Origin of the sequence: Sphingomonas echinoides ATCC 14820 (assembly GCF_000241465.1) — a bacterium.
Classification (GTDB): Bacteria; Pseudomonadota; Alphaproteobacteria; order Sphingomonadales; family Sphingomonadaceae; genus Sphingomonas; species Sphingomonas echinoides.
Genome location: NZ_JH584235.1, coordinates 3799776 through 3889807, shown reverse-complemented (window position 1 = coordinate 3889807; position 90032 = coordinate 3799776). Strand labels below are relative to the sequence as shown.

The 90032-nt window shown below is 65.1% G+C and carries 85 protein-coding genes and 1 tRNA gene; 55 read left to right on the top strand and 31 right to left on the bottom strand.

The features are described from left to right. Positions 1-76: 76 nt before the first annotated feature. From ON00_RS17980 to ON00_RS17955, 6 genes are all read right to left on the bottom strand, one after another. Entirely contained in the window at positions 77-1678 is a 1602-nt protein-coding gene (locus ON00_RS17980; protein ID WP_010408375.1) for a carboxyl transferase domain-containing protein, read from the bottom strand. Positions 1679-1847: 169 nt separating this feature from the next. Continuing rightward, positions 1848-2999: an isovaleryl-CoA dehydrogenase gene (locus tag ON00_RS17975; protein ID WP_029623097.1), complete on the bottom strand. Its 1152-nt coding sequence runs from the start codon at positions 2997-2999 to the stop codon at positions 1848-1850. 158 nt (positions 3000-3157) lie between these two features. Further along, a tRNA-Gly gene (locus ON00_RS17970) sits at positions 3158-3231 on the bottom strand. Positions 3232-3402: 171 nt separating this feature from the next. Next, positions 3403-5808, bottom strand: coding sequence for a glycoside hydrolase family 3 protein (locus ON00_RS17965; RefSeq protein ID WP_245535604.1), 2406 nt, complete (start codon positions 5806-5808; stop codon positions 3403-3405). Between the two features lie 165 nt (positions 5809-5973). Further along, on the bottom strand, positions 5974-7227 hold the full coding sequence (locus tag ON00_RS17960; protein ID WP_010408369.1) for an MFS transporter: 1254 nt from the start codon (positions 7225-7227) through the stop codon (positions 5974-5976). A gap of 3 nt (positions 7228-7230) precedes the next feature. Beyond that, positions 7231-8241 (bottom strand): LacI family DNA-binding transcriptional regulator, encoded by a 1011-nt coding sequence (locus ON00_RS17955; RefSeq protein WP_010408367.1) that lies wholly within the window; start codon positions 8239-8241, stop codon positions 7231-7233. 383 nt (positions 8242-8624) lie between these two features. On the opposite strand from ON00_RS17955, the gene ON00_RS17950 reads away from it, so the two are divergent. The 5 genes from ON00_RS17950 to ON00_RS17930 all read left to right on the top strand — a co-directional run bounded on the left by ON00_RS17950 (position 8625) and on the right by ON00_RS17930 (position 17675). Beyond that, complete coding sequence (locus tag ON00_RS17950) at positions 8625-11762, top strand: TonB-dependent receptor (RefSeq protein WP_010408365.1); 3138 nt, start codon at positions 8625-8627, stop codon at positions 11760-11762. 117 nt (positions 11763-11879) lie between these two features. Continuing rightward, the gene (locus tag ON00_RS17945) at positions 11880-12656 is read left to right on the top strand and encodes a SapC family protein (protein WP_010408362.1); all 777 of its coding nucleotides are present in this window, start codon (positions 11880-11882) and stop codon (positions 12654-12656) included. Continuing rightward, positions 12653-13657 carry a cupin-like domain-containing protein gene (locus tag ON00_RS17940; protein ID WP_010408360.1) on the top strand — a complete coding sequence of 335 codons (1005 nt, stop codon included), beginning with the start codon at positions 12653-12655 and terminating at the stop codon, positions 13655-13657. The genes ON00_RS17945 and ON00_RS17940 overlap by 4 nt, the downstream gene beginning before the upstream one ends. Beyond that, positions 13654-15156 (top strand): tryptophan halogenase family protein, encoded by a 1503-nt coding sequence (locus ON00_RS17935; RefSeq protein WP_010408357.1) that lies wholly within the window; start codon positions 13654-13656, stop codon positions 15154-15156. The genes ON00_RS17940 and ON00_RS17935 overlap by 4 nt, the downstream gene beginning before the upstream one ends. A 143-nt stretch (positions 15157-15299) precedes the next feature. Continuing rightward, positions 15300-17675 carry a TonB-dependent receptor gene (locus ON00_RS17930; RefSeq protein ID WP_010408355.1) on the top strand — a complete coding sequence of 792 codons (2376 nt, stop codon included), beginning with the start codon at positions 15300-15302 and terminating at the stop codon, positions 17673-17675. Positions 17676-17711: 36 nt separating this feature from the next. Here ON00_RS17930 and ON00_RS17925 read toward each other — a convergent pair whose 3' ends face one another. Together ON00_RS17925 and ON00_RS17920 are read right to left on the bottom strand one after the other, a co-directional pair. Next, positions 17712-18818 carry an S-(hydroxymethyl)glutathione dehydrogenase/class III alcohol dehydrogenase gene (locus ON00_RS17925; protein WP_010408353.1) on the bottom strand — a complete coding sequence of 369 codons (1107 nt, stop codon included), beginning with the start codon at positions 18816-18818 and terminating at the stop codon, positions 17712-17714. Between the two features lie 108 nt (positions 18819-18926). Next, positions 18927-21476, bottom strand: coding sequence for a TonB-dependent receptor (locus tag ON00_RS17920; RefSeq protein WP_010408351.1), 2550 nt, complete (start codon positions 21474-21476; stop codon positions 18927-18929). A 119-nt stretch (positions 21477-21595) separates the two neighbouring features. On the opposite strand from ON00_RS17920, the gene ON00_RS17915 reads away from it, so the two are divergent. The 5 genes from ON00_RS17915 to ON00_RS17895 all read left to right on the top strand — a co-directional run bounded on the left by ON00_RS17915 (position 21596) and on the right by ON00_RS17895 (position 28484). Beyond that, positions 21596-21778, top strand: coding sequence for a hypothetical protein (locus ON00_RS17915; protein WP_010408348.1), 183 nt, complete (start codon positions 21596-21598; stop codon positions 21776-21778). A 142-nt stretch (positions 21779-21920) separates the two neighbouring features. Next, complete coding sequence (locus tag ON00_RS17910; protein WP_010408346.1) at positions 21921-23102, top strand: efflux RND transporter periplasmic adaptor subunit; 1182 nt, start codon at positions 21921-21923, stop codon at positions 23100-23102. 6 nt (positions 23103-23108) lie between these two features. Next, positions 23109-26303 carry an efflux RND transporter permease subunit gene (locus ON00_RS17905; RefSeq protein WP_010408343.1) on the top strand — a complete coding sequence of 1065 codons (3195 nt, stop codon included), beginning with the start codon at positions 23109-23111 and terminating at the stop codon, positions 26301-26303. After that, entirely contained in the window at positions 26300-27781 is a 1482-nt protein-coding gene (locus tag ON00_RS17900) for an efflux transporter outer membrane subunit (protein ID WP_010408342.1), read from the top strand. The genes ON00_RS17905 and ON00_RS17900 overlap by 4 nt, the downstream gene beginning before the upstream one ends. 157 nt (positions 27782-27938) lie before the next feature. Continuing rightward, positions 27939-28484, top strand: a complete 546-nt coding sequence (locus ON00_RS17895; RefSeq protein ID WP_010408340.1) for a GNAT family N-acetyltransferase — start codon at positions 27939-27941, stop codon at positions 28482-28484. Positions 28485-28541: 57 nt separating this feature from the next. Here the strand turns inward: ON00_RS17895 and ON00_RS17890 are convergent, their stop codons facing one another. Further along, positions 28542-28970: a phasin family protein gene (locus tag ON00_RS17890; protein ID WP_010408338.1), complete on the bottom strand. Its 429-nt coding sequence runs from the start codon at positions 28968-28970 to the stop codon at positions 28542-28544. 204 nt (positions 28971-29174) lie between these two features. Between ON00_RS17890 and ON00_RS17885 the strand changes: the two genes are divergently transcribed. Together ON00_RS17885 and ON00_RS17880 are read left to right on the top strand one after the other, a co-directional pair. Beyond that, a complete protein-coding gene (locus tag ON00_RS17885) occupies positions 29175-30194 on the top strand; it encodes a hypothetical protein (protein ID WP_154651370.1) in 1020 nt (339 codons plus the stop codon). Between the two features lie 65 nt (positions 30195-30259). Next, positions 30260-30760, top strand: coding sequence for a bactofilin family protein (locus ON00_RS17880; RefSeq protein WP_010408334.1), 501 nt, complete (start codon positions 30260-30262; stop codon positions 30758-30760). Between the two features lie 79 nt (positions 30761-30839). Here ON00_RS17880 and ON00_RS17875 read toward each other — a convergent pair whose 3' ends face one another. The 5 genes from ON00_RS17875 to ON00_RS17855 are packed head-to-tail and all read right to left on the bottom strand — an operon-like array spanning position 30840 to position 35565. Continuing rightward, positions 30840-32255 (bottom strand): hypothetical protein, encoded by a 1416-nt coding sequence (locus ON00_RS17875; protein WP_010408332.1) that lies wholly within the window; start codon positions 32253-32255, stop codon positions 30840-30842. Positions 32256-32295: 40 nt separating this feature from the next. After that, the gene (gene lpdA, locus ON00_RS17870) at positions 32296-33690 is read right to left on the bottom strand and encodes a dihydrolipoyl dehydrogenase (RefSeq protein ID WP_010408328.1); all 1395 of its coding nucleotides are present in this window, start codon (positions 33688-33690) and stop codon (positions 32296-32298) included. Further along, positions 33683-34078 (bottom strand): acyl-CoA thioesterase, encoded by a 396-nt coding sequence (locus tag ON00_RS17865; protein ID WP_010408326.1) that lies wholly within the window; start codon positions 34076-34078, stop codon positions 33683-33685. The genes lpdA and ON00_RS17865 overlap by 8 nt, the downstream gene beginning before the upstream one ends. Further along, entirely contained in the window at positions 34071-34283 is a 213-nt protein-coding gene (locus tag ON00_RS17860; protein WP_010408325.1) for a hypothetical protein, read from the bottom strand. The genes ON00_RS17865 and ON00_RS17860 overlap by 8 nt, the downstream gene beginning before the upstream one ends. Before the next feature lie 7 nt (positions 34284-34290). Then, positions 34291-35565, bottom strand: a complete 1275-nt coding sequence (locus tag ON00_RS17855; protein ID WP_010408322.1) for a pyruvate dehydrogenase complex dihydrolipoamide acetyltransferase — start codon at positions 35563-35565, stop codon at positions 34291-34293. A gap of 135 nt (positions 35566-35700) precedes the next feature. Between ON00_RS17855 and ON00_RS17850 the strand changes: the two genes are divergently transcribed. The 3 genes from ON00_RS17850 to ON00_RS17840 all read left to right on the top strand — a co-directional run bounded on the left by ON00_RS17850 (position 35701) and on the right by ON00_RS17840 (position 38220). Further along, positions 35701-36156: a universal stress protein gene (locus tag ON00_RS17850; RefSeq protein WP_010408319.1), complete on the top strand. Its 456-nt coding sequence runs from the start codon at positions 35701-35703 to the stop codon at positions 36154-36156. Between the two features lie 77 nt (positions 36157-36233). Next, on the top strand, positions 36234-36836 hold the full coding sequence (locus ON00_RS17845; protein ID WP_211207143.1) for a DUF1772 domain-containing protein: 603 nt from the start codon (positions 36234-36236) through the stop codon (positions 36834-36836). A gap of 73 nt (positions 36837-36909) precedes the next feature. Then, positions 36910-38220: a M20/M25/M40 family metallo-hydrolase gene (locus ON00_RS17840; protein WP_029623092.1), complete on the top strand. Its 1311-nt coding sequence runs from the start codon at positions 36910-36912 to the stop codon at positions 38218-38220. Positions 38221-38229: 9 nt separating this feature from the next. Here the strand turns inward: ON00_RS17840 and ON00_RS17835 are convergent, their stop codons facing one another. Together ON00_RS17835 and ON00_RS17830 are read right to left on the bottom strand one after the other, a co-directional pair. After that, positions 38230-39141, bottom strand: a complete 912-nt coding sequence (locus tag ON00_RS17835) for an RcnB family protein (RefSeq protein ID WP_040601725.1) — start codon at positions 39139-39141, stop codon at positions 38230-38232. Positions 39142-39254: 113 nt separating this feature from the next. Beyond that, positions 39255-39740, bottom strand: coding sequence for a GAF domain-containing protein (locus ON00_RS17830; protein WP_010408307.1), 486 nt, complete (start codon positions 39738-39740; stop codon positions 39255-39257). Between the two features lie 96 nt (positions 39741-39836). On the opposite strand from ON00_RS17830, the gene arfB reads away from it, so the two are divergent. The 19 genes from arfB (at position 39837) to ON00_RS17735 (ending at position 58900) form a co-directional block, all read left to right on the top strand. Continuing rightward, positions 39837-40259 carry an alternative ribosome rescue aminoacyl-tRNA hydrolase ArfB gene (gene arfB, locus ON00_RS17825; RefSeq protein ID WP_010408303.1) on the top strand — a complete coding sequence of 141 codons (423 nt, stop codon included), beginning with the start codon at positions 39837-39839 and terminating at the stop codon, positions 40257-40259. 56 nt (positions 40260-40315) lie between these two features. Then, positions 40316-40930 carry a TetR/AcrR family transcriptional regulator gene (locus ON00_RS17820; protein ID WP_010408299.1) on the top strand — a complete coding sequence of 205 codons (615 nt, stop codon included), beginning with the start codon at positions 40316-40318 and terminating at the stop codon, positions 40928-40930. A 328-nt stretch (positions 40931-41258) separates the two neighbouring features. Beyond that, entirely contained in the window at positions 41259-41651 is a 393-nt protein-coding gene (locus ON00_RS17815) for a hypothetical protein (RefSeq protein WP_010408295.1), read from the top strand. Beyond that, positions 41648-42922, top strand: a complete 1275-nt coding sequence (locus ON00_RS17810) for an efflux RND transporter periplasmic adaptor subunit (RefSeq protein ID WP_010408292.1) — start codon at positions 41648-41650, stop codon at positions 42920-42922. Before ON00_RS17815 ends, ON00_RS17810 begins: the two co-directional genes overlap by 4 nt. A gap of 258 nt (positions 42923-43180) precedes the next feature. Beyond that, on the top strand, positions 43181-46378 hold the full coding sequence (locus ON00_RS17805; protein WP_010408291.1) for an efflux RND transporter permease subunit: 3198 nt from the start codon (positions 43181-43183) through the stop codon (positions 46376-46378). An 8-nt stretch (positions 46379-46386) separates the two neighbouring features. Continuing rightward, the gene (locus tag ON00_RS17800; RefSeq protein ID WP_010408286.1) at positions 46387-47790 is read left to right on the top strand and encodes an efflux transporter outer membrane subunit; all 1404 of its coding nucleotides are present in this window, start codon (positions 46387-46389) and stop codon (positions 47788-47790) included. A 133-nt stretch (positions 47791-47923) separates the two neighbouring features. Further along, a complete protein-coding gene (locus ON00_RS17795) occupies positions 47924-48616 on the top strand; it encodes an endonuclease/exonuclease/phosphatase family protein (protein WP_010408282.1) in 693 nt (230 codons plus the stop codon). Continuing rightward, positions 48616-50910: a patatin-like protein gene (locus ON00_RS17790; RefSeq protein ID WP_010408279.1), complete on the top strand. Its 2295-nt coding sequence runs from the start codon at positions 48616-48618 to the stop codon at positions 50908-50910. Before ON00_RS17795 ends, ON00_RS17790 begins: the two co-directional genes overlap by 1 nt. Positions 50911-51141: 231 nt before the next feature. After that, entirely contained in the window at positions 51142-51465 is a 324-nt protein-coding gene (locus ON00_RS17785; RefSeq protein ID WP_010408277.1) for a hypothetical protein, read from the top strand. Beyond that, on the top strand, positions 51462-52136 hold the full coding sequence (gene pyrF, locus ON00_RS17780; RefSeq protein WP_010408275.1) for an orotidine-5'-phosphate decarboxylase: 675 nt from the start codon (positions 51462-51464) through the stop codon (positions 52134-52136). Before ON00_RS17785 ends, pyrF begins: the two co-directional genes overlap by 4 nt. A gap of 43 nt (positions 52137-52179) precedes the next feature. Next, positions 52180-52815, top strand: a complete 636-nt coding sequence (locus ON00_RS17775) for a phosphoribosylanthranilate isomerase (RefSeq protein WP_010408272.1) — start codon at positions 52180-52182, stop codon at positions 52813-52815. A gap of 127 nt (positions 52816-52942) precedes the next feature. After that, the gene (gene trpB / locus ON00_RS17770) at positions 52943-54172 is read left to right on the top strand and encodes a tryptophan synthase subunit beta (protein WP_010408270.1); all 1230 of its coding nucleotides are present in this window, start codon (positions 52943-52945) and stop codon (positions 54170-54172) included. Then, complete coding sequence (locus ON00_RS17765) at positions 54169-54555, top strand: hypothetical protein (protein ID WP_010408267.1); 387 nt, start codon at positions 54169-54171, stop codon at positions 54553-54555. The genes trpB and ON00_RS17765 overlap by 4 nt, the downstream gene beginning before the upstream one ends. A gap of 52 nt (positions 54556-54607) precedes the next feature. After that, positions 54608-54919: a cupin domain-containing protein gene (locus tag ON00_RS17760; protein WP_010408264.1), complete on the top strand. Its 312-nt coding sequence runs from the start codon at positions 54608-54610 to the stop codon at positions 54917-54919. Next, positions 54916-55716 (top strand): tryptophan synthase subunit alpha, encoded by an 801-nt coding sequence (gene trpA / locus ON00_RS17755; protein ID WP_010408261.1) that lies wholly within the window; start codon positions 54916-54918, stop codon positions 55714-55716. The genes ON00_RS17760 and trpA overlap by 4 nt, the downstream gene beginning before the upstream one ends. Next, positions 55713-56573, top strand: coding sequence for an acetyl-CoA carboxylase, carboxyltransferase subunit beta (gene accD, locus ON00_RS17750; RefSeq protein WP_010408259.1), 861 nt, complete (start codon positions 55713-55715; stop codon positions 56571-56573). The genes trpA and accD overlap by 4 nt, the downstream gene beginning before the upstream one ends. Before the next feature lie 78 nt (positions 56574-56651). Continuing rightward, complete coding sequence (locus ON00_RS17745) at positions 56652-57038, top strand: endonuclease domain-containing protein (RefSeq protein ID WP_010408255.1); 387 nt, start codon at positions 56652-56654, stop codon at positions 57036-57038. After that, complete coding sequence (locus ON00_RS17740; protein ID WP_010408254.1) at positions 57038-58372, top strand: bifunctional folylpolyglutamate synthase/dihydrofolate synthase; 1335 nt, start codon at positions 57038-57040, stop codon at positions 58370-58372. Before ON00_RS17745 ends, ON00_RS17740 begins: the two co-directional genes overlap by 1 nt. A gap of 69 nt (positions 58373-58441) precedes the next feature. Next, a complete protein-coding gene (locus ON00_RS17735) occupies positions 58442-58900 on the top strand; it encodes a DUF6628 family protein (RefSeq protein ID WP_010408250.1) in 459 nt (152 codons plus the stop codon). On the opposite strand, the gene ON00_RS17730 is transcribed toward ON00_RS17735, so the two are convergent. The 3 genes from ON00_RS17730 to ON00_RS17720 all read right to left on the bottom strand — a co-directional run bounded on the left by ON00_RS17730 (position 58890) and on the right by ON00_RS17720 (position 61990). Continuing rightward, complete coding sequence (locus ON00_RS17730; RefSeq protein WP_010408249.1) at positions 58890-59639, bottom strand: tetratricopeptide repeat protein; 750 nt, start codon at positions 59637-59639, stop codon at positions 58890-58892. The genes ON00_RS17735 and ON00_RS17730 overlap by 11 nt on opposite strands. Before the next feature lie 58 nt (positions 59640-59697). Continuing rightward, positions 59698-61398 carry an AmpG family muropeptide MFS transporter gene (locus tag ON00_RS17725; RefSeq protein ID WP_029623085.1) on the bottom strand — a complete coding sequence of 567 codons (1701 nt, stop codon included), beginning with the start codon at positions 61396-61398 and terminating at the stop codon, positions 59698-59700. A gap of 154 nt (positions 61399-61552) precedes the next feature. Beyond that, positions 61553-61990 carry a response regulator gene (locus ON00_RS17720; protein ID WP_029623083.1) on the bottom strand — a complete coding sequence of 146 codons (438 nt, stop codon included), beginning with the start codon at positions 61988-61990 and terminating at the stop codon, positions 61553-61555. A gap of 145 nt (positions 61991-62135) precedes the next feature. On the opposite strand from ON00_RS17720, the gene ON00_RS17715 reads away from it, so the two are divergent. Together ON00_RS17715 and rsmD are read left to right on the top strand one after the other, a co-directional pair. Then, on the top strand, positions 62136-63389 hold the full coding sequence (locus ON00_RS17715; protein ID WP_245535603.1) for a pseudouridine synthase: 1254 nt from the start codon (positions 62136-62138) through the stop codon (positions 63387-63389). Next, positions 63389-63937, top strand: a complete 549-nt coding sequence (gene rsmD, locus ON00_RS17710) for a 16S rRNA (guanine(966)-N(2))-methyltransferase RsmD (protein ID WP_010408240.1) — start codon at positions 63389-63391, stop codon at positions 63935-63937. Before ON00_RS17715 ends, rsmD begins: the two co-directional genes overlap by 1 nt. 150 nt (positions 63938-64087) lie before the next feature. Here the strand turns inward: rsmD and ON00_RS17705 are convergent, their stop codons facing one another. Beyond that, positions 64088-65734, bottom strand: a complete 1647-nt coding sequence (locus ON00_RS17705; RefSeq protein ID WP_010408239.1) for an inorganic phosphate transporter — start codon at positions 65732-65734, stop codon at positions 64088-64090. A gap of 256 nt (positions 65735-65990) precedes the next feature. On the opposite strand from ON00_RS17705, the gene ON00_RS17700 reads away from it, so the two are divergent. The 5 genes from ON00_RS17700 to ON00_RS17685 all read left to right on the top strand — a co-directional run bounded on the left by ON00_RS17700 (position 65991) and on the right by ON00_RS17685 (position 70956). Further along, positions 65991-67250: a glycosyltransferase gene (locus tag ON00_RS17700; protein ID WP_154651367.1), complete on the top strand. Its 1260-nt coding sequence runs from the start codon at positions 65991-65993 to the stop codon at positions 67248-67250. 53 nt (positions 67251-67303) lie between these two features. After that, the gene (locus ON00_RS17695; protein WP_010408234.1) at positions 67304-69613 is read left to right on the top strand and encodes an ATP-dependent helicase; all 2310 of its coding nucleotides are present in this window, start codon (positions 67304-67306) and stop codon (positions 69611-69613) included. Positions 69614-69921: 308 nt separating this feature from the next. Then, positions 69922-70059, top strand: a complete 138-nt coding sequence (locus tag ON00_RS21260; protein WP_245535602.1) for a hypothetical protein — start codon at positions 69922-69924, stop codon at positions 70057-70059. Beyond that, entirely contained in the window at positions 70056-70445 is a 390-nt protein-coding gene (locus ON00_RS17690) for a type II toxin-antitoxin system VapC family toxin (RefSeq protein ID WP_010408232.1), read from the top strand. The genes ON00_RS21260 and ON00_RS17690 overlap by 4 nt, the downstream gene beginning before the upstream one ends. A gap of 295 nt (positions 70446-70740) precedes the next feature. Then, positions 70741-70956 (top strand): DUF2283 domain-containing protein, encoded by a 216-nt coding sequence (locus ON00_RS17685; RefSeq protein WP_010408230.1) that lies wholly within the window; start codon positions 70741-70743, stop codon positions 70954-70956. Between the two features lie 560 nt (positions 70957-71516). Here the strand turns inward: ON00_RS17685 and ON00_RS17680 are convergent. Continuing rightward, positions 71517-71813, bottom strand: coding sequence for a HigA family addiction module antitoxin (locus ON00_RS17680; protein ID WP_010408228.1), 297 nt, complete (start codon positions 71811-71813; stop codon positions 71517-71519). Between the two features lie 114 nt (positions 71814-71927). Between ON00_RS17680 and ON00_RS17675 the strand changes: the two genes are divergently transcribed. From ON00_RS17675 to ON00_RS17665, 3 genes are all read left to right on the top strand, one after another. Further along, positions 71928-72278 carry a DUF3147 family protein gene (locus ON00_RS17675; RefSeq protein ID WP_010408226.1) on the top strand — a complete coding sequence of 117 codons (351 nt, stop codon included), beginning with the start codon at positions 71928-71930 and terminating at the stop codon, positions 72276-72278. Between the two features lie 103 nt (positions 72279-72381). After that, positions 72382-72618 (top strand): hypothetical protein, encoded by a 237-nt coding sequence (locus ON00_RS17670; protein ID WP_010408224.1) that lies wholly within the window; start codon positions 72382-72384, stop codon positions 72616-72618. 151 nt (positions 72619-72769) lie between these two features. Further along, on the top strand, positions 72770-73741 hold the full coding sequence (locus tag ON00_RS17665) for a phosphatase PAP2 family protein (protein ID WP_010408221.1): 972 nt from the start codon (positions 72770-72772) through the stop codon (positions 73739-73741). Here the strand turns inward: ON00_RS17665 and ON00_RS17660 are convergent. Further along, positions 73738-73992 (bottom strand): hypothetical protein, encoded by a 255-nt coding sequence (locus tag ON00_RS17660; RefSeq protein WP_010408216.1) that lies wholly within the window; start codon positions 73990-73992, stop codon positions 73738-73740. The two genes, ON00_RS17665 and ON00_RS17660, sit on opposite strands and share 4 nt — an antisense overlap. A 233-nt stretch (positions 73993-74225) precedes the next feature. On the opposite strand from ON00_RS17660, the gene ON00_RS17655 reads away from it, so the two are divergent. From ON00_RS17655 to ON00_RS17645, 3 genes are read left to right on the top strand one after another with little or no spacing between them, the layout of a single operon-like run. Then, entirely contained in the window at positions 74226-74612 is a 387-nt protein-coding gene (locus tag ON00_RS17655; RefSeq protein WP_010408212.1) for a cupin domain-containing protein, read from the top strand. 50 nt (positions 74613-74662) lie between these two features. Continuing rightward, entirely contained in the window at positions 74663-75169 is a 507-nt protein-coding gene (locus ON00_RS17650; protein ID WP_010408211.1) for a pyridoxamine 5'-phosphate oxidase family protein, read from the top strand. A 54-nt stretch (positions 75170-75223) separates the two neighbouring features. Then, on the top strand, positions 75224-76618 hold the full coding sequence (locus ON00_RS17645; protein ID WP_010408209.1) for an MFS transporter: 1395 nt from the start codon (positions 75224-75226) through the stop codon (positions 76616-76618). Between the two features lie 15 nt (positions 76619-76633). On the opposite strand, the gene ON00_RS17640 is transcribed toward ON00_RS17645, so the two are convergent. The 4 genes from ON00_RS17640 to eno all read right to left on the bottom strand — a co-directional run bounded on the left by ON00_RS17640 (position 76634) and on the right by eno (position 80499). Then, positions 76634-78370, bottom strand: coding sequence for a DUF885 domain-containing protein (locus ON00_RS17640; protein WP_010408207.1), 1737 nt, complete (start codon positions 78368-78370; stop codon positions 76634-76636). Positions 78371-78546: 176 nt separating this feature from the next. Further along, the gene (locus tag ON00_RS21350; RefSeq protein ID WP_281047999.1) at positions 78547-78675 is read right to left on the bottom strand and encodes a hypothetical protein; all 129 of its coding nucleotides are present in this window, start codon (positions 78673-78675) and stop codon (positions 78547-78549) included. A 173-nt stretch (positions 78676-78848) separates the two neighbouring features. After that, positions 78849-79136, bottom strand: a complete 288-nt coding sequence (locus ON00_RS17635) for an FtsB family cell division protein (protein WP_010408205.1) — start codon at positions 79134-79136, stop codon at positions 78849-78851. A gap of 85 nt (positions 79137-79221) precedes the next feature. Then, entirely contained in the window at positions 79222-80499 is a 1278-nt protein-coding gene (gene eno, locus ON00_RS17630) for a phosphopyruvate hydratase (RefSeq protein WP_010408204.1), read from the bottom strand. Between the two features lie 169 nt (positions 80500-80668). Between eno and ON00_RS17625 the strand changes: the two genes are divergently transcribed. The 5 genes from ON00_RS17625 to ON00_RS17605 all read left to right on the top strand — a co-directional run bounded on the left by ON00_RS17625 (position 80669) and on the right by ON00_RS17605 (position 82640). After that, positions 80669-81142: a hypothetical protein gene (locus tag ON00_RS17625; protein WP_010408201.1), complete on the top strand. Its 474-nt coding sequence runs from the start codon at positions 80669-80671 to the stop codon at positions 81140-81142. 20 nt (positions 81143-81162) lie between these two features. Beyond that, entirely contained in the window at positions 81163-81522 is a 360-nt protein-coding gene (locus tag ON00_RS17620; RefSeq protein WP_040601724.1) for a phage holin family protein, read from the top strand. Further along, the gene (locus tag ON00_RS21345; protein ID WP_342626516.1) at positions 81465-81842 is read left to right on the top strand and encodes a DUF3618 domain-containing protein; all 378 of its coding nucleotides are present in this window, start codon (positions 81465-81467) and stop codon (positions 81840-81842) included. Before ON00_RS17620 ends, ON00_RS21345 begins: the two co-directional genes overlap by 58 nt. Beyond that, positions 81730-82332 carry a hypothetical protein gene (locus ON00_RS17610; protein WP_425358375.1) on the top strand — a complete coding sequence of 201 codons (603 nt, stop codon included), beginning with the start codon at positions 81730-81732 and terminating at the stop codon, positions 82330-82332. The genes ON00_RS21345 and ON00_RS17610 overlap by 113 nt, the downstream gene beginning before the upstream one ends. A gap of 80 nt (positions 82333-82412) precedes the next feature. Further along, complete coding sequence (locus ON00_RS17605) at positions 82413-82640, top strand: DUF4170 domain-containing protein (protein ID WP_010408192.1); 228 nt, start codon at positions 82413-82415, stop codon at positions 82638-82640. Between the two features lie 48 nt (positions 82641-82688). Here ON00_RS17605 and greA read toward each other — a convergent pair whose 3' ends face one another. Together greA and carB are read right to left on the bottom strand one after the other, a co-directional pair. Next, the gene (greA, locus tag ON00_RS17600; RefSeq protein ID WP_010408190.1) at positions 82689-83165 is read right to left on the bottom strand and encodes a transcription elongation factor GreA; all 477 of its coding nucleotides are present in this window, start codon (positions 83163-83165) and stop codon (positions 82689-82691) included. Between the two features lie 81 nt (positions 83166-83246). After that, positions 83247-86582, bottom strand: a complete 3336-nt coding sequence (gene carB, locus ON00_RS17595; RefSeq protein ID WP_010408187.1) for a carbamoyl-phosphate synthase large subunit — start codon at positions 86580-86582, stop codon at positions 83247-83249. Between the two features lie 49 nt (positions 86583-86631). Between carB and ON00_RS17590 the strand changes: the two genes are divergently transcribed. Together ON00_RS17590 and ON00_RS17585 are read left to right on the top strand one after the other, a co-directional pair. Then, positions 86632-87027, top strand: a complete 396-nt coding sequence (locus ON00_RS17590) for a FitA-like ribbon-helix-helix domain-containing protein (RefSeq protein WP_154651366.1) — start codon at positions 86632-86634, stop codon at positions 87025-87027. Further along, positions 87024-87437 (top strand): type II toxin-antitoxin system VapC family toxin, encoded by a 414-nt coding sequence (locus ON00_RS17585; RefSeq protein WP_010408181.1) that lies wholly within the window; start codon positions 87024-87026, stop codon positions 87435-87437. Before ON00_RS17590 ends, ON00_RS17585 begins: the two co-directional genes overlap by 4 nt. Before the next feature lie 6 nt (positions 87438-87443). Here ON00_RS17585 and ON00_RS17580 read toward each other — a convergent pair whose 3' ends face one another. The 3 genes from ON00_RS17580 to carA are packed head-to-tail and all read right to left on the bottom strand — an operon-like array spanning position 87444 to position 89459. Then, positions 87444-87803 carry a ribonuclease E inhibitor RraB gene (locus ON00_RS17580; protein ID WP_010408179.1) on the bottom strand — a complete coding sequence of 120 codons (360 nt, stop codon included), beginning with the start codon at positions 87801-87803 and terminating at the stop codon, positions 87444-87446. A 19-nt stretch (positions 87804-87822) separates the two neighbouring features. Next, complete coding sequence (locus ON00_RS17575; RefSeq protein ID WP_010408177.1) at positions 87823-88170, bottom strand: hypothetical protein; 348 nt, start codon at positions 88168-88170, stop codon at positions 87823-87825. 5 nt (positions 88171-88175) lie between these two features. Then, the gene (carA, locus tag ON00_RS17570; RefSeq protein WP_010408175.1) at positions 88176-89459 is read right to left on the bottom strand and encodes a glutamine-hydrolyzing carbamoyl-phosphate synthase small subunit; all 1284 of its coding nucleotides are present in this window, start codon (positions 89457-89459) and stop codon (positions 88176-88178) included. Positions 89460-89581: 122 nt separating this feature from the next. Here carA and ON00_RS17565 point away from each other — a divergent pair. After that, a partial coding sequence (locus ON00_RS17565; protein ID WP_010408173.1) for a GatB/YqeY domain-containing protein occupies positions 89582-90032 on the top strand: 451 nt, incomplete at its 3' end.

The window sequence follows — 90032 nt, the reverse complement described above, 5'->3', positions numbered from 1 at the left end:
CCTCCACCATTTGCCAGAAGAGGCAAATGGTCCCCCTCCCCGTGTCGGGGAGGATCGAGACGGCACCTCATCCCCATCACATGCGGAACACGCCGAACGCCGGGCGCTCGGGGATCGGGGCATTGAGCGTGGCGGCAAAGGCGAGGCCGAGCACGTCGCGGGTCTGCGCCGGGTCGATGATGCCATCGTCCCACAGCCGTGCGGTGGCGTACCAGGGGTTGCCCTCATCCTCATATTTCTGGCGGATCGGTGCCTTGAAAAACTCGGCCTCCGCCTCGCTCCAGCCGTCTGCGTGGCGGTGGACCGTCGCCAGCACCGACGCGGCCTGTTCGCCGCCCATCACGCTGATCCGGCTGTTGGGCCAACTGAACAGGAAACGTGGGCTATAGGCCCGTCCGCACATGCCGTAATTGCCAGCGCCAAAGCTGCCGCCGATCAGCACGGTGATCTTGGGCACGGTCGCGGTGGCGACAGCGGTGACGAGCTTTGCGCCATGTTTGGCAATGCCCTCCGCCTCATATTTGCCGCCGACCATGAAGCCCGAAATGTTCTGCAGGAACAGCAAGGGAATACGCCGCTGGCAGGCGAGTTCGATGAAATGCGCGCCCTTCTGCGCGCTCTCGCTGAACAGCACGCCGTTATTAGCAAGGATCGCGATGGGGATGCCCCAGATATGCGCGAAACCGCAGACGAGCGACGTGCCGTAGAGCGCCTTGAATTCGTGAAATTCGCTGCCATCGACCAGCCGCGCGATGATCTCATGCACATCATAGGGCGCACGCACGTCGCTCGGCACGATGCCGTACAGGTCCTCGGCATCGAAGCGCGGCGGGCGCGGATCCTTGAGGTTCACGCCCGCCTGGACCGGCGGTGCCAGGGTCGAGACGATATCGCGCACGATCGTCAGCGCATGCTCGTCATTTTCGGCAACATGATCGACCACGCCCGAGCGTCGCCCATGCGTGTCGGCCCCGCCCAGTTCCTCGGCCGAGATCACCTCGCCGGTCGCGGCTTTGACCAGCGGCGGCCCGGCGAGGAAGATCGTCCCCTGCCCGCGCACGATGATCGTCTCGTCGGACATGGCGGGAACATAGGCGCCACCCGCCGTGCAGGACCCCATCACGCAGGCGATCTGCGGGATGCCCTTGGCGCTCATATTGGCCTGGTTGAAGAAGATCCGCCCGAAATGATCGCGGTCGGGGAAGACCTCGGCCTGGTGCGGCAAATTCGCGCCGCCGCTGTCGACCAGGTAGATGCACGGGAGGTGGTTGGCCTCGGCAATCTCCTGTGCGCGCAGATGCTTTTTGACCGTCAGCGGGTAATAAGTGCCGCCCTTCACCGTCGCGTCGTTGCAGACGATCATGCACTGGCGGCCCGACACGCGCCCGATCCCGGCGATGACGCCTGCACCGGGGACCTCATCGTCATAGAGCCCATTGGCAGCGAGCTGGCCGATTTCGAGGAAGGGCGAACCCGGGTCGAGCAGCCGCTCGACGCGATCGCGGGGCAAGAGCTTGCCGCGCGCGGTGTGGCGCTCGCGCGACTTCTCGTTCCCGCCAAGCGCGGCCCGCGCGACATCGCCGCGCAGCCGCTCGACCAGCGCGCGGTTATGCGCGGCATTGGCGCGGAAGGCTTCGCTGTCGGGGGATAGCGCGGAGGTGAGAACAGGCGCGGTCACAGCCCCTCTCCCATCGGGAGAGGGAGGGAGCCGCGAAGCGGCGGAAGGGTGAGGGTGACCGACGCCATGTTCGGATCGCCCTCACCCTTCCCCCTCGGCGGTGCCGAGCGGGCCCCTTCCCTCTCCCAAAGGGAGAGGGAGTGTACGTCCGTGCGCACCACACACCCCATCACGCCGCCCCGATCAGTTCGCGGCCGATGAGCATCCGGCGGATTTCGTTGGTCCCCGCACCGATGTCGAGCAGCTTGGCATCACGGTAATAGCGTTCCACCGGCCAGTCCTTGGTATAGCCCGCGCCGCCCAAAGCCTGCACCGCTTCATTGGCAACGCGCACGGCATTTTCGCTCGCCAGCAGGATCGCGCCTGCGGCATCGAAGCGCGTGGTCTTGCCCGCATCGCAGGCGCGCGCCACGGCATAGACATAGGCCCGCGCCGAATTGAGCGCGACGTACATGTCGGCAATCTTGCCCTGCATGAGCTGGAACGCGCCGATCGGCTTGCCGAATTGCTGGCGTTCGCGGACATAGGGCACGACCACATCGAGGCACGCCTGCATCAGGCCGAGCTGGATGCCGGCGAGCACGGTGCGCTCATAATCGAGCCCGCTCATCAACACGCCGACCCCGCCATTGACCGGGCCCATGATGTTTTCTTCCGGAACCTCGCAATCGGTGAAGACGAGTTCGGCGGTGGGGCTGCCGCGCATCCCCATTTTGTCGATCTTCTGGCCGATCGCGAAGCCCGGCATGTCCTTCTCGATCAGGAAGGTGGTGATGCCGCGGCTGCCCTCGCCGGTCTTGGCGTAGACCACCAGCGTATCGGCATAAGTCGCATTGGTGATCCAGAATTTGGTGCCGTTAAGGACATAGCCCCCCTGCACCTTGTCCGCCTTCAGCTTCATGCCGACCACGTCCGACCCGGCACCGCTTTCGGACATGGCAAGGCTGCCGACATGCTCGCCCGAAATCAGCTTGGGCAGATATTTCGCCTTCTGCTCCGGATTGGCCCAGCGTGCGATCTGGTTGACGCACAGATTGGAATGCGCGCCATAGCTGAGGCCGACCGAGGCCGAAGCCCGGCTGATCTCCTCACACGCCACGACATGGTCGAGATAGCCCAGACCAAGCCCGCCATCGGCCTCCGCCACGGTGATGCCGTGCAGGCCGAGCGCGCCCATTTCGGGCCACAGGCTGTGCGGGAACCAATCCTCGGCATCGACCCTGGCCGCGATCGGCGCGATCCGGTCGGTTGCGAAGCGCTGAGTCGTATCGCGGATCATGTCCGCGGTTTCGCCCAGCGCGAAATCCATCTGGCCTATCATGTGCCTCTCCTCATCCTCGCTTTGCGCACCCGATAGCGCGTGTCGATTCAAATCGTAAGGCCTTGCGCCTGCAGCGATTGAACGCGAGGCGCGATGGAGAAGACAACGCCTGTCCAACAGCGTCCGGCGACGCGCACGAGCCTATTTCAGAGAGGAGTTGGAGCGGGTGAAGGGAATCGAACCCTCGTCGTAAGCTTGGGAAGCTTCTGCTCTACCATTGAGCTACACCCGCAAACCGACCGCCTGGCGAGCGATCCGAAGGGGGAATGCCCCCCTTACCGCGCGCCGCGTCGTCGATCCTGTGCCACTGGCACATTCGTAGCCGACAGGTCAACGCATTCTCAGCGATCGTTGGACGGTGCCGACGCAGAATTTGCCCGCGGATGTTGCGGACAGTCTCGGATCAAGAGCCGCCACACCGCAATACCGTATCGGCGACCATCCCGGTCGAGACGCGCGCCACGCTGATTTCCAGGGGCGACGCGGTGCGCAAAACGAAGGGCGCGGCGATCCGGGTCATCTCAGAGGCTTTGCCAAAGCATTTGAACGGAACCGCGATCGAGCGCCAGCTCCCGACGGGCAGCGCCGCCGCCGGAATGGCAACGGTCGCACCGCACCCTCCCCCGCCGCACGCGACCCCCAAGGTCACGTCCGCGCCAACCGGTCGATCGACCCGCAGCGTCGTGACCAGCATCACATCGCCATTGGTTTCGCGCCCGAGATCAAGCGGATCGGTCGCCTGCAAGGCGATCGTCTGCGGGCCGCCGCCTGCCAGCGAGAAGTGCCGAGCCCCTTCCTGCACGCCATAATCGACCGCCGTCACCGTCACCCGTCCGCCCAGCGCCTGCGCGGGCACGGTGGCGATGCGAGTCCCGGAACCGGTGCCGTCGCCGATCTGCAGCGAGAAGCCGGGGGTGGGCCGCCCCGCCGCGAAATAGACGCCGTCGGTGCCGGCGTCGGTGACGCCGGGATCCTCCGACAAAGGCTTCCACGCGGAGGTGGCTTCGCGTCCGCTCAGCCCATAGCCGAACGGAAACAGTGGCGCGTCGCCGGGCTTGGCGGTCATCGGCCAGGCGGCGGGCAATTTGCCGGTGAACGGTGCGGCGGCGGTCTTGGCGGCGAACAAGCGGTCGGCCACCCCCGCCCCTTCGGTGCCCGGCAACCACGCGACGACAAACGCGTCAGCGACATTCAGCTCGGGGTTCACGAACAGCGGGCGCCCGGTCAGCATCACCGCCACGACCGGAATCCCTTGCGCCTTCAACCGCCGCATCGTCTCCAGCGGCCCGCGCAAATCCGGGCGCAATTGCAGCGATTTGATGTCGCCCTGAAACTCGGCATAGGGCGTTTCGCCGAACACCACGATCGCGGCATCGGGTCGCGTCTTGAAGGTGCCGTCGGGCGCGAGTTCGGCATGACCACCGCCCGCCTTGACCGCGCTTTCAATGCCCGCCCACAGGCTGGTCGCGCCGGGGAATTTGCTATTGTCGAGCCCGGTGCCTTGCCAGGTGATCGTCCAGCCACCCGATTGCCGCGCAATATCGTCAGCCCCGTCGCCCGCAACCAGAATATTGGACTGCGGCTTCAGCGGCAGGACACCGCTGTTCTTTAGCAGTACCAGCGACTTGCCGACCGCCTCGCGCGCCACCGCGCGGTGCGCCGCCGCGCCAAGCACGTTCCAGTCGCCCGCAAGCGGACGCGTCGAGGGTTTGCCCGCCTCGAACAGCCCGAGCCGGAACTTCACGCGCAAAATGCGCGCAACGGCATCGTCGAGCCGCGACATCGGCACCGTGCCGTCTTTCACTTGCGCGAGCAAAGAGGCGTAAAGCGGACGCCAGCTATCGGGGGCCATATACATGTCGACCCCGGCGTTGATCGCCTGCGGGCAGCTTTCGTTGCTGCACCCGGCAATCTGGCCATGCGCGTTCCAGTCGGTGACGACGAAGCCGCCGAAATGCATCCGGCCCTTCAGCACATCGGTGACCAGCCCTTTATTGCCCGCGATCTTTTGCCCCTGCCAACTCGAGAAGCTGGTCATCACGGTTGCGACACCCGCACCGATCGCGGGGAGATAGGGCTTGCCGTGGATGTCGCGCAGGTCGGTCTCGCTGATCTTGGCATCGCCCTGATCATGCCCCTCAAAGGTGCCGCCATCGGCGAGGAAATGCTTGGTGCTCGCCAGCACGTGCGGACCCGCCAGGATGCGGCTGCCATCGGGCTTGCCCTGCAGGCCGACGATCATCCGCCCGACATAACTCGCGACCAGATCGGGATTCGAAGAATAGCCCTCATAGGCCCGCCCCCAGCGATAGTCCTGCGGCACGGTGATGGTCGGGGCGAAGGTCCATTCTTGGCCGGTGGTGCGAATTTCAGCGGCGGTTGCGGCACCGATCCGTTCGATCAAGGCGGGGTCGCGCATCGCCCCCAGCCCGATATTCTGCGGAAACAGCGTCGCGCCGATGATGTTGCTATGGCCGTGGACGGCATCGATCCCCCACAGGATCGGGATGCCCGATCCGCCCGCCGACCGATCGACCGACGCTTCATAAAAGGCATCGGCCAAGGCCAGCCATTTCGGCGCAAGCGCAAAGTCATCGCCGCCCGGCCCGGAATTGCCGCCATTGAGGATCGATCCGAGATGATAGCGACGGACATCGTCGGGCGTTACGCTGCCAATGTCGGCCTGGATCACCTGGCCGACCTTTTCCTCAACCGTCATGTGCTGGAGCAAGGCAGCGATCCGCGCCTCGTCGTCGCGCTTGGTCGCAACCGGCCAGACGGCCTCGGGCCAAAGTGCTGGGTGAACCACGGGGTTTGCCACCGGTGCCGCGGCCGGCAAAGCCGTTGCGCCAGCCACAACGGAAAATGCAGCGCAAACTGCAAGCCTCGGGATCATGCCCCCTCCTCCAGAAATCCGGTCATCCCCTGAACGGTGGATCCGTGGGGCGTTGTTGACAACGTTGACAAGGCGCTGTCAAGGCCTGTGGAGGATCGATCGCTCCTCCACGGGCGGGAAAAGAACCACCACCGCAACGGTGAGAAAGGCGACCGCTGCCAGGATCATGAGGATGGAACCTCGCGGCGCGAACAGCGCAAGCGCGATCAATTGCGGAGCAAGCGCCTGGGCCAGTTTGCGCGTGATCGTCGCCACCGCATAAACGCGCACTGCATAGCCGGCGGCATGCGCCTCCTGCTCGCACGCCGCGACAGCACCGGGGACGAGCGACCAGAACATCACCGACATGCCCTGAACCGCGATGATCGACAGCGTAATCCACACCAGCATTGGGGCCAGCCCCCGGCTGACCGAGGCCAACACGACCGCGAGAAACAACAGGACCGCGCCAAGGCGCAAGGTCCGCGCCTGCCCGATGCGCTCGGCCAGTCGACTCCACAGCGGCGCGGTCAGCAACAAGGACAAAGACGGCGTTAGCGCGACATAATAGCCGATATCGGCGGCCCCCACCTGATCGAACAGAAATAACAGCGATTTATTGAGCAGGGTGACCGCCAGCCCGACCATCAAAATCGTGGCCATCAACCGCCGCAGCGCGGACGATCGCGCGACCAGCGTAAACATCTCGGCGATGGTACGGCCCAGATGCAGGCGGGCGGTGGCCGGAGGTGCCACCCGCTCACGCGTGCCCCAGCTGGTCGCCAGAAAGGCAGGCATCGCCAAGGCGGCGAGAATCAGCGCGCCCAACCGAAAATCCGCCCCCCCGACTCGCCCGGTTGGCAGCAACGCGTATGTCAGCGCCGCGATCAGGCCACCAAGCGCCGCCCCCTGCATCCGTGCGCTGGTCAACACCAAATGATCGTTCGCATCGGGCGAAATGCGCGCCGTCAGCGCACCATAGGGAATATTGCCGATGCCATAGGCAAAGCGCAGCCCCAAATAGGTCACCAGCGCATATCCCGGGATCCAGGCCGCAGGGACCGGCGGCGGCGCGAACGCCAAGCATAAGAGCAACACCGAAAGCGGGCCGCCGACCGACACCCATGCGCGCAGCGGAACCCGCGGCGCGAGCCGATCGGCCACTGCGCCGACCAGCGGATCGGTCACCCAATCGACCGCAGCACCCGCGAGGAAGATGCCTGCGGCAATGCCCGGTGCCATGCCCAGATCGCGAATATAATAAAACAGCAGGTAGAGCTCGATCGACTGCCACACGAAATTGAAGCCAAGATCACCGGCCGCGTAATACCAGGATTCCCAACGCCTTAGCATTGCCTATGCGTGGGGCGGCGCGGCGGATTCGCGGATCAGGAGCGTGTGGTGATGCAGCACGCGGGCAAGCGGCTCGCGATCTTCAAGCTGGGCGATCACCATTTCCGTTGCCGCCACCGCCATTTCGAACACCGGCTGCCGCACCGTCGTCAGCCGCGGCCAGGTGATTCGCGACACCTCCGAATCGTCGAACCCAACGATCGACAGGCGTTCGGGGATCGACAGGCCAATCTCGCGCGCCGCCATCATCGCCCCCACCGCCATATCGTCATTCTGCGCCAGAATCGCGGTCGGCCGATCGGCGCGTGCGAGAATGTTGCGCCCGGCGGCAAGCCCGCTGTCGAAGGTAAACATGCCGGGTTCGATCCGGTCGAAGCGCAAGTCGAGCCCGGCCTGATGGAACGCCTGCATATAGCCAAGCATCCGCGCTTCGGTCGATGGATGCGTCGGGTCGCCGCGGATGATCGCGATTTCGCGGTGGCCGAGGCCAATCACATAGGCCGCAATCTCGCGGGCCGCAGCAACGTCATCGACCAGATTGCTGGGCGCCGCCTCGATCATGCGCGTCGGCGCGATCCGCGCGCAGCGAATGCGCGCTTCCTTCAACTGATTGAGAATCAACGGATGATCCGATGCGGGCGGGGCGAGCACCACCCCATCCAGGGCGGCCGAGCGCAACAGGCCTACCACCTCGGCCGCGTTCTCCTGCACCGATCGAATCGGGATCACCACCAGGCGATAGCGTTCGTTGATCAGCCGTTCCAGCACGCCCTTCTGCAATTCAACGACATAGCTCGGGCTTGGGTTTTCATAGACCAGGCCGATCATGTGCGATTTGCGTCGAACCAGCGCCTGCGCAAACACATTGGGGTGATAATCCAGCGCATCGGCTGCGGCCCGGACCCGCTGCTTCACCGCGGCGCTGACATGCGGCTCGTCATTGAGAACACGCGACACCGTCTTGGCCGAGACCCCCGCCAGCCGCCCCACGTCAACAATCGTCGTTCGTTTCATGCCACTCAAACCCAGATCCGCGCGCAATAGACCAGAACAAAACCCGGTGCGCTAGATGCCTCTGATAACGTTGACACCCGCTTGCCCCCTCGGCCGAGCGTGCAGGGCCGTTCCGGTTCGACGAGGACCGGGCATCGCGCAATGCGTAGAGCTTGCTTGCCCCGTGAGAAGCTATCGAATTTTCGGTATTTTTGTGCGCCGCACCATCAAATCCGTGTCCACCCGGCGGAGCCGCGCGCGGCTGGCACGGCGATGTCCGTCAACGAAGGCGTATTGACAACGTAAGACAATCTGATAGCGCTATTCGTGCCGCATCCATTGGGGGATCGGCATGGGGTTTCAAGCGGCCAGATAAGGCCGCGTCATTTTGGGAGGGGGGCTCAATGAAGAGCTTTGGTCACGCGTCGGCTTATGTCTGGTCGGCTTCGGTAGTAGCGCTCGCCGCGGGGCTCGCGCTCCCGCAATCCGCCCATGCGCAGAGCGCGCCGGCTCCACAGGACGCCAGCAAGCCTGCCGACTCGACGACGGGCGACGATATCGTCGTCACCGGCGTCCGCGCCAGCCTTGAGCGGTCGATCGCGATCAAGCGCAATTCGACCGGTATCGTCGACGCCATTTCGGCGGAAGATATCGGCAAGTTCCCCGACACCAACCTCGCGGAATCGCTGCAGCGCATCACCGGCGTGTCGATCGACCGCGTCAACGGTCAGGGCGCGCAGGTCACCGTGCGCGGCTTCGGGCCGAGCTTCAATCTCGTCACGCTTAACGGTCGCACCCTGGCGTCGTCTTATGTCCAGACGGTCGGCGGCGACGAAAGCGCCGACGGCACCGTTGGCGTGACGCGCTCGTTCGACTTCTCCAACCTGGCGTCGGAAGGCGTGAAGACGCTGGAAGTCTACAAGACCGGCCGCGCCGCCGTCCCCTCGGGCGGTATCGGTGCGACGATCAACGTCGTGACGCGGCGTCCCCTCGATTCGCGCCAGTCGGGCTTTAACGGCACGCTCGGCGGCAAGCTCAACTACGACACCAGCGCCAATGACTGTGTCGATTGCGGCTCGAAAGTCACGCCGGAAATCACCGGGCTGGCGAGCTGGTCGAACCCCGACCAGACCTTCGGCGTGTCGCTGTTCGGCAGCTATCAGGAACGGCATTTTTCGACCGTGTCGGCGACCTCCAACGCGTGGAATATCCGCACGCTCGCTGATTTCCTCAACCCCAGCAACGGCTTCGTCAACGCAGCGACCAAGATCAACAACGCGCCGACCGACCCGAACCAGCTGGTCTCGGTCCCCAATGACAGCCGCTACCACTTTTCGGACGACAAATATCAGCGTCTGAACGGCCAGGCGATCGTCCAGTTCAAGCCGACCGACGCACTGACCATCACCGCCGACGCGCTGTTTGCGCGTACGCTGCAGGACGAGCAGCGCTCGGATGAATCGAACTGGTTTAACCGCCCGTTCGATGTCGTCACCTTCGACAGCAACAAGGCGGTCGCCACCACGACCTATCTGCACGAGACCATTGCCGGCGTGAAGGACACCGGCTTCGAGCAGCAGGCGCGCGCGCAGAAGAACCAGCTTGAGGATTACGGCCTCAACGCCAAGTGGGACATCGCGCACAATTTCACGCTGACGATCGACGGCCATTACGGCAAATCGTCGGTGCTGCCGAACAACAGCAACGGCACCAGCTCGACGCTGGTTGGCCTGGGTGCGAACGTCATCACCGCGCACTCGGTCGATTATAGCGGTCAGATCCCGGTGCAGGACATCTCGATCAGCGACGCCTCGCTTGTCGGCGGCAATCACAATGGCGTGCTCGACGTGAACGACGTTGGCTCCTCGATCGGGCGCACCTACACCACCAGCCAGCGCCAGAAGGTCAAGGAAATCCGCGCAGATTTCGGCTGGGATCTGGGTGGCGGCAGCCGCTTTGATTTCGGCGGCCTCTATCGCGATACCGACACCAACCAGCAATTGACCTCGACCCAGCAGACGCTGGGCAATTGGAGCGTCGATTTCCCCGGCGACGTCCAGAAGCTCGCGCCTGGTGTGCTCAAGGACTTCTGCCTGCTGTGCAAATTCAACAGCTATGATCCAAAGGGCACCGGCCCCAATCTGGTCGCCTTCCGCGGTGACGCGCTGACGCTCTACAATGCGCTGTCGTCGGCTTATGCCGCGAAGGGCAACAGTGTGGCGATCACCGCCAGCCAGAACAACACCGTCAAGGAAACGATCTACGCGGGCTATGGCCAGGTCACCTGGAAGGGTGAGATTGCGGGCCACAATGCGACGCTCGTCGCCGGTGCCCGCTATGAACATACCAAGGACGAAGCGATTTCGCTGCAGGCGGTGCCGAACCAGATCGCCTGGGTTGCCGATAACGACTTCACGATCAGCGTCGGGGCGACCCCGCAAACGCTGCGCGGCTATGGGTCGTACGATAACATCCTGCCGTCGTTCGATTTCCAGGTCGAGCTCAAGCGCAATTTGATCGGCCGCTTCTCGGCGAGCCGCACGATCGCCCGCCCGAACTATGACAATCTGTTCGCCTCGACGAGCGTCTTCGCGCCTTCGCGGCCAACCGCGATCGGCGGCGTCGCCACCGCCAACACCGGCAACACCAACCTCGCGCCACTGATCTCGGACAATTTCGATCTGTCGTTCGAATATTATTTCAAGCCCGACAGCTATGTCTCGGCAGGCTTCTTCGACAAGCGCGTGCACAATTTCATCGGCACGGGGCTTTCCAACGGGTCGCTGTTCGGCCTGCGGGATCCGAGCTCGGGGACGCCAGGGACGCTTTCGGGCACCGCCAAGGCGGCGCTCAGTGCGCTGGGGGCCGATATCAGCGACGTCAACCTGTTCACCTACTCCGCCTTGCTCCAGCGGGATGGCGCAGCGGCGGCGGCAACGCAGTTCAACGCGCATTACAGCTCGGTCACCAAGACGGTCGACCAGGCGTTCGTCAACCAGATCCTGTCGGCGGTCGATATCAACGGCTCGTCGTCCGATCCCTTGTATAACTTCACCATTTCGCGCCCGATCAACAACAAGGACGCGGAGATTTACGGCTTCGAAATCGCAGGCCAATATTTCTTCGGCCAGACCGGCATCGGCGTTTCGGGCAGCTTCACCTATGTGAAGGGTGATGTCGGCTTCAACAATGGTGGCGATCCCAATGTCGACCAGTTCGCGCTGACCGGCCTCAGCAACACCGCCAACGCCACGCTGATCTACGACAAGCACGGCATTTCGGCACGGCTCAGCTACAATTGGCGCGACAAGTTCCTGTCGCAGCTCAACCGCGACAGCTACAAAAACCCGGTCTACACCAAGGCGTTCGGTCAGCTCGACATGAACATCAGCTATGATCTCAACAAGAAGATCGCGCTGTCGATCGAAGGGATCAACCTGACCAATGCGAGCCTGCGGACTTATGGCCGCTCGGAAAGCAACGTCTGGTTCGCCCAGGAATTGCAGCGCCGCTTCCTGTTCGGCGCACGCTACCGCTTCTGATTTCCTCCACCTTGCCGGGTGCTTCCGCAACGGAGCACCCGGTTATTTTTTGGGGGCTTTCGGTCGCGCGGATCTCGTGCCGCTTGGCGCAATCCCGATCGGCGATTACCACAGCGTATGACCAAGACGGTTCTTCTCGATACCATCGCCCATGCTGACCTGCGCGTCGCCATCGGCTACTCTGCCCATTTCGGCGATGCGGTGAACGAATGCGTCGTTTTTCCGAGTGAAATCGACGAGGTGCAGCGCGATTATCCCGTGCTGTTGCGCCGTGACGAGGCCGGGGCCTTCTATGCCGTGGCGCTGCTCGGCCTCGACCCCGACGAAAACCTGTTTCTCGATGCCGCCGGATGGCAGGCGCGGCACATCCCCGCAATCCACCAGCGCGGCCCGTTCCTGATCGGCCTGGTCGATCGCACGATCGACGGGCAGACGCGGCGCGAGCCGATGCTGCATGTCGATCTCGACCATCCCCGCATCGCCGCGGCACCGCAAAGCCAGCATGCGCAGGCCGTGTTCCTGCCGCATGGCGGATCGTCGCCGTATCTCGACCATATCGTGCGGGTATTGCAGGTCATCCATGATGGGCATCAGCAGCGCGACGCCATGTTCGCCGCCTTCGAACAGGCTGACCTGATCGAGCCTGTCACACTGGAAATCGCACTCGACGCGCATACCCGCTATGATGTGCCGGGTTGTTTCACGATCGGCACCGATCGTCTGGCCCGGCTCGACGCCACGGCGCTGCACGCGCTCAACCAGAGCGGCTATTTGCGGCACGCATTCCTGATCGCGTCGTCGCTCGGCAATGTCGCGCGGCTGATCGAGCTCAAGAACCGCAAGCGCCGCGCCGAACTGGGCGAACCCCAAGCGGGCGCACCGGTCCCGGTATGAGCACCCCCGCGCCGGAGCCGCTGCTCGACCCGGCGGGCTTGATCGCGCAGCAGCAGCCTGTCGTGCTGCGCGGCTTGGTGCGGGATTGGCCGCTGGTCGCGAAGGGCCTTGAGGGCCCCGAGGCGGCGGTGGCCTATCTCAAGTCCTTCTACAGCGGCACCGCAGTGGTCGGCTATAGCGGCCCGCCCGAGATTGGCGGTCGGTTCTTCTACAATGCCGACCTCACCGCGATGAACTTCACCGCGACGCGCGTGAAGCTCGATGCCTTTCTCGACCGGATGCTCGCCACGCTGGACGATGCGCAAGCAGACGCGCTCTATGTCGGCTCGACCGATCTCGACACCTATCTTCCCAGTTTTCGCGCCGAAAACGACCTCGCCCTTCCGCCTGAGGCGTTTGGCGGTGCCACCCCGCTGGCGAGCATCTGGATCGGCAACCGCACGACCGCAGCCACGCATTACGACATGTCGAACAACATCGCCTGTTGCCTGGTCGGGCGGCGGCGCTTCACGCTGTTTCCGCCCGATCAGGTCGCCAACCTTTATCCGGGGCCACTCGAGCCGACGCCGGGCGGACAAGTGGTCAGCATGGTCGATCTGCGCGCGCCCGATCTCGATCGTTACCCGCGCTTCGCTAGGGCGCTCGTAGCCGCGCAGGTGTTCGATCTCGAACCCGGCGACGTGCTCGTCTACCCGGCTTTGTGGTGGCACAATGTCGAGGCGCTCGAGCCCTTCAACGTGCTGGTCAATTATTGGTGGAACGCAGCACCGCGCTTCCTCGACACGCCGATGACCACGCTGCTGCACGGCCTGCTCAGCTTGCGCGACCGCCCTTTGACCGAGAAGCAGGCGTGGCGCGCGCTGTTCGACCATTATGTGTTCGGCCCGGCCGATGCTGCGGCCGACCATCTTCCCGAAGCGGCGCGCGGGCCGCTCGCGCCGCTCGATGATCTCACCGCCCGCCGCTTGCGCGCGCATTTGCTGCAAAGGTTGAACCGATGACCGCCGCCCCTCCCCGCGCCGATACGCAGACGATCAAGCGCGTGGTGATCGCAGGCGGCGGCACGGCGGGCTGGGTCGCCGCGGCGGCACTGTCGAAGCATCTCGGGCCCTTGCTCGACATCGTGCTGATCGAATCCGACGAGATCGGCACGGTCGGCGTCGGCGAGGCGACGATCCCGACGATCCGCACCTTCCACCGCTTCCTCGAAATCGACGAGCGCGATTTTATGCGCGCAACGCAGGCGACCTTCAAACTCGGCATTGCCTTTGAAAACTGGGCGCGGCGCGGGGATCGCTACATCCATTCCTTCGGGCGCGTCGGCCAGTCGATCTGGATGGGCGATTTCCAGCATATGTGGCTGCGCGCCCGCGCCGAGGGCGCGGGCGGCGCGCTGGGCGACTATTGTTTCGAGCTGACCGCAGCCGAGGCTGGCCGCTTCGCCACCGGGCCAGACGCCAAGATCAACTATGCCTATCATCTCGATGCCTCGCGCTACGCGCTCTTCCTGCGCCAGTTCAGCGAAGCGCGCGGCGTTACCCGCGTCGAGGGCAGGATCGGGCAGGTTCACCAGCATCCCGAAACGGGTTATATCGAAGCGCTCGATCTGGCCGATGGTCGCCGGATCGAAGGCGATCTGTTCATCGATTGCACCGGCTTTCGCGGGCTGCTGATCGAACAGACGCTGAAGGCGGGCTATGAGGATTGGAGCCACTGGCTGCCCACCAACCGCGCGCTGGCGGTGCAGACCAAGGCCGTCCAGCCCGCTTTACCCTATACCCGCGCGATCGCGCACGAGGCCGGCTGGCAATGGCAGATCCCGCTGCAACACCGCGTCGGCAATGGCCTGGTCTATTGCAGCGACTATTTGTCGGACGACGCCGCGCACGACAAGCTGCTCGCGCACATCGACGGCGAGACAATCACCGATCCGCGTCTGATCCGCTATGTCACCGGTCGCCGCAAACGCGTGTGGGACAAGAATTGCGTGGCGCTGGGCCTCGCCAGCGGTTTCGTCGAGCCGCTGGAATCGACCAGCATCCACCTGATCATGATCGGCATCACCCGCCTGATCCAATCCTTCCCGTTCAACGGCATCAAGCCCGCGCTGGTGCAGCACTACAACGCGCTGGCTGAAACCGAGCTGGAGCGCGTGCGCGACTTCATCATCCTGCATTATCATTTGACCGAGCGCAGCGACGATCCGTTCTGGGACCGCTGCCGCACGATGGACATCCCGGCGACGCTCGCGCAGCGCATCGCCCTGTTCCGCGAGGCCGCGCTGACCCCGCAGACCGCCGACGATCTGTTCCAGGCCGATTCCTGGCTGCAAGTCATGCTTGGGCAACGGCTGGAGCCCGCCAGCTATCACCATATGGGGCATATGCTGAGCATCGAGCATATGCAGCGCGCGCTCGACGACCTGAAAGGCAATATCGCGAGCGCGGTCGCGCGAATGCCGACGCACCAGGCGTTTCTCGACCACTATTGCGCCGCCTGACGCCTTCCTGATCCTGCCCTGAAACGAGCACACCGCGCGACGCGCGCACCAAAACGATCGAACGTGCGCTGTTAATCGCTATATCCCACGATATATAGCAAGTCGCCGATACGGAGCACCGTCGGCCAAAGCTGGGGATTTGCATGCGATCGTCGATCTTTACCGCCACCGTGTCGGCGGTTGCTGTGCTGGCGCTGATGCCCTGCGTCGCCGATGCCCAGCCCACCCCCGATCAGCCAAAAGCCGACGCCGCGATCGATCCCAATAGCGACATCGTCGTCACCGCACGCCAGCGCGCGGAAAATCTGGAGAAGGTGCCGCTTGCCGTGTCGGTGGTTGGCGGCGCGCTGATCGACCGGTCCTACACCGTCAACACCAGCCAGTTGAGCTTGCTGGTGCCCGCGCTCAACTACAGTTCGGCCAACCCGCGCAACACCGCCTTTACCATTCGCGGCCTTGGCAGCAGCGTCGTCGCGGTCAGCCAGGCCAATGACGGGCTGGAACCCGGCGTCGGTTTCTATGTCGACCAAGTCTATCACGCCCGCCCCGCCACCGCCGCGTTCGATTTCTCGGATATCCAGCAGATCGAGGTACTACGCGGGCCGCAAGGGACGCTGTTCGGCAAGAACACCACCGCCGGTGCCATCACCATCACCACCCGCGCGCCGACCTTCACCCCAGAAGCAAGCGAGGAACTGTCGGTTGGCAGCTACAACTTCGTCCAGGCCAAGGCCTCGGCCTCGGGGCCGCTGATCGGCGATACCGTCGCCTTCCGCCTGTCGGGCCTGGTCACGCGGCGCGACGGCGTGATCGACAATGTCCGCACCGGTGCCAAGGAAAACGGCATCGGCAATCAAGCGGTGCGCGCGCAGATCCTGTTCAAGCCGACCACCGATTTCCAGCTTCGCGTGACCGGCGATTTCACCAATTTCGAAAGCGAATGCTGCACGCAGGTCTATCTGCGTGTCGGCCAGAGCTTGCGTTCGCCTGCACGGCAATATCCGGCGCTGGCGGCGCTGTTCAACTATAGCCCGCCCAGCACCAATCCGTATGACCGCGTCACCGATATCGACGCAGCGTTGGGCGTGAACACCAATGAAGGCGGCGTCTCGGCGATTGCCGACTGGAATGTCGGTTTCGCAACGCTCACCTCGGTCAGCGCATGGCGCTTCTGGAACTGGGATGCCGCCAATGACCGCGATTACACCGGCATCCCGGTCCAGCTCAGCCAGCACATCCCCTCGCGCCAGGATCAGTACAGCCAGGAATTGCGCCTCGCCTCGAATGGCGACCACCGGCTTGGCTATGTCGCTGGCCTGTATTTCTTCGACCAGAAAATCACCGGCGAACCAATCAGCATCTATGGCCCGGCGGCGGCCTATTATCTGATCGGCCAGACCACCGGCACGCCCGCCGTCGCGGTGCCCGCCAATTTGCTCGACGGCTATGGCACGGACGGCCACACCCGGCTGAAGGAAGATAGCTACGCCGCCTTTGCCGAGCTCAACTACAAGATCCTGCCGCGCCTAACGCTGACTGGGGGCCTGCGCTACACCTATGAAGTGAAGGACGGCACTTACGACACCACCGTGTTCGGCGGCCCCGCCACGACCAATACGACCCTCATAAACGCCCGGCTCGGCGTGCTGCGCCCGCAAAGCTATGTCGCGCATGACCGCGAAAGCAACGTGTCGGGCCGCGCCAATCTCGCCTGGCAAGCGACCGACACCGTGATGCTCTATGGCGGCTATGCACGCGGCTTCAAATCGGGTGGAATCAACCTGTCGGGTCTGCCGCTCAACACCGCCAACCAGCCGGTGCTCACCACCGCCGTGATCCGCCCCGAACTCAACACTACCTATGAAGGTGGGATCAAGGCCGCGCTGTTCGACCGCCGGTTGGTGGCGAATATCGCGGGCTATTACACCGATGTCCGCGATTTCCAGGCGACGATCGTCGACAGTTCGCAAACCGTGGCGCTGCGCGGTTATCTGTCCAACATTCCCAAGGTGACGGTGAAGGGCTTTGAGGCCGATATCACCGCCAACGTCACCCGCGCCTTTCAACTGCGCGGCAATGTCGCCTACGCGCATGGGACCTATGCGACCTATCCCGCCGGCCCCTGCCCGCTTGAGGTGCAGACCGCCGCCACCGCCGCGTGCAACTTGACCGGACGCCCGCTTGCCGGGCTACCCAAATGGTCAACCACGATTGGCGGGGACTACACGCTGCCGCTCGGCAGCGCGGCGCTGATCCTGCACGCCGATTCAAGCTGGCGCACCAGCTATTATGGCGACCCCAGCCTGTCGAAATACACGCTGATCGACGGCTACAACGTCACCAACGCCAGCCTTGGCCTGCGCAGCAAAAGCGGGCTCGAAGTCGCGGTGTTCGTGCGCAACCTGTTCAACGCCAAGTACATCCAGAATCTGACGATCCAGGCGGGCAATTCGGGCCTGATCCTCGGCACGCCAAGCGACCCGCGCGTGATCGGCGTCACTTTGCGGGCGCGGCAGTAAGGGCCCTCCTCCCCGCCCGCGGGGAGGAGGAAAGGGTCAGTACACCACCACGCTGCGGATGCTCTCGCCCGCGTGCATCAAATCAAAGCCCTTGTTGATCTCGTCGAGCGAGAGGACATGCGTGATCATCGGGTCGATCTCGATCTTGCCGTTCATATACCAGTCGACGATCTTGGGCACATCGGTGCGCCCCTTGGCCCCGCCAAACGCCGTCCCGCGCCAATTGCGGCCGGTAACGAGCTGGAACGGGCGCGTGCTGATTTCCTTGCCCGCTTCGGCCACGCCAATGATGATCGACGTGCCCCAGCCACGGTGGCACGCTTCCAGCGCCTGGCGCATCACGGTGGTGTTGCCGGTGCAATCGAAAGTGTAGTCCGCCCCGCCATCGGTCAGCGCGACCAGATGCGCGACCAGGTCGGTCACGTCCTTCGGGTTGACGAAATGCGTCATGCCGAACTTGCGACCCCATTCCTCGCGGTCGGGGTTAATGTCGACGCCGACGATCATGTTCGCGCCCGCCATCCGCGCGCCCTGCAGCACGTTGAGCCCGATCCCACCCAGGCCGAACACGATGACAGTGTCGCCGACTTGCACCTTGGCGGTGTTGACCACCGCGCCGACCCCAGTCGTCACGCCGCAGCCGACATAGCAACTGGTCTTGAACGGCGCGTCCTCGCGGATCTTGGCGACGGCGATCTCGGGCAGGACGGTGAAGTTCGAGAAGGTCGAGCAGCCCATATAATGGAAGATCGGCTGGCCTTTGTAGCTGAAACGCGTCGTGCCGTCGGGCATCAGCCCCTTGCCCTGGGTCGCGCGGATCGCGGTGCAGAGGTTGGTCTTACCGCTGAGGCACGATTTACACTGGCGGCATTCCGGCGTGTAGAGCGGGATGACATGGTCGCCCGGCTTGACCGAAGTGACGCCCGCGCCGACCTCGCGCACGATGCCGGCCCCCTCATGCCCCAGCACGCTCGGGAACAGGCCCTCGCTGTCGAGCCCGTCGAGCGTATAGGCGTCCGTATGGCAAATGCCCGTCGCCATGATCTCGACCAGCACTTCGCCCGCCTTCGGCCCGTCCAGATCCAGTTCGACGATTTCGAGCGGCTTCTTGGCTTCAAAGGCGACGGCGGCGCGGGTCTTCATGGCGGACACTCCTGGAAACGTGCATCCTCCCTTACGACCGCCGCCCCCCGCGTCAACCGCCCGCGCCGTTCAGCCGCCATGCCGCAAAAGCATGGTCGGTATCGCCCTTTAGAAGAACAGCTTGCGGATCGACACCCGCACCGTCCGCCCCAGCGGGTTGAGATAATCGGGCTGATACGCGACGGGCGTCGTGCCGTTCGAATCCGTCACGCGCTGGCGCGAATCGAAGATGTTGTCGAAGGCGACCGCGACGCGCATCCCGCGCATCCACGGATGCTTCTTCACCAACTCAAGCCGCTGCCCGAGATCGCCGAACAAGCGCAGGCTGACCGTCGCCAGATCCGAGAAATGCAGATCCTGCGGATTGGCGGCGGTGCCGCCATTGACGCTGGTCGCGCTTTGCCAATTGGCCGACAGCCGCACGCCGATGCCGTTATTGCTATACCCGGCCTGCCCTTCCAGCTCGTGGCGCGGTTGGCCGCCGCTGCCGCCGATCGCATCGCCGCGCAACAAATCGAGCGAAGGCCCACCCTGCTGCACCAGCACGCGATCGGTGAAATGCCACGTATGGTAGAGCGCGAATTGCAGACGGCCGCCCGGCGCACCACGGCCACCCCCGCCCCCGCCAAAGCCGCCGCGTCCACCACCACCGCCACCGGGGCCACCGGGGCCGCCGGGGCCACCCGCACCTGGACCGCCTGCGTCACCGCCGCGCTCCGCCCGTGCCTGGGCGATCTGCCGCGCGACGCTATCGGGAATCTTGATCCCGGCAAACGGATTGGGCCCCTTGCCCGCGCGCCACGCCTCGATCTGCTTTTGCAGTTTCGACTTTAGCGGCGTCGAGAAATTGATGCCCCAGCGCAGTTCCGACCGGCTGCTCTCGGCAAAATTGATCGGCCGCGTGTCGATCCGCTGCAGATTGCCATCGACATCGCGGGTGAAGCGCGACGGGAACGCCGCCTCGATCGCCGAACTCGCGCTCGGGAAGCTGGCGACCGGGTTTTCGGTGCGCACATCGACATAATTGGCCGACAGCGACAGATCCTTGGTACTCCACGGCTTCAGCGTGACGCCGAGCTTGCGCGTATGGCTGTTGCTCGCAATCAGATTGGGATTGCCGCCGGAAACCGTCGTCACCACCGCATTCACGCCGCGCACATAATCGAACACGGGAACGTTGGGCGTCACCACTTGCGGGTTGCCGAGTTGCTGCGCGGTCGGCGCAGTGTCGCGATCGGTGACTGAGGCAATGATCCGCAGTGGCACCACTGGCGACCAATTGAGGCCATAACCAAGCGTCGTCAGCGTGCCGAAATCCGACAGATGATCGACCGCGACATTGCCGTTCACCGACAGGCTGCCAATCACCGGCAGCACGTTTTTCGCGCGGCTGGTCAGCGGCACGTCGATATTGAGCTGGCCGTTGACGGTGTTGCGCGAGACACCGCCCAGCGAGGTCAGCCCGGCGCGATATGACTGGCTGTTGAAGTCGCTGATATCGCCACCGAGGTGCACGCTGGTCGAGACTTCGCCGGCCGGCAGCTTGAACACCGCGCCGTTGAGCAGCAGGTCAATCTGCCCCTCGTCCGAGGTCGAATAGCCGCGATTGACCGGCGACAAAGCCGCCGCAGACCCGAGGCCCGTATCGGTAAAGGTCTTCGATTCATTGTGATCATAGGCACCGGTGACCGACCATTGCCAGCCGCCGCCCACCACGCCGTTAAACGCCGTGCCAAGATGCGCGCCAACGGTCGAGTTGCGCTGCTTGAGCGGCGTGACATTGCCGCTTGGCACGCCATTGACGACCACCGCATCGGCCGGCAGCCCGAGCAGACCCGTGGTGTCGGTTGCCGACAGCGTGGCGTTTACGGTGCCCGAAATGTCCCCGAACATGCGCGCATAGGTAGTGTTGGCGTTGAAGGTGCGGCCCGAGGGCAGCAGGGTTCGAAACGGGCGTTGGTCGGTCGTGCTGGCAGGGCTGCCGCCAGTGGCGGACGATTTTGTGGTGGGCTGGATGTCGCGCTCATTCTCGGTCAGCGCGTCTGATGCCTGATATTCGAGGTGCAGGTTGACCCGCCCCTTATTGGCGATGGCGAGCAAATCGAGTTCGGCCTGCGGGGTGTTGCGCCCGCCCTCTGTTGCGGCTTTGTCCGACAGCTCGACCGTCGCCGCGCGGAAGCGCCGCCGCAGCACGAAATTGACCACCTTCTGGTCGGCGCGATAGCCATATTTCAGCGCGACTTCTTCGGGCAGAATGTCGACCCGGGCGATCGCCTCGGTCGGCAAGTCGCGTATCTCGGCAAAGCCGGAAATGCGCCTGCCGTCGATCAGCACCACCGGCGCGCCGCCGCTGCCACGGTCGCTGCGGATTTGCGGGGCGAGTTCGGTCAGCAATTCGGAGACCGAACTGACCCCATAAGAGCGGATGTCGGCCGGCCCGAGCTGTTGTTCGGGCGGAATATCGCCAATCACCGCGCCCGGCTGCTTGGCCCCTTGCACGACAATGTCCGGCCCCTCCTCACTATCATCCGACACGGGCGGCTTGGTGGATTTGGCAGGGGCCTGCGGCACGCCAGTGGACTGCGACGCCGCTTGCGCGCTCGCCAGCGCGGGGGCTGCCGCGAGTGCAAGCGTCAACAACGTGGTGGTGGCAGCCATAACATATCCGTAGATCGAGGTTAGAAACGACTTTGGCCGCCTAGCCGCCAAGTGTCGCAAGAGTGTGTCAGACAGGCGATACGCTGGCGCAGACCCCGCGAGTGCGGTAGCGCAGCGCTATGAGCGAAGATCGATTCGAACGCCACCGGCAACCCTGGACCAGCGACGAAATCCATAAGCTGCATACCCTCGCAAAAAAGGGCATGGCGCTCAAGGCCATCGCCAAGGCGCTCAAGCGCAGCGAGGAATCCACCAAGGACCGCGCAAAGGTCGATGGGTTGACCATCGCCAAGCTGCGGTGACATGTTGCGTCGCAATAGAGTCGGTTAGGGCCGAACCGAGACAGTTGATCCGGCCCCGGAACAATCCCTAACAGACGACGTTTGGCGACGATTGCGCAGGGTATCCACCATGCGCCGACTTGGCCCGGAGCGGTGGACAGCGATGACGGTTCGGTTTTTCTCCCTGCATACAGTTGCGTTGCTTGGCGGTTCGGCGCTGCTCCTCAGCGGGTGTGGTGCCTCCTCGCAGAATAAGAAGAACGCCGCCAAGGGTCCACCCCAGGTCGGCTTTGTCGTCGTCCAGCCGACCAGCGTGCCGATCGTCACCGAACTCGCCGGGCGGACCGCCGCCTATCAAAGCTCGGAGGTACGGCCGCAGGTCAGCGGGTTGATCCTGCACCGCTTTTTCACTGAAGGGGCCTTGGTACGCCAGGGCCAGCCGCTCTACCAGATCGACCCGAGCCTGTACCGCGCCTCAGCAAATCAGGCGCAGGCCAACCTCGCCAGCGCGGCCGCCAATGCCGAGGCGACCAAGGCAAAGGCCGAGCGGTATAAGCCGCTGGCCGACATGGAAGCGGTCGCCAAGCAGGATTATACCGACGCCACCGCCACGGCGCGCCAAGCGGCCGCAGCCGTGCAACAAAATCGCGCCGCGCTCGAGACGGCGAAGATCAACCTGCGCTTCACCACCGTTCCTGCGCCGATCACTGGGCGCATTGGCCGCTCGCTCTTCACCGAAGGGGCGTTGGTCACGGCGAGCCAGACGAGCCCGCTCACCACGATCCAGCGGCTCGATCCGATCTATGTCGACATCCAGCAAGCGAGCGCGGATCTGCTGCGCCTGCGCCGCGCCCTCACCAGCGGCGGTGCCGTTCCAACGCGCGCCGATGTGCGGTTGAAGCTGGAGGATGGCAGCGATTACGGCCTGACCGGCGACGTTGAATTTTCGGAAGTCGTCGTCGATCCGACGACCGGCACCGTCACGCTGCGCGCCCGCTTCCCCAACCCTAAGGGCCTCTTGCTGCCCGGCATGTTCGTCCGCGCGAGCTTTGCGCAGTCGATCGATACCAAGGCCTTCCTCGTGCCGCAGCAAGCGGTGTCGCGCGACCCCAAGGGCAATGCGACGGTGTTCGTAGTCGGGCCGGGCAATAAAGCGATCCAGAAGACCATCGTCGCGCCGCGTACCCAAGGCGCATTCTGGGTCGTGACCGATGGCCTGAGCGCCGGCGACAAGGTGATCACGCAGGGTGTCGGCAAGGTGAAGCCCAACCAGCCGATCAAACCCGTCAGCGCCGATACGCCGCAGACGATCAAGGCCCCGACCTCTGACAAGTCGAAGGGCTGACCGCCCGTGATTTCGCGCATTTTCATCGACCGGCCGATCTTCGCCTGGGTCATCGCCATCATCATCATGCTGGGCGGGATCGGGGCGATTTATACGCTCCCCGTCGAGCAATTCCCCGATATCGCGCCGCCCAACGTCAATATCCGCGCGACCTATCCGGGTGCCTCGGCCGAGACGCTGGAAACATCGGTCGCGCAGGTGATCGAGCAACAGCTTACCGGCATCGATGGCTTGCTGTATTTCAGCACCAGTTCGTCGTCGCGCGGGCAGGTCAATATTTCCGCGACCTTCGCCAAGGGCACCGATCCCGACATCGCTCAGGTGCAGGTTCAGAATAAGGTCCAGCAAGCGCTGCCGCGCCTGCCGCAGCAAGTGCAGCAACAGGGCATTACCGTCACCAAGTCCAACCCCGACTTCCTGCTGATCGCCGCGATTTACGACACCAGTGACCGCACCACCAACCAGGACGTGTCCGACTATCTGGTTTCCAACCTGCAGGATTCGATCGGCCGGTTGAAGGGCGTCGGCGACATCAACGTGTTCGGCGCGCAATATGCGATGCGCGTGTGGCTCGATCCCAACAAGCTCGCCAGCTACAGCCTCATCCCCGGCGACGTCGTCACCGCGATCACCGCGCAGAATACCGAAGTCGCCGCCGGCGAAATCGGCGGCACGCCCAACGCCCCCGAACAGGTGCTCAACGCCACCGTCACCGCCCAGTCACGCCTGTCGACCCCCGAGCAGTTCCGCGCGATCGTGCTCAAGACACAGGCGGACGGATCGACGGTGCGCCTGTCCGATGTCGGCCGGATCGAGCTCGGCTCAGAGAATTACGGCATCACCAGCCGCGTCAACGGCCACCCAGGTGCCGGTCTGGCCGTCAGCCTTGCTCCCGGTGCGGACGCGCTCAGCACCGCCGAACTGGTGAAGAGCGAGATCGAGCGCGCCTCGAAAAACTTCCCCAATGGCTATGCCTACAGCTTCCCGCAGGATTCGACCGCGTTCATCAAATTGTCGGTCGAGGAAGTCGAAAAGTCGCTGATGGAAGCGATCGCGCTGGTCGTCGTGGTCATGTTCGTGTTCCTGCAAAGCTGGCGCGCCACGTTGATCCCAACGATCGCGGTGCCAGTGGTTTTGCTCGGCACCTTCGGCATTTTCTCGCTGGCGGGTTTTTCAATCAACACGCTCACTTTGTTCGGGCTGGTGCTGGCGATCGGTTTGCTGGTCGATGACGCGATCGTCGTGGTCGAAAACGTCGAACGCCTGATGGAAGAACATCCCGAAATGTCGCCGCGCGACGCGACGATCAAGTCGATGGACGAAATCACCGTCGCGCTGATCGCGATCGCGCTGGTGCTGTCGGCGGTGTTCCTGCCGATGGCGTTCTTCGGCGGCTCGACGGGGGTGATCTACCGGCAGTTCTCGATCACGATCGTATCGGCAATGGGATTGTCGGTGCTGGTCGCGCTGGTGCTGACCCCGGCGCTGACCGCCACCTTGCTGAAGCGCAAGGACAAGACCAAGCAAGCGAGCTGGCTCGACCGCAAGACCAGCGCGGCCTCGGAGTGGTTCAACACCGGGTTTGACCGCATGGTGACGCGCTATGGCAATGCCGTGTCGCGCGTGGTCGATCGCAAATGGCTGTTCCTGCTGATCTACGCCGGGGTCGTCGCGATCCTCGCGATCATGTTCGTGCGCTTGCCGACCGGCTTCCTGCCGACCGAAGACCAGGGCATCGCCCAGATCCAGTTCAACCTCGCCCCCGGCGCGACGATCAACCAGACGCGCGCGGCGCAGATGCAGATCGAGAAATATTTCGCCGGCCCCGAGGGCAAGAATGTGGACGGCTATTTGACCGTGGCCGGCTCGGGCGGCGGCGGTGTCGCGGGCGGGCAGAATGCCGGTCGCGGCTTCATCGCGCTCAAGGACTGGGCCGATCGCAAGGGCGCAGTCAACGGTGCCGACGCGATCACGCAACGCGCGACCAAGGCGCTGAGCGGGCTGCGCGACGTCGAGTTTTATGCGACCGTGCCGCCAATCGTCCGCGGGCTTGGCCAGTCCAATGGCTTCACGATGGAATTGCAGAACACCGGCGGGCTCAGCCGCACCGACTTCAAGGCGGCACGCGACAGCCTGCTCGCCGCCGCGCGCGCCGACCCGACGCTCGCCGCCGTGCGCCCGACCGATCTCGACGATCAGCCGACGCTCAAGGTCGATCTCGACGCGCAAAAGCTGAGCACGCTCGGGCTGACGCAAAGCGACGTCAACACTACCCTCGCTACCGCCTGGGGCGGCCGCTACGTTAACGATTTCAACGATCGCGGCCGCGTGAAGCGCGTCTATGTCCAGGGCGACGCGCAATATCGCGCCGCACCTGAAAATCTGGCGCAATGGTATGTTCGCGGATCGAGCGGGCAAATGGCCCCCTTCTCCGCTTTCTCCACCATTTCGTGGAGCAAGACCCCACCGACGCTCGCGCGCTTCTCGGGCATCTCGTCCTATGAACTCTCGGGCCAGGCTGCCCCGGGCAACAGCTCGGGCACGGCAATGAACCGGATGACCGAACTGGCCGCGCACTATCCCGGCATCAGTGTGGCATGGAGCGGCCTGTCCTATCAGGAACGGCTGTCCTCGGGACAGGCCCCGTTCCTCTACGGCATTTCGCTGCTTGTCGTGTTTCTGTGCCTTGCCGCTTTGTATGAAAGCTGGTCGATCCCGATCGCGGTGCTGCTGGTCATCCCGCTCGGGCTGGTCGGCGCGATTTTCGCGGTGACGCTGCGCGGGCTGCAGAACGACGTCTATTTGCAGATCGGGCTGCTGACGACGATGGGCCTTGCCGCCAAGAACGCGATTTTGATGATCGAATTTGCGGAACAGGCCGAAAAGTCGGGCAAGCGCGTGATCGAGGCGGCGCTGGAAGCCGCGCGCATCCGCTTGCGGCCGATTTTGATGACCAGCTTTGCCTTCATCTTCGGCGTGCTACCGCTCGCCATTTCGACCGGCGCGGGTGCCAACAGCCGCATCGCGATCGGCACCGCCGTGATCGGCGGGATGCTGACCGCGACGATCCTGGCGATCTTCTACATCCCGCTGTTCTTCGTGCTGGTCCGCCGCGGCACGCGCGACATGTTGAAGCATCTGCACCACGAGCATCCCACCCCACCCGCCGCGGCCCCGGGCCAGCCGGAGCCAACGGCATGATCCGCAAAACCGTCTCGCTAGCAGCCCTGGCGTCGCTCGCCGCGTGCTCGATGGCCCCGAAATATGTGCGGCCAGAGTTGCCCGTGCCGCCGAGCTGGCCCGTCGGCGATGCCTATCTCAAGCAGAGCGAAATCACGCTGCCCAGCGTCAGCTATCGCGACATTTTCCGCGATCCGCGCCTGCAGAGACTTGTCGAGCAAGCGCTGGTCAACAATCGCGATTTGCGGATTGCCGCCGCCAACATCGCCACCGCGCGGGCGCAATATGGCATTCAGCGCGCAGCGTTGTTGCCCGAAGTCGATGGGGGGCTGAGCTTCAGCCACCGCGACAACGGCACCAGTGGCGTCTCGTCGGGCAGTACTGGCGGATCGACCAGTGGCGGCACAACGACGAGCGGGTCGGGGGTTCGTGACACCTATTCGGCCAGCCTTGGCCTTACGGCGTTCGAAATCGATCTGTTCGGCCGTGTCCGCTCGCTGACCACCGCCGCGCAGAACAGCTATTTCGCGACCGAGGCCGCCGCGCGCGCCACCCGGCTGACCCTCGTGGGTGACATCGCCTCCGCCTGGCTGAACTACGCCTCGGACCAGAGCCTGCTCAAGATCGCGCGCGATACTGCGGCCAGCGCGCAGCGCAGCGTCACGCTCACCAAAGCGCGGCTCGATGGCGGGATCGCGCCGCGCACGGATCTCGACCAGGCGCAGATCGTGCAGCAGACCGCCTTGTCCGATCTCGCGACGCAGACGACCGCCGTTGCGCAGGACATCAACGCCTTGCAATTGCTGGTTGGTGCCCCGGTCGACCCGACCTTGCTGGCAAGCTCAATCGAGGAAGCCGCACCGACGATCGCCGAACTGCCCGCAGGGCTCGATTCCGGCATCCTGCTGCGTCGCCCCGACGTGGTGCAGGCGGAATATACGCTGCGCGCCGCCAATGCGCAGATCGGTGCGGCCCGCGCCGCACTGTTCCCGCGCATTTCGCTCACCGCGCTGGCTGGGCTTGCCAGTACCTCGCTCAGCAACCTGTTTACCGGCGGGGCCTTCAATTACTCGGTTGCGCCGAGCGTAAGCTATCCGATCTTCCGCGCCGGTGCCGGTCGCGCGGGTGTCGCGCAATCGCAGGCGCAACGCGATTCCGCGCTCGCCAGCTATGAAAAATCGATCCAGACGGCGTTTTCGGAAGTCGCCAATGCGCTGGCCCGACACGGCACGATCGGCAACCAATTGGCGGCGCAAGAGGCGCTGACCAAATCCGCAGGGGACAATTACCGTCTGTCCGACGCGCGCTATCGCGGCGGCATCAACACCTTCCTGCAAAGCCTCGATGCGCAACGGTCGTTTTATTCGGCGCAGCGCTCGCTGGTGACGACGCGGCTGACCGGTGCCACCAACCGGGTGACGCTGTACCGGGCGCTGGGCGGGGATGCTGCCTTGGATGTGACGCCCGCAGGACCGCAACCGCTCGCGCCGCAACGCTAAGCGCGCCCCCCTCGAAGCATCACAGTGCGGTGCCGGCCCGTATTTTGCGGCACCAAGAGGTGACAATCGCAGGCAGGCATGCCAGCCTCCGTGCCGGGGCGGTCGATCGGGTGGCATAAGCCAAGCTCGAGCGTGGTGTTTTGGGGAAACGATCAGCATGGGCCATCACATTCGCCGGTTCGCGGCAAAAGACGAAACGGCGATGCGGGCGTTTGCCGAACGCTTGCCCGAGCATGATCTGTTGTTCCTCGGGCGCGATTTGCGGCATCCGCGCGTGATCGCCGCCTGGGTCGAGGCGATTGGCGAGGGCGCGATCGACAGCCTGATCGCCGAGGATGATCATGGGAAACTCGTTGGTGCGGCCGCCTTGGTGCGCGATCCGTTGGGCTGGAGCGGCCATGTCGGCGAAGTGCGCTTGCTCGTCTCCCCCGAAAAGCGCGGGGCCGGGCTGGGCCGAGATTTGCTGGAGGGCATTTACGCAATCGCGATGGAGCGGGGCCTTACCAAATTGACCGCGCAGATGACCCCCGACCAAATCGGATCGGTTATGCTGTTCGAAAGCCTTGGCTTCCGCGCCGAGGCGTTGCTCAAGGGCCAGGTGCGCGATCGCGCGGGAGTGGCCTATGACCTGACCATCCTCAGCCACGACATGCCCGCCACGGCGAAACCGCGCTCGGCCGAATCGAGCGAGACGGCTGCCTGACCGCGCGCCACGACGGCAGGGGAGCAAGGGCGCTCGACCCGAGCGCCCTTGGCCCGATCACGCGTCGCCGCGCACCGCGCCGACCGCGTCGCGGCCGAATTGCAGGATCACTTCCCCAATCTCGCGCGCCTGGGTCATGCTGCGGCTGCCCTGTTCGCGCAGGAACTCGCCCTGGATTTTCATCACTTCCGACAAATCCTTTGCCGAGGCGGCGGCGCGCATGGCCGCGAAGGCCTCACGCGTGTTGGTCTCGGCCTGGTCGAGCAGTTTAAGACCGACACTGGCGCTGTTCTCCGCGATCTTGGTGCTGGCTTCGCGGATCGACTCCGCGGCTTTTTGAGCCGGATCGGTGATGGTTTCCTTGAAAGCGTCGCTCGCTGTATCCGTCATGCGCTCGTTTCCTTCTGCTGCCACGCCGTTTTCGTAACGGCCGATCGCGTCAACGCATGAGGCGGCGAAGAGTGGCGCTGCGCGCCGCTTGACCACAGCATCTGTCCTCTCCTGCCGACGTCGTCCTGCGTCGCGACGCGGATGGTGAACCTCGCCGCGCGCTTGGGCAAGGGGCGTTGGCGCTGCGCACGCAACGGGCGCGCCCTTAACGCGGCCTTAGCTCGGCCTTGGCATGACGAACGGGTGAATGCCGCCTTCGTCACGATGCCTGCGCGCCCGCACCGGCGGGGCCTGCCGCCAATGGCCCTGTCGCTGCTGATTGCGGCGGTGCTGGCGTTTGGGCCTATGCTCTTGACGCTCGATCCTGTCGCCGCGCTTGCACGCTTCTCGCGCGTGTCGGCGAACTTGGCCCTTGGCGCATTCTGCGCGCTGCTCGGCATCGCGGTCGTGTCGCTTGCCGCATTGGCGATCTTGCGGCGGCTGGGCGTGGCGGCACCCGAACGGAGCGCCGCGCTTTTCGCGATCGCGCCCTCCCTCCTGCTCCAGCCGGGCCTGAACGGGCTGAGCGACGCCTTCTGGATCGCGGCGTGCCTGATGGCGCTCGCAGCCGCGCTCGATCGCCGCCATATGCACATGCTCCTGTGGTGGGGAGCGGCGCTGGCTTTCGATCCGCACGCGATGTTAGTCGCGCCGCTCCTCCTGGCGTTGCTGATCAACCGCCACGTCCCGGTGCACCGTTGGGCCGTCGCGCCACTGATCAGCCTCGCAACGCTGGCAGTACTGTTCGCGATCGGATGGCCGATGCCCGGCTGGGAAAGCGTGTTTGCGGGTCGGGCCGACGGCCTTCCGCCGCTTTCCGCCAACGCCCCCAATATCTGGGCGATCGTGCAAGCGCTCCCGCTGGGCGCGCTGTCGCTGTCGGGCCTCGCCGTTACGGCGACCATCGGTGTCAGCGCTGCCTATATCGCTCGCTTCTCCGCGCAGCACCTGAACGGTCGGTCGCTGATCGCGGCGGCCTTGCTCGCCGCGCTGATCATGGGCGGGCTCCTGCCGTATCAGCAGGCCGATTGCTTCCTGCTGGCCGACCTGCTGGCGCTAATCCTCGCCCTCGCCCGTCATGACCGCGCAAGCTGGCGAGTCGCCATCCTGCTGCAAGCCGGGTCGGCTTTAGGCCTGATTGGCGATCGGCTGGACCTTCCCGGCTTTGCCATGTTTGGCGCGGTCGCGCTGCTATCGGCAACGCTATCGCTCGCCCGCGCGGTGCTGCAGCCCGCAGCCAACGACAATCCCCTTATGGCACGCCCGCCAGCGAGAACTTAGTTCTGTAATTTCTGCACGCTATGCTACCAAAACCCCAGATTCGGGGTGTTGTGAGGGTGGGGTAGATGGCGATTTTCACGAGCAGTTCGCGCGGTGACCGGGATGCAGGACCGGGGCTTCCCCCGGCACCGCCGATGCCGCAAAGCGCCAATGGCAAGCGTGGCATGTTTTCGGTCATTGGCCCCGACATGGTGATTACCGGCAATATCGCGGCGACTGCCGACTTGCATATCGACGGTCGCGTCGATGGCGATGTCCACTGCGCCAACCTCGTCCAGGGCAATGACAGCCGCATCAACGGCGCAGTGACCGCCGAAATCGCGCGGCTTGCCGGTGCGATCGAAGGGTCGGTGTCGGTCCGTCAATTGACCATCGAACGCGCCGCCCGCATTATCGGCGATGTCGAATATGAATCGATCGCGATCGAAACCGGTGCCTCGATTGATGGGCGTCTGAAGCATATCGCCGCCGACTCCGGCACGCGCGCCTTCGACCGCACCCCACCCGTCACCGCGAAACGCGACGACGATGTGGTGCAATTTACGACGGCACCGACCGCCGCCTGATCGGCTCCCGCCGGCCCAAGCATTGCGACCCATCGGGTTTGCGTGCTTGGGTCGGCACAGTCCTCAATCGCCGCATTTCCTACCGCAGCAAATCACGATAGCTGGTCGGCGGAGTCGGCAACGTCAGCCGCGCCACGGTTCCAGCGAGCAGCACCACGGCAAGGGCCAGCCCGCCGATCCGCACCGCGCGCTTGCTCTGCCGCCAGTCCCCCCACAACAGCACCGTCGCCAGCGTCGTCGCGACCATCGGCCACAAATGATAGCGCAAGTCCGAGGCAATGCTCAGCACGCCGAAGCTCAGCTCCAGCGTGATCGCCGAAACCAGCAGCGCCAGCGCCAGGTCACGCGGCGGAGCGCTTGCGCGCGGCACCGCCGCCGCCAAACCCACGATCGCGACCGTCAGCCACGCAAACGGCCATCCGAGCGGCGTTTCCGCCATCCACTTGGCAGCCACCTGCCACCCGCGCGCCGCTGCGCCGGGGTTGCCCAGGCCAAGGCTGTTGGGCTCGCTCCGCGCCGGTGGAGCAGCACCCGGCCAGCCGGCCGGCACCAGCCAGCGTTCGGTCGAATTGAAATGCGCCAGCCGATGCGCCGCATAGGCCAACGGGTTTCGCACGATCGCTGCGACCAGCATCCGGTAGAGATCACCCGCAGGCAGCCGTTGCAGGCGCGCCACGATCGGCGCGCAGCGGGTTTCCTCGCCCAGCGGATCCCAGAAATACGGTTTGACGCAATGCCCCGCCACCAACGCCCGCGCCTCAAGCGGGGTAAAGCCAACCGCCGCATCGGGCGCACGGGCCGCTATCCCGGCAAGATCGTAGAGCGCCTCGGTCCGCTCGACACCGCTCGACACCGCGCCCAAGGGCCCGTGATTGAGCAGCGGTGCCACCATCAACACCGCCGCCACCCCCGCCAGGCCGAGCGCAAGCTGCGTCCACCAGCGCCCTGTCCCGAACAGCATCACCGCCAGCGGGACGGTCGCGAACACCGCGTTCGCGCGCACCAGCGTGGCATAAGCCAGCAACGCCGCCACAATGATGAGCGCCCAGACGGGCACGCGCGCGCCTTTGAGCCGCCACCACGCAATCCCACCGGACGCCGCGAGCACCGCGCCCAGCATTTGTGTATCCTTGAGCACCGCCGCCTGCCAGCCAAGGAACAAAGGCAGCGCGCCGATTGTCAGCAACGCCGCCGCCGCACGCCGCCGCCCCAGCCGCGCGAGCGCTGCCGCGATCAGGCCGAACCCGGCCCAATATAGCGCCATCTGCAAGGCGAACATCGGCTCGCTGGTGCCGCCAATGGCCGCGTGCAGCGCGTTCCACATCCGCGCCATTGCGGGTGGATGCCAGTCTTCATACGCACCGGTCAGCGCCTGGGCGAACTGGCCGACGCTATCGTACATCGCGATGCCCGGCCAGAACAGCGCCAGCGACCCCACCAGCAACAGCAGCGTCACCCCGGCAACCGTCCAGATGCGGGGCGGCTGGGTCGTCATATCGGTCGCGGACGTCCCGCTACGAGCGTGCGAGCCCCCATCAGATGTGGATCGCGCGGCCGTACGCGCCGAGCACGCTTTCGTGCATCATCTCGCTGAGCGTCGGGTGGGCGAACACCGTCTCCATCAGCTCGGCCTCGGTCGTTTCCAACTGGCGCGCGATGACATAGCCCTGGATCAGTTCGGTCACTTCCGCGCCGACCATGTGCGCGCCCAGCAATTCACCGGTCTTGGCGTCGAACACCGTCTTGACGAAACCCTCGGCCTCGCCGAGCGCAATCGCCTTTCCATTGCCGATGAAGGGGAATTTTCCGACCTTCAGCTCGTGCCCGGCTTCCTTGGCCTTGGCCTCGGTCAGCCCCACGCTCGCGACTTGCGGGCGCGAATAGGTGCAGCCGGGGATGTTCCACTTCTCGAACGGATGCGGCTTCAGCCCCGCCAGCGCCTCCACACAGACGATGCCCTCATGGCTGGCCTTGTGCGCAAGCCACGGCGCACCGGTCACGTCGCCGATCGCATAGATCCCCTCGACATTGGTGCGCGCATAGCCATCGACCTTGATGTGCCCGCGATCGGTCTCGATCCCCAGCGCTTCCAGCCCGATATTCTCGGTATTGGGCACGATGCCGATCGCGACGATGACATGGCTGAACTCTTCCGAGGTCACCGTGCCGTCCTTGCCCTTGATCTTGGCGGTAACGCCCTTGGCCGAGGTGGTCAGCCCCTCCAGACCTGTACCGGTCAGCAGCTTGATTCCCTGCTTGGTCAGCGCCTTGTCCATGAAAGCGGAGACTTCTTCGTCTTCCACCGGCAGGATGCGCGGGAGCATCTCGACGATCGTAACATCCGCGCCCATGTCATTGTAGAAGCTGGCGAACTCCACCCCAATCGCGCCCGAGCCGATGACCAGCAGCTTGGTCGGCATTTCGGTCGGCACCATCGCGTGGCGATAGGTCCAGATGCGTTCCCCATCCGCCTTGGCGAAGGGCAGATCGCGCGCGCGTGCGCCGGTGGCGATGATGATGTGCTTGGCTTCGAGCTCGGAGGTCTTGTCGCCCTGCTTGACGCTGAGCTTACCCTTGCCGGTCAGCGCGCCGACGCCTTCGTACACCGTGACCTTGTTCTTCTTCATCAGGCCCTTGACGCCGGCATTGAGCTGGCCGGCCACCTTGCGGCTGCGCTCGACGATCTTGGGCAGATCGAAACCGACATTCTCGGCCTTCAGGCCATAGGATTCGGCGTGCTGCATGTAATGATAGATTTCCGAGGTGCGCAGCAACGCCTTGGTCGGGATGCAGCCCCAGTTGAGGCAAATGCCGCCCAGCCGCTCGCGCTCGACAATGGCGGTCTTCAGCCCAAGCTGCGCCGCGCGGATCGCGGCGACATAACCGCCGGGGCCGGAGCCGAGGATGACGAGATCGAACGTATCAGCCAAGGGAGGATCCTTTTTGTAGCGGGAGCGGACGATCGTCCTCTCCCATCGAAACCAATGTAAAGCGCCCGGCGGCGGCTTGCGAGGTGCCCTCGCCGTGCCGGTCGCGCCGCCAGACCTGTACGGCGACATTCATCGAAGTGCGGCCCGTGCCGACGATCTCGGCATGGAAGCTCACTTCATCGCCAATTTCCACGGGCGCGGTGAAGCTGAACCCGTCCGCCGCCACCACCGGCGCGCGCCCGCCGCAATACCGCGAGGCCACCGATCCGGCGGCCAGCGCCATTTGCCCCATCAGCCAGCCGACGAAGATCTTGCCATAAGGGTTGGCGTCGCACGCCATCGCGGTCGCGCGAATGGCGGGCGCGCTATCAGGCGGCAGGTCACTCATCGAGGGACCGACCACCATGATCGCTGCGCCAGGCATCCCGGAGCGGCCGAATGCCCATGGCGACCACCACGACCATCACGCCATAAGCGACCGCCCAGATCGTGTCGGCCGCATGCGGGAGCGCCCAAACGGCCCCCGCCGCCAGAAATGCGGTGGCGAACACGCCAACCGCGATGTGAAACACCTCGATCAGAGTGCGCCGCATGACAGGCTTATGCCAGCATCGACAGCGGCGCTTCGACCAGCGTCTTGAACGCCTGCATCAGTTGCGCGCCGTCCGCGCCATCGATCGCGCGGTGATCGAAGCTGCCGGTCGCCGACATCACCGTCGCCACGCCGAGCGCGTCGTCGATGATATAAGGACGCTTTTCGCCCGCGCCGATCGCCATGATCATGCCCTGCGGCGGGTTGATCACCGCCTCGAACTGCTTGATCCCGTACATGCCCATGTTGCTGAGCGAAGCGGTGCCGCCCTGATATTCCTCGGGCTTCAGCTTGTTGTCGCGCGCGCGGGCGGCGAGATCTTTCATCTCGGTCGAGATCGCGGCCACACCCTTGGTGTCGGCCCCGGCGATGATCGGCGTGATCAGCCCGGTCGGCGTCGACACCGCGACCGAAATATCGGCGCGGCTGAAACTGATCAGCTGGTCGGGCGTGAACATCACGTTGCACTTGGGCACCTGGATCAGGCTGGCGGCGAGCGCCTTGATCAGCAGATCGTTGACCGACAGCTTTACGCCGCGGCCTTCAAGGCCCTTGTTCAGCTCACCGCGCAGCTTGAGCAGCGCGTCGAGCCGGATATCGACCGTCAGGTAAATGTGCGGAACCGTCTGCTTCGATTCGGTCAGGCGGCGCGCGATCGTCTTGCGCACGTTGCTGAGCTTTTCGGCAGTGTGCGGAATCTCGGGGATCGCGGCGGGCTTGGCCGGAGCGACCGCGACGGGAGCGGCAGAGGGTGCTGCGGCTTCAACGGGCTTGGGGGCCGGTGCGACACCGGCCTTCGCGCCATCGACGTCCGCCTTCACGATGCGGCCATTGGGGCCCGAACCCGTCAGGGTGGCCAGATCGATGCTCTTTTCCGTCGCGATCCGGCGCGCAAGCGGGCTCGCCTTCACGCGATCGCCGCTCTCGGCCTTTGGCGCAGGGGCGGCAGGGGTTGGTGCGGGGGTCGCTTTGGCCGCCACCGGCGCAGGTGCCGCGACGGGAGCCGCAGCAACCGGCGCGGGGGCCGCATCGGCGCTCTCGCCCTCGGCGATCAACGTCGCGATGACGGTGCCGACCTTCACATTGTCGGTCCCTTCCGCGACCAGGATTTTGCCGATCACCCCTTCATCGACCGCCTCGAATTCCATCGTGGCCTTGTCGGTTTCAATTTCGGCCATCAGGTCGCCGGATTTGACCGTATCGCCCTCTTTCACCAGCCATTTCGCCAGCGTGCCTTCCTCCATCGTGGGGGAGAGAGCTGGCATTTTGATTTCGACCGGCATCAACGCGTCCTCATCTAACCGAATCCGTAGCGCCCGTCTCTCGCGCCCGTTGCGCGAACGGTCAAGACCGCTGCTTGTCAGACGCGTCGGTTCACCCCACTTAAGCGCCACAATCGCTTCAGGGGGCGGGCGACAATGCGTATTTATCTGGTGGTGATCGACGAGACGCCCGAAAGCAGCATCGCGTTGCGCTTTGCCGCACGGCGTGCGGTGAAGACCGGCGGCGGGGTCGAAATCCTGGCGCTGGTGCCGCCCACCGAATTCACCGCCTTTGCCGGCGTGCAGGCGACAATCGAGGAAGAAGCTCGCCATCATGCCGAGGGGCTGGTCGCCGCCGCTGCCGGTGCGCTGATCGAGGAATCGGGGCTGAAGCCGCAAATCACCGTGCGTCAGGGCGAGGGCCCCAAGGTCATTCGCGAGATGATCGCCGCCAATCCCGACATCGCCGCATTGGTGTTGGCAGCCGCCGCGAGCGGCGCGCCCGGCCCGCTGGTGGCGCATTTCGCGGGCACCGACACCGGCGCACTGACCATCCCGCTGATGATCATCCCCGGCTCGCTCGACCGCGAGGCGATCGACCGGTTGAGCTGATCCGGCGCACCCGAAATCGCCAAACGGACGCGAACGACACGGTACAGGGATTTCGGAACGGTATAGGGATGTCGGAGATGACCCGTCGCGAGAATATCACCAAAGCGTTCCTGTGGCTGGCGGTGCTGGTCGGCGGCCCCTTGCTCGGCGCGAAGCTCTTCGATCTGATCGTGCTTGCCGGGGCGTGGAGTGCCCATCCGCCGCATTCACTGGCGATGATGCCCTATGGCAAAGCATGGCCAGTTGATACCGGGGTGTTCTTCATCCCCTTTTCGGCAGCGATGCTGATTGCCGCGTTCGGCGCGCTGGCGGCGGGCTGGACGACGCCGTGGCGCTATCGCTGGCTGCTATGCGTCCCGTCGCTCGGCATTCTGGCGCTGCTCGCGCTGACCGTCATCGCCTTTTGGCCGATGAATGCCGCGCTGTGGTATCACGGCATCGCCTCCCCGCGGGACACGATATCAGACGCAGAATCGGTCGCCATGGCCCGGCAATGGGTGGAACTGGACTGGGTGCGCGTCGCAGGGGCGGCGGCCGAGTTCGTTGCGGCGCTGCGCGCACTCACATTGCCGTGGCCAACCGAGGTGGCTCCACGCGATTCGCTGGTCGTCCGGTTGCTGCTTTTGGCTTTCCTGGCTGGCGTGGCCGCGTTCGTCATCTGGTTCGTCTCGAACATCTAGCCCGCCAATCCCGCCGTCTGGGGACGGTGGACAGCAACTTGCGTCGCTTCCGATATCCCGCCACCATATGCCCATGCGCTCCCTCCCCACCGCAGCCGCGCTCGCCATCGCGACGCTCGCCACCCCTGCCCTCGCCCAGGACAGCGCGCCCGACCCGGCCCGGTTGAAGGCCACGGTCGAAAAACTCGTCAGCTTCGGCACGCGCCACACGCTGTCTTCCGCCGACGATCCGGTGCGCGGCATTGGCGCGGCGCGCAGTTGGGTCGGCGGCGAGATGACGCGAATCGCCGATGCGTGTGACGGCTGCATCACCGTCGCTAATCTCGCGCGCACCTTTACCAACGCGCGCGCACCCAATGGGGTCAATGTGGTCGATGTGCTCGGCTTCCAGCAAGGTCTCGACCCGAAGCGCTTGATCATCGTCGGCGCGCATATCGACAGCCGCGTCAGCGACGTGATGGACGCCACGCATGACGCCCCCGGCGCGAACGACGATGGCTCGGGCGTCGCCTTGGTGCTGGAAGCGGCGCGCATCCTGTCCAAGGAAAAATTCCGCGCGACGATCGTCTATGCGGTGTTTTCGGGTGAGGAACAGGGCCTGTTCGGCAGCACCTTGCTCGCCGAGACCGCCAAGCAACGCAACTGGACCATTTCGGCGATGCTCAACAACGACATCGTCGGCAATACGATGGGCCAGAACGGCGTGCGCGTCGCCGATCGCGTGCGGGTGTTCTCAGAAGGGATCCGCGCCGCCGAAGACGGGCCCGCACAAATGGCGCGGCGCGGCAATGGCGGCGAGGATGACGGCCCGTCGCGCGCGCTCGCCAAGGCGATCAATGGCGTAGCGCATAGCTTGCGCGGCGGGCTCGATGTGTTCGTCGATCGCCGCCCCGATCGCTTCGGGCGTGGCGGCGACCATGAGCCGTTCCTGAAGCTCGGCTATCCGGCGGTGCGCTTTTCCGTCGGTGCAGAAAACTGGACGCAGCAGCATCAGGATGTGCGCGTCGAAAACGGCATTCCCTACGGCGACACCGTCAACAAGATGGACTTCCCCTATCTCGCCAAGGTCACCGCGATTAACGTCGCCACCATCCGCCGCCTCGCCGCCGCGCCCGCCGCGCCCGATGGCGTGACGGTCGCGGGCGCGCTGAGCTTTGACACCACGGTCAAATGGCAGCCCGTCGCGGGGGCCACCGCGTACCGAATCCATTGGCGCCGCAACGACGCGCAGGACTGGCAGAAATCAACCGACGTCCCCGCCTCCGCCTCCAGCACGGTGCTGAAGGACATCAGCGTCGACGACCATTTCGTCGGCGTCAGCGCGGTCGCCGCCAATGGCGCGGAAAGTCTGGTCAGCTTCGCCGGGCCGGAACCGCGCGGCTAAGCAGCCGTCTTAGCTCCCCTGAACCGGCTGTTCGACCCGACGGCAGCCGCAGCTCGGCCGCCGGACGGGGCGATAATGCCGCTTCGGCGCGGCCCGATAGACGCGGCGAGCCGCGACATAGCGCGTCCGCGATTCCTCGACATATTCGGTCGTGGTCGTCGTCGTGGTCACGATCGGCGGCCCCTGGATCACCACGGTCGTCGTCGGACCAGCATAAGCATAGCCGCTCGCCGCATAGCCGCCCTGCATATACCCACCGGTCGAATAGGTGGTAACGGTGCCGTTTTGCACGACTGGCGGCAGCGAAATGTACGGCTGGGAACCATAAGACTGGCCATAGGATTGGCTGTAGCCGCTGCCATACCCCTCATAGCCACCCTGACCATAGCCAGCGCCGTCCCAATCGAGCCCGTTCACCGAATCCCACACGCGCCCGCGCCCGTCGACCAGCACGGCGTCGTCATAATAACGATGCCAGCTATAGCCCGCAGGCGGCGGGGCGAGCCCATAGCTACCAAAATCGGCGATATAGAAGCTGGGCGAGAACCAATATTGCGGCAGAGCATAACCGCGATGCGGGCGACGATAGGCCTTCCAGCCGCCCGGTGCATTGCTCCCGCCCGACCAGCGCCCGCCATTATAGCCACCCCAGCGCCGTTGCGTGGTCTGCTGCGGCGGGCGGCCCGGATAGGATTGGGCCGGATAGGCTTGCGCAGGATAAGGCTGCGGCGGAACGGCCTGGCCGGGATAGGCGACCGGCGGCATCGGCTGCGGCGGCGCGGGCATCGACGGTGCGGGATAGGAGGGCACCGGATAGGGCGCGCCGACCGTGCCGCCATTCTGCCCGATTCGCTGCGCTTCCGCACCGCCCGCGCCGAATGCGGTAACCATTGTGAGGGCGGCAAGAGCTAGGGTTCGCATGGTAAACTCTCCGGTTGTGGTGCCGCCCCCCAAAGGCACGTCACCAAATCATTAACGTCCGGATTACCATTTTCGGCAGTTTTCCGCCACATTCGGGTGTGTCCCGAAACGGATCACCCCGCGATACGCGCCGCCAGCACCGCCATCAGCGCTTCGCACCCCGCTGCATCCGCGGCATCGAAGCGTGCGGGCGTGGGGCTGTCGAGATCGAGCACGCCGATCAAACGCCCGTCATGGACGATCGGTACGACCAGTTCCGACCGGCTCGCCGCGTCGCAGGCGATGTGGCCGGGAAAGGCGTGGACATCCTCGACCAACTGCGTTTGCCGCGTCGCCGCCGCCGTGCCGCACACCCCGTCGCCGATCGCGATGCGGATGCAGGCGGGTTTGCCAAGGAACGGCCCAACCACCAATTCGCCCTCGACCAACCGATAGAAACCGGCCCAGTTCAAATCGGGCAGATATTGCCAGATCAGCGCCGCCACATTCGCCATATTGGCGATCGCATCGCCCTCCCCCGCCGTCAGCGCATCGAGCGCCGCGTGCAGGTCGCGGTAAAGCTCCGCCTTGGATTCCGCCGAAATCGTAAAATCGTACATCGCTATCTCCGTCGCCGCCCATGTGGCGAAGCAGCGCCAACGGAACAAGCCCGCAACCAATCGACCAAAGCGCGCGCATGTTTTAGGAGGACGTGCATGGTCGCCATTCCCGTCACCCGATCGATCAGCATCGACAGCGAGGAGCTGCAGGAATCCTTCACCCGCGCCAGTGGTCCGGGCGGGCAGCACGTCAACACCACCGACAGCGCGGTGCTGCTGCGTTTCGATGTCGGCGCGTCGCCCTCCTTGCCCGATGCGGTGAAGAACCGGCTGGCGGTGCTGGCGGGATCGCGGCTGACGCGCGACGGCGTGCTGGTGCTGCGCAGCGAAGGCGCGCGCTCGCAATTGCTCAACCGCCAGGAAGTGCGCGACCGCCTGATCGAGCTGATCCGCGAAGCCACCATCGTCCCCAAGCGCCGCCGCCCGACCAAGCCCTCCAAAGCCGCCAAGGCCAAGCGGATGGAGGGCAAGACCAAGCGTTCGACAGTCAAATCGCTCCGGGGCCGGGTTACCGACTAACGCGGTAGCGAACGCGCACTGGACCTTTGACGCGACATCCCTATATACCGCTCGGTATGAATAGCGTTTGTTCCCTGCCGGCCACGAAAGGCCGCCCGCGCGAATTCGACGTGGATGAGGCGCTGGCCGCGGCGCTGATGGTCTTTTGGCGCAATGGCTATGAGGCCGCGTCGATGACCGAATTGACCAGCGCGATGGGCATCACCAAGCCAAGCCTCTATGCCGCGTTCGGCAATAAGGAGGCGTTGTTCCACAAGGCACTCGACCTCTACGAGCGCGAAAAGCTCGCTTATATGAAGTCCGCACTCGAAGCGCCGACCGCGCGTGACGTGGCCGAGCGCTTGCTGCGCGGTGCGCTCGAAATCCAGATGAGCACGTGCGACCCCAAGGGCTGCCTCGGCGTCATCAGCTCGGCCACCTGCGGTGCCGAAGCCGAACCGATCAAGGCCGAGGTCGTCAAACGCCGCGCCTCTTCGGAAGCCGCCTTGATCGCGCGCTTCGAACAGGCCCAGGCGGCGGGCGAACTCCCCGAGGGGATGACCCCGGCCGCGCTGACCCGCTATCTGTTCGCCATCCTCCAGGGTCTGGCGATTCAGGGCGGCTCGGGTGCCACTTGCGAAGAGCTGTCGCAACTGGTCGAAACCAGCATGGCGGTATGGCCGACACGATAAGGGTCGGAATAAATATTCCGATCGGTACAGAATGCTGTTGACGCACCGCACAATCGCTTTATATACCGAATGGTATTGAAGCTGGGTCCCGCGGGGGAACCGGTTCTGACAGAAGGGTCTCCGCCAATGACCAGCACGCGCATCTAACCCAACCGCCAGCGGCCGCACCGACTGGCGATCCCACATTTCAAGAACGTGTCTTCGGAGCGCACTGCGCTTCCGGCTGCGTTCCCGCACGTCCCACGACTGGCCGAGTACGAACGCAGGCGCGTTCGCGCACGGTGCTGCTCGTCCATATGATCGCCAAAAGCCCAAAGGGGGATTTTCCATGGCCTATCTGGACCTTGATTCCATGTTCGCCGGCCCTGTCACCAGCAGCGCCGCAGACACCGACGAAGCGCAAACCGGCTTTTCGGGGCTCGAATGGAGCGTCATCGCGCTCGCACAGCGCGACACGCTCGCCAGCCTCGCCGAGCCCGGCCGCATGTCGCGCGCGCTCGGCAGCCTGTTCGGGCGCGGCCCGTCGTCGCGGCTGGCCGACCCCAAATTGGAGGCGTTGCGCCGCGCCGCAGTCCTGGCCCGTCATCGCGGGTTCGCGCTGCCCATGTCCGAAATCCACAACTTCCATTCCGTCGGCTTCAGCGAAGCGCAGATGGAGACGCTCGTCACCAGCGTGACGGGCATGCGCGTCGGCCGGACCGACCAGAGGATCGCCGCATGAATATGATTGCCCCCATCGATACCACCCACGCCGTCGTTCCCGACGCGTCGCATCCGCCAGCAAAACGGTGGACGCGATGGCAAAAGCGCAGCGCCATCCTCGTGCCGATCGCCATTGCCGGCGTGATCGGCGTGAAGCTGTTCGATCATTCCGACGCCGTCGCCGCCGCGCCACCGCCCGCGCCCGTCACCATCGCCACCCCGCTGGTCCGCCAAATCAGCGAATGGGACGATTATGTCGGCCGCTTCGCCCCGAGCCGCAGCGTCGAAGTGCGTCCGCGCGTTGCGGGCGAAGTCACCGGCGTCCACTTCCGCGATGGCGAAGTCGTGAAACAGGGCCAGTTGCTGTTCACGATCGACTCCCGTCCCTTCGCCGCCGCGCTGGCCGAAGCGCGCGCCAATGAAGCGAGTGCGCAAAGCGCGCTGGTGCTGGCGCGCACCGATCTCGGTCGCGCAACGCGGTTGATTGCCGATGACGCGGTTTCGGCCGGGGAAATCGATGCGCTGCGCGGCAAGCTCCAGGCGGCGCAAGCCGCGCTCGCCGCAGCCCAGGCCCGCGTCCGCGCCCGTGCGCTTGACGTATCCTTCACCCAGATCCGCGCGCCGATCAGCGGACGCATCTCCGATCGCCGCGTTGACCCGGGCAATCAGGTAGCGGGCGGCGAAGGCACTGGCGGCACGGTGCTGACGACGATCAACGCGCTCGACCCAATCTACTTCACCTTTGACGGGTCCGAGGCTTTGTTCCTCAAGACGCAGCGCAACCGCCAACCGGGTGCCGCCGCGCCTGCGGTCGAAATCCAGTTGCAGGACGAGACCAGCCACCGCTGGAAGGGCAAGCTCGATTTCACCGATAACGGGCTCGACACGCATTCGGGCACGATCCGTGGGCGCGCAGTGCTGCCCAATCCGGGCCTGTTCCTGACACCCGGCATGTTCGGCAACATGCGCCTCGCGAGTGCTGGCACCAAGCCTGCGCTGCTGGTGCCCGATGATGCGGTCCAGACCGACCAGGCGCGGAAAATCCTGCTGACGGTGGATGCCAACAATGTCGTCACGCCCAAGCCGGTAACGCTGGGCGCGGTGGTCGACGGAATGCGGGTGATCCGCAGCGGCATCGGTCCGAAGGATCGCATCATCATCAAGGGCACGCAAATGGCGATGCCCGGTGCCAAGGTCGCGCCCACGGTCGGCAAGATCGCGGTGTTGGGGGGTGCCGATGCGCCCACTGCGCAGCCGATCGCGGGCGAGGCGACCTTGTCCGGGCGTTAAGAAGAGTATGAGGATCGTTTTCAACGCACCCACCCCTTCCCGTTCGCCCTGAGCCTGTCGAAGGGCACCTCTCCAAGCGGACGCCCGCTCCCGTGGGGAGAAGGGCTTCGACAAGCTCAGCCCGAACGGGGCGGAGGCGTGGTTTGAAAACGACCTCAGCCGAATAACCGATCGATTCATCACTGCCGTTCGTCCCTTTGGCACCCGCTCCTCGGATGCCGATCGGTGGCGCGCGCGCTTCTTTCGAGGACAGTGTCCATGCGCTTCTCGCGCTTCTTCATCACCCGGCCGATCTTCGCCGGGGTCATCGCGGTGGTCATCACCATTGTCGGGCTGATCGCCTATCTCGGCCTGCCGGTGTCGCAATATCCCGACATCGTGCCGCCGACCGTCACCGTCAGCGCGGTCTATCCCGGTGCCTCGGCCGAGACGGTCGCGGAAACCGTCGCCGCGCCGATCGAGCAGGAAATCAACGGCGTCGACAACATGCTGTACCAGTCGTCGCAATCGACCGGCGACGGCAAGCTGACGATCACCGTCACCTTCAAGATCGGCACCAACCTCGATGCGGCACAGGTGCTGGTGCAGAACCGCGTCGCGGTTGCGGTGCCGCGTCTGCCCGAGGACGTGCAACGCCTGGGCGTCGTCACGCGCAAGACCAGCCCGGACTTCCTGATGGTCGTGAACCTGGTCTCGCCCGACGGCTCGCTCGATCGCGGCTACATCTCCAATTACGCGCTGACGCAGGTGCGCGATCGTCTCAGCCGCATCGACGGCGTCGGCGACGTACAATTGTTCGGCGCGCGCGATTATTCGATGCGCATCTGGATCGATCCCGGCCGCGCCGCTGCGCTCGATCTGACCGCAGGCGAAATCGTCGCCGCCTTGCGCGCGCAGAACGTTCAGGTCGCCGCCGGCACGCTCGGCCAACCGCCTTACGCGACCGGTAACGCCTTCCAACTCAACGTCGAAACGCAGGGCCGTCTGACCGATCCCAAGCAATTCGCCGATGTGGTGATCCGCACCGACAAAGACGGCCGCCAGGTTAAGGTATCCGACGTCGCCCGCGTCGAGCTCGGCGCGCAGGATTATGGGGCGAACACCTATATCAGCGGCAAGCCGACCGTCATCGCCGCGGTGTTCCAGCGTCCCGGCTCCAACGCGCTCGCCGCCGCGCAAGCGGTGTCGGCCGAGATGGAGGCGATGTCGAAGAAATTCCCCAAGGGCCTCGCCTACCGCGTTATCTACAACCCCACCGAGTTCATCGCCCAGTCGATCGACGCGGTGAAGCACACGCTGATCGAGGCGATGATCCTCGTCGTCCTCGTCATCCTCGTCTTCCTCCAGAAATGGCGCGCAGCGATCATCCCGATCGTGGCGATCCCGGTCTCGCTGATCGGCACCTTCGCGGTGCTGGCGGCGGTCTGCTATTCGCTCAACAACCTCTCGCTGTTCGGGCTGGTGCTCGCGATCGGCATCGTCGTCGATGACGCGATCGTCGTGGTCGAGAATGTCGAGCGCAACCTCGAACACGGGCTTTCCCCATTGGAGGCAGCGCGCAAGTCGATGGACGAAGTGTCCGGCGCGCTCGTTGCGATCGTGCTGGTGCTGTGCGCGGTGTTCATCCCGACGGTGTTCCTCACGGGGCTTTCGGGCGCCTTCTACCGCCAGTTCGCGGTGACGATCTCGACCGCGACGATCATCTCGCTGCTGCTGTCGCTCACGCTGTCGCCGGCACTCGCGGCGATGCTGCTCAAGCCGCATGCGCCAGCGGATTCGGGTGGCCGCATCACGCGCTTCGTCCGCAATGCGGGTGACCGCTTCAACCGCAGCTTCGAGCGGATGAGCGTGGCGTATGGCACTCTCACCCACCGTCTCGTCACCGCGCCGCGCAAGATGATGCTGGCGTACGGCGCGCTGATCGCGCTCACCGCCTTCGTCTTCACCGTCACCCCCTCGGGCTTCGTCCCCGCACAGGATCAGGGATACTTCCTCACCGTCATCCAGCTACCGCCCGGCTCCTCGGTCGAGCGTACCGACGCCGTGATGCAAAAGGTCGCCAAGCGCATCCTGCCGCTCGCCGGGGTCAAGGGCGCGGTGATGCTCGCCGGGTTTGACGGCCCGTCGCAAACGCTCGCCCCCAACAGCGCCGCCGCCTATATCCCGCTCAAAAGCTTCGAGGAGCGCCAGAAACTGGGCGTCACCTTCGCCGGGATCATGGCCGAGGCGCAGAAAGCCACTGCCGACATCAACGAAGCGCGGCTGCTGATCGTCCCGCCTCCGCTGATCCAGGGGATCGGCTCGGCCGGTGGCTATCGCATGATGGTGCAGGACCAGGGCGGCCACGGCTATCCCGAAATGGGCAAGACCGCTTATGACCTGATCGGCAAGGCCAACCAGACCAAGGGCCTGGCACAAGTCTACACCTTCTTCGACACCGCCACCCCGCGCATCTTCGCCGATGTCGATCGCACCAAGGCGAACATGCTCGGCGTCCCCCCGGAGCGCGTGTTCGAGGCGTTGCAAGTCTATCTCGGCTCGGCCTTCGTCAATGATTTCAACCTGCTCGGGCGCACCTACCGCGTCACCGCGCAAGCCGATGCGCCGTTCCGCAACACCACCGCCGACATCGCCAACCTCAAGACCCGCTCCAACACCGGCGAGATGGTGCCGATCGGATCGGTCTCCACCTTCCGCGACAAGACCGGGCCGTATCGCGTCGTGCGCTACAATCTGTTCCCGGCGGTCGAGGTCGATGGCGACACCGCCAAGGGCTCGTCCTCGGGCCAGTCGCTGGTCGCGATGGAGAAGCTCGCCGATAGCGCCTTGCCCACCGGATATGCGCATGAATGGACCGGCATCGCCTTCCAGCAGAAATCGGCCGGCAGCACGGCGGGCCTCGTCTTCGCCATGGCAGTGCTGTTCGTCTTCCTCGTGCTCGCCGCGCAATATGAGAGCCTGACGCTGCCGCTCGCGATCATCCTGATCGTGCCGATGTGTCTGCTCGCGGCGATGACCGGCGTGAACCTGCGCGGCATGGACAATAATGTGCTGACGCAAATCGGCCTCGTCGTGCTGATCGCGCTTGCCGCCAAGAATGCGATCCTCGTGGTCGAATTCGCCAAGCAGGCCGAGGAGCAAGACGGCCTGTCGCCGGTCGAAGCGGCCGTCCGCGCCGCGCGGGACCGGTTGCGCCCGATCCTGATGACGAGCTTCGCCTTCATCCTGGGCGCGGTGCCGCTGGTGATTGCCGAGGGGGCCGGTGCCGAACTGCGCCAGGCGCTCGGCACGGCGGTGTTCTTCGGCATGATCGGCGTCACCGGCTTCGGCCTGCTCTTCACCCCCACCTTCTACGTCGTCGCGCGGGCGCTGGCGAAGCGGCTCGAACGCCGCTCCGCCACCCCCGCCGCGAGCCATGGCCCCGCTGCCGCGCCCGCGCTGCAGCCAGCCGAATAGGAACGATCATGAAAGCCGCCTTGCTTACCAGCCTCTCCGCGCTCGCGCTTTCCGCTTGCGCCGCCGGGCCTAACTATGTCGCACCGGTCACGCCGCCCAGCGCTGCCGCGCCGTTCGTCACCGCCAATGCGGCGACCGTCACCACGCCCGCCGATCAAAATTGGTGGCGGCTGTATCGCGACCCGGCGCTCGACGCGCTGGTCGCCGATGCACTTGCCGCCAATACCGATCTGCGCGTCGCGGTGGCGCGGCTCGATGCGGCCAAGGCGTCGCTGCGCGGCGCGCGATCGGACCGCTTGCCGCAAGTGACCGCAGGCGCGAGCGGCACGTATGGCCGCTTGCCGCAATCGCAGCGCCTGCCCGGCAGCAACCGCGAGGCGGCGGTTTTCGATACCGGGCTCCAAGTTTCCTATGAAGTCGATCTGGCTGGCCGTGTCCGGCGTAACATCGAGGCGGCGCGCGGCGATGTCGCGGCTTCCGCCGCCGATGCCGATGCGGTGCGCGTGGCCATCGTCGCGGCCACCACCCGCGCCTATGTCGACGCCGCCGCTGCTGCGGAACGCCAGGCGGTGGCCGAACGCATTGTCGCCTTGCTGAGCAAATCTGCCGAACTGACCGGCAAGCGCGTCGAGGCCGGGCGGGCGACCAAGTTCGACTCTGTCCGCATCGCGACGCTGCGCGATCAGCGCGCCGCGCTCGTCCCCGCAATCGTCGCCGAGCGGCAGGCGGCGCTATTCCGCCTAGCGACGCTCACGGGTCGCACCCCGCAGGACCTGCCGGCAGCGGCAAGCGCCCGCACCACCACACCGCGGCTCGATCAGCCGATCCCGATCGGCGACGGAGCCGGTCTGATTGCGCGCCGCCCCGATGTGCGCGCCGCCGAACGTCGCCTTGCCGCCTCCACCGCGCGGATCGGCGTGGCCACCGCCGATCTCTACCCGCATATCACGCTCGGCGGATCGGGCGGAGTGACCGGGCCATCGCTCGGTGACCTGTTCACCGGCGGCCCGGTGCGCTGGCTGGTCGGCCCGTTGCTCAACTGGTCGCTCAATCAATCCGCCGCCCGCGCCAAGATCGCGGGCGCGCAAGCGGAAACGCGCGGCGCGCTCGCCAGCTTTGACGGCAGCGTGCTCGGCGCGCTGGAGGAGACCGAGACCGCGCTCTCAACCTATGCGCGCGAACTCGACCGCCGTGCACAACTGCAATCGGCGCGCGACAATGCCGAGACGGCGGCGCGCATCACCCGCGCCCGCCAGCGCGAAGGAACGATCGATTTCCTCGAGGTGCTCGACGCCGAACGCACCTTCGCCGATGCCGATGCCGATGTGGCCGCCGCCGACGCGCGCATCGCCGATGCGCAAATCGACCTGTTTCGGGCACTGGGCGGCGGCTGGCAGACTCGGGTCAGCTAGTCCCCCTTTCCCAAAGCGTGCGAAATCCCTAACCGGGGTCGGTGATCGTTCTTAACGACCCCGGTTTTGGCACCGCGACCTGCCGCTGCAGGCGGCGGTCGCGTGTGGCCGCTCGATCCGGCGCGAGCGCGCGATGATCAAGGTCGTCAGCTACAATATGCACAAGGGCATCGGGCTGGACCGCCGCCGCGACCCGCGCCGCATCCTGGATGTGCTGCGCGAGATCGATGGCGACGTGATCGCGCTGCAAGAGGCCGACCGCCGCTTCGGCACCAAAGCACAAGTCATCCCGCACGCGTTGATCGAGGACCATTCGCCGTGGCACGCCGTCTCCTTCGGGCATGACGGGGCCAGCATGGGGTGGCACGGCAATGCGATGCTGGTGCGCAAGGGGAGCGAAATACGCGCCGCCACATCGCTACATTTGCCCGCGCTCGAACCGCGCGGTGCAATCCGGGCGGATGTGATTATCGGCCACCACGCGATCCGCGTGCTGGGGATGCACCTCGATCTGTCGGGCCTGTGGCGCAGGCGGCAGGCGCGCGCCATCCTCGCGCATATCGACGCCTGCCCCGCCCCGCTGCCGACGGTGCTGATGGGCGACCTCAACGAATGGACCGCACGCGGCGGCTGCCTGCACGATTTCGGACGCGACTATCCCAGCGTGCCGACCGGCCCCAGCTTCCATGCGCGCCGCCCGGTCGGGCGGCTCGACCGGATCATGACGCGCGGCTTTCGCGTGCTCGGTTGCGGCGTGCATGACAGCGCGCTGGCGCGGCGCGCGTCGGATCATCTGCCGATCTGGGCGATACTGGAGCCGCTGTGATGCGTGAAAAGGAACTCCGCCTCGCGCTCGTCTGCTATGGCGGGATCAGCCTGGCGGTGTACATGCACGGCATCACCAAGGAAATCTGGCGGCTAGCGCGCGCCAGCCACGGTTTCCACGCCGCAACCGCGCCCGTCGGCGGCAGCGAGGGTGTGTATCGCACGCTGCTGGAGGAAATCGAGGCCGAGACCGGGCTGCGGCTGCGCGTGCTGATCGACATCATCGCCGGGGCAAGCGCGGGCGGCATCAACGGCGTGTTCCTGGCGCAAGCGATCAGCGCCGGGCAGAGCCTCGAACCGTTGACCGACTTGTGGCTCGATTCCGCCGATATCGAGGCCTTGGTCGATGAAAAGCAGGCCCCTGCCCATCCGATGACCAAGATCTGGGCGCTGCCGCTGGCATGGATGGCGGCGCGGCGCAGCGTCGATGGCATCGACGCAACGGTCGAGCCCGCTGCCCGCGACGAAGTCCGCGCCAAGCTGTCGCATTTCGTGCGCTCGCGCTGGTTCGAGCCGCCCTTTGGCGGGGAGCGCTTTACCGGGCTGATCCTCGATGCGCTCGACGCGATGGCCGCCGCACCACGCGAACCGCGCCTGCTGCCCGATGGCCAGCCGCTCGACCTGTTCGTCACCGTCACCGATTTTCGCGGCCATCCCGAGCGGCTGCGGCTCAACTCGCCACCCGAAGTGCTCGAGACCGAACACCGCGTGGTCGTGCCCTTCACCGACCACGGCATGGCGTCGGAAACGCTGGCGCACCCCGCCGAACTCGCCTTCGCGGCGCGCGCGACCTCCAGCTTTCCGGGGGCCTTCCCGCCCTTCATGGTCGGCGAACTCGATCGCGTGCTGGAGGCGCGCAAAGTGCCGTGGATCAATCGCGCCGCTTTCCTGCAACGCATCCTGCCGCGCCAGGCTGCCGCCAATGCCGCCGACAATGCCGTGCTGATCGATGGCTCGGTGCTCAACAATGCGCCGTTCCGTCCCGCGATCGAGGCGCTGCGCGAGCGCCCGGCGCGGCGGCAGGTCGACCGGCGCTTCGTCTATATCGACCCGCACCCGCGCGGCGGCTTCGGTTTTGGATCGACCAAGGCGGGGGCACCCGGCTTTTTCCAGACGATCATCGGCGCGATTTCGGAGCTGCCGCGCCAACAGCCGATTCGCGACAATCTCGAGGAAATCGCCGAACGCTCAGGCCGGATCGAGCGGATGCGCGCAATCATCTCGGCGATCCGGCCCGAGGTGGAAAAGCAAGTCGAGGCGCTGTTCGGCTACACGCTGTTCCTCGATTCGCCGACCCCGGCCCGGCTCGCGGCATGGCGGCAGCGCGCGCAGACCGCCGCCGCCAAGAGCGCAGGCTATGGCTATGCCGCTTATGGCCACCTTAAGATCAACGGCGTGGTCGAGACGATTACCGACTTGCTGCATCACGCCGGCGGCGAGCCCGGCCCGCAGCGCTGGCGCGGCATTCGTCGCCACATCGCCGAAGCCGTCAGTGCGCGCGGTTTCGACGACATGCAGCCGAGCTTTTCGGGCGGGGCGAGCGCGACCACGATCGCCTTTCTGCGCACCTTCGATCTCGGCTTCCGCCTGCGCCGCCTGCGGCTGCTCGCACGGCGCATCACCGATCTCGAAGGCGATCAGCCAGACGCCGAACTCGATCCGATCCGCGAGGCGATCTATATGAGCCTCGCCGACTATCTCGAATGCAAGCGCACCGACCGCTATGTGGGGTTGCGCAAGGAGGTGCGGCTGCTGCGCGGCGATGCCGGGCCGTTGCTCGACAAGCTGGGTGCGGCGATGGACTTGACCGCGCTCGACCTGCGCACAGAGGAACGCCTCGCCACCGCTTTTGCGGGGCTGGCGCGCGAGATCAAGCGGCCGATCCTGCTGAGCTATCTGGGCTTTCCCTATTTCGACGTCGCCACGCTGCCGCTGCTGCAAGGCGAAGGGCTCGACGAGTTCGACCCGATCAAGGTCGACCGGATTTGCCCCGACGACGCCACCGGCATCCGCAGCGGTGGCGCCGAGGCGACGCTGAAGGGCATTCAGCTCAACAGTTTCGGTGCGTTCTTCAGCCGCGCGTACCGCGAGAATGACTATCTGTGGGGGCGCCTCCACGGGGCGGAACGCCTGATCGACATCGTGCTGTCGGCGCTCGACCCCGCGCGCACGCTCAAGCCCGGCCGCACCGCCGCGATCAAACGCGCGCTGTTCCTCGCCATCCTCGACGAGGAGGAACCCAAGCTGACCGCCGTGCCGAGCCTGTTTGAAACGCTGCGCCGCGAAATCGGGTAAGGGCACGTCTCCCCTCCCTGGAAGGGAGGGGTTGGGGGTGGGTTGGCCCGTAATTCGAGCGCACCCCTCACCATCAGCCGACCCACCCCCTGCCCAGCGTTGGGTCGGTCATGCCCCCAGCATGACCTGAACAGCGCGGGGCGCTATTCACCCAACGCTCTTCCAGGGAGGGGAGGAAAGGACGCACCAAGCAGGCTGGCAATCGTGACGCGTTCGCACTAACCTTCGCCTATGCAATTTCTGAAAATCCTCTTCTGGTGCCTCATCGCCTTCATCGCGGCGATCTTCACGCTGGAAAACTGGACCAGCGTGACCCTCAAATTGTGGGGCGGGGTGGAGGCGCTGATCAATTTGCCGCTGCTGCTGTTGCTGACCTTCCTCGCCGGGCTGCTGCCGACGCTCGCCTGGCATTCGACGCTGCGCTGGCGCTTGCGCAATCGCCTCGCTACCGCCGAGCGCACGCTCGCCGACCTGCGCGCGGCGATGGCCCCGCCGCCTGCCGCAGCGCAATCGCCCGACCCGGTCGAGGCCCCCGCCTCGGAGCACGCCGCATGAGCAACCGCCTGTTCGTCGCGCTCGATACGCCCGAGCTGGACAAAGCGCGCGCGCTCGCCAGCAAGGTCCGCCACCATGTCGGCGGCATCAAGCTCGGCCTCGAATTCTTCATGGCCAATGGCCGCAGCGGCGTGCGCGACATGGCCGAGCTCGGCTTGCCGATCTTCCTCGACCTCAAGCTGCACGACATTCCCAACACCGTCGCCAAGGCGATCATGGCTTTGCGCGGGCTGGACCCGGCGATCCTGACCGTCCACGCCGCCGGGGGGCGCGCGATGCTGGAGGATGCCAAGGCAGCCGCCCCGCTCGGCACCAAGGTGGTCGCGGTGACGACGCTGACCAGCCTCGACGGGGCCGACCTCAAATCGATCGGCTGTTCGGGCGACCCGCACGAACAAGTGCTGCGGCTGACCGAGCTGGCGCGCGATGCCGGCGTCGACGGCGTGGTCTGCTCGGGCGAGGAAGTCGCCGCCGCGCATAAGCTGTGGCCCAAGGGCTTCTTCGTCGTTCCGGGCGTGCGCCCGGCAGGCGGCGTCGTCGGCGACCAGAAGCGCGTCGTCACCCCGCGTGCTGCCGTGAATGCCGGGGCGTCGATCCTCGTCATCGGCCGCCCGATCACCCAGGCCGAAGACCCCGATCTGGCCGCACGCGAGATTGCCGGGACGCTGTAAGCACGCCCGCCCCGCGACACCGCCGGGGCACCAAGGACGCATAATGACCACTGCCAAGATTTGCGGGCTATCGACGCCCGAAACGCTCGACGCCGCGATTGCCGGTGGGGCGAGCCATGTCGGCTTCGTGTTCTTCGCGCCCTCCCCGCGCAACCTCTCGCGCGACCGCGCGGCGCAACTGGCGGCGCGCGTGCCCGGCCATGTCGCGCGCGTCGGCGTGATGGTGAACCCCGACGATGCGCTGGTGGAGCAGGCGATTGCCGCCGGTCAGCTCGAGGTGCTGCAATTGCACGACACGCCCCCGGCCCGCGCCGCCGCGATCAAGGCGCGCAGCGGCCTGGCGATCTGGGCGGCAGTCGCCGTGCGCACCCGCGCCGATCTTGCGCTGGCCGAGACCTTTGGCGGCGTCGCCGATCGCATCCTGTACGACGCCAAGACCCCGCCCGGCGCGGCACTGCCGGGTGGCATGGGCGTGCGCTTCGACTGGCATTTGCTCGACGGCTTCCGCCATCCGCTGCCCTGGGCACTATCGGGCGGGCTTGATCCGCTCAACGTCGCCGAGGCGGTGGCGGTGACCAGGGCGACGCTGGTCGATGTCTCCTCCGGCGTGGAAAGCGCGCCCGGAATCAAGGACGCAACCAAGATCCGCGCGTTTCTGGAGGTCGTGCGCGACCTCTGATTCCGTTCGTGCTGAGCCTGTCGAAGCACTGCGTCGCCGCCCAGCCCGCCAGATTTCGTGCGGCCCTTCGACAAGCTCAGGGCGAACGGGGTTGGCTGGCGCTCTACACCTGCTAAACGGCACCGCTATGAACGCCCCCAACTCCTTCCGCACCCAGCCCGACGAGCGCGGGCATTTCGGCGCATTCGGCGGCCGCTATGTCGCCGAGACGCTGATGCCGCTCGTGCTGGAACTCGACACCGCCTATCGCGCCGCCAAGGCCGACCCGGCTTTCAAGGCGCAGTTCGACGATCTGCTCGAACATTATGTCGGCCGCCCCAGCCCGCTTTATTATGCCGAGCGTCTGACCGACGCTTTGCGCGAAGGCGCGCCCGCAGGCAAAGGCGCGCAAGTGTGGTTGAAGCGCGATGAGCTCAACCATACCGGCGCACACAAGATCAACAATTGCATCGGGCAGATCCTGCTTGCGATGCGCATGGGCAAGACGCGCATCATCGCCGAGACCGGCGCCGGCCAGCACGGCGTCGCCACCGCCACCGTCTGCGCGCGCTTCGGGCTGCCCTGCGTCATCTATATGGGCGCCAAGGATATCGAGCGGCAGGCCCCCAACGTGTTCCGAATGAAGCTGCTGGGCGCCGAAGTGCGGCCCGTGACCAGCGGATCGCATTCGCTGAAAGATGCGATGAACGAGGGCATGCGCGACTGGGTCGCCAACGTCCACGACACGTTCTACATCATCGGCACCGCCGCCGGGCCGCATCCCTACCCCGAAATGGTCCGCGATTTCCAAAGCGTGATCGGCATCGAAGCGCGCGCGCAGATGCTCAGCCGCATCAACCGCCTGCCCGATTTGCTGGTCGCGGCGATCGGTGGCGGGTCGAATGCGATCGGGCTGTTTCACCCCTTCCTCGACGATGGCGATGTGATGATGCTCGGCGTCGAAGCCGCCGGGCGCGGGCTCGACAAGGAACATGCCGCCAGCCTCGCCGGTGGCGCGCCGGGCATCCTCCACGGCAACAAGACCTATTTGCTGCAGGACGAAGACGGCCAGATCACCGAAGCGCATTCGATCTCGGCCGGGCTCGATTATCCGGGCATCGGCCCCGAACATAGCTGGCTGCACTCGATCGGTCGGGTGGAATATACCTCGATCACCGATAGCGAGGCGCTGGATGCGTTCCAGTTGCTGTGCCGGACCGAGGGCATCATCCCCGCTTTGGAGCCATCCCACGCCATCGCCGCCGTCGCCAAGCGCGCGCGCGAAATGGATAGCGACCAGATCATCCTCGCGAATTTGTGCGGGCGCGGGGATAAGGACATCTTCACTGTGGCCGAGGCGCTGGGGGTGAAGATATGACGGTTACCAACAAATCGTTCGACCAAAGCCGTCAGATTGCGATGGTCGGGCTGATCGTGTTGGTTTTAGGACTTTGGATGCTGGGCTCGAACAACGCGTTTGCCTCGGACATCGTGAAGCTCCTGTACATTCTGGCGTTTTCAGTGGCACTGCGCTTTGCTTTACCAAAACAGCCCTCCGCAAAACTCCGGTTCGTACGCTCCGTGCCGTGGATAGCGCTGATTAGCGCGTGCCTGACCGCAGGCTCGACGTTGCTGTTCCCCGAGCCTACCGAAGGTCCTGTCGTTGGCCTTGTTGTGTTCGGTTTTTACTTGGGACTACCGATCTTGTTTTTTACTTCGCTACTCACCTTCGTCCGCTTCCCGACGGACAATCTTGCATGACCCGCCCCACCGCCGACATCCCCAGCCTCGCCCAAACGCCGGGAACGCCGCGATGAAACCCTTTTCCGCAAAGGCCTTCACCGCCGATCGCGCATGGGGCAGCAGCCTGTTGGGCGATTTCGGCGACGTGGCAGTCCGCCTGCACTGGACCGACCAGCCCTATCGCTGGCACCGCAATACGGGCCGTGAAGTGTTCGCCGTGCTCGAAGGCGTGGTCGACATGCATTATCGCGAAGATGGCGTGGAGCAGGTCGTTCGGCTTCATGCCGGGGACGGCGTCTCGGTCGAGGATGGGGACGAACATGTCGCGCACCCGGTTGGGCCCGCGCGAATTCTGGTAGTAGAGCGCAAGGACTCCGAATGACCCGCCTCGCCGACGCCTTTACCAAAGGCCATCCCGCGCTCGTCGCCTTCGTCACCGCGGGCGATCCCACCCCGGACGCCACCCCCGCCATCCTCGACGCCCTTGTCGAAGGCGGTGCGGACGTGATCGAACTCGGCATGCCGTTCACCGATCCGATGGCCGATGGCCCCGCAATCCAGGCCGCCAATATCCGCAGCCTGGCAGCGGGCACGCGCACCGCCGACATCCTCGCCATCGCCAAGAGCTTCCGCGCGCGCCATCCGCAGGTGCCGCTGGTGCTGATGGGCTATGCCAACCCGATGACGATCCGTGGCGGCACATGGTTCGCCGAGGCCGCGTGCGATGCCGGGGTCGATGGCGTGATTTGCGTCGACATCCCGCCCGAGGAAGATCCCGAACTCGGCCCCGCACTGCGCGCGGTCGGCATCGACCAGATCCGCCTCGCCACGCCGACCACCGATGCCACGCGCCTGCCGACCGTGCTGGAGGGGGCGAGCGGCTTCCTCTATTATGTGTCGGTCGCCGGCATCACCGGGCTGCAACAGGCAGCACAAACCTCGATCGATGCGGCGGTCACGCGGTTGAAGGCGCATACCGATCTGCCGGTTGCGGTCGGCTTCGGCGTGCGCACCCCCGAACAGGCCGCCGCGATCGCGCGCGTGGCGGATGGCGTGGTGGTCGGCTCGGCGATCGTCGATCTGGTCGGCCAGCATGGGGCCGCTGCACCGGCCGCTGTAAAAACCTATATTCAATCCCTGTCGCAGGCGATTCACGCCGCCCGGAAGGAACTCGCATGAGCTGGCTTACCAGCGTGCGCAACGCGCTCGCTTACGTTGTCCCCGTCAAGAAAGAGACGCCCGACAACCTTTGGCACAAGTGCAAGGGCTGCGGGACGATGACCTTCGTCAAGGAACTGGAGGACAATCTCCATGTCTGCCCGCATTGCGACCATCATGATCGCATCGGGCCGCTGCTGCGCTTCCAATATGTGTTCGACGCGGGCAGCTACAGCATCGTGCCGCTGGCCAAGGTGCCCGACGATCCGCTGAAGTTCCGCGATACCAAGCGCTATGTCGATCGCATCAAGGCGGCACGCGCTGCCACCTCCGAAGGCGACGCGCTGATCACCGCGCGTGGCACGATCGAGGGGCATAAGGCCGTGATCGGCGTGCAGGACTTCGCCTTCATGGGCGGCTCGATGGGCCTGGCGGTCGGCGAGGCGTTCGTGCGCGGGGTCGAGACCGCGATTGCCGACAACTGCCCGTACATCATCTTCACCGCCGCCGGTGGCGCGCGCATGCAGGAGGGCATTCTCAGCCTGATGCAGATGCCGCGCGCGACCGTGGCGATCGCCATGCTGCACGATGCCGGCCTGCCCTATATCGTGGTGCTGACCGACCCGACCACGGGCGGCGTGACCGCAAGCTATGCAATGCTCGGCGACGTGCAGATTGCCGAGCCCGGCGCGCTGATCGGTTTCGCCGGGCAGCGCGTGATCGAGCAGACCATCCGCGAAAAGCTGCCCGACGGCTTCCAGCGCGCCGAATATCTGCTGGAACACGGCATGATCGACATGGTGAAGCACCGCCGCGACCTGCGCGCGACGCTGGCAAGCCTGATCGATTACCTCTGCGGCGCGAAGCAGGCGGCGTAGGCGCAATACTCCCCTCCCGCTTGCGGGAGGGGCACCATCAAGCTCCCCTCCCGCTTGCGGGAGGGGTTGGGGGAGGGAATGGAGCAACGGACCAAAGCCCGAGCGCTACGCGGCAACGCCACCGCAGCCGAGGTCCGCTTGTGGCGCGCGATCAGTGCGCGCAAGGTCGCGGGGTTCCGCTTCAACCGCCAAGTGCCGATTGGCCCGTTCATCTGCGACTTCGTCGCGCGCAGCCTCAAGCTGATCATCGAAGTCGATGGGGACACCCATGGCGACAGGCGCGAGCAGGACGAAGAGCGTACGCGCTATCTCCAATCCGAAGGGTATCAGGTCATTCGCTTCTGGAACAACGACGTGCTGGGGAACCTTGATGGGGTCGTGGCCGAGATCGCGCGGGTGGTGAGCTTGCTGGGTATTCCCAACCCCTCCCCCAGCCCCTCCCGCGAGCGGGAGGGGAGTTTATAATGGACACCGCCACCTCCACTAATGCCGCCGTGCAAACGCAGCTCGACCGCTTATGGTCGCTCTCGCCCGGTGCCGATATTCTCGGGCTGGAGCGGATCACCGCGCTGCTCGACCGGCTCGGCAACCCGCAGCACCGGCTGCCGCCGACGATCCATGTCGCGGGCACCAACGGCAAGGGCTCGACCTGCGCCTTCCTGCGCAGCGCGATCGAGGCCGCCGGGCTGACCGCGCACGTGTACACCAGTCCGCACCTCGTGCGCTTCAACGAGCGCATCCGCGTGGCGGGCCGGTTGATCGACGACGCCGCTCTGGCGAAACTGCTCGAAGACGTTCTCGATCATGCCGAGGGCATCGGCGCGAGCTTCTTCGAGGTCACCACCGCCGCCGCCTTTCTCGCCTTCAGCCGCACGGCCGCGGATGCATGCATCATCGAGGTCGGGCTCGGCGGGCGGCTCGATGCCACCAACGTGCTGACGCGCCCGGTCGCCACCGGCATCGCGCAACTCGGCATCGATCATCAGAGCTTCCTGGGCGATACCGCCGAAGCGATTGCGGGCGAAAAGGCCGGCATCGCCAAGGCCGGGGTTCCGCTGGTCACGATGCGCTATTCCGACTCGGTCACACAGCGCGTCGCCGAGGTCGCGCAGGCGGCGGGCGCGACCGTGCTGCCGACCGGCACCGACTGGCGCTTCACCGTGGAGGCCGATCGACTGCTCTATACCGATGCCGCGGGCCAGGTCGAAACCCCGCTGCCGACGCTCGCCGGGCCGCACCAGCCCGAAAACCTCGCGCTCGCCATCGCCTTGCTGCGCCACCAGAGCGCGCTCGCTATCCCGCCCGAAGCCTATAGCGCCGCCGCGCGCCACACGCGCTGGCCCGCGCGGATGCAGCGGCTGCACGCCGGCCCGCTGACCGCCCTGCTCCCCCCCGGCAGCCAGCTTTGGCTCGATGGCGGGCACAACCCCGCCGCTGCCGCTGCCATCTCCGCCACGCTCGATGCGATCGCGCATCCCGGCATCGGGCGCAGCGAAGTGCATCTGGTGCTGGGGATGCTCGCCAATAAGGATCCCGTGGGCCTGCTCGCCCCCTTCGCGCGCGTCGCCACCACGCTACACGCGGTGCCGGTGCCCAGCCACGAGCATCACGCGCCCGCAGCACTCGCCGCCATCGCGCACGACCTTGGGCTGGCCGCGCATACCGCCCCCGATGTCGCCACCGCCCTCCTAGACATCACCGAGATCGCCGACCCGGCCGAGCCGCCGATCGTGCTGATTCTGGGCTCGCTCTACCTCGCCGGTGAAGTGCTCTCGGCGAACGACGAAGCACCCGACTGACCCTTCTTTATTGCGATTGACTTGCAATAGCGAATCTCGGAAGATGCTCCCCTGCAACGGAGCATCGCCATGACCACTGCCCCCAATTCGTCATCCGCGCCGACCTCGCCGTCCCGCTACTCGGCCAGCCTGCCCAATCCGATGCCGGATGATCCCAATCGGCGGCTGCTGCTGTTCGCCTTTCGCCGGATGGGCGCGCATGGCCTGAAGGACGCGCATGCCGCGAGCGCGCTGTTCCAGGCGTTCGGTCAGGATTTCCGCCGCCCCTTGCTGCTGATGCGCACGATGATGGCCGATCTCGCGCACAATGCGACCTGCCCGATCACGATCGCGCCCTGCTGCTGCATGCGGATGACGGCGTCGGAGGCGACCATCCTCACGATCGTCGACCGGGCGGAAACCGCGCCCGACAGCGCGCGACTGCTACTGGGCGATCTGATCGGCCTGCGCCGCCCCGATGGCGTGCTCGCCAGCATCACCGCCGTCGCGAGTGCCTTTGCCGATGCCGGGCGGCCGCTTACGCCTTGACCGCGCGCAACTCGCCCAGCCGCGCCATCGCCCAGCGGTACATCTCGGCTTCCGCGGCGCGCTGCTGACGGTCGAGCAGCTTCATCCGCGCCTCGACCTCTTCCAGCACCTCGCGCGCCTTCTTGTCCCAGCCCTGTTCGAGCAGCAGCGCGGCATAGCGGCAGCGCCCCTCCTCCCCCGGCAAGCGCGTCACCAGATCGGCATAGAGCGCCAGCGCCTCGTCCTTGCGCCCCAGCGCATCGAGAATGCGCGCGCGCAGCAGGCCGATCCGGTCGCGGTCGCTTTGTGCCGAGGCGGGCGGCGCGGCGTCGAGCGTCGCCAGCGCGGCGTTCGGATCGTGCGTTTCGAACTCGGCGCGGGCGCGCTTCTCGGCGCTGCGCGTATCGACCGGCCCGCGCTCGGTCGCCTCACGATACAGCGGCAGCGCCTCGCCATAATTTCCCTGCGCCGCCAGCGCATCGGCCAGCCGCATGCGGTTGGCGACGGTATCGGCCAGCGCCAGCGCCCCACGCGCCGCGCGCACGTCCTTGTCGGGATCGAGCTTCGCCGCCACCGTCGCCCGCGCGGTGCGGACATGGCGGTTGCCCTGGAAGCGCGGATACACCTCCAGCACGACATAAGCGATCGTGCTGGCGAGCGGCAGGAACACCAGCGCCATGATCCACAATTGATTGCGCCCGTTGCGGATCACATCGATCACGCACAGCACCTGAATGGCAATGGTGAGAAGGTAGAACATCGGTATCGCGCTCCGCCCAGTTAGTCCCGCCCGCGCGGGGTCATCGAAACACCCGGCATCAGCCTTCCCCACGCACCGCCGCCGCGCTGCTGCGGGTCGAACGCCACCATTCGAGCAACACGAACACGATCGCCAGCAGCCCCAGCACCGCAACCTCGCGGAACACCGCCGCATAGCCGATCCTGTCGATCAACTCGCCCGCAAAGCCCTTGCCCAGCGACCCGATAAGAAACGTCAAGGAGGACAGCAAGGCATATTGCACCGCCGAATATTTCTTGCTGACGATGCCCGAAACATAAGCGACAAACGCCGCGCCTGCGATGCCAGTCGAGACGTTCTCATAGGCGATCGTCAGCAGCAGCCGTGCGATGCGCAGATCTCCGCCAAGCGCCTGCGCCAGCACATCCAGCCGCAGCGTCTGCAATACGATGTCGATATAGGGCGCACCATCGGCGAGATCGGCATAGAGGAAATTGCCGAAGATCGGCAGCGCCGCCCCGATGAGCACCGTTGGAAACCGCCCGATCCGCACGAACAGATAGCCGCCGACGCTGACCCCGATAATCGACATGACGATGCCGAAGATCTTGGACGCGAAGGCCACCTCGTCCTTCGTATAGTGCATGTAATCGAGGTAGAACGGATAAGCGAACGAGGCCCAGACATTGTAGCACAAGGCGTACGTCAGGATCAGCCCGATCACCACCAGCACCCCCCAGCGCATCCGCTCGGTCAAATCGGCGAGCGGCGCGATCAGCGCGCGGTAAAGGTGGTTGGCGATGGTGCGTGCCGGCGACACCCGCGTATCGACGACGGCCTGCACTTGATGCCCGCGCAGCTTCAGCCAGTTGAGGACCGCCGCCACGATCAGCGGAACGATCACCGTCGCCAGCACGATCAGCGGCCCGTTATATTTCAGGAAATCCCCCGCCGACGGCCGTTTGCCGCCCGGCGGCACCTCGGCCAGCATGCTCGTCATGAACACAATGATGCGGACGATCGCCCACACCCAGCTCGACCCGACAATGAGGAGCGCGATGGCGCGGGCACGCGGTGCAATCTCGCCCGGCTGGTCGAGCAAATCGGCGGCGACATCGGGGCTGCGTTCGGTATCGGGCGCGGCCAAGGCGATCAGCAGCATCACCCCGATCAGACACGCCATCAGCAGATAGACCGTCGGCCACGACATGCGCGCCGCCAGAAACAGCGCAAACGCCCCGCCGACGATGCTCGCGGTGCGATAGCCGAGCTGGTAGATTGCGGACAGCAGTTCAACCGGCGTGCGTTCGTCGGCCACGTCGATCCGCCACGCGTCGATCGCCACGTCCTGCGTCGCCGAACCGATCGACGCGACGAACGCAAACAAGGCGAAGCGCGCAATGTGGACGGTGGGGTCGGTCACTACCAGCCCGATCAAGCCCAGGATGATGAGCCCCTGGCAGAGCACGATCCAGCTTTTGCGCCGCCCGATCCGCCCGAGCAGCGGCGGGCGCGTACGATCGACCAGCGGCGACCACAGGAATTTGAACGCATAGGTCAGCCCGACCCATGACAGCACGCCGATCGTCGCGAGGTTGACCTTCACTTCGCCCAGCCACGCCGTCAGCGTCCCGATCAGCAATGCGAATGGCAGACCCGAGGAGAAACTGAAAGCGAGCATAGATGCCGCCTTGCGCGTCTGCAGCGCCGCCTTGAGCAGCCGCCAGCCCTTGGGCTTGATCGGCGGTGCAGGATCCTCGCGCATTTCCGTAACAGTCACAGTGTCCCCTTCGAGCCTCAAGCCAACAGATCAGCCCGCGTGCCGGAGACTAGCGTCAAAAATCACCAGTGAAAGGGTGATGCGCAGGGATGGGCCGGACGATCGTCCTTACCCGGACCAGCCCCGGACCAAGCCGGGCAAGACCGATGGCGACCTACGCCTCCGCCACACCCGCAAACAAGCTCAGCCCGCCCGGCACGCGCCGCGGTTTCTTGCCGTCGAGCACCGCCTCGATCGCGGCGATCGCCGCGAGCAGATCGCGCTGCGCATAAGGTTTGGACAGGCACCCCGCCGCCACCGCACGCCCGCCTTCGGGGCACGACCCGGTGACGAACAGCACCGGCACCCCGGCCTGATGTGCTGCGCGGGCGACATCGATGCCGCTGCCATCGGCCAGGCTGATATCGACCAGCACCAGATCGATCTCGCGCGCATCGGCGATCACGGCGAGCGCATCGCTGACGCGATCGACCGTCGCGACCATTTCGAATTCGGCCTCGCGCAGGAAATGCTCTGTATCAAACGCGACCAGCGGCTCGTCCTCGACGAGCAGCAATCTGGAGATCCGCCGCTTCTTTCTGGCGAACAGCATCGTTTCCACCACCCACTTCGTGCCCGCGCTCAACAGGCTGCGCGTCCCGCCCTCGTTACGCACCCGTGCCTGAACGCTCGGCTACGAGATAGGACGCAATTTATTTTATACGGGCACTTTCCCACAAATTGTCTATCAGGGCGCTGTGTCAAGACCAGCAACCCCCAAAGATCGCCCCAAAGAGCAACAGCGGATCGCCAAGCTCCTCGCCCGCGCGGGCGTCGCCTCGCGCCGGGAAGTCGAACGCATGATCGCCGAAGGCCGCGTCGCCCTGAACGGTGTCGTGCTCGATACCCCCGCGACCATTCTCGCCTCGCTCGCCGGGGTCACCGTCGATGGCGAACCCGTCGAGGCCCCCGCCGCCGCGCGGCTGTTCCTCTATCACAAGCCGCCCGGCCTGCTCGTCACCGAGCGTGATCCGGCCGGCCGCCCGACCATCTATGATCGCCTGCCCGAGGGGCTGCCGCGCCTCGTTCCGGTCGGCCGCCTCGATCTCGCGACCGAGGGGCTGTTGCTGCTCACCACCGATGGCGAACTGAAACGCCAGCTCGAATTGCCCGCCACCGGCGTCGAACGCGCCTACCGCGCCCGCGCCTACGGCCCGATCACGCAGGAACAGCTCGAAGAGCTGATCCACGGCGTCGAAATCGAGGGCGTTCGCTATGGCGCGATCGACGCCAATCTCGAACGCCGCACCGGTGCCAATGTCTGGATCGAACTGATCCTGACCGAGGGCAAGAATCGCGAAGTGCGCCGCGTGCTCGAATATCTCGGGCTTAAGGTCTCGCGCCTGATCCGCACGCGCTACGGCCCGTTCGTGCTGGGCGATCTGCCCGTCGGCGAAATCGGCGAAGTGAAGCAGCATGACGTCGTCGCCTTCCGCAAGGACCCGACGCGCAAGGGCGGCGGCGAAGCGCCCAAGCTGGTCGAGAAGCCCCGCCCCGCCGCGCGCGGGCGCATCAACCCCAACGATTCCACCGCCCCCACCTCGCTGCCCAAACCGCGCCCGGTGCGGCGCATCACCAAGGCGACCGCCAACCGCGCCGACAAGGAAGCCTTTGCCGAGCCTGCGCGTCAGGCGCAGCCCGGTCGCGATCCGGTGGTGCTGACCAAGGCAACCAAGGTGAAGCGCTTCTACGACGCCAAGCCCAAGGCCGGCACCGGCGCGCCCGTCGCCGACACGCGCCCCAAGCGCGTGTTCAACCCCGAACTCGGCCGCAACGTCCGCGCCAAGCCGCCGCGCGACGCCAAGCCGGTCGACCGCGCCGAACGGACCGAGCGCCCGGAACGTACCGAACGCGCGCCCAACAAATCCACCCCGCGCACGCCGGGCAAGGCCATGGCCCGCCCGTCCAAGCCGCGTACCGTCAAGACCCATAAGAGCCGGACCAGGAAGTAATGCGAATCATCGCTGGAAAGTGGCGCGGTCGTCCGATCGTCGCGCCGAAGGGGGATGCCACCCGTCCCACCGCAGACCGTGTGCGCGAGGCATTGTTCTCGATGCTCGCCAGCCGCCTCGGCAGTTTCGAGGATCTGGCCGTGGCCGATCTGTTTGCCGGATCGGGCGCGCTCGGGCTGGAGGCGCTGTCACGCGGGGCCGCCTCGTGCATCTTCGTCGAACAGGACAAGGCCGCGCTAGACGCGCTGCGCACCAACATCACCAAGCTCGGCGGTGCCAAGGAAATCGGTGCCGATGTCCGCGCGCAATCGGTGCTGGCGCTGGGCCATGCGGTCGCCCCGCTCGACCTGATCGTGATGGACCCGCCTTATGACAGCGGCGCGGGCGCGGTCGCGCTCGACAAGCTCGCGCGGCTCGGCTGGATCGGCGATGCGACCTGGATCAGCATCGAAACCGCCAAGCCCGAACTGGTCGAAGTCGCAGGCTTCGCGGAAGACGTCAGCCGCGTCCACGGCAAGGCCAGAATCACGCTGCTACGCCGGGGTTAAAGCCCCAATCCCTCTCCCACCGGGAGAGGGAGGGAGGCGCAAAGCGCCGGAAGGGTGAGGGCGACGCGCGCGAAGGCGGCGCAGGCCCGACCACCCTCACCCGTCCTCGCTACGCTCGGCCACCCTCACCCGCTGGGAGAGGGAACGCGATCACATCTTGGTCAGGCCCAGAAACACCCAATACAGCCCGCCCGCCAGCGCCATCGCGGCGGGCAAGGTCATCACCCATGCGAGCGCCATCGAACCGATCGTGCGCGGCTGCAAGCCAGCGCCACTCGCAACCGAGGCACCCGCGACGCCCGACGACAGGATGTGCGTGGTCGACACCGGCAGGCCATAGACTTCGGCGGCCAGGATCGTTCCCGCCGCGACCAGTTCGGCCGATGCGCCCATGCCATAGGTCAGGTGCGACTTGCCGATCTTCTCGCCAACGGTGATGACGATCCGCCGCCAGCCGACCATCGTGCCGAGACCCAGCGCCAGCGCGACGATCACCTTGACCCACACCGGGATGTAGCGCGTGCCCTTTTCCAAATTGGTCTGATACGCCTTGATCGCCGTCAGCTCTGCCGCGCTGAAGATCTTGGCGGAGGCGTCCTTGTCCTTGGTCGCCAGCCGCGCACTGTCGAGCACCAGATACATGTCGTTGCGCAGGTTAGGCGTCGCAGCGGCAGGCACCTTGTCGAGCGAGCCGTAATTGCCGATCCGATGCCCCAGATCACGCGACAGCGCGTCGGCAGCCGCAAAGACTTGCGGGGTGTCGGCATGGCGCGCCTGCAACGCCCGCGTCAGCACCGCGCGTGAAGCGTCAAGGGTGGTCGGCGCTGCACTCGATCCGGCATGGGCGGCAAAGGCGTTGGCAGCGGCATTGGCGCTCGCAACGAACGCAGGCGTCGCGCTCTCGGGCATGGTGCGGTTCAGCGCATAGGCCGTCGGCGCGCAGCCGATCAGGATCAGCATGATCAGCCCCATGCCCTTCTGCCCGTCATTGCCACCATGCGCAAAGCTGACGGCAGTGCAGGTGAAAATGAGCAGGGCGCGAATGCCCTTGGGCGGCGGGGCGGTGCCTTCCGGCTCACTGTACAGCTTGGGATTGCGCAGCACGAGCTTCATGACGTGCAGCAACAGGAACGCGGCACCGAAACCGATCAACGGTGCCATCCACAGGCCGGTCAGCACCTTGGTCGCCTGGCTCCAGTCGACGCCGGAGGTGCCGCCCGTGCCAGCCGTCATAAGCTGGTTGGCAAGGCCGACGCCAAGGATCGATCCGATCAGCGCGTGGCTCGATGAATTGGGCAAGCCGACATACCAGGTGCCGAGATTCCACAGCACCGCCGCCAGCAGCAGCGCGAAAATCATCGCAAAGCCGGCATTGCTGCCGACATGGAGGATGAGGTCGACCGGCAGCAGCGTGATGATCGAATAGGCCACGGCCCCGCTCGACAGCATCACCCCCAGGAAGTTGAAAAACCCCGACCACACGACTGCCAGCGCGGCGGGCATCGAATGGGTATAGATCACCGTTGCCACCGCATTGGCGGTGTCGTGGAAGCCGTTCACAAATTCGAAGCCAAGCGCGATCAGCAGCGCCAATCCCAGGAACGCAAAGGTCCCGAGCGCCAGCCCCTCGCCCACCTGGGCTGTATCGACAAGAATGCTGTAGCCGGCATAGCCCACCCCGACCACCAGCAGCGCCAGGAAAATCCAGCGCCCAGCAGGGTGCAGTCGATGATCGAGCCGCGGCCCGTGCGGAGCGTCCGTCGCCGATTCGGGGGACGCTATGAAGGTGGTAGCCATGCCGTTGAAGGCCTTCGCTCGGTTGTGTTACGGGTTGATGACGCGCGGTGCGGTTGGTCGCCCGATACCCGCCTAAAGTATCAAAAGCCAGCCCTCAAAGGCAGGTCCGTGGGGCAGGTCGCCACCGAACGCAGGGCTGCCGATTGTGAAAAACGGGTGGTGTCGGGTGCCGTCATCGGTGAACGATTTGCACAGTGCGGCCCGCTCGCTTATGCAAGCGGCGTGGGCGAAAGGCGAGCTGGAGGGGGCTATCATCATGTTTGACGTCGCCTCGACACCGGGGGACATCGGCCAGCGCGCGCAACAGCATCTTGCCCGCGGCTCCAACCGCACGCAGCGCGCTCCATTGCGCGTGCTGACCTTCCTGAACAGCTTTGCCCCCGGTGGGGTCGAACGCATCGCCGCGCGGCTGCATGCCGCCTGGACGATCGCCGGGGTCGATGCGCAGATGGTCGTGGCCGATGCCAGCATCGCGCCGCCAATCGCTTTGCAGGCCTTGTCGCAAGTCCATCCCAAGCCGCGCGGGCGCGGGGTCACGCGCTTCGCGGCGTTGCTGCGCGGCATCCCCGCGATCATCGCGCGGCAGCGCCCTGACGTGCTGTTCTGCGCGGGCAACACCTATACCGCGCTGGCGGTGGCGCTGAAGCTGACGCTCGGGCCTGCCTGTCCGCCGATCGTGGTGAAGATCAGCAACGATCTCGTCCGCCCCGACATGCCGCTGCCGCTGCGCTATTTCTATCGCCGCTGGCTGCGCATCCAGGGTCGGCACCTCGACCATTTCGTCGGCATGGCCCCGGCGATGCGCGGCGAAATCGCACGGTTGGTCGGCGTGCCGCAAAGCCGGATCAGCGTGATCGCCGACCCTGCGCTTGCCGATGCCGACCTCCGCCGCCTGGCCGCCGCACGCGATGCCGTCGTGCGCGCGCGGCCGGGCCGACATTATGTCGCGGTCGGTCGCCTTGCCCCGCAGAAGAATTTCGCGCTGCTGCTTGAGGCCTTTGCGCGCATTGCCAAGCCCGACGACACCTTGCGCATCCTTGGCGAAGGCCCCGAACGCCGCGCGCTCGAGGCGCAGGCGGCGCGGCTCGGCATTGCCGGGTCGGTCTATATGCCCGGCCATGTCGATCCGCTCGACGCCTGGCTGGCCGAGGCCGACGCCTTTGTGCTGTCCTCGGATTATGAGGGCGTGCCTGCCGTGGTGATCGAGGCGCTGGCGGCGGGGCTGCCGATCATCGCGACCGATTGCTGTTGCAGCATGGCCGATCTGCTTGGCCACGGCACGCTCGGCCAGCTGGTCCCGACCGGCGATGCCGCCGCGCTGGCACAGGCAATGATGACGCTTGCCCCCGATTCGGGCGCGACCATTGCCGCACGTCGCACCGCCGCCGCGACCTTCACGATCGAAAGCGCCACCGACAAATATCTGGGGCTGATGCGCACGCTTGCCGCCACCCGTGCCGCCGAGACCGCGCCCGACACGCCGCGCAACGACCCGATCCCAAGCCCGGCGGCCTAACCGCTCGCAAGACGCGCTTGCCCGACGCCCGCGCGTTCCCTACCTGTTCACCAATGATTCTCCCCGCGCCCTCGCCCCAGGATCCTCCCTATCTGACGGGCCTCAACCCGCAGCAGCGCGAAGCCGTGCTGACCACCGAAGGCCCCGTATTGGTGCTGGCCGGGGCGGGCACCGGCAAGACCGCCGCGCTCACCGCGCGGCTCGCGCATCTGCTCGCCACCCGCAAAGCCTGGCCGAGCGAGATCCTCAGCGTCACCTTCACCAACAAGGCCGCGCGTGAGATGCGCCACCGCGTCGGGCGGCTGGTCGGCGATGTGGTCGAGGGGATGCCGTGGCTCGGCACCTTCCACGCGATCGGGGCCAAGATGCTGCGCCGCCATGCCGAACTCGTCGGGCTGCAAAGCAACTTCACCATCCTCGACACCGACGACCAGTTGCGCCTGCTGAAGCAACTCATCCAGGCGGCCGATCTCGACGAGAAACGCTGGCCCGCGCGCCAACTTGCAGGGCTGATCGACGGCTGGAAGAATAAGGGCCTCACGCCCGCGCAAATCGATGCGGGCGAAAGCGAGCTCTACGCCAATGGCCGCGGGCAGGAACTCTACGCCGCCTATCAAACCCGCCTGATCGCGCTCAACGCCTGCGATTTCGGCGATTTGCTGCTGCACATGCTCGTCATCCTGCAGCGCGACCGCGAGGTGCTGGCCGACTATCAGCGCCGCTTCAAATATATCATGGTCGACGAATATCAGGACACCAACAGCGTCCAATATCTGTGGCTGCGCCTGCTCGCGCAGGAGCGCAAGAACATCGCCTGTGTCGGCGATGACGACCAGTCGATCTATTCGTGGCGCGGCGCGCAGGTCGAGAACATCCTGAAATTCGAGAAGGATTTCCCCGGCGCCAAGATCATCCGGCTGGAGCAGAATTACCGCTCCACCCCGCACATCCTGGGCGCCGCCTCGGGCGTGATCGCCAACAATAGCGGTCGCCTCGGCAAGCAGCTCTGGACCGAGCTCGACGCGGGCGAGAAGGTCAAGGTCTTGGGCGTTTGGGACGGCCCCGAGGAAGCCCGCCGCGTCGGCGAGGAAATCGAAAGCGCGCAAAGGGCCGGCAAGAGCCTCGACGACATCGCCATTCTGGTGCGCGCGCAGCACCAGACGCGCGAGTTTGAAGACCGCTTCATCGCCACCGGCATCCCCTATCGCATCATCGGGGGTTTTCGCTTCTACGAACGCGCCGAAATCCGCGACGCGCTCGCCTATTTGCGCGTGGTGGCGCAGCCCGCCGACGACCTCGCCTTCGATCGCATCGTCAATGTCCCCAAGCGTGGGCTTGGCGACAAGGCCGTGGCCAAGGTCCACCAGCTCGCCCGCGCGCAGCACGTCCCGCTGGTCACCGCCTCTGCGCGGCTGCTCGACACCGATGAACTGACCGGCGCAGCGCGCAAATCGCTCGGCAACCTCGTCATCGACATGGCGCGGTGGCGCGCGCAAATGACCGAGCTGCCGCATGGCGACCTCGCGCGCATCATCCTCGACGAAAGCGGCTATACCGCCGCGCTCCAGGCCGAGAAATCGGTCGAGGCGGCGGGGCGGCTCGAAAACCTCACCGAACTCGTCCGCGCGATGGAGGAATATGAGACGCTGGGCGCGTTCCTCGAACATGTCAGCCTCGTCATGGATAATGAGGCCTCGGCCGAGGACCCCAAGGTCACGATCATGACGATCCACGCCGCCAAGGGGCTGGAATATGACACGGTGTTCCTGGTCGGCTGGGAGGAAGGGCTGTTCCCGTCGCAGCGCGCGCTCGACGAAGGCGGCACCAAGAGCCTGGAGGAAGAACGCCGCCTCGCCTACGTCGCCATCACCCGCGCGCGCCGCCGCGCGATCATCCTGCACGCCGCCAACCGCCGCATTTACGGCCAATGGACCAGCAGCATCCCCAGCCGCTTCGTCGGCGAATTGCCGCCCGAACATATCGAGGCGGAATCGAGTCTCGCGGGCGGCGAAAGCCTGTGGCGCGCCAATTGGTCCGAACGCGCCGACCCCTTCGCCAATGTCGCCCGCAGCACCGGCCGCGGCCCCGGCTGGCAGCGCGCGGCGGGGATTGGCGGCACCAAGCCCGGCGGCGATTTCACCAGCCGCACCTTCTCGCGCGAACCGTCCCGCGTGCAGGAATCGCGCGCGTCGGCGATCAGCCTCGGCAATAAGGGCCGCTCGGACGTGGCGGTCGGCATGCGCGTGTTCCACCAGAAATTCGGCTACGGCCTGATCGCCGAGATCGAAGGCAATAAGCTGGAGATCGATTTCGAGAGCGCGGGGCGCAAGCGGGTGATGGATAGCTTTGTGACGGTGGGTTAATTCTTCTCCCTCTCCCCCTTGGGGGAGTTTCGGGTCGGATCGTCCCCCGGACGATCCTCAACCGTGCGGGGCACGGTTGACCCGAAACTGGTCGGAGAGAGGGGCAGCGCGGGGCGACCACTTGGCCAAACACACAAAATGGTCTATCTACTTGGTCCAAGAGGACCCGCCTTATGCGCATCTCCGTATCCGACGCCAAAGCCCAACTCACCGACCTCGTCCGCCGCGCGGAAGCAGGCGAATAGATCACGCTCACCCGCCGCGGCCACCCGACCGTCCGGCTGACGCGCGTCACCGACGAAGTCGACATGGCGGCGGTGCGCCAACGGCGTCTCGATGCCATCGATCGCGCCATCGCGGCGGCGCGCGAACGCGGCCCCGATGGCAGGTCCAGCGCCGCCCGCAGCGCGGATTATCTGTACGACGATAACGGCCTGCCTGCATGATCGTCGTCGACACGTCGGCGCTGATGGCGATCCTGCTGGGCGAACCCGAAGCCGCCGCGTGCCGCGCCGTCGTCGCCCGCGAGCTGGACATCCGCATCGCGGCACCGACCCTGACCGAAGCCCTGATCGTCGCGGCCGGTCGCGACTTGCACGGCGAAATGGCGCGCTTGATCGACGATCTCGCGCTGACCGTCGAGCCGCTGACCGTAGAGCTCAGCTACGCCGCCGTGCGCACCTATCTCCGCTGGGGCAAACGTCACCATCCCGCCGCCCTCAACATCTGCGACGTCTTCGCTTATGCGCTGGCGACGGCGCATAACTGCCCGCTGCTGTTTGTCGGAAACGATTTCGGGCAGACTGATGCGGTAGCGGCGTTCGCGGGGTGAAGACCACACGCTATTTCGAGGAGCAGGTCCTGCGCAAGCGCCCATACCTGCAGCGCGAATGGATCGCGGCGACGCTCGCCGACGGCTATAGCACCGTGCTTTAAGTTTGAAGCAACCCTAACCCCGTTCGGGCTGAGCCTGTCGAAGCCCTGTATGCCACACAAGATGGCGGATATCTGGAACGCAGCCCTTCGACAAGCTCAGGGCGAACGGTATAAGTACACGACAGTGAGAGCACGATGCTCCAAACCGTCCACAACGCCTTCTTCGACCGCACCTATCGCGAGGCCCAGTGATGAAGCTGCATTATTACGCCGAAACCGACAGCATCTATATCGAGCTGAACGCCGCCGACGGGGTGGAAACGCGTGAAGTCGTGGACGGGGTCAATATCGATCTGGATGCGGTGGGAAATATCGTAGGAATCGATATCGACCATGCCTCGACCAAGTTGGATCTGGCGACGCTGGAGACAACGGCGCTACCGTTGCGAGATTTGAAGGCTGCTTAGGCTTTCGAGCGGAACTCGAAATCGACAAATTTTAGCTCAGCTCCGAAGGCTAGAGGCAAAACCGGGTTATTAGTTAGTCGAAAACGATTTGGTGAGGGTATGGACAACGAGGAGCGGCTGCGAAGAGTCTGGAATCAGAAAGCCGTACCGGTATTGCTTCGACGTGAATCGGGGAAGCTCAGACTACGGCTTCAAATCTCGAACGATCCTATTCGTTGGTTCGGTTCTACCCAAAATTGGGTCAGGGCAGATAGGCATACTATACCAGAATGGTTTCCTAAGCTTCGCTTTTGGGAAGTGCCTGCATCATGGTACAATGACTTGGTTAAGCAAATGCTTGATTACTTCGGAAGCGTTTACGTCATTCAGCCTTACCGCGAGCAAGAAGTATGCGCTGAACAATGCTGGAACGCAAAGGGTCACGACTGTCAGTGCTCCTGTATGGGCGCGAACCATGGGCAGGGTAAGCACGGGGATTGGCTGGAGATTTCTGAGACATTTGCAACCCGATGGGGTTCTCTAGAAATGGCCTGCCGACTGCTGACAAAATCTGCAAAAAACTAAGCCCCCACCCGCTCCACATCAATCTCCCCCGCCCGCGCCCTGACCGCTGCCAGATCATGCGCCGCCTGCATCCGCATCAACGTATCGGCGCTAAGCCCAAACGCCTTCTCAAAGCGGATCGCCATTTCCGCCGACACCCCGGCACGCGCGCCCAGCAAGTTGCTCATCGCCTGCCGCGTGACGTGGAGCTTGGCCGCCGCGTCGGTCACCGACAAGCCGTGCGGATCGATCACCTCGGCGCGAAGCCACGCACCGGGATGGACCGCGAAACGGGAATGCAGCGTGATCGCCATCCGCTGAGCCTACTCGACCCGCCGCCGCCCCCGCAACTGCGCCCGACGGTGCCTCGGCGGCAAGACCTCGCATCGCCGCTGGCCTTCACCCGCGCCCGGCCCCATAAAGAGGCCATGCTGTTCCTCGCGCTCAAAGCCCTGATCTCGGGCATCCTGATTGCCATCGCCTCGACGCTGGCCAAGCGCTATCCGGGGTTTGGCGCGCTGGTGGCGTCGCTGCCCTTGGTGTCGGTGCTTGGCATGATCTGGCTGTGGGGCGAGAAGCCCGACCCCGCCAATATGGCGGCGCACGTCCAGGCGACCTTCTGGTATGTACTGCCCTCGCTGCCGATGTTCCTCATCATCCCCGCTTTGCTGCGCGCCGGGATCGGCTTCTGGCCCGCGCTCGGGCTGGGCTGCGCGCTGACGGTGTTGCTGTATCTCGGCATGGTCGCGCTCGCGCCACGGCTCGGCATCGCGCTGTAACGCGCCAACCTGTACGCCACACTACAGACCCGTTCAGCAACCATCGCGACAGTAAAGCGTAAGTGTTTCCTCACGCCCGATCGACGGGCCGAAAGGACAGGACATGAAGCTGACCCACCTTATTGCCGCCGGGCTCATGGTTGCCGGGCTTGGTGTTTCCACCGCCGCCTCCGCGCAGGATTATCGCGGCGATGGCCCCCGTTATGACCATCGCTACGATCACCGTGGCGACCGCCGCGACTGGCGCGACCATGGCCGTTATTATGGCGGGGATCGGCATCGGCCGCGCTGCCACACCGAATGGCGTCACCATCGCCGCGTGACGGTCTGCTATCGCTGATTTGTGCAGGAGGAGGGGGTTCGCCCCCTCCTCCACCAAAATGTCATCTGGACGTCATAAAAAGTTCACGGCATGAAGGGTAGCCGTTCGCGGCATCGCATACCCCTTCCCAGTCGGCGATTGCGAACATCGTCTGCTCATCAGGCGCCCCGTGACCCGTCCCACCACCACCTTCTTCACGCTCCCCGCGCCGCTCTATCCCGGCAGCACGGCGCAGCCTGGCCTCATCCCGGGACGCTGGCTCGTGCTCGGGTTCGCGGTCAGTGCGGTGTGCGTCGGGGCGCTGCTGTGGGATGCCGGGATGACGATCAACCCGCGCACGCCAAGCGCGCTGATCTTCGCCGCCTTTGCCGCGCTGGCGCTCGGCCTGCGCTATTCGATGCGCGCACCCGCCAGCCCGGCGCAGCGCGTCGCGCGCGATCTGTCGGAATCGGTCGGCCTGTTTACCGGGATCGCCTTGCTCGGTGCGGTCGCCACCTATCCGCTCGCCGCCGATACGCGCGGCAGCATCGATCCGCTGCTCCAGCAAATCGACGCCGCGCTCCATTTCGACTGGCTCGCCTGGTATCGCGCGGTGGCTTCGCACCGCACGCTGCAACTGCTGGGGACCGCCGCCTATCAGAGCATCTTCGTCACGCCCGCGCTGATCCTCGGCTATTGCGCCTGGGCCGACAAACGCACCGAGACGCGCGCCTTCATCGCCAGCTTCTGGGTCGCCGCCGTGCTGTGCCTGCTGCTGTTCCGCTATCTTCCCGCAGTCGGGCCGCTCGCCACGCTGTGGCATGGCCCCGTGCCCTATCTGCCCGAAAGCGCACTGTACGAGGCCGAACTGATCCCGCAACTGCGCGCGCATACATTGCTGGAGGTCGATCTGGGGGCGCTGCGGGGCCTTGTCTCCGCACCCAGCTTCCATACGGCAAGTGCGGTGCTGTACATCGCGGCCGGCTGGCCGCTGCTGCGGCTGCGCTGGCCGGTGGTGGTGTTGAGCGGGGCGATGCTGCTGGCAACGCCGGTCGAGGGCACGCACTATCTGGCGGATATGCTGATCGGTGCCGCCGTCGCCGGCGTGGCGGTCGTCTGTGTCGCGAGGGTGCGCCGCCGTCTGGCAGCGCGCGGGCGTTAAGCCTCCACCGCCATCAAGGCAGCTTCGGCATATTTCGGGTCGTTGGCGGCGAACAATGGGTTGGCATCGAAGTCGCGCTCGGTCAGCCCGACGCCGTTGAGCCCAGCCAGCTTGAACGTCCCAAGCTTCAATTCGCGCGGCGGCTTGCCATCACGCTCGAGCACGACGCCGTCCACGAACAGATCGTCGTGGCGGGTATAGATGATGTGCGGTGCGAGCGTGATATCGGTGCGATTATAGGTCGCGCGCAAGCACCGCTTGCGGACAATAGCTTCGAAGACAGTCGGAACGGGGCCGGTTGGCCCGGATGGATTTTGCACGGCGTGGCCCTGATACTCGGGAGTCTTGATGACACCGCTGTACCGAAAATGGTGCGATGCAGCAAGAACCAACTCCGCCCCGCCCGTGGCAGAGAGTGGAGAGCGAGCGCCTCATGTCCAATTCCTATCGCCTCCGGAGGGCATCTGCCCTAACAGCAGGCGCGATGTCGCATCGCTTGATCGCCTCGCTGGATCTGTCCCCCCACCCCGAAGGCGGCTGGTATCGCGAAACGATGCGCCAGCCTTCGCCAGATGGCGGTCGCGGGCTGGCAACGGCCATTCTGTTCCTGCTGGAGGCCGGGCAGCGCTCGCACTGGCATCGTGTCGACGCGACCGAATTGTGGTTGTGGCACGCGGGCGCGCCGCTCACCTTGCTGATCGACCAAAGCGAGCATCTGCTCTCCGGGGAAAGCCCGCAAGCCATCGTCCCTGCCCAGGCGTGGCAATCGGCCGAAGCGCGCCTTGGGTGGGCGCTGGTCAGTTGCGTCGTCACGCCTGCCTTTGATTTTGGCGGGTTCGAGCTGGCACCGCCCGGCTGGTCCCCGCATTGAGGGAACCGCATCGGCCTCCGCCCGTTCGAAGCGAGCAAGGAGACGATGCCATGTTGACTGACAACACCGCGAACGAAGCGGAAATCGAAGCGAAATTCTGGAAGGCTTTGCGCTCCGACCGGACGATGATGCTCGGCCTCGCCGGCGTCGACGAAGGCCATACGCGCCCGATGACGGGGCAGCTGGACGGCGACGAAGATCGCGGCCCGATCTATTTCTTCACCGCGAAGGACACCGAACTGGTCGCCGACCTGAAGCACGACAGCCGCGCCGTCGCCACCTTCGCATCCAGGGGCAATGATGTGTTCGCGACGATCCACGGCACGCTGGTCGCCGAGAATGATCGCGCGGTCATCGACCGGCTGTGGAACAGCTTTGTCGCGGCCTGGTATGAAGGCGGCAGGGACGACCCCAAGCTGCAATTGCTGCGACTGGATACCGAGCGCGCGCAGATCTGGGTCGATGCGTCGAGCATGCTCGCCGGGGTGAAGGTCTTGCTCGGGATCGACCCCAAGCAGGATTACAAGGACAAGGTCGCCGAAGTCTCGCTCGGCTGACTATAAATGGGGAAGGCCGCTTGCACTGTGCGGGCCGAGGATTAGCACGCTCGCATGATGGATGGCCTTCCCTTACCCCGCCGCTATGCGGCCATTGCCGCGCTTTGCCTCGGCACCGCGCTGATCATCATCGACGGTGGCGTCGCCAACATTGCGTTGCCGACGATCGCGCGCGATCTGAGGATCGACCAGTCGTCCGCCGTGACGGTGGTAACGGTCTACCAGTTGATGCTGGTGATGCTGCTGCTGCCCTTTGCCGGGCTGGGTGAGCGCATTGGCCTAAAGCGCATGTACCAGATCGGGCAGATGGTGTTCACCGTCGCCACGCTGCTGTGCTTCTTTGCCAAGAGCCTGCCCTTTCTGCTCATCGTCCGCGCGGCGCAGGCGATGGGCGCGGCAGCGGCGCTGAGCGTGTCCTCTGCGTTGATCCGTTCCACTTACCCCGCCAAGCAGCTCGGCAGCGGGCTTGGCATCAATTCCGCGATCGTCTCGGCGGGGGCCGCGCTCGCACCGTCGCTCGGCGGGTTCATCCTCGGCGTGGCACCATGGCCATGGGTGTTTGCGAGCGCCGTGCCCTTCGCGATCGGATCCCTGATCCTCGGCCGCGCGCTGCCCGATACGCCGCCCGGCAACACCCCATTCGACGTTTTCGGCGGCGTGATGTGCGCGGCGATGTTTGGGCTGATCATCGGTGGTCTTGAAACTGCTGTTCATGGCGATAGCCCGGTCGTCTCCGCAGCGATCGTGCTCAGCGGCATATTGGTCGGCGTGTATTTTGTCCGGCGCGAGGCCAAGGAAACCGATCCGATCCTGCCGATCGATTTGCTGGAGCGGCCAGTACTGCGGCTATCGGTGATCGGGGCTTACACCGCCTTCATCGCTTCGATGACGCTGATCATCTCGATGCCCTTCCGCCTGACCAGCGAGTTCGGCTTCACCGCGCCAGAAATGGGGTTGTTGATGGCCCCCTGGCCGCTCACCAACATCATCGTCGCCCCGCTGTCGGGCTGGCTGTCGAGCCGCATTCCGGCGGGCGCGCTGGGCGGGATCGGCATGGCTATTTCGATCGTCGCGTTGCTGCTGATCGCCGACATGCCAGCCCACCCGACGCATTTCGACGTGATCTGGCGGATGGCGCTGTGCGGCGGCGGGTTCGGCACCTTTCTGCCGCCCAATGCCCGACTCATCATCGGCAGCGCCCCGCGCGAACGGGCGGCCGCCGCTGGCGGCCTGGTCTCGACCACCCGTTTGCTCGGCCAGACCACCGGCGCAACGCTGGTCGCCGCCCTGCTCGCGCTGGGGATCGGCGGGGGAGCCACCCCGCCGCTGGTGGCGGCGGGCCTCGCTTTCATCGCCGGGCTGTGCAGCCTGGCGCGGCTACGCCCCTCGATCCGCATGCCGCAGACCGAGGAAGCCGCGGACGTTCAGCCGGCAAGCCAGGTGCGCTGAACGCCCGCGCCGGGTTCAGAACACCGCTTTGCCGTCGCCGCCCAGCATCGCCTTGCGCACCAGCGGGATCGGCGGCCCGCCATAGCGCAGGAACTGGTCGTGGAACGCCTTCCACCCCGCGCGCCCGCCATGCGTCGCGGTCCAGTCGGCGCGGAGCTTGCGGATCATCAATTTGCCCATCGTGTAATTGAGATAGGCCGGGTCATAGGTGCCGCGCGCCGACTGCTGTTTCGCGTTGCCCTCGTCCTGATAGCATTGCTCGACGAACATCTTGCGGGATTGCTCCTGCGTCATGCCCTGCGTGTGCATTCCGATCGCCGACAGATAGCGGCAATCGCGCAGCAGCGCGTTCGACAATTGCCCGATATGCGTCTCGGCATCGCCCTTATGGAGCCCGGCTTCCCACATCATCTCCTCGGCATAATGCGCCCAGCCCTCGGCAAAGGCATAGCCGACGAACAGCCGCCCGAAGATCGACGGCGAGGCATTGGCATGGCGGAACTGCAGGAAATGCCCCGGCATCACTTCATGAACCGAGGTGAACAGCAGATCCATCTTGCCGGGAATGAAGCCCTCCTGCTCGGCCTTGCTCCACGCCGGATCAGGCGGGGAGATGTAATAGACCGAGGGGATGCCCTTCTCGAACGGCCCGGGCGGATCGATATAGGCGCTGTTCTGCCGGTTATAGGGCGGGCTTTCCTCAACCAGAGCCTGCTCATTGTCGGGGATCGTGACGATATCATTGGCCAGCACGAACGCGCGCAATTCGGGGATCTGCTTGCGCGCCTCGGCGACCGGATCGTTATTGGCTGGCTTGTTGTCGTTCATTTTGGCCATGCAGGCCGGGATCGTCGCGCCGGGCGCGAACTGCGCGCATGCCTCGGCCAGCGCCTTCTGGTTGCGCAGCAGATCGGCCTTGCCCGCCGCCTCCAGCGTCGCCAACGGCACATCGACGCCTTCGGTCATCTTGATCATGCGCGAGAAGCGGTCGGCCCCCAGCGCAAAGTCCTGCGTTGCCGATCCGCGCTGGCTCTCCACCCATTTGCCGAGATCGTGCATCGCCTTGGATGCGGCCGTCGCCGCCTTGTCGAACTCTTCCTGCAGCGCCGGGCTCTTCACATCGGCAAACGCCTTCTTCGCGTCCCCGGTGTAATAATCGCCAAAACCGTTAAACGCCGCCACGCCGAAATTGACGTAGCTGAGCGGCATCGGCGCCTTGAGGTTGGCTTTGATCTGCGCGGCCGCGTCGGGGATCTTGCGCAGGAAGGTGATCATCGCGCGCATCCGCGTCGGCGCATCGGCATAATGGCGCGCGATATAGACATTGGGGTCGAGCCCGGCGTTCACATACCAGGCCGGGTTCTTGTGCGGGAAATCGGCGTCTTCCAGCCAGAACAATTTGCCCTCGGCCACCGTCACCAGATAATCGCGCTCGAACGCTTCGTCCTGGCTCAGCTTGGCGCTGTCGAACGCCTTGGCCTTGGTGATCGCCTCGCGGAAGAAGTCACCTTGTCGTTTGAGCCCGCCGGGAGTCCAGTCGCCCAACCCGCCGTCGAAATCATGCCGTCCCTGATACACCGCGTCAGCCGGCGAGATCTTGAACCAATCCTCGATGAAGGTGTCGCGGAAGCTCTTCCAGTCGGTCGTGGGCAGCGCGGCAAGTGGGGCCATCGTGCCCTTCGTCTCGGCCGATCGCGCGGAGCAGGACATCAGCGCGAGCCCCGCAATGCCCGCCAGTAACACCTTGCGCATGTTGATCCTTTTGATTCGTGTGCGCGCAGAAGCTGACAGCTTGCCGCAGCGCGCGCCAGCCCTTGAAGCGGACGCCACCCAGCGTTTTCGCAGGTATCAGTGGAACAACAAGAGCGGCGCGCGCACGGCACCGCTGTGGCGAAGCCGTCTACCGACATTGCCAGCCCATTTGCAGCTTACAGCAGCAGGCCGATCGACCAGAACGACCCGACAAGCGTCACGATCGCTATCGTTGCCTGAAAGATTCCCCAGGCATCCGAACTGCAAAAACCTGCAGGTGCTTTGATTGCCACGCGAATAGCCATCATCACTCTCCTGATCGGCGACGTTAGGCGTCGCTCGTATCAACAGAGAAGCTGATCCTGATGATTGAGACGGTCAAGCAAAATGCGTCGTCGGTGCACTCACCCCGACGAAAGGATGAATAGCGGCCGAAGCCCCGCGCAAATCCTGCGCGATCAAACGGTCCCAGGACTGGTCACTTTCCGAGCGGGACGATCATTTCGTCCTGATGCGCGACACCCAGATCCTTGCGCGCCAATTCATCGACCAAATCGGGATCAGCGTGCTTCGGGTCGAGCAGGTCGACCCGGTTCTTCAGCTCGGACCGGGCCTTGTCGAGCATCGCGAGCTGCTGCTGCTTCACCGCAAGCTGCCGCTCGATGTCGCCATAGGCCAGCGCACCGTTCGGCCCGAAGATCGCATAGCCTCCGAAGAACACGCCGACGATCATCAACGCCGCCGGTGCGATGGCGCGGCGGAGCATGGTGCGGAGGAGAGATGGCTTCTTGATCACGGTCGCGATTCTCGCGCATCGCGACTCGTGGATCAAGCCCGTATTTACTACATTTTTACGCGCGGATGACGGAACGACCGGCATATACGCCAGCCCCCTCCAATTCCTCCTCGATACGGATCAACTGGTTGTATTTGGCAAGCCGGTCGGAGCGTGCGAGGCTGCCGGTCTTAATCTGTCCGCAATTGGTCGCGACAGCCAGATCGGCGATCGTCGAGTCCTCGGTCTCGCCCGAGCGGTGCGACATCACCGCAGTATAGCCCGCTCGGTTCGCCATCGAAACGGCTTCGAGCGTTTCAGTGAGCGTACCGATCTGGTTCACCTTGACCAGCAGCGAATTGGCATAGCCACCCTCAATGCCGCGCTTCAGGCGCTTGGGATTGGTGACGAAGAGATCGTCGCCAACGAGCTGAACCTTGTCGCCGACGAGGTCGGTCAGCGCCTTCCAGCCTTCCCAATCATCCTCGGCCATGCCGTCTTCGATCGAGAAGATCGGATAGCGGCGCGTCAGATCGGCGAGATATTCGGCCATTTCATGGCTCGACAGGCTCTTGCCCTCACCCGAAATCTCATACTTGCCGCTCTTGTAGAATTCGGTTGCGGCGCAATCGAGCGCGAGCATCACGTCGTCACCGGGGGTGTACCCTGCCGTCTCGATCGAGCGCAGGATGAATTCGATCGCTTCGTTGGTGGACGCAATGTTGGGCGCAAAGCCGCCTTCATCGCCGACCGAGGTCGCCAGGCCCTTTTCGTGCAATGCCTTCTTCAGCGTGTGGAAAATCTCCGACCCGCAGCGCACCGCCTCGATCATCGAGCTGGCACCAACCGGCACGATCATGAATTCCTGAAAGTCGATCGGGTTGTCGGCATGTTCGCCGCCATTGATGATGTTCATCATCGGCACCGGCAGGACATGCGCCGAGACGCCACCGACATAACGATACAGCGGCAGCGTGCGCGCATCGGCCGCTGCCTTGGCCACCGCTAGGCTGACGCCCAAGATCGCGTTGGCACCCAGGCGGCCCTTATTCTCGGTGCCGTCGAGTTCGATCATCGTGTGGTCGATCTCGCGCTGGTCTTCGGCTTCGAAGCCGAGCACCGCGTCGGCAATCTCGCCATTCACTGCGGCCACCGCCGCCTCGACGCCCTTGCCGCCCCAGCGGCTCTTGTCGCCATCGCGCTTTTCGACCGCCTCATGCGCGCCGGTCGACGCGCCCGAGGGCACCGCCGCACGCCCGAAACTGCCGTCTTCGAGCATCACGTCGACCTCGACGGTGGGGTTGCCGCGACTGTCCAGGATCGTGCGGGCGTGAATGTCGATGATTGCGGTCATGGAACGATCCTTCTAACGGGTCTGAGAGGGTTCGCGCGTGCCTCTATCGGCTAAGTCGAACGCCCGCAATTCGCATGGGGTGCCTCTCGTGGATTTGCGGCCGCCGATGGAACCCCGATACGGGCTTGCCGGTTACCTGTCGTAGACACTTCAACGAAGGGCGCTTGTCATGGCTACCACTCCGAACGATACGTCCACCGCGATCTACGAGGCAGAAGCGGCCGTAACCGAAGCCGCGCACGAGACGGCCAAGGCCACGCTCAGCGCGACGCAATTGTTCAAGGACAGCGCCGCCAAGCTCGGCAAGGAAGCCGTCGATCGCGCCAAGACCTATGCCGAAGACGGCAAGGCGCGCGCGGGCGGTGCGCTGGATGAAATCGTGAAAATGATCAACGATGCCGCAGGCACTGTCGATGACAAGCTGGGCGAGCAATATGGCCAATATGCCCGCACCGCTGCGGACAAGGTTGCGGGTTTCTCGGAAGGCCTGAAGGCCAAGGAACTTGACGACCTGATCGAAGATGCACGCGGCTTCGTCCAGAAGAGCCCGGCTATCGCAATCGGCACCGCAGCTGCGCTTGGCTTCGTGCTGGTGCGATTGATCCAGGCGGGCCTTGCCACCGATCATGACGACAAGGCCTGATCCGGCCATACCGGGGGGCAATGATGGACAGGGGTGAAGACCCGATCGAACAGGAGAGCCTTGCCGCTCTCCTGTCGCGTGTCGTCAGCGACGCAGAGCAAGTGGCGCGCGCCGAAATCGAGCTGCAAAAAGCGAAAGTCGTCGCCAAGATCGATGACGCCCGCAATGCCATCCTGCTGCTGGTCGCCGCGATCGCGATTGCATCGGTCGCGCTGACGGCGTTGGTACTTGGCGTTTTACTGGTCCTGGCGCAGCTTATCGGCCCGTTGGCGGCAACTGCGGCGATGGTGGGCTCGCTTGTTGCGCTATCGGCCCTCTTGGGATGGTTTTCGATGCGGCAATTCAAGCGCCTGTTCGGCGCAACCGAGGACCAGGCATGACCGGGCGCGCAATAGGGACTCGGCTGGCATTGGCCCAGGCCAGCGCCGAGCAAGCGCGCGCGCGCTTGTCGGAAACAATCGGGACGTTGCAGCATCGGGCCAGCCCGCAAGTGCTTGCCCAAGACGTGGCCGAGTCGCTCAAGGCACGCGGCGTCGATGCGGTGTTTGGTGTTGTCGAAAGCGCCCGCCGTCGCCCGGCGCGCTTTGGTGTCGCCGCTGCGGTCCTTGGCCTTTGGTTGGCGCGCGGCCCGATCGTGCGCGCCCTTCGTCGCCCCTCCTCGGCTCGCTCTCTTAAAACACAGGACCACGCCCATGACTGATGCCAAACCCGTGAAACGAACGTCCAAGGCGGTTGCCAGCGTTCGCGAAGCCGCATCCAAGGCTGTTGCTACCACCGCGACGACAACGCGCGCCGCAACCGATAAGGCTGTCGCCGGGATTGAAGCCAATCCCCTCGCGGTCCTTGGTGGCGGAATTGCAATCGGTCTGCTGGTCGGCGCATTCGTTCCCCGGACGGACGCCGAGCGCAAAATCCTCCGGCCGGTCGGCAAGCGTCTGAACGAAACCGCGCGCGGCGCGGTCGACGCGGCTCGCGACACGGCAAAGACCGAGCTTGACGTGCTCGGGCTGTCGCGTGATGCGGCGCGCGATCAAGTGGGCAAGCTGCTGGGTGGAGTGATCAAGGCGCTGGCAACGGCCGGCACTGCGGCGCTGGCCGCCAAGGCGGTTGTCGAGCAGCCGCAACCAGTAGAGCGACAACCGGCGGCCCCGCCTGCGGATACGCCAAAAAACGCTACGTCGGCCGAATAAAGCTGCCGCAACCTGTTCCCGAATGCGCCGGGCGCTCCTAAGACGAGCGGGAAACCCACGCATTTCGGGAAAGTGATTTTATGAGCAAACTCCACCTCGTTTTCGGCGGTCGCGTCAGCGATCCTCGCGGGCTCGATTTCGACGATCTTGGCTCGATCGATATCGTGGGCGTGTTCCCGGATTATGCGAGCGCCGAAAAGGCCTGGCGCGCGGCGGCACAGCGCACGGTCGACGATGCCGAGATGAAATATGTGGTGGTGCATCTGCACCGCCTGCTGCAGCCCGATTTGCTCGCGCCGGGCGCGTGAAGGCTACGCCCCTCTCCCGCAATGGGAGAGGGGCGTCACGCAGCGTTTTTAGATGAACTCGATTTTCGAGACGACATAGTAGCGATCGCCAGACGGGACGGTCACTTCCACTTCGTCCTCAAGCTTGCGCCCGATGAGCGCGCGGCCGAGCGGCGAGTTATACGAGATGCGACCGCCCTTGGCGTCCGCCTCGGTCTGGCCAACGATCTGATATTTGATCGGCTTATCGTCTTCGTCGAGCAGCGTAACGGTTGCCCCGAACACGACCTTGTCGCCCGACAGGTCGCGCGGATCGATGACCTGCGCGCGCGAAAGCTTGTCCTCAATGTCGCTGATCGAGGCTTCGATCTGGCCCTGACGCTCCTTGGCCGCATGATATTCGGCGTTTTCCGACAAATCGCCATGCGCGCGCGCTTCCTCGATCGCGTCGACGATCGTCGGACGCTCCGCCTTAAGCCGTTTCAGGTCCGCAGTGAGCCGCTCATAGCCCTCTTGCAGCATCGGCATCTTTTCGACGGTAGCCATCCCTCTTCGTCCTTCGTCTTCAAAATTCCCCGGTTGGCCGACCCTGCTGGGCCCGCCCGCACGTTGTTCTCATGTGGGGAATTAGGTGTGCGAGTGCGAATAATAGGATTGCAAAGGCCTGACTTCAAGGCTGCGTGTCGAAAGGGCGACAATCGCCAGCGCCGCCTCGACACTGGCAGGGGCTGTCGTGAAGTATGGAATCTTCAACGACAAGGCCGATCCGCGAATGGGCGAACTGTCCTTCAGGCTCTGCCAGCCCTCGGTGGTGTTGAAGATCAGATCGATCCCGCCATCCTTGATCCGGTCGACGATATGCGGACGTCCCTGCGCGACCTTGTTGACGCGTTCGACCGCGACGCCGTGCGCGGCCAGATACTCCGCGGTCCCGCCCGTCGCGACAATGGTGAAGCCATGCGCGGCGAGCGCACGCACGCCCGGCAGGATCACCGGCTTGTCGCCATCCTTCACGCTGACGAACAAGGCACCGCTCTTGGGCAGGACGGTGCCCGCGCCCAATTGCGACTTGGCGAAGGCGAGCGTGAAATCGGGATCGATTCCCATCACTTCGCCCGTGCTCTTCATTTCCGGCGACAAAACCGGATCGACGCCGGGGAAGCGGTTGAACGGGAACACCGCTTCCTTAACCGCAAAATAGTCGATGTGGCGATCGACCTTGGGGAGGTCCGCCAGCTTCTCGCCCGCCATTACGCGCGCGGCGATTTTGGCGATCGGCGCGCCGATCGCCTTGGCGACGAACGGCACGGTGCGGCTGGCGCGCGGATTGACCTCGATGAGATAAACCAGCCCATCCTTTACCGCGAACTGGATGTTCATCAGCCCGACGACCGACAAGGCCTTGGCCAGTGCTACCGTCTGGCGCTCGATCTCGGCAATGATCGCGTCCGAGAGCGAATAAGGCGGGATCGAGCAGGCGCTGTCGCCCGAATGGACACCGGCTTCCTCGATATGCTGGAGGACGCCCGCCACCGTTACGTCGGTGCCGTCCGAGATCGCATCGACATCGACCTCGATCGCGTCGCGCAGATATTGGTCGATCAGAACCGGTGATTCGCCAGACACTTGCACGGCTGTCTGAATATATTCCTCAAGCTGCGCGCGTCCGTCGACGATCTCCATCGCGCGGCCGCCGAGCACATAGCTCGGGCGCATCAGCACGGGGTAACCGATGCGTTCCGCCGCAACGATCGCTTCTTCGCGGCTGCGCGCCAGGCCATTGGCGGGTTGCAACAGCCCAAGCTTGTTGACGAGGGCTGCGAAGCGTTCGCGGTCCTCGGCCAGGTCAATCGCGTCGGGGCTGGTGCCAAGGATCGGAATCCCGGCATCCTGCAGCGCCTGCGCGAGGTTGAGCGGGGTCTGGCCACCAAACTGCACGATAACGCCCGCCAGCGTGCCGTTCTGCTGCTCGACATGCAGGATCTCCAGCACGTCCTCGGCGGTCAGCGGTTCGAAATACAAGCGGTCGCTGGTGTCGTAGTCGGTCGACACCGTCTCCGGGTTGCAATTGACCATGATCGTCTCGAACCCGGCATCGGCCAAGGCGAAACACGCATGGCAACAGCAATAGTCGAACTCGATCCCCTGCCCGATCCGGTTGGGACCGCCGCCGAGGATGACGACCTTCTTGGCGGAGGTCGGCTGGCTTTCGCATTCGGGTTCGCCGAAGCTGGGCGCTTCATAGGTCGAATACATATACGGCGTCTTGGCGTTGAATTCGGCGGCGCAGGTGTCGATCCGCTTGAACACCGGACGCACGCCGAGCCGGTGGCGCAACGCGCGCACTTCCTTCTCGGTCACGCCGCCCGTCATCGCGACGACCGCCTCATGGATCAGCCCCGACCCCCGCGCCACGCCGCGATCCATGCCGTCGCGCAGATTGGCGGATTTGAGCGCGAGATAGGCCAGACGCTTGTCGCTGAAGCCCATCGACTTCAACCGGCGCATCCCCGCCGCGTCGATCGGCAGGCCATTGCGGCACACCTCTTCCTCCGCCGCGACGATTTCGGCGATGCGCTCCAGGAACCACGGATCGAATTTGGCGAGCGCGTGGATCTCGGCGACGGTAAAGCCCTCGCGCAGCGCTTGCGCGGCGACCAGCAGCCGGTCGGGGGTGGCGACGGCCAAGGCCGCCTCAATCTCGGCGCGCGGCGCACCGACCAGGCGGTCGACCATGTTGAAGCCGGACAGGCCCGTCTCCAGGCCGCGCAGCGCCTTCTGCATCGATTCATGGATGTTGCGGCCGATGGCCATCACCTCGCCGACCGACTTCATCGCGGTCGACAGCACGGCCTCTGCCCCCTTGAACTTTTCAAAGGCGAAGCGCGGGATCTTGGTGACGACATAATCGATCGTCGGTTCAAACGACGCCGGGGTGGCGCCGGTAATGTCGTTCATGATCTCATCGAGCGTATAGCCGACCGCCAGCTTGGCGGCGACCTTGGCGATCGGGAAGCCGGTCGCCTTGGACGCCAGCGCCGAGGAGCGCGACACGCGCGGGTTCATCTCGATCACGATCAGGCGGCCATCCTTGGGGTTGACCGCGAACTGCACGTTCGAGCCGCCCGTCTCGACGCCGATCTCGCGCAGGCACGCGATGCTCGCGTTGCGCATGATCTGATATTCCTTGTCGGTCAGCGTCAGCGCCGGCGCGACGGTGATCGAGTCGCCGGTGTGGACCCCCATCGGATCGACATTCTCGATCGAGCAGATGATGATGGCATTGTCGGCGCGGTCGCGCACGACTTCCATCTCATATTCCTTCCAGCCGATCAGCGATTCCTCGATCAGCACCTCGGTGGTCGGCGACAGATCGAGCCCGCGCCGCACGATCTCCAGAAATTCCTCGCGATTATAGGCGATGCCGCCACCGGTGCCGCCCATGGTGAAGCTCGGGCGGATGATCGCGGGAAGCCCGGTGCGCTCGAGCCCGGCGAGCGCTTCCTCGACTGAATGCGCGATCGCGGAACGGGCGCTCTCCAGCCCGATCTTGGTCATCGCGTCCTTGAACTTCAGCCGGTCCTCGGCTTTGTCGATCGCCTCGGCATCGGCCCCGATCATCTCGACGCCGTATTTCTCCAGCGTGCCATCATTGAACAGCGCCAGCGCAGTGTTGAGCGCTGTCTGGCCGCCCATCGTCGGCAGCACCGCATCGGGGCGCTCCTTGGCGATGATCTTGGCGACGATCTCGGGCGTGATCGGCTCGACATAGGTCGCATCGGCCAGTTCGGGATCGGTCATGATCGTCGCCGGGTTCGAATTGACCAGGATGATGCGATAGCCATCCTCTTTCAGCGCCTTGATCGCCTGCGTGCCCGAATAATCGAACTCGCACGCCTGGCCGATGACGATCGGCCCCGCGCCGATGACGAGGATGGACGAGATATCGGTGCGTTTAGGCATTTGACAGCATTGCTTTCATTGCATATATTGATAGCGAAGGAGATACGTCGTGGCTACTTTGACCGTTCGCAACGTTCCCGAAGAGGCCAAACACAGGTTTCGCCAAATTGCCGCGGCCCATGGGCGGTCGATGGAGGAACATCTGCGCCAGTTGGTGATCGAGGCGGATTTCGGTGATGCGGCGTCGACAAGCCATGTCGCCGATGCGCGGGCCAGCTTTCGCCCAGCCCCGTCGCAAGAGGCCACGTCGCAGGAAAATCGTGTCCGCAGCTTGCTCCAGCGGGCCGACGGGACGGCCCATGCCGCGCCCGACAGCGCTCGCTATGCCGACATTCGCTTCATGACCGCCAAGGACGCGATGGCGGAATTGCGGCGACTGGCCAATGGCGTGGGCCTCGACCTGCCGCCGCCGCTCAATCCCAAAATCGAAGCTCCCGAGCTTTGATTCTGGTCGACACCAATGTGTGGAGCGAACTGACCAAGCCGCATGGCGACCCCGCCGTGCTGGCTTGGCTGGAGGCGCATGACGAGGATCTTGCGCTGTCGGTGATGGTGGTGGCGGAAATCCAATATGGCATTGCGCTGCCGGGGGCGGCGCACAAGCGTCCGTTCCTCCAGCCGTGGCTGGAAGGGCTGCGCGCGCGCTATTACCACCACACGCTGCGCTTTGAAGGCGCGGATGCGGATCATTATGGTCGGATCGCGGCGCTTCCAGAAGTGAAGGCGCGCGAACCGCAAGTGTTCGACATGCTGATCGCCGCGCAGGCGCGATCGCGCGCGATTCCGGTTGCCACGCGAAACACCAGGGATTTCGCATGGACCGGAGTCGAACTGATCGATCCGTGGCGGGCGTGACGCCTGTCATTCCGCGCCGTCCTCCGCGGTGCAGCCCCAGCCATCATATTCCACGTCGTAGATCAGTTCGATCTGCAGACATTTGAGCGTCAGCGCGCGGATCGCATCGTCATCCGACGTCTGTTCGCGGCCGAGGAACAGGCTGATCTCGCCCTCCTCATCCTCTTCGCGCTCGATCACCTCAAAGCCGAGTTCCTCGGCATCCTCTTCCAGCCGGTCGAGCGCAGGCTCGGTGCCGCGAAAGCTGACATCGACCATGCGGACGATCTCGGGCCGGTCGCCATTCTCGCGCAGGCTGGCGAGCACGTCCTTGTCGGCGGCCCATTCCTCTTCGAGGCGCGCGGGGGAGACTTCTGGGAGGGTCATGCCAGTTCTTTCTGCAACATTATGCGGCTGCATACTGAAGGTGATATAAAACGAGCGCAGAGCCGATGCCGCCGGTTATCATCGCAATCATTGAAATTAATGGTGCCGCTCGCAACCGACTGGCGATACCATAAAAGAAACCTTGCGTAGTCGCCGCTCCAATGAACAAAAAAATCACGACCCACCAAGCCACAACAAAAAACATCCAAACGAAAAGGATGATGAACCAAACACCTGAGACTGCTCCAAGGAACTTCCAAACTGTATCTGCCGTCCCCATCGGACGGAGAGGGGGATAATTCTTGGTGCGATATTCAAGCATCGACCCGAGGCTAAAGATGCACAAAGAAATAAAGAGCCAAACCATCCGTTTCACTCCTTGCTCAACATCCCCACAAACTTCTCGAACAGATACAGGCTGTCCTGCGGGCCGGGGCTCGCTTCGGGGTGATATTGCACGCTGAAAGCGGGGCGGTCGGTGAGTTCGATGCCGGCGTTGGAGCCGTCGAACAGCGAGACGTGGGTTTCGCGCGCGGTGGCGGGCAGGCTGGCACGTTCGACCGCGAAGCCGTGGTTCATCGAGGTGATCTCGACCGCGCCGTCGCTGAGGCGCTGCACCGGATGGTTGGCACCGCGATGGCCCTGGAACATCTTGGTGGTGCTGGCGCCGACCGCGAGCGCAAGCAATTGGTGGCCCAGGCAAATGCCGAACAGCGGCAGGCCTGTGTCGAGCAATTGCTGGATCACCGGCACCGCGTAGAAACCCGTCGCGGCGGGATCGCCCGGGCCGTTCGACAGGAAAATGCCATCGGGGGCGAGCGCCATCACCTCGTCAAAGCTGGCGGTAGCGGGCACGACCGAGACATCGGCCCCGGCGGCGACCAGGTTGCGGAAGATGTTGCGCTTGGAGCCGTAATCGATCGCGACGACGTGGGGGCGCTTGGCACTCCCCTCCCGCTCGCGGGAGGGGTTGGGGGAGGGAACGCCATCGGGGGAAAGCGCGTCATCTGCGGTCAGGCCCTCCCCTAGCCCCTCCCGCGAGCGGGACGGGAACGAGGTGTCATACCCTTGGCCCAGCCGCCACACGCCGCCGGCCCAGCCATAATGCGTCTGCGTGGTCACCGCGATCGCCAGGTCCATGCCTTCCAGGCCCGGCCATGCCTGCGCCATGGCCAGCAAGGCGGGAATGTCGAACACGCCGTCCGCCGCATGGGCGATCACCGCATTGGGCGCGCCGCCGCTACGGATGCGGCGAGTGAGCGCGCGCGTGTCCACACCCGACAGGCCGATTCGCTTGTGCTTGGCCATCCACGCATCGAGTCGCTCGACGCTGCGGAAGTTGCTGGGGCCGGTCACATCCTCGCGCACGATCATGCCGAGCGCGTGGGGATCGTCCGCCTCGACGTCATCGGCATTGGCGCCGACATTGCCGATATGCGGGAAGGTGAAGGTGATCATTTGCCCGGCAAAGCTCGGGTCGGTCATGATTTCCTGGTAACCGGTCATCGCGGTGTGGAAGCAGACTTCGCCGACCGCGACGCCTTCCGCGCCGAAGCCGCGGCCCCACACCACCTCCCCGGTTGCCAGCACCAGAACGCCGGTGGCGCCTTGGGGAGCGATGCTGTTGGACGCAGGCAGAGGTTTGGCGTCGGCCATTGCGGCGGGCACTCCGTTTAAAAAATTGTCGATGTCGCTAAGCGGCGGGGACTAGGAGCGCGGGGGCGATGCGTCAATCCGATAAAGCCGCTATACCCGCCGACCACCGAAAAGGACGTTCAATGATTCGTGACGACATCAAGGCCGCGCTCATCACCGCGATGAAGGGCGGCGACAAAGCGGGCACCGCGACGCTGCGCCTCGTGCAATCCGCGATCAAGAACCGCGACATCGAAGCGCGCACCGGCAAAGCGCCCGAGGATGACGATGCGCTGGTGGTGGAAGTGCTGCAGAAGATGGTCAAGCAGCGCCGCGAATCGATCGAGATGTTCGTGAAGGGCGGCCGCCAGGAGCTGGCCGACGCCGAAGCCGCCGAAGTCGCGGTGATCGAGACATTCCTGCCGACGCAGATGGACGAAGCGGCGACCGCTGCCGCGATCGAGGCGATCAAGGCCGAGCTGGGTGCCACGGGCATGAAGGACATGGGCCGCGTGATGGCCGAGCTGAAGGCGCGCCACGCGACCACGCTCGACATGAGCAAGGCGAGCGCGGCGGTGAAGGCGGCGCTGAGCT

Coding starts and splice junctions, on each gene's coding strand:
- ON00_RS17635 (WP_010408205.1), bottom strand. CDS start 79,136: ATGCTCCGCCGCGCCATCGCACCGGCGGCGTTGATGATCGTCGGCGTG.
- ON00_RS17765 (WP_010408267.1), top strand. CDS start 54,169: ATGACGGTTACCAACAAATCGTTCGACCAAAGCCGTCAGATTGCGATG.
- ON00_RS17900 (WP_010408342.1), top strand. CDS start 26,300: ATGATCCGCAAAACCGTCTCGCTAGCAGCCCTGGCGTCGCTCGCCGCG.
- ON00_RS17850 (WP_010408319.1), top strand. CDS start 35,701: ATGCGTATTTATCTGGTGGTGATCGACGAGACGCCCGAAAGCAGCATC.
- ON00_RS17855 (WP_010408322.1), bottom strand. CDS start 35,565: ATGCCGGTCGAAATCAAAATGCCAGCTCTCTCCCCCACGATGGAGGAA.
- ON00_RS17760 (WP_010408264.1), top strand. CDS start 54,608: ATGAAACCCTTTTCCGCAAAGGCCTTCACCGCCGATCGCGCATGGGGC.
- ON00_RS17785 (WP_010408277.1), top strand. CDS start 51,142: ATGCAATTTCTGAAAATCCTCTTCTGGTGCCTCATCGCCTTCATCGCG.
- accD (WP_010408259.1), top strand. CDS start 55,713: ATGAGCTGGCTTACCAGCGTGCGCAACGCGCTCGCTTACGTTGTCCCC.
- trpA (WP_010408261.1), top strand. CDS start 54,916: ATGACCCGCCTCGCCGACGCCTTTACCAAAGGCCATCCCGCGCTCGTC.
- ON00_RS17895 (WP_010408340.1), top strand. CDS start 27,939: ATGGGCCATCACATTCGCCGGTTCGCGGCAAAAGACGAAACGGCGATG.
- ON00_RS17720 (WP_029623083.1), bottom strand. CDS start 61,990: ATGCTGTTCGCCAGAAAGAAGCGGCGGATCTCCAGATTGCTGCTCGTC.
- ON00_RS17910 (WP_010408346.1), top strand. CDS start 21,921: ATGACGGTTCGGTTTTTCTCCCTGCATACAGTTGCGTTGCTTGGCGGT.
- ON00_RS17800 (WP_010408286.1), top strand. CDS start 46,387: ATGAAAGCCGCCTTGCTTACCAGCCTCTCCGCGCTCGCGCTTTCCGCT.
- ON00_RS17975 (WP_029623097.1), bottom strand. CDS start 2,999: ATGATAGGCCAGATGGATTTCGCGCTGGGCGAAACCGCGGACATGATC.
- ON00_RS17620 (WP_040601724.1), top strand. CDS start 81,163: ATGATGGACAGGGGTGAAGACCCGATCGAACAGGAGAGCCTTGCCGCT.
- ON00_RS17830 (WP_010408307.1), bottom strand. CDS start 39,740: ATGTACGATTTTACGATTTCGGCGGAATCCAAGGCGGAGCTTTACCGC.
- ON00_RS17695 (WP_010408234.1), top strand. CDS start 67,304: ATGATTCTCCCCGCGCCCTCGCCCCAGGATCCTCCCTATCTGACGGGC.
- ON00_RS17640 (WP_010408207.1), bottom strand. CDS start 78,370: ATGCGCAAGGTGTTACTGGCGGGCATTGCGGGGCTCGCGCTGATGTCC.
- ON00_RS17690 (WP_010408232.1), top strand. CDS start 70,056: ATGATCGTCGTCGACACGTCGGCGCTGATGGCGATCCTGCTGGGCGAA.
- ON00_RS17915 (WP_010408348.1), top strand. CDS start 21,596: ATGAGCGAAGATCGATTCGAACGCCACCGGCAACCCTGGACCAGCGAC.
- ON00_RS17935 (WP_010408357.1), top strand. CDS start 13,654: ATGACCGCCGCCCCTCCCCGCGCCGATACGCAGACGATCAAGCGCGTG.
- ON00_RS17745 (WP_010408255.1), top strand. CDS start 56,652: ATGGAGCAACGGACCAAAGCCCGAGCGCTACGCGGCAACGCCACCGCA.
- ON00_RS17880 (WP_010408334.1), top strand. CDS start 30,260: ATGGCGATTTTCACGAGCAGTTCGCGCGGTGACCGGGATGCAGGACCG.
- ON00_RS21260 (WP_245535602.1), top strand. CDS start 69,922: ATGGCGGCGGTGCGCCAACGGCGTCTCGATGCCATCGATCGCGCCATC.
- ON00_RS17740 (WP_010408254.1), top strand. CDS start 57,038: ATGGACACCGCCACCTCCACTAATGCCGCCGTGCAAACGCAGCTCGAC.
- ON00_RS17860 (WP_010408325.1), bottom strand. CDS start 34,283: ATGCGGCGCACTCTGATCGAGGTGTTTCACATCGCGGTTGGCGTGTTC.
- ON00_RS17840 (WP_029623092.1), top strand. CDS start 36,910: ATGCGCTCCCTCCCCACCGCAGCCGCGCTCGCCATCGCGACGCTCGCC.
- ON00_RS17885 (WP_154651370.1), top strand. CDS start 29,175: ATGGCCCTGTCGCTGCTGATTGCGGCGGTGCTGGCGTTTGGGCCTATG.
- ON00_RS17940 (WP_010408360.1), top strand. CDS start 12,653: ATGAGCACCCCCGCGCCGGAGCCGCTGCTCGACCCGGCGGGCTTGATC.
- ON00_RS21345 (WP_342626516.1), top strand. CDS start 81,465: ATGGTTTTCGATGCGGCAATTCAAGCGCCTGTTCGGCGCAACCGAGGA.
- ON00_RS17815 (WP_010408295.1), top strand. CDS start 41,259: ATGGCCTATCTGGACCTTGATTCCATGTTCGCCGGCCCTGTCACCAGC.
- ON00_RS17685 (WP_010408230.1), top strand. CDS start 70,741: ATGAAGCTGCATTATTACGCCGAAACCGACAGCATCTATATCGAGCTG.
- ON00_RS17805 (WP_010408291.1), top strand. CDS start 43,181: ATGCGCTTCTCGCGCTTCTTCATCACCCGGCCGATCTTCGCCGGGGTC.
- ON00_RS17730 (WP_010408249.1), bottom strand. CDS start 59,639: ATGTTCTACCTTCTCACCATTGCCATTCAGGTGCTGTGCGTGATCGAT.
- pyrF (WP_010408275.1), top strand. CDS start 51,462: ATGAGCAACCGCCTGTTCGTCGCGCTCGATACGCCCGAGCTGGACAAA.
- ON00_RS17645 (WP_010408209.1), top strand. CDS start 75,224: ATGATGGATGGCCTTCCCTTACCCCGCCGCTATGCGGCCATTGCCGCG.
- ON00_RS17650 (WP_010408211.1), top strand. CDS start 74,663: ATGTTGACTGACAACACCGCGAACGAAGCGGAAATCGAAGCGAAATTC.
- rsmD (WP_010408240.1), top strand. CDS start 63,389: ATGCGAATCATCGCTGGAAAGTGGCGCGGTCGTCCGATCGTCGCGCCG.
- ON00_RS17810 (WP_010408292.1), top strand. CDS start 41,648: ATGAATATGATTGCCCCCATCGATACCACCCACGCCGTCGTTCCCGAC.
- ON00_RS17625 (WP_010408201.1), top strand. CDS start 80,669: ATGGCTACCACTCCGAACGATACGTCCACCGCGATCTACGAGGCAGAA.
- ON00_RS17680 (WP_010408228.1), bottom strand. CDS start 71,813: ATGGCGATCACGCTGCATTCCCGTTTCGCGGTCCATCCCGGTGCGTGG.
- ON00_RS17930 (WP_010408355.1), top strand. CDS start 15,300: ATGCGATCGTCGATCTTTACCGCCACCGTGTCGGCGGTTGCTGTGCTG.
- ON00_RS17795 (WP_010408282.1), top strand. CDS start 47,924: ATGATCAAGGTCGTCAGCTACAATATGCACAAGGGCATCGGGCTGGAC.
- trpB (WP_010408270.1), top strand. CDS start 52,943: ATGAACGCCCCCAACTCCTTCCGCACCCAGCCCGACGAGCGCGGGCAT.
- ON00_RS17775 (WP_010408272.1), top strand. CDS start 52,180: ATGACCACTGCCAAGATTTGCGGGCTATCGACGCCCGAAACGCTCGAC.
- ON00_RS17960 (WP_010408369.1), bottom strand. CDS start 7,227: ATGCTAAGGCGTTGGGAATCCTGGTATTACGCGGCCGGTGATCTTGGC.
- ON00_RS17845 (WP_211207143.1), top strand. CDS start 36,234: ATGACCCGTCGCGAGAATATCACCAAAGCGTTCCTGTGGCTGGCGGTG.
- ON00_RS17605 (WP_010408192.1), top strand. CDS start 82,413: ATGAGCAAACTCCACCTCGTTTTCGGCGGTCGCGTCAGCGATCCTCGC.
- ON00_RS17820 (WP_010408299.1), top strand. CDS start 40,316: ATGAATAGCGTTTGTTCCCTGCCGGCCACGAAAGGCCGCCCGCGCGAA.
- ON00_RS17950 (WP_010408365.1), top strand. CDS start 8,625: ATGAAGAGCTTTGGTCACGCGTCGGCTTATGTCTGGTCGGCTTCGGTA.
- ON00_RS17575 (WP_010408177.1), bottom strand. CDS start 88,170: ATGGTTTGGCTCTTTATTTCTTTGTGCATCTTTAGCCTCGGGTCGATG.
- ON00_RS17835 (WP_040601725.1), bottom strand. CDS start 39,141: ATGCGAACCCTAGCTCTTGCCGCCCTCACAATGGTTACCGCATTCGGC.
- eno (WP_010408204.1), bottom strand. CDS start 80,499: ATGACCGCAATCATCGACATTCACGCCCGCACGATCCTGGACAGTCGC.
- ON00_RS17865 (WP_010408326.1), bottom strand. CDS start 34,078: ATGAGTGACCTGCCGCCTGATAGCGCGCCCGCCATTCGCGCGACCGCG.
- ON00_RS17875 (WP_010408332.1), bottom strand. CDS start 32,255: ATGACGACCCAGCCGCCCCGCATCTGGACGGTTGCCGGGGTGACGCTG.
- ON00_RS17790 (WP_010408279.1), top strand. CDS start 48,616: ATGCGTGAAAAGGAACTCCGCCTCGCGCTCGTCTGCTATGGCGGGATC.
- ON00_RS17705 (WP_010408239.1), bottom strand. CDS start 65,734: ATGGCTACCACCTTCATAGCGTCCCCCGAATCGGCGACGGACGCTCCG.
- ON00_RS17920 (WP_010408351.1), bottom strand. CDS start 21,476: ATGGCTGCCACCACCACGTTGTTGACGCTTGCACTCGCGGCAGCCCCC.
- ON00_RS17925 (WP_010408353.1), bottom strand. CDS start 18,818: ATGAAGACCCGCGCCGCCGTCGCCTTTGAAGCCAAGAAGCCGCTCGAA.
- ON00_RS17675 (WP_010408226.1), top strand. CDS start 71,928: ATGCTGTTCCTCGCGCTCAAAGCCCTGATCTCGGGCATCCTGATTGCC.
- ON00_RS17735 (WP_010408250.1), top strand. CDS start 58,442: ATGACCACTGCCCCCAATTCGTCATCCGCGCCGACCTCGCCGTCCCGC.
- greA (WP_010408190.1), bottom strand. CDS start 83,165: ATGGCTACCGTCGAAAAGATGCCGATGCTGCAAGAGGGCTATGAGCGG.
- ON00_RS17670 (WP_010408224.1), top strand. CDS start 72,382: ATGAAGCTGACCCACCTTATTGCCGCCGGGCTCATGGTTGCCGGGCTT.
- carB (WP_010408187.1), bottom strand. CDS start 86,582: ATGCCTAAACGCACCGATATCTCGTCCATCCTCGTCATCGGCGCGGGG.
- ON00_RS17945 (WP_010408362.1), top strand. CDS start 11,880: ATGACCAAGACGGTTCTTCTCGATACCATCGCCCATGCTGACCTGCGC.
- ON00_RS21350 (WP_281047999.1), bottom strand. CDS start 78,675: ATGGCTATTCGCGTGGCAATCAAAGCACCTGCAGGTTTTTGCAGTTCG.
- carA (WP_010408175.1), bottom strand. CDS start 89,459: ATGGCCGACGCCAAACCTCTGCCTGCGTCCAACAGCATCGCTCCCCAA.
- ON00_RS17955 (WP_010408367.1), bottom strand. CDS start 8,241: ATGAAACGAACGACGATTGTTGACGTGGGGCGGCTGGCGGGGGTCTCG.
- ON00_RS17700 (WP_154651367.1), top strand. CDS start 65,991: ATGTTTGACGTCGCCTCGACACCGGGGGACATCGGCCAGCGCGCGCAA.
- ON00_RS17655 (WP_010408212.1), top strand. CDS start 74,226: ATGTCGCATCGCTTGATCGCCTCGCTGGATCTGTCCCCCCACCCCGAA.
- arfB (WP_010408303.1), top strand. CDS start 39,837: ATGGTCGCCATTCCCGTCACCCGATCGATCAGCATCGACAGCGAGGAG.
- ON00_RS17580 (WP_010408179.1), bottom strand. CDS start 87,803: ATGACCCTCCCAGAAGTCTCCCCCGCGCGCCTCGAAGAGGAATGGGCC.